The organism is Streptomyces sp. HUAS 31 (genome assembly GCF_028198125.1).
GTDB lineage: Bacteria > Actinomycetota > Actinomycetes > Streptomycetales > Streptomycetaceae > Streptomyces > Streptomyces chartreusis.
Map to the genome: position 1 here is coordinate 8041355 of NZ_CP116353.1, position 115343 is coordinate 8156697.

The following is a 115343-nucleotide window of genomic DNA, read 5'->3' on the forward strand; positions in this document are numbered from 1 at the left end:
CGGCTTCCAGTGGACGATCCTGCCCGCCCTCGCCCTCGGCCTGCCCGCCGGCGCGGTCCTCGGCCGGCTCCTCGACGACCTGCTGCCAGGCGCGTTCGCCGAGCCCTGGGCGCTCGCCGCCACCGCGCGCGGACTGCCCGGCCGCACCGTCGCCCGACAGGCCCTGCGCCGCTGCCTGCCCGGACTGCTGCCCAACACCGGCCTGTTCGTCGTGGGCATCACCGGCGGGGCGGTCACCGTCGAGCAGATCTACGACATCCCCGGCCTCGGCCGCACCACCCTCCAGGCCGCCCTCGCCCAGGACCTGCCCGTCCTCCAGGCCGGCACGCTCGCCCTCGTGCTGCTCGCCGCGGTCGCCGCCGCACTGGCCCACCTCCTCACCCGCCTGCTGATCGGCCCGGCCCTGCGCGACGGCGCGCTGCCGTCCCCGCACCGGCCGGCACCGCCCGCCCGCCGCATCCCGCCCCTCGTCCACGGCGGCCTGCTCCTCGCCGTCATCGCCGTCGGCCTGCCCCGTGACCCGCTGGCCCTCGACACCGCCGAGCGACTCGCGGCGCCCTCGGGCGCGCATCCGTTCGGCACCGACGCCCTCGGCCGGGACGTCCTCGCCCGCGTCGCGCACGGCGCCCTCGACACACTGCTGCTCGCACTCGCGATCACCGCCGTCACCCTGCTCACCGGGCTCGCTCTCGGCCTGCTGCCACGACTGTCCGGGCCCGTCGTCGACACCGTCACCGCGCTGCCGCCGGTCCTCGTCGCCCTGCTCGTCACCGCGATCGTCGGCAGCGGTGGCACCACGCCCGCCCTCGCCGTCGCAGCCGTCGCGTGGACACCGCTCGCCGCACACACCTCCGCGCTCCTGCGGCAGGAACGCGCCGCGCTCCACCTCACCGCCACCCGCGCCCTGGGCGCCGGCCGCTGGTATCTGCTGCGCCACGAACTGCTGCCGGCCGTCGTGCCGCCCGTCACCCGGCACGCCCTGCTCCGGCTGCCCGGCGTCGCCCTCGCGCTCGCCTCGCTCGCCTTCCTCGGCCTGGGCGCCCAGCCGCCCTCCCCGGAGTGGGGCCTGCTCCTCGCCGAGAACCAGCCCTACGCCGAGCGCGCCCCCTGGGCGGTGCTGGCCCCCGCCGCCGTACTCGCCCTGCTGGGCGCGCTGGCGGTGACGGCGGCCGGAGGGGTACGGCGTCGCAAGCGCACGGCCGTACCCGAGGCGACGGACGTGCCCGAGAAGCGGCCGGAACCGAGGGAGTTGGTGACGACCGGATGAGACCGCCGACGCTCGGGTTCCGGAAGGCGGCTCCGGACCGGCTCCGGCTCTCCCCCCTCCTCCGTCTCCTCATCCTCACCCAACTCGCCTTCAACATCGGCTTCTTCGCCGTGCTGCCCTTCCTCGCCGAACACCTGGGGCAGGCCGTCGGGATGGCGGGGTGGCTGGTCGGGTTCGTGCTGGGGCTGCGGACGTTCAGTCAGCAGGGGCTGTTCGTGGTGGGCGGCGCGCTGGCCGACCGGTACGGCATCCGGCCGGTGGTCCTCACGGGGTGTGTGCTGCGGATCGCCGGGTTCGTGTGGCTCGGGTACGCGACAGCGACCGGGGCGGTGATCGGGGCGGTGCTGCTGATCGGGTTCGCCGCCGCCCTGTTCTCACCGGCCGTGGAGTCCGAGGTCGCCCGCCAGGCCGTGCTCTGGGAGGAAGCGGGCGGCGGCTCGCGCACCCGGGTGCTCGCGCTGCTGACGGTCGCCGGTCAGGCGGGCGCGTTCGTCGGACCGCTGCTCGGCGCGCTGCTCCTGGCGGTGGACTTCCGCACGGTCTGCCTCGCAGGCGCCGGAATCTTCGGCCTCGTCCTCGCCGGCCACGCGTGGCTGCTGCCGCAGCGCATACCCGGACGGGGCGGCGTCCGCCTGCGGGGCGGCCTGGGGAAGCTGCTGCGCAACCGCCGCTTCCTCGCCCTGTGCTGCGCGTACGGCGCCTATCTGCTCGCCTACAACCAGCTCTACCTCGCGCTGCCCGACGAAGTGGAGCGCGCCACCGGCTCCCAGGCCGCGCTCGCCTGGCTGTTCGCCCTGTCCTCGCTGCTGGTGGTGATCGCCCAGCTGCCCGTCACCCGCTGGGTGGGGGAGCGGCTCACCCTGCGCCGGTCCATGGTGGCCGGCCTGCTGCTCATCTCGGCGGGCTTCACGGTCGTGGCCGCGGCTCGCCCCGCCCACTGGACGGGTACGGCGGCCCTGTTGCCCGCGGCCGGCTTCGTCGTCCTGCTCACCCTCGGGCAGATGCTCGTCGCACCGGTCGCCCGCGCCTGGATCCCCGACCTCGCCGAGGAGGGCCGACTCGGCCTCTACACCGGCGCGTTGTCCTCGATCTCGGGCGTCATCGTCCTCATCGGGAGCTCGGCGACGGGAACCCTCCTGGACACGGGCCTGCCGGCGGCTGTGCCGTGGCTGGTGCTGGCGGCCGTACCACTGGCGGCCATCGGGTTGCTGCCTCGCCGCTGAGGCCCGGCGGGCGCGGTTCGGCAGCGCCGAAAGGGGCGCGGGACTGTATCGATTTGCGGCTCCGCCGCGTGGGCGCGACCAGCCAGTACGGCGCCGCGGACGACCGGCGGCATTTCGCGGCCCTGCGTTCAGGACGCCACCAGTTCCCGAACCTCCGGCACTGGGACCCGCTCCGTACGCGACGTCCGGTACAGCCACATGATGTCCCGCCCGAACGACCAGACGAGCGCGGCGAGCGCCACCGCGGCCACCGCGAACGTCGCCGCGTACGGGAGATAGCCGGACGCGGCCAGCAGCAGGAACACGCCCTGCATCGCGGCGACCGTCTTGCGGGCCGTGCTCGGCGGGAGCGGCGCGTTCAGCCAGGGCCACACGCGGGCGGCGGCGACGAAGCCGTAGCGCATCGCGCCGATCAGTAGGACCCACGGGCCCAGCGACATCGAGACGTACACGCTCAGTACGAGGATCAGGAACGCGTCGACCTCCATGTCGAAGCGCGCTCCCAGCGCCGTGGACGTGCCCGTGCGGCGGGCCACCTTGCCGTCCACGCCGTCGAGGATCAGCGCGACCGCCGTCAGGCCCACGAAGAGCGTGACCGGCGGCGAGCTCTGGAAGGAGTCCGCCACGAGAGCCGTGACGCCGCCCACCAGCGTCGCGCGGCCGAGGGTGACCCGGTTCGCCGGACCGAAGGAGCGCAGCCCCGACCGGTGCAGGGCCAGCGACAGCAGCGCCCAGGTCGCGATGGCGAAGACGAGGCCGGTCAGCCAGCCCGCCGGCCCCAGGCCGATCGCCGATCCGAGCAGGGCCAGCAACAGGATCTGCACGCCCGCTCCCACAGCGGTCTCCTGCTGGACCAGCCTTGCGTCGTAAGTGTTGTTCAGGGCCACCGCACATTCCTCCGGCCAGATGACAGAGTCGATCAAGGCCGCGTACTGTGCGCGACCTGTGCACACCTCCGTACGTGCACGGCTTCACGATCGTTCAGGAGGATTCCGATGAACCGCGCCGCACGTGCGTTCTGGCTCCGCTCTCCGGGTGAAGGAGAGATCCGGGAGGCCGTCCTTCCGGAGCCGGGCGAGGACGAGGTGCTGGTGCGGTCGCTGTACTCCGGAGTCAGCAGGGGCACGGAGACACTCGTGTTCCGCGGCGGCGTCCCCGAGAACCAGCACGCGGCCATGCGGGCACCGTTCCAGGAGGGCGAGTTCCCCGCCCCCGTGAAGTACGGCTATCTCAGCGTCGGGGTGGTCGAGGCCGGGCCGACGGCACTGGTCGGCCGTACGGTGTTCTGCCTGTACCCGCATCAGACCCGGTACGTCGTCCCCGTGAGCGCCGTGACCGTCGTACCGGACGACGTGCCCGCCGCGCGCGCCGTCCTCGCCGGCACCGTCGAGACCGCGGTGAACGCGCTCTGGGACGCCGCGCCCCTGGTCGGCGACCGGATCGCCGTGGTCGGCGGCGGCATGGTCGGCTGCTCGGTCGCCGCGCTGCTGGCCCGCTTCCCGGGAGTACGGCTTCAACTGGTCGACGCCGATCCCCGCCGGGCCGAGGTCGCCGAGGCCCTCGGCGTCGGATTCGCCTCGCCCGAGGACGCGCTCGGCGAGTGCGACCTGGTCGTCCACGCCAGCGCCACCGAACAGGGCCTGAACAGGTCGCTCGAACTGCTCAGGGCCGAGGGCACGGTCCTCGAACTGAGCTGGTACGGCGACCGGCGCGTCGCCCTCCCGCTCGGGGAGGCCTTCCACTCCCGGCGGCTCGTCATCCGCAGCAGCCAGGTCGGCACCGTCTCCCCGGCCCGCCGTGCCACCCGCAGTTACGCCGACCGGCTCGCCCTCGCCCTCGACCTGCTCGCCGACCCGGCGCTGGACGCCCTCGTCACGGGAGAGAGCGCTTTCGAGGAGCTGCCCGAAGTGATGCCGAAGCTCACCTCGGGGGAGATCCCGGCCCTCTGCCACCGCGTCAGGTACGCGGACACGCCCTGACGGACTCGTTCATTCCCGGACGACAAGAGCGCCTGACCTCAGAAAAGAGTGAGAGTCGGCTGAACACGGGGAAGCGAAGAGCCGTACTACACGACATCCCCGGCAGTGATCAGCGGGGGATGAGGAGCGCACCGCACCTGGAGGGTCGTCCGTTGTTCAGCATCACCGTCCGCGATCACATCATGATCGCCCACAGCTTCCGCGGCGACGTCTTCGGACCCGCGCAGCGCCTGCATGGAGCGACGTTCCTGGTGGACGCAACGTTCCGGCGCGAGCAGCTGGACGACGACAACATCGTCGTCGACATCGGACTCGCCACACGGGAACTGGGTGCCGTCGTCGGTGAACTGAACTACAGAAACCTCGACAACGAACCCGACTTCGCCGGGATCAACACCTCCACCGAGTTCCTCGCCAAGGTCATCGCCGACCGGCTCGCCGAGCGCATCGAGAAGGGCGCGCTGGGCGAGGGCGCCAAGGGCCTCGCCGGTCTCACCGTCACCCTGCACGAGTCGCACGTCGCCTGGGCGAGTTACGAGCGTGCCCTGTGACCGACGTGACGCTGGAGAAGAACGTGGCCCGCGACGGGAACGGCGTCCTCGGCAAGAACGTCACCCTGGACAAGACGGAGCTGGGCTATATGCCCGTGCAGCACTCCGTCCTGAAGAACGCCGAGATCATCCCCATGTCCCTGCGCTCCGTGCACTTCGTCCTGCCGGGCGGCGTCGACGACCTGGCCGCGCCGAGCGGCGGCAACGCCTACGACCGGCGCGTCTGTCTGGACCTGCCCGGCTTCGGCTGGCAGGTGCACAAGCACCCGGTGGACGGCAGCTGGCCCCGCCCCGGCGCCGAGGCCCGCGCCGAACTCGCCCGTACGCTGCGGGATTTCCCGGACGGCACGGTCGTCCTGCTGGACGGGCTGGTCGCGTGCGGCGTGCCCGAGATCATCGTGCCGGAGGCGGAGCGGCTGCGCCTCGCGATCCTCGTCCACCTCCCGCTCGGCGACGAGACGGGCCTGGAGCCCGCCGTCGCCGCGGAGCTGGACGCCCGGGAACGCACAGTGCTGCGGGCGGTCGACGCGGTGATCGCCACCAGCGACTGGGCCGTGCGCCGCCTTGTCTCCCACCACGGGCTCGCCCCCGAGCGCGTCCATGTCGCGGCGCCCGGCGCCGACATCGCGCCGCTCGCCGCCGGCACCGACGGTGTGTCCCGCCTGCTGTGCGTGGCCGCCGTGACACCGCGCAAGGGACAGCACCGGCTGGTGGAGGCGCTGGCCGCGGTGACCGACCTGCCGTGGAGCTGCGTCTGTGTGGGCGGGCTGAACCAGGACCCCGCATACGTGGCCGAACTGCGGGCCCTGATAGCGAGGCACGGCCTCGAGGACCGGCTGATCCTGGCCGGCCCGCAGGCCGGCGCCGAACTCGACGCCAGCTACAACACCGCCGACCTCATGGTGCTCACCTCCTACGCCGAGACGTACGGCATGGCGGTGACCGAGGCGCTGGCCCGCGGGATCCCGGTGCTTGCGACGGACGTCGGCGGGCTCCCCGAGGCGGTCGGCCGGGCCCCCGACGGCGGTGTCCCCGGCATCCTCGTGCCGCCGGAGAACTCGGCCGCGATCGCCGTCGAGCTGCGCGGCTGGTTCGGCGAGGCGGACGTACGACGCCGACTGAAGGCGGCGGCCCGCGGACGGCGTGCCGCCCTGAACGGCTGGGCCGGCACGGCCCGCAGCCTGGCCTCGGTTCTGGGCCGACTGCCGAACGAACCCCGGAGGGCGGCATGAGGAAGACGGCGACGGCACAGAGCGGCGGGACGATACCGACCCAGCCGGGGCCTCTCGATGCGACGGACTCGGCGCAGCGCGGGGCGGACGCCGACGAGCAGAGCGGCCCGCACAGCGAAATCGTCTCGGCGGAGGGTGACATGGGTGGTGCTTCCATACCGTCGGCGTCCGACGCCGATGCCGTGATCCTCGGGGCCGGCCCCACCGTGCAGCCCGGCGAGCGGGCCACCGTACGGCTGCGGGACGCCGGCCCCGACGACCCGCCGCGCTACGCGCCCGAGTGGCTGGAGCTGCGGGAGGGCGCCGATGCCTCGGCGCGGGCGCACGACCTGCTCGACCCGCTGCGGATCCGGCTCGCCAACCTGCCGGCCCGCTCCGGCGGGCTGGTCATCCACGACATCGGCTGCGGCACCGGCTCCATGGGCCGCTGGCTCGCGCCCCATCTGGACGGCCCCCAGCACTGGGTCCTGCACGACCGCGACCCCTACCTCCTGCACTTCGCCGCCGTCGCCTCCCCGCGCTCCTCCGCCGACGGCAGCCGGGTCACGGTCGAGACGCGCCGCGGCGACGTCGGCCGGCTCACCCCGGACGCCCTGCAAGGCGCCTCCCTGGTGACCGCGTCCGCACTCCTCGACGTCCTCACGGTCGAGGAGATCGGCACCCTCGCCGCCGCCTGCGCGGGCGCGGGCTGCCCGGCGCTGCTGACGCTCTCCGTCGCGGGCCGCGTCGAACTCACCCCGTCCGACCCGATGGACGACGAGATCGCCGAGGCGTTCAACGACCACCAGCGGCGCTCGGGAATGCTCGGCCCCGACGCGATCACGGTGGCGGCGGAGGCGTTCTCCGAGCACGGCGCGACCGTGCAGGTCCAGCCGAGCCCGTGGAAGCTCGGCCCCGGCGAGTCGGCGCTCACCGCCCAGTGGCTGCGCGGCTGGGTCGGCGCGGCGGTCGAGCAGCGCCCCGAACTGCGCGAGCGCGCCGACCGCTACCTGACCGAACGCCTCGCCGCCTGCCAGGCCGGCGAACTGCGGGTCGTCGTCCACCACAGCGACCTGCTGGCGCTGTGCCGGCCGACGGGCGGAGCGTCATGACCGTGGAGACGGTGGCCCGGACCCGCCCCGAACGCCGGGTCCCCAAGCCCCGTATCCGCCGGGCGGAACGGCCGGGCGCGCGCGGCGCCCGCGTGCAGGCGGTCCTTCCCGCCGCCCCCGTCATCGGCACCGCCGCCGTCTCCCAGGACCGGATCGGAGTCGTCGTCACCGAGGCGCCGTCGGCAGCGGAGTCCGCCGAGCCGACTCGCAGTCGGCTGCGTGGAGCGCTGTCGCAGCTCAACACCCCAGCCTTCCGCACGCACCTGGGCACGGTCGTCGGCGTCGTGATCCTGGTCGTGCTGTTCTGGCGGCTCGGCACCGGAGTGTTCCTCGACGGGCTGCGGCGGATCGACGGTGCGGCGCTGGCCGGCGGGCTCGTGATCGGGCTGGTCACCACCGTGTTCAGCGCCTGGCGCTGGCAGTTGGTGGCCCGCGGGCTGCGGATCCGGCTGCCGCTGTGGCCCGCCGTCGCCGACTACTACCGGGCCCTGTTCCTCAACGCCGCCCTCCCCGGCGGCGTCCTCGGCGATGTGCACCGGGCCGTACGGCACGGGCAGAGCGCCGGTGACATGGGGCGCGGCGTCCGCGCGGTGGTGCTGGAGCGGACCGCCGGCCAGGTCGTCCTCGCCGCCTTCGGCGCCGTCGTGCTGCTGACCATGCCGTCACCGGTGCTGAACCAGGCCCGCGACATCACCCCGCTCATCCTGTTCGCCGGGGTGGGCGCGCTCGCCGTCGTGGCCGCCGTACGCATGAACCGGGCGCCGTCGCGGCGCGACCGGAGCCGGCCGTCCGCGCTGCGCACCACCCTCGACGAGGCCCGGGAAGCCCTGCTGTCCCGCCGCAACGGCCCCGGCGTCGCCGTCTCCTCGGCCGTCGTGCTGGCCGGACACATCGGGATGTTCGTGCTCGCCGCCCGCGTCGCCGGCTCGGACGCCTCCGTCGCCGCCCTGGTGCCGCTCGCCGTCCTCGCGCTGCTCGCGATGGGACTGCCCCTGAACGTCGGCGGCTGGGGCCCCCGGGAGGGCGTCACCGCCTGGGCGTTCGGCGCCGCGGGACTGGGCGCGACCACCGGGCTCGCGGTCGCCGTCGTGTACGGCGTACTCAGCTTCGTGGCCGCGCTGCCCGGCCTGGTCGTCCTGGTCGCCCGCTGGTACACCGGGCTGCGCGCGGAATCCGGATCCGCCGCGACCATGGCGGACCCGGAACCCAGCGGCTATTTTCAGGCGTCACCCGTGTCCGCTACGGAATCGTCCGCGGAGGTCAGCAGTGACACATACGCGCCGAAGGAATCCGCGAGGCTCGCCAGCAGCCCCTTCCCCTTTTCCGCGGAACCCAGTGAAGGGCGGCCGATGACACCGGAATCGGTATAGGCGGACATACCGAGGGTCAGCAGATGACGGCGATCGTCCGCCACGAAATCGGAAGTCTCATAACCGGGTCGGATCAATTCGGGATGAGCGTGCAGAAGGATGGAGGTCTCGATTTCCCCCGCGTGCATGTCGGTGAGCAGTGAGGTCTCCACCCCCGCCCGCACCCGCGCTGCCTCCCAGTCCTCCGGGGCCGGGAACAGCGCCATTCGCTCACCACGCGCGGAGGACTCCTGAACGACGTTGCCCAGTACGTAGTTTCCGCCGTGTCCGTTGACCAGCACCAGGGCGTCGACGCCCGACCGGCGGAGCGAAGCCGCAATGTCCCGTATCACCGCATGAAGGGTCACGGAGGAGATGCTGACGGTCCCCGGCCAGGCCGCGTGCTCGTGCGAGCAGGAGATGGTCACGGGCGGAAGAAGGTGCACCGGATGTGCTGCGGCGATCTCGCGCGCGATGGCGCAGGCCACCAGCGTGTCGGTCGCCAGCGGAAGGAACCGGCCGTGCTGCTCGAAGCTTCCGACGGGGAGCACCGCCACCTGTCGTGAGACGCCCGCCCCTCGGGTCCGTACGTCTTCGGTGGTGTCCGCCGGCACCAGCGAGTGCGCCGCCGGCCGCATTTGCGAACCACTCATCTTTTCACGGCCTTTCGTCTCTGCTTAGGAACTGAAGAATCATGACAGAAAAAATTGGCGTCCTCGGCAAGAAGTCCACGCAGCGGACGCAGCGTTCCGGCGTGGAACGCGTGGTGAATGCGCCGCTGCCCACCGTGTACGGCGAATTCCGTGCGATCGGCTACCTCGATCACGACCGCGGAGACGAGCAAGTGGCCCTCGTCTACGGCGAGATAGGCACGGACGGGGTGCTGACCCGGCTGCACTCGGAGTGCCTGACGGGTGACGCCTTCGGCTCCCAGCACTGCGAGTGCGGCGACCAACTGGCAGCCGCCCTGCGCGCGGTCGTCGCCGAGGGCAGCGGCATCGTCGTCTATCTGCGGGGCCACGAGGGCCGCGGCATCGGCCTGCTCGCCAAGCTGCGGGCGATGGCCCTCCAGGCGGAGGGCCTGGACACCGTCGAGGCGAACCTCGCGCTCGGCCTGCCGGTCGACGCCCGCGACTACGGCGTCGCCGCCGGGATGCTGCACGACCTGAACGTGCGCAGCGTCCGGCTGATGTCGAACAACCCGCGCAAGCGCGAGGCGCTGGTGCAGCACGGCATCGAGGTCGCCGAGCAGGTCCCGCTGCTCATCCCGCCGTGCGAGAACAACATCACCTACCTGCGCACCAAGCGGGAGCGTCTCGACCACCACCTGCCCCATCTGGACGCGGTCGGGCAGCTGTCCTGATTGCGGCGAGGCACGTCCGGACAGGAAGAGGGAATGACCGACGACGTCCTCTTCCTGACCGGAGACCAGGTCTCGCGCCTGCTCGGCCTCGACGCGGCGATCGCCTCGCAGCGCGCGGCCTTCACGGCGCTCGGCGCCGACGCGGCCGACCTGCCCGGGAAGATCATGCACCCGAGCCGCTTCGACGACAGCGTCGTCTTCGCGTACGTCTCCCGGCTGTCCGCGGACACCGGGGCCGTCGCGAAGATCGGCAGCGTCAACCCGGGCAACGCGGCGTCCGGCCTGCCGACCGTCCACGCGGTCATCACGGTGCTCGACCCGGTGACGGGCCGCCTCGCCGCCGTGATGGACGGCACTGCGATCACCACCCTGCGCACGGCCGCCGCGAGCGCCGTCGCGATCGACGTCCTGTCCGGCCCTGACAGCGCGGACCTCGCGCTCCTGGGCTCCGGCACCCAGGCCCTCGCCCACGCCCGCGCCGTCGCCAGGGTGCGCGAGCTGAAGTCCGTACGGCTGTGGAGCCCGACCGAGCGCAACCGCGTCCGCTCGGCACAGGAGCTCACGGCCGAACTCGGCCTCGCCGTGGAGGCGGTCGGCACCGCCGAGGAGGCAGTGACGGGGGCCTCGCTGGTCGCCGCCTGCACGCTCAGCACGACGCCCGTCGTACAGGGGGAGTGGCTGGCACCCGGGTGCACGGTCGTCAGCGTCGGCTCGTTCGAGCCCGGCCGCCGCGAGGTCGACGACGATGTGCTGCTGCGTGCCGCGAGCGTCGTCGTCGACGACCCGGCGACAGCCGCCGAGCACGCCGGGCCCGTGGTGCACGCCCTGCGTGAAGGGGCGTTGGCCCCCGAGGACCTGGTCGGCCTCGGCGCCGTGGTCACCGGGCAGAGCTTCCCGCGGTCGGGGCCCGGCGACATCGTCTACTACAACAGCGTCGGCCTCGGCATCCAGGACGCGGCCGCCGCCTGGGCCGTCGTCGAGGCGGCCCGGAAGGAGGCCCGCCCGTGAACACCCACGCCAGCGTGGTCGTCATCGGCGGCGGTGTGATGGGCACCAGCATCGCCTATCACCTCGCCCGCGGGGGCGTACGGGACGTCGTCCTCGTCGAGCGGGACGAACTGGCCTCCGGCTCCACCTCGAAGGCGGCCGGCGGAGTGCGCGCGCAGTTCTCCGACGAGCTCAACATCCAGCTCGGGGCGCGCAGCCTCCAGGCGTTCGCCCGGTTCGGGCTGGAGCTGGGGCACGACATCGGGCTGCACCGGGTCGGCTATCTGTTCCTGCTGTCGACGCCCGAGGAGGTCGCAGGCTTCGAGGCGAGCGTCCGGCTCCAGAACTCCCTCGGGGTGCCCAGCCGGATGATCGACCCCGCCGAGGCCCAGCGGCTGTCCCCGCTGATCAGCACCGACGGACTGCTGGCGGCCGCGTTCTCCCCGGACGACGGCCACTGCACCCCCGAATCCGTCGTGCACGGCTACGCCTCCGCGGCCCGCGCGTACGGGGCGCGGATCTTACGCCACAACGACGTCACCGGCATCGAGGTGCACGGCGACCGCATCACCGCCGTGACCACGAGCATCGGCCGGATCACCACCGAGACGGTGATCTGCGCGGCCGGCCCGTGGTCGCGGGCGATCGGGGCGATGGTCGGCGTGGACCTGCCGGTGGTGCCGCTGCGCCGGCAGGTCGCGGTCACCGAACCCGTGGGCGGGCTGCCGCCGGACCTGCCGATGACCATCGACTTCACCACCAGCCTCTACTTCCACTCCGAAGGGCCCGGCCTGCTCCTCAGCATGTCCGACCCCGACGAGCGGCCCGGCTTCGCCACCGACACCCACGACCGCTGGATCCCAAGGCTCGCCGCCGCCATGGAGCGCCGCGCCCCCGCCCTGCTCGACCTGCGCCGCACGGGAGGCTGGGCGGGCCTGTACGAGGTCACCCCGGACCACAACGCGCTCATCGGCGAGGCGACTTCCGTCTCCCGCTTCCTGTACGCGACCGGCTTCTCCGGCCACGGCTTCCTCCAGGGGCCGGCCGTCGGCGAGGTCGTCCGTGACCTGTACCTCGGCCGCGTACCCTTCGTGGACGTCAGCCCGCTCAGCGCCGGCCGGTTCGCGGCCGACGCCCCGCGCCCGGAGGCCAACCGCGTATGACCGAGCTCCATCTGTGGCTGCGCCACGAGGTCCGTTCCACCGAGCGACGCACACCTCTCGTGCCGTCGGACGCCCGGCGGCTCGTCGAGCGCGGGGTGACCCTGACCGTCGAGGAGTCCCCGCAGCGGATCTTCCCCGTCGAGGAGTACGAGGCGGCCGGCTGCCGTATCGCGCCCGCCGGATCCTGGGTGTCGGCACCCGAGCGGGCCGTCGTGCTGGGGCTCAAGGAACTCCCGGACCAGCCGGGCGAGTTGACGCACGACCACATCTTCTTCGGGCACGCCTACAAGCGGCAGCCCGGCGCCGAGGCGCTGCTCGGGCGCTTGGCGGCCGGAGGCGGCACACTGCTCGACCTGGAGTACCTGGTGGACGACGACGGCCGCCGCCTCGCCGCCTTCGGCTTCTGGGCCGGCTATCTCGGCGCCGCCCTCGCCGTCCTCCAGCACCGGGGCCGGCTCGCCGCGCCGCTGACACCCCTGTCCAAGGACGAACTGGACGCACTCCTGCGGCCGGTCGCCGGGGACGAGGAGTTCACCGCACTGGTGATCGGCGCCCTGGGTCGCAGCGGACGCGGCGCCAGGCTCGGGTTCCTGACCGCGGGGATCGAGGCGACGCCCTGGGACCTCGCCGAGACCCGTGCCCTGGACCGCCCGGCGCTGCTGGCGCACGACGTGCTGGTCAACGCCGTCCTCGCCACCACGCCCGTCCCGCCCTTCCTGCGCGAGGAGGACCTCGACGACCCCGGCCGCAGGCTGCGCACCGTCTGCGACGTGACCGTAGACGTCGGCTCGCCGCTGAACGTGCTGCCGGTCTACGACCGCACCACCGAGTGGACCGACCCGGTGCGCCGGCTGCGCAAGGAACCGCCCCTCGACCTCATCGCCATCGACAACCTGCCGTCCCTGCTGCCCCGCGAGTCCAGCGCCGACTTCTCGTCGGCGCTGCTTCCCCAGCTGCTCCAGTTCGAGACGGGCGGGCCGTGGGGGCGCTGCCGTGACCGGTTCCATCAGGCATGCCGTGAACTCGGCATCGTGGAAGGGGAGTTCCGCAATGGCTGACAGATCCGCACGGGTACCCGCGAGCGGCACCGTCCACTGGGTCGGCGCCGGTCTTTCCACCGGCAGCGGGCTGTCCCGGCTGTGCGACACGGCCGACCGCGTACGGCTGTGGCACCGCACCGAGGACCGGGCCGCCGACGCCCTCGCCCGGCTCGGCCTCACCGGGCGCGCCGAACCCCGCGCCTACACCCTGGCCGCGCTCACGGCCGAACTGGCGCCCGGCGACGTCGTCGTGTCGATGCTGCCGGCGCCCGAGCACGCCGGGATCCTGGCGGCCTGCGTGCGCCGGTCGGCCCACTTCGCCTGCTCCAGCTATGTGTCGGACGCGGTCCTCGAACAGGTGCCGGCGGCCGCGGCGGCGGGGCTCGTCGTGCTCACCGAGGCCGGCCTCGACCCGGGCATCGACCACCTCTTCGCCCACTGCCTGATCGGCCGCGCCCGGGAGGCCGTCGGCGACGACGCGGGAGCCTCGTACAGCCTCACCTCCTACTGCGGCGGGGTCCCCGCGGTCCCGAACGACTTCAGGTACCGCTTCAGCTGGGCGCCCGCCGGGGTCCTCAACGCCCTGCGCGCACCGGCCCGATACCTCAAGGACGGTGCCGAGACCGTCGCCGAGCGGCCGTGGGAGGCGACCGGGCCGCACACCGTGGACGGGGAGGTGTTCGAGGTCTACCCCAACCGCGACAGCGTTCCGTTCGTCGAGCAGTACGGGCTGCCGGACGGCTGGAAGCCGCTGACCTTCGTACGCGGCACCCTGCGCCTGGAGGGCTGGCTGCGGGCCTGGGACTCCGTGTTCGAGGAGCTGAAGGCGGGCGACGACGCCAGGATCGCCGCCCTGGCAGGGGAGTTGGCGGCCACCTACCCGACGACGGACGCCGACCGCGACCGGGTCGTCCTCGCCGTGTCGCTGGACGTGCGCGGCGGCTCGGGGCAGTCGTGGTCCGGCAGCTATCTGCTCGACCAGGTCGGGGACGAGGAGGAGAGCGCCATGGCCCGCTGCGTCTCCCGCCCGCTCGCCCTCGGCGTCCGGCACATCCTGGACGGCTCCCTGCCGGCGGGCCTGAGCCGGGCCGCGGAGACGGCGGCCCGCTCGGAGGAGTGGCTGCGTGAACTCGCCCTGGAGGGAGTGGAGTTCGCCCTGCGCGTGGACGAGTGACCGGCGGCGGGGTCAGCCCCGCGTCACGGCCTCGTGCACGAGCCGCTTGAGGTCCTGGAACATCGTGTGCGAGGTCTTGGGCCGCACCTGCGTCATGAACTGCACCGTCAGGTCGTGGCGCGGGTCGACCCAGAACGTGGTCGTCGCCACCCCGCTCCAGCCGTAGGCGCCGAGCACGGTCGGGGCCTTCGTGCGGGACGGGTCGATCACGACGGAGACGCCCAGACCAAAACCCATGCCGTCGTTGCCGGCCTCGTCATGGGCGGGACGGCTGCCGAAGGCGCGCAGGTCGGCGCCGCCCGGGAGTTGGTTGGACGTCATCAGGTCCACCGTCCCGGGCGCCAGCAGCCGGGTGCCGTCGAGTTCGCCGCGACGGCGCAGCAACTCCATGAAGCGATGGACGTCGTGCGCGGAGGCCGCAAGACCGCCGCTGCCGGACAGGAAGCGGGGGCGGCCGCCACGCAGCGGGAGACCAGGGATCGGCTCGATGCCGCCGTCCTCGGTCTCGCCGTACAACTCGGCCAGCCGGACCGCCTGTTCGTCGCTCACACAGAACCCGGCGTCGGTCATCCCGAGCGGGCCGCAGATCCGCTCGGCGAAGAACTCGTCCAGCGGCTGCCCCGACACCACCTCGATGACGCGGCCCAGGACGTTGGTGGCGACCGAGTAGTTCCACTGCGTGCCCGGCTCGAACTGGAGCGGCAGACGCGCGTACACGTCGACCGTGCCCGCCAGGTCGGAGCCCGGCAGCACGGCCGAGTCCAGGTTGGCGTCGCGGTACAGCGCGTCGACGGGGTGCGTGCGATAGAACGCGAAGGTCAGCCCGGCGGTGTGGGTCATCAGATGCCGGACGGTTATCGGCCCGTCGGCGGGGCGCGTCACCATGTCGGCGCCGGATCCGCCGACGTACACCCGGGGCTCGGCGAAGCCCGGCAGATGGCGGGCCACCGGGTCGTCGAGCGACAGCTTGCCCTCCTCCATCAGCAGCAGCGCCGCGACCGAGGTGACCGGCTTGGTCATGGAGTAGATCCGCCACAGCGTGTCGGCCTCGACGGGCAGCCCGGCCGCGAGGTCACGGTGGCCGTGCGTGGTGAGGTGGGCGACGCGTCCACCGCGGGCGACGGCCACCAGATAGCCGGGCAGCCGCCCCTCGTCGACGTAGTGGGCGAAGTACTGGTCGAGGCGGTCCAGCGCCTTCGGGTCCAGCCCGACCTCACCCGGGTCGACCTCTTGTGTCAGCAGTGCCATCGCTCTCCTCCGATACGTACGACGAGGGTGCGCTCCGGCATACCCCGCGGGAACGGCCTCTGACCTCATCGTTGCGCAGGAACACGTGTACGGTCCTTCGAATCGCCATGATCGTTCACGGCCGCCTCCCGCCGCCCCGGCAGCGCACGGCCCAGTGCCGCGCCGGCCAGGGCGAGAGCGGCGAGGACACCCAGCGGCAGCCCCGGGCCGTCGCCGGTGCCCAGGAGTGCGGTCGCGACGGCGACGCCCAGCACCGGTCCGACGTTCATCGCGGTCTGCTGGAGCCCGCCCGCGACCCCGGCCGACTCGACGGGCGCCTCCCGTACGACGACATGCGTGGCCGCCACCATCACCGTGCCGAAACCGGCCCCCACCAGCGCGAACGCCGTGCACAGCAGCGGCATCGCCGGCGTGCGGGACAGGACGAGGATCCCGAGCGCGAGGAGTGTCATCGCCGCCGCGGTCGTACGCCGGGCACCGACCCGGCGCAGCAGCACCGCGCACGTCGGCGCCGCCGCCACCATCAGCGCGGCCAGCGGCAGGCTGACCAGGGCGCTGTGGAACGGGTCCAGACCGAGGGTGTCCTGCAGCAGGAACGTGCCCGCGAACAGCGCGCCGGACAGCGCCGCCGAAGCGGCCACCAGCATGCCCAGCGCCGAGCCGACCGCCGTGGACCCGATCACGCTCGGGGGCAGCAACGGGCTCGCGGTGCGCCGCTCGTGCCGCACGAACGCGGCACCGGTGACGGCGGCCGTCGAGGCGGTCCAGACCCAGCCCGGCATCGCCACGAGGGCGTGCACCAGGCAAGCCAGGGTGAGCGCGAGCAGGAGGGCGCCGGGCACGTCGAGCCGGGCAGGGGAGGCCGTGCGCGGAGGCCGTACGGTGAGGGCGAGCGTGCCGAGGACCAGAGCCGGGACGACGTTCAGCAGGAACACCACCCGCCAGCCGGGACCCGCCACCAGCGCGCCGCCCAGCAGCGGCCCGACGGCGGCCGACACACCGATCGCCGCCGTCCGTACGGCGATCGGCGTCCGCAGCCGGTCGGGCGGGAACGCCGCCCGCAGCATCCCGAGCGTGGCCGGTTGCAGCAGCGCCCCGAACACCCCCTGCACGACCCGCAGTCCGATCACCCATCCGATGCCGGGCGCGAACGCGATGCCCGCCGAGGCCGCTCCGAAGCCGAGCATGCCGATGCCGAAGAGACGGTGGTGGCCATGCCCGTCGCCGAGGCGCCCGGCGAACACCAACAGGCTCGCCACCGCGATCAGATAGCCGGTGCTGGTCCACTGGACCTGGGCGAAGGAGGCGCCCAGGTCGCGCTGGAGGCTGGGCTGGGCCACGGTCAGCACGGTGCCGTCGAACGCGACGATGACCGCTCCGACGACGCTGCTCGCGAGGGTGAGACGCGGGTTCACACGTCCTCCGGACCGAGGTGGGCGTCCAGGACCGCGCTCAGCAGGGGTGCGAAGTCATCGACCCCCGTGGCGAGTTGGAGGCTGCCCCAGCCCCACAGCTGGGCGATGCCGTGCAGCCCCGCCCACACTGTGCCCGCGACGAGACGCGCGTCGGCGTCGGGACGCACTCGGCCGACCAGCTCCACCAGGCGGCCGAAGAGCGGAAGGCTGGTGTCCCGCAGCCCCAAGTGCCCGCTCTCCAGCAGATCGTGACGGAACATCAGTTCGTACATCCCGCGATTGCCGAGCGCGAACTCCAGATACGCCCGCCCCAACTCGGTCAGCTGTGCCCGCGGGGGTGCGCCACCGTCCCCGACCGCAGCCGTCGCCCGCGCCCCCAGCTCGTCGAAGCCGCGGCGTGCGATGGCCGACAGAAGCTCCAGATGGGTGGGGAAATAGCGGCGGGGCGCGCCGTGCGAGACGCCGGCGCGGCGGGCGATCTCCCGCAGCGTGAGCGCCTGGACGCCTTCCTGCGCCACGAGCTCCACGCCTACGTCGACCAGCCGTGCCCGCAGCCCCATGTCCATGTCCGTGCCCGTTGCTCGCGATGGTTCCATAGACACTGTCTACCATGATCTAGTAGACAGTGTCTACGCAGGGCTTCGCGGGAATGAACGGGCCGCCCGCCAGGGTTGATGCAGACATGACTCAGGACGCCACCCACAACGCACTGCTCGCGCTCCTCGCCGAGAGCCACGGCGGGGTGCTGGTCACCCTGAAGCGCGACGGCCGCCCGCAGCTGTCGAACGTGAGCCACGCCTACTACCCCGACGAGCGGATCATCCGCGTCTCGATCACCGACGACCGCGCCAAGACCCGCAATCTGCGCCGCGACCCGAGGGCGTCGTACCACGTCACGACCCCCGACCGATGGGCGTACGCGGTCGCCGAGGGCACCGCCGACCTGGCACCCGTCGCACAGGACCCCTACGACGAGACGGTCGAGGAACTCGTCCGCCTCTACCGGGACGTACAGGGGGAGCACCCCGACTGGGAGGACTTCCGGGCCGCGATGGTCCGGGACCGGCGGCTCGTGCTGCGCCTGCACGTCGAGCGGGCGTACGGCATGCCGAGGAGCGGGGCCTAGGGCGCAGGTCGCAGGGCCGACGACCGATGGTCCCGGCGTGCGCGAGCCGCCTACGCTGCCGGTGGATCAACGCCGCCCAGCTCAGCACACGGAGGGTCACCATGCCGGTCGACGGCCGCAGCCACATCCGGATCGCCCGCCCGTCCCGGGACCTCGCCGCGGCGGAGCGCTTCTGGACCGACGGGCTCGGACTCGGTGTCGTATGGCGGGCGGTCGGCGGCCCGGAACCGGGTGAGCACGACCTGCTGATGCTCGGCTGGCCGGACGCCGACTGGCATCTGGAGCTGGTGCACGAGCCCGCCCGTCCCGTCGAGCCCCGGCCGACGGAGGAGGACCTCCTCGTCGTCTACCTCGACGGCCTGGTGCCGGACGACCTGGTCGCCCGGCTGGAGGAGCACGGCGGCAAGCGGGTCCCGTCGCCCAACCCGTACTGGAACCAGTGGGGCGTCACGATCGAGGACCCCGACGGCTACCGGCTCGTGCTGTGCCGACGGGGTTGGTCCAACGCCTAGGAGTTCAGACCGTCGGGGCCCGGTCTCCGGCGAACGGGACGGCGGGGCCTTCGTCCCCGGCCGCGGACGCCTCCTTCACCCAGGACTCCAGGCACATCACGAACTCGGTTGCCGCGTCGGCCCAGTTGAGGTCGGACCGTGCCGCCTCCCAGCCCCGGGCCGCCGCCCGGCGGCGCATGACCCGGTCGCTGCGCAGATGCCGTACGGCCATGGCGGCCGTGGCCGGATCCTCGTAGGGGACGACGAGGCCGCAGCCGTAGCGCTCGACCAGCTCCGCCGAGAGCGGCGTGGGAGTGGTGACCACGGGGACGCCGTGCGCCATGTACTCCACGGCCTTGGTGGGCCGTGAATGCCGGTAGTTGGGCTGGTCCCGCAGCAGGGAGAGGCCGGCCAGGCTACCCGGGAGCAGGCCGAGGGCACGGTCGTTGGGCAGGTAGCCGTGCCAGCGCAGCACGCCGTCCCGGTCGGCCTCGGTGAGCGCGCCCCGGATGTCGGGGTCGGCCGCGCCGATCACCTCGACCCGGATGTCGGGCGCCAGCAGCCGGGCCGTCTCGATCAGTTCGGGTGCGCCACGCGCCCGCGACAGATGGCCGAGGTAGACGACCCGGTCGTCGCCCGGCGGCTCGGGCGGCTCCGGCGGCACCGTCGCCAGGTTGGCCACGACTGGGTGCGTCCGGCGGAAGCGCCGTTGGTAGGCGTCCTCGGCGAGGAGCAGCCGCAGATGCCGCTCCGCCGTCCGCTCCGCCGCCCGTACGGCCAGCCGCAGCGGCGGTCGCAGCGGCCGGGGCAGCCAGCGTTTCATCACCAGTGCCGCCGCGGTGTCCTCGTGCACGTCCCACACGGTGACCGGGACATGCCCGGCGCGCCGCCAGCGGCGCATCGTGCCGGGCAGGGTGAGCAGGAGCTCCGGGTCGTGCAGCAGGACCACGTCCGCCTGCGGCCCGCGCTCGGCGAGCAGGGTGCGTGCCGCGCGCAGGGCCGCCCGGCGGTCCCGGCCGGCGGCCCGGGGCAGGTCGACGCCCTCGACGTTCGGCCGCGGCGACGTCCGCCGGGCCGCGAAGGGGGCGGCGTACACGATCCGGTGGCCGTGCTCGTGCAGGGCGGCGATCTCCCGGTGCAGGATCCGCGCGTCCTCGGGATGGTGGACGACGGTCACGACGAGTATCCGCATCAGAGCACGCACCTTTCGACTGCCCCGAGAACCACGGACCCGGCAACGACGGATCCGAGAACGACGGACCGGCCGGCGACGGACCCGACCGGGGCCCGCGCCGGCCGGATCGGAGAGTTCAGGCGGTCACAGCACCTCGACCCCGGGCCGGAAGATCCGGCCGCGCGTGTCGAACAGCAGCCGGGCCGCGTCGCCCAGGGCCGGCAGGTCGTAGGCCGAGTGATCCTGGAGCAGGACCGTCAGGTCGTGCTCGCGCGCCGCCGCCATCACGTCGGTGACGCGCGGGACGTTCACCCCGTCCACGGACCACAGCCGCACATGCGGATCGTGGAAGGAGATCTCGGCCTCCCGCTCCCGCAGCAGCCTCGCCACCGGCAGTGCCGGCGACTCCCGCTGGTCCGCCACGTCCGGCTTGTAGGTGACGCCGAGCAGCAGCACCCGCGACCCGTGCAGCGGCCGGCCGGCGTGGTTGAGGAGGTCCTGGGCGCGACGCACCACGTACTCCGGCATCCGCCGGTTGATCTCCTGGGCGAGCTCCACGAACCGGAACTCGTAGCCGAGGGACGAACGCACCTTGTACGACAGGTAGTTGGGGTCGATCGGGATGCAGTGCCCGCCGACGCCAGGGGAGGGCCGGAACGCCTGGAAACCGAACGGCTTGGTGCCGGCGCAGCGGATCGCGTCCCACAGGTCGACGTGCAACTCGTGGCTGATCACGGCCAGTTCGTTGACCAGCGCGATGTTCACATGCCGGTAGGTGTTCTCCAGCAGCTTGGCCATCTCGGCCTCGCGGGTGCCCTTCGCCTGGACGACGGTGTCGACGAGCTTGCCGTAGAAGGCGACCGCGCGGGCCGCGCACGAAGGCGTGCAGCCGCCGACCACCTTGGGCGTGGTGCGCAGGCCGTGGGCGGTGTTGCCGGGGTCGATCCGCTCCGGCGAGAACGCCAGCGCGAAATCCGCTCCGGCCCGCAGCCCCGACTCCTCCAGGAGCGGCCGTACGACCTCCTCGGTGGTCCCGGGATAGGTGGTCGACTCCAGCACCACCAGTTGCCCGGGCCGCAGTCGCCCGGCCACCGTCCTAGTGGCCGCGGTGACCGCGCCGAGGTCGGGTCCGCCGTCCTTGCCGAGCGGTGTCGGCACACAGATGACGATCGCCTGCGCACGGGCCAGACACTTCTCGTCCGTGGATGCGAGGAACCCGGCCGCCAGCATCCGGCGGACGTCCTCGTCGGAGACGTCGTCGACATGGGAGTGCCCGGTGTTGAGCGCCTCCACGACCCTGGGGTCGCGGTCCAGGCCCAGGACCCTCAGGCCGATCGACGCCGCCTCACGCGCGAGCGGCAGTCCGACGTAGCCGAGCCCGATCACCGCGAGGTCCACCTGGTCGGGCGGGTCCGTCTCGCCGAGCGGCGTGCCCTGCGTGAGTGCGCTCCCAGGGAGCGGTTGTCTTTCCCCGGGCGGTTCGCCCGCTTCCCCGAGCGGTCCGGTCTGTTCGGCCTGCATAGGGATCACCCCGCATCAAGGCTGCCAAGGGCGCGGTACGCCTCACGGGTTGTGGCGGCGGCCCGCTTCCAGGTGCGGTCACGCGCGACTCTCGCGCGGGCGGCTGCTCCCCACTCAGCACGCCGATTTCGACTGTAAAGGAGTATTTCAAGCTCATCAGCCCAGGAATGTGTTGATTCAGTCCGGATTAGCCTCCCGTTAACCTCCGGTTCGACCAGTTCTCCGAGCGCGGGGAGATCGCTCGCGAGCACGGGAACACCGCTCGCCATCGCCTCGACCGGCTTCAGCGGGGTCACCAGACGGCAGACGCGCTCGTCGGTCCGCGGCACCGCGAACACATCCAACACGGCGTAGAAATCCCGGACTTGGGTGTGCGGCACCCGGCCAGTGAACAGCACGGTCCCGTCGTCCAGGCCGAGCCGGGCGGCCAGCCGCTCAAGCGCCGGGCGCTGCGGACCGTCCCCGACGATCAGCAGCCGCAGCGGCACGCCGCGCCGGCGCAGCTCTTCACCCGCATGGAGCAATGTGCCGATGCCCTCGTGCGGGGCGAGGGTGCCGACGGTGCCGACGACGAACTCCTCCGGCGCGATGCCGAGCCGGGCCCGCACGGGCGCCCCGTCCGGCGGCGGAGCGAGGAACGCGTCGTCCACGGCGTTGGGCACGATCAGCACCCGTTCCCCGGGTACACCGCGGCCCACGATCTCGGCCTTCATCGCCTCACCCAGCGTCAGCACCAGATCGGCCTCGCGCATGCACCGCGTCTCCAGGGCGCGGCGCGTCCGGTACGTCTCGTCGTCCCTGCTGCGGCCCGGCGCCTGCGTCAGCCACGTCTCCTCCAGGAAGCCCCGCACCTCGTAGACCACCGGGAGCCCGTAGGTCTCCCGCAGGGCGAGCGCCACCCGCCCGTTGCCGTGGTCGCTCGCGGCGTGCAGCACGGCGGGCCGCAGCCGATCCACCAGGCGGGCGGCCAGCTCGGCGTTGAGTGCGAGCGAGGCGGCCTGGCCGTACGGCAGCCATGGCGGCAGCAGCCGGTGCTGCGGCACCCCGCCCACCTGCTGCTTGGGGCGGGCGTCCAGCACCCCGCCCGTCACGGGGAAGCCGATCCGGGTCACCACATGCGGGTCGAGCCCGGCCGCGAGCTGGGCCTCGGCGAGCTTCTGGGTGCGCACGGTGTAGCCGGCGTGCCGGAACGGCAGCCCGTTGGTGACCAGATGGAGCACCCGGCCGGGGACGGGGCGGTACGGCAGGCCGTACGGCGCGGGCACCCGAGCGGCGGAAGGCACCGCGGCCGGCCCCGCGGCGCGGGCGCGCACGGCCAGCCGCCGTTCGAGCGGCCCCAGCCGCCGCCGGACGGGCCCCGGCAACAGGCGTACGCCGAGCAGCACGGCCCGCAGCGGATCCTGACGCAGTTCGCCAACTGCCACCGAGGCCGCCAGACTGAGGGCAAGCAGGACTTTACGGGACATATCGCCAAGATATTCCCCAACGTCGAGCTACGGCCCGCCAACAGCCGCCGTCCCCACGGCACCGGAGGCAACCATGAACGGCTGCGTACTCCATGTGGTCGGCACCCGGCCGAACTTCGTCAAGGCCGCGCCGGTCGTCGCCGCTCTCGGCGCCGCGGGCTGCGAGCAGGTGCTCGTCCACACCGGACAGCACTACGACGAGCGGATGTCGGACATCTTCTTCCGGCAACTCGGCCTGCCCCGTCCCGACACCGACCTCGGTGTCGGCTCCGGCAGCCACGCCCGGCAGACCGCCGACCTCCTTCTCGCCCTGGAGGGCGAACTGACCGCCCGGGCCCCCGCCCTCGTCACCGTCTACGGCGACGTCAACTCGACGCTGGCCGCCGCGCTGGCCGCCGCCAAACTGGGCATCCCCGTGGCCCATGTGGAGGCCGGTCTGCGCAGCTTCGACATGACGATGCCGGAGGAGGTCAACCGGCGCCTGGTCGACCAGCTCGCCCGGCTGCTGTTCGCCACCAGCCCCGAGGCCGTCGGCCACCTCGCCCGCGAGGGCGTCGACACCGACCGTGTGCACCTCGTCGGCAACCCGATGATCGACACCCTGCTCACCCATCTGGAGCAGTTCGACGCCGCGAGCGCCCGCACCGCCCACGCACTGCCCGAGCGCTACGGCGTCGTCACCCTGCACCGGCCCGCCAACGTCGACGACCCGGAGGCCGCCGCGACCGCCGCCCGCGTGCTGACCGAGGCCGCCCGCCACCTCGACCTGGTCGTCCCGCTGCACCCGCGCGGCCGGGCCGCGCTGCGGGCGGCCGGACTCGCCGACGCACCCGGCATCCACCTCCTCGACCCGCTCGGCTACGTCGAGTTCATGAGCCTGGTGCGCGGAGCCGCCGCCGTGATCACCGACTCCGGCGGTGTGCAGGAGGAGACGACCGTCCTGGGCGTCCCGTGCCTGACCCTGCGCACCACCACCGAACGCCCGGTCACCGTCACCCACGGCACCAACCGGCTCGTCACGCACGGGGAACTGGTCCCCGCGCTGCGCAAGCTGCTGGACGGCGGCGGAGCGGTGCCCATCGAGGGACCGCCGCTGTGGGACGGCCGGGCCGGCACCCGGATCGCCGGCGTGATCACCGGGTGGCTGGAGCGCCATGGCTGACGGGACGACGACGCGGGACGGCACACGGACGTACTGGGAGGCCCGCCACGCCGACCACGACGACCTCGCCTCCGGCGGGCACATCGGGCTCGATAGCCCCGGCAACGAACTCTTCTACGCCCAGCGGCTCGGCACGCTCCTCTCCCTCGTCGGCGACCTGTCCAGCCCCGCCGCCCCGCTGTTCGTGCTGGACGCCGGCTGCGGCAAGGGGTACTTCGCCCGCGCCCTGGCCCGTTGCGGCCACCGGGTCGACGCCTTCGACGCCAGCGGGACCGCCGTCGACCACGCCCGCGCCGAGGGCGGCGGCCCGCGCTACGCCGTCGCCGCACTCGACGAGTGGCGGGGTCCCTGGCCGTACGACATCGTCGTCTGCGTGGACGTCCTGTTCCACGTCCTCGACGACGAGGAATGGGCGGCGGGGCTGCGCAACCTCGCCTCCCTCGTCCGCGTCGCCGGCCGGCTGATCGTCACCGACGAGGACACCGGCCGCCGCACGCCCCGCGGTGCGCACATCGTGCACCGCCCGCTCACCGCCTACCGCGCCGAACTCGAGCCGCTCGGCCTGCGGCACACCCTCTCCAGGCCGTACGGCTTCCGGGAGAACCGGGTCGGCTTCCACGTCTTCACGAGGACCCGCTGATGCGCCTGACCGACCTGCTCCATCCGCACCTCGACACCGTCACGACGGTGGTCGACGCGACCGGCGGCGGACTGCGGCTGGAGCCCTACCTGCATCTGCCGCCCGGTGTCGACCTGCGCGACGACGACGAACGCCCCGTCACCGAGGGCGAGTTGGCCCTCCTCTCCTACGGACCCCAAGGCGGGCGGCACGGCGGCGAGGACGCCCTGCGCGCCGTACTGGCCCGGATGCGGCCCGGATCGCGAGGACTGATCGTCTTCGGACACGGCGGATCCGAGCTGCCCTACCACCGGCTCCTGGACGATCTGGTCGGCCACCGCTGCCAGGTCCTGCGCGCCGCACCCCTCGACTACGTCCATCTGCACGCGGGCGCGGTCATCGCCCGCACCGACGAACTCCTGCCACCGCACGACTTCTTCGGCCGGCCCGTCCCCTCCGACGGCTACGCCACCGCGCTGCGGATCGCCGACGAGTACGTCTTCGCCGACCTCGCCTCCCGGTCCCTGCGGGCCCGGGTGATCGACCTCGAAACCGCCGCCGAGGACGCGGAACGCACCCGGCGGGCGGTCGGGCAGGACGCGCTCGCCGACCGGCTCGCCGCCGCCGTACGGGAGAAGGAGCAGCTCGCCGGCGCACTCAGAGCCGCCCGGGACCGGGTCGACGTCCTTCAGGCGCGGGTGGCCATGCTGGAGGGCTCGACCTCGCTGCGGGTCGGCAAGGCACTGGTGAGCGCCGCGCGTTCACCGAAACGGGGCGCGGCAAGACTGCCCGGGGAGCTGTACGGACTGTGGCGCGGGCGCCGGAGCACCGCCGGCCGGGCGGCCGACGGAGCGAAGAAGGCACAGGCCGAGCCGGAGGCACCGCTGGACGACCGGTTCCACCTCGTCCATCGTGCCCTGACAGCGGCGCCCCGCGACCGCCTCGTCGTCGCCGGGGTGCTCACCCCCGAGACCGCCGAGGACTTCGCGGCGGACGTCGTCGTCAACCCGCTGCTGCCGCACGACGGACGACTCCTCGTGCAGCGCACCGACCCCGACGTGCTCGTCGTACAGCTCAGCGCCTGCACCGGCGACGGACCCTGGTGGCTCACCGGCACCGGACTCGCCCCCGACCTGGACCGCACCCTCGCCGAACTGCTCGCCGAACAGCGGGCGCTGGGCCGGAAGTCCGTGCTGTGGCGGGACGGCCCCGCCTCCGCCGCGCCCGGCCTCACCCGGCTCGCCTGGGACGCCGTCCTCGACGCCGACACCGGCGTACGGCTCACCCGGCTCGACCCGGCTGCCGAGGGCAGGGAACGGCTGCGCGAGATCTTCCGAACCGACAGCACCCGGGTACGGCTGTCGCAGCTCGCACGGCTCGCCGGGGCCCCGGACCCGCTGGACGAACGGCGCGTCGCCGTGCTCGCCGCGCCCCGGGGCCGTACCGAAGTCGCCCGGCTCGTCGGCCAGGTGCTCGGCCAGCTGCACCGGCCGGACGAGGTCGTCGTACCCGACACGGAGGGCCTCGACGAACTCACCGCCGCCGGAGTGACGGTACGCCGCGGCCGGCCCCTGGCGCCCTGGGTCGCCGACTGGACGGACCTCACCGAGGACCGGCCCGACACCCTGCTGCTCGACCTGATGTGCGCCCAGGAGTACTCCGGCGCCGACGCGGTGGGCCATACGCCGACCGCCGACGACTACGTCTTCGTACCGTCGCTGCGGCCGCTGCTGGTACGCCGGCCGCTGCACCTGTCCGGCACGGAGCCCGGCAGTTGGGCGGGCCGGGGACACCGACTGTTCGCCGTGCGCGGGAAGGAGCCGTCATGAGCCGTACCCTGCGGGCGCTCGTCTACGGCGACGTCGACCTCAATCTCATCGACGGGTCCGCCGTCTGGGCCCAGTCGACGGTGCAGGCCCTGTCCCGGGCGGGCTGCGACAGCCGGCTCGTCCTCAAGGCCCCGGTCCGTACCGGCCGGTTGACCGATCCGCTGGCCGAGCTGCCCCGGGTCGGCCTGGTTTCACCGCACGAGGAGCGGCTGCTGCCGGGGCTCGCCGACCGGCCGATGTCGCCGGTGCAGGCCTCGCAGGTGCTAGCCCGGCTGGACGAGGACGAGCCCTGCGACCTGCTGGTGCTGCGGGGCCGGCGGCTGGTCACCCGGATCGTCGCCGACGGCCTGTTCGACGGGCGGATCTGGGCCTACCTCACCGACATCCCGCAGTCCGCCGCCGAGATGACCGAGGCGGCACGCTCCGACCTCGTCCGCATCGCCGAGGCCTCGCACCGACTGCTGTGCCAGACCGAGGAGTTGCGCTGCTTTCTGGAGACATGGGTGCCCGAGGCCTGCGGCAAGTGCGTGCTCAGCCCGCCCGCCGTGCCCGAGCCAGGCTTCCCGCTGCCGGACCGGGACGCGCCGCACGATCCCCTGCGGCTCGTCTACACCGGCAAGTTCGCACCCCGCTGGAACACCCTGCCCATGACCCGGCTCCCGCAGCTCCTCGCCGAACGCGGTGTCACCGCCGAACTGCACACCGTCGGCGACAAGATCCACGACGACCCGGGCCACCCCGACTTCCAGGCCGACATGGCACGCGCCCTGTCCGGCACCCCGGGTGTGCGCCACCACGGCGGACAGTCGCGCGAGGAGGCCATGCGCATCGCCGCGGACTGCGACGTCGGCCTCGGCTGGCGCGACCCGGTGCTCGACTCCAGCCTCGAGCTGTCCACCAAGGTCCTGGAGTTCGGCGCCCTCGGCCTGCCGGTGGTCCTCAACCGCACCCCGGCGCACGAGGCGCTGCTCGGCACCGACTATCCGCTGTTCGTGCCGGGACGCGCCGGACTCGACGACGCCGCAGACACGGTGGCCCGGGTCGCCCGCGAGCCGGAGTCACGGCGGCTCGCCGCCGACCGCTGCCGGGCCGCCGCCCGCGAGTACACCCTGGACGGGGCGTCCGCCCGCTGGCGCGCCCACCTCGACCGGGCCTTCCCCGCCGAGCCCGGCGGGGTGAGCGGCCGCCGCCGACCGCTGCGCGTAGGCGTCGCGGGCCACGACCTGAAGTTCCTCACCCGGCTGCTCGACCACTTCCGCTCGACGCCCGGACTGGAGGTACGCGTCGACGCCTGGCCGGCGCTAGCCCGCCACGACCCGGACGCCGGCCGGGAACTCGCCGACTGGGCGGACGTGGTGGTCGTGGAGTGGTGCGGCCCGGCCGCCGTCTGGTACAGCCGCCACAAGCGGCGCGGCAGCCGGCTGATCGTGCGGCTGCACCGCTTCGAACTGGACGCCGGCTGGCCCCGCCAGGTCGACATCGACGCCGTCGACCGAGTGGTGTGCGTCAGCCCGTACTACGCGCGGCGCACCCGCGAGCACACCGGCTGGCCCGCGTCGAAGGTCGTCGTCGTGCCCAACTGGGTCGACACCGACCAGCTCGACCGACCGAAGGCGCCCGGCGCCCACCACCGCCTCGGCATGATCGGCATCGCGCCCAGCCGCAAACGCCTCGATCTCGGCCTCGACGTGCTGGAGGCGCTGCGCGCCCGCGACCGGCGCTGGCATCTGTCGGTCAAGTCCAAGCCGCCGTGGGAGTACTGGTGGATCTGGAACAAGCCCGAGGAGCGTGAACACTACGAGAGCGTGCTGCGCCGGATGCAGACCTCGCCGCTGCTCGAAGGAGCCGTCGTCTTCGACACGTTCGGGCCGGACGTGGCGGGCTGGCTGCGCCGGGTCGGGCATGTGCTGTCCACCAGCGACGACGAGAGCTTCCATCTCGCGCCCGCCGAGGGGATGGCCTCCGGTGCGGTGCCCTCGCTGCTGCCCTGGCCCGGTGCGGACGAGATCTACGACCGGCGGTGGATCCACGACACCCCCGAGGCGATGGCGGAGGCGATCGCCGTGCTGGAGGAGGACGACTGGCAGGCGGCCGGCGAGCTGGCCCGGGTGCAGGTGAGGGAGGGGTTCTCGCTGGACCGGGTGGCCGAGACCTGGACGGAGCTGTTGTGCGCGCCGTGATGTGATCCGCGGGCCGGTGGGGGCCGATCGCGCAGTTCCCCGCGCCCCTGAAGGGCCCGCCACCGCGGCTGATTGTTCAACGGCCGGTCCCCGGAGCCCTCATGGCGTCCGGGGACCGGTGTCGGTCAGGCGGCGACCTTCGCGGGTTGCGCGGATCGGCCGGCCGTCCGCTCACCCAGCTGCTCCGTCGGCACCTTCGCCGTCTCGCGGGCCGACAGCGCGGCCACGACCGGCGGCACGCACAGGGCGGCCGTGAACAGGGCCACCGCCGACCAGTCGTCGCCGTCCGGGCCGGCGATCTGCGCGGCGAAGGTGACCGCGAACCCGGCGACCGCGAAACCGATCTGGGTGCCGATGGCCATGCCGGACAGCCGGACCCGGGTGGAGAACATCTCGCCGTAGAAGGAGGGCCACACGCCGTTCGCGGCGCTGTAGACCACCCCGAAGGCGACGATGCCGAGCAGCAGGGTCAGGGGGTAGGAGCCGGTCGAGATGGCCCACAGGTACAGGAACATCGTCACCGCGCTGCCGGCCGCGCCGGCCAGGAACACCGGGCGGCGGCCGATGCGGTCCGACAGGGTGGCCCACAGCGGGATCGCGCCGAGCGCGACCAGGTTGGCGAGGGCGCCCACCCACAGCATCGAGGACTTGTCCATCCCGACCGAGTCGCTGGTGGCGTACGACAGCGCCCACACCGTGAAGATCGTGCTGACCGAGGCGACCAGCGCACCGCCGATCACCCGCAGCACATCCGCCCAGTGCTCCCGCAGCAGCACCGCCAGCGGCAGTTTGACGACGCCCTCGGTGGCGGCCTGCTGCTCGAAGGCCGGGGTCTCGTCGAGCTTGCGGCGGATGACATAGCCGACGACGGCGACCGCGACGCTCATCCAGAACGGCACCCGCCAGCCCCACGACATGAGCTGCTCCTCGGGCAGCGCGGCGATCGGGATGAAGACCAGCGTGGCCAGCAGCTGCCCGCCCTGTGTACCGCTCAGCGTGAAGCTGGTGAAGAATCCGCGGCGATGCGGTGGCGCGTGTTCGAGGGTCATGGAGTTGGCGCTGGCCTGCTCGCCGGCCGCCGAGATGCCCTGGAGGACACGGCACAGCACCAGCAGGACCGGCGCGAGGGTACCGACCTGGTCCCGGGTGGGCAGACAGCCGATGAGGAACGTCGATATGCCCATAAGGATCAGCGTGAAGACCATGATCTTCTTGCGGCCCACCCGGTCGCCGAAGTGACCGAGGAACAGCGCGCCCACCGGCCGGGCCGCGTACGCCACACCGAACGTGGCCAGCGACAGCAGGGTGGCCGTCGCCGGGTCGGACTCGTCGAAGAACACCTCGGGGAAGATCAGCGCGGCAGCGCTGCCGTAGATGAAGAAGTCGTAGTACTCCAGGGCGCTGCCGATCCAGGCGGCCATGGCCGCCTTCCGCGGCTGGCCGGCGTGCGTGTCGGGGACGGACACAGGGGTGCTCCTTCGAGGGAACTCCACCTTATGGGGAGTGTGTGCAGAGGAGGGGCGAGGCGCCGGATCCCTGGGGTGACGGGTCGGCCGAGCCGGGAGCTACCCGGCTAATTAACCCACTGGATAGTTAGTAGCGGATGGCTAGGGATGTTGCGCCGACGTTTCCCGGGTGTCAAGAGGTCACGCCGAAGGATCTTGTGGTGCGGGGCGCCCGGACCGGGCCCGGTCAGTCCTCTGCGCGCGGTGCCGTCAGATAGGCGATGACCATGTCGCCGAGCATCGTGCGGTAGTACTCGCGCCGGGCCGGATCCACCAGGTCGCGGCCGAACAGAGCGCCGAAGGTGTGCCGGTTGGAGACCCGGAAGAAGCAGTAGGAACTGATCATCGCGTGCAGGTCGACGGCGTCCACGTCGGCCGTGAACAGGCCGGACTCCTGTCCCGACTCCAGGATCCGGCGGATCACGTCAAGGGCCGGCGAACCGATCCGGCCGAGCTTCTCGGAGGCGGCGATGTGCTCGGCCCCGTGGATGTTCTCGATGCTGACCAGACGGATGAAGTCGGGGTGCTGCTCATGGTGGTCGAAGGTCAGCTCGGCCAGCCGGCGGATGGCGGCGACCGGGTCCAGGTGCTCGACGTCGAGCTGCTGCTCGGCCTCCCGGATCACGCCGTACGCCCGCTCCAGCACGGCCGTGAACAGCTGCTCCTTGCCGCCGAAGTAGTAGTAGATCATCCGCTTCGTGGTGCGGGTGCGGGCGGCGATCTCGTCCACGCGGGCCCCGTCGTACCCGGCGCGGGCGAACTCCTGCGTCGCGACGTCGAGGATCTCGGCCTGGGTGCGGGCGGCGTCGCGGATCCGCCCGTTGGTGCGTGCCGGCTCTTCGACGCTGGTCATCGGCTTCCTTCGGCCAGGGGCGGGTGCCGTCCGGTGGCCCACCCGCGTGCCGGTGATTGTAGAAGCCCGCTCGCCCCGCGTGTCGGGACAGGTCTTCACAAGCTCCCTCGCCGCCTGCTATGACTAACTCACCAGTTCGTACATTAGTGAGCCGCTCAGGAGGTCCCACCGGTGGCCAAGGACACCAAGGACTCGTATCTCGTCGGACTGATCGGTTCCGGCATCGGCCCCTCGCTCAGCCCGGCCCTGCACGAGCGCGAGGCCGTCCGCCAGGGCCTGCGCTATCTGTACCGGCTCATCGACATCGACACGCTCGGCGTCCCGCCCGAGGCGGTCGGCGACCTCGTGCGGTCCGCCCGTGACCTGGGCTTCGACGGGCTCAACATCACCCACCCCTGCAAGCAGCTCGTCATCGAGCACCTCGACGAGCTCGCCCCGCAGGCGGAGGCGCTGGGCGCGGTCAACACCGTCGTCTTCGAGGACGGCCGGGCCATCGGCCACAACACGGACGTCACCGGCTTCGCCGCGTCCTTCGCGCGCGGGCTGCCCGACGTACCGCTGGAGCGGGTGGTGCAGCTGGGCGCCGGGGGCGCGGGCGCGGCCGTCGCCCACGCCATGCTGACCCTCGGCGCCGAGCGGGTCACCGTTGTCGACGCGCTGGGCGAGCGGGCCGGGGAACTCGCGGAGGCGCTGAACCGGCACTTCGGCGCGGGGCGCGCTGCCGCGGCGGCACCTGATCGGCTGGCCCGGGTGGTCGGCGCGGCCGACGGCATCGTGCACGCCACGCCCACCGGTATGGCCGCGCATCCAGGGCTTCCCCTTCCCGCGGAACTGCTGCATCCGCGGTTGTGGGTCGCCGAGGTGGTCTACCGGCCGCTGGAGACGGAGCTGCTGCGTACCGCGCGTGCGGTCGGCTGCGCCGCTCTGGACGGGGGCGGGATGGCCGTGTTCCAGGCTGCGGATGCGTTTCGGCTGTTCACCGGGCGTGAGCCGGACGCTGCGCGAATGCTGGCGGACATCGAGGAGTTGGCCGGTGATGTAGAGAGCTCGGTGGGCAAGGCCGTGTGACAGCCGAGGCTCGTCCGTGGTTGTTCGCGCAGTTCCCCGCGCCCCCAAGAGAAGAGGGGCGCTGTAGTGCGGCGTGTTGAAGGAGCAGGTATGCGTACGTCCATCGCGACCGTTTCCCTGAGCGGGTCGCTCACCGAGAAACTCACCGCCGCCTCCCGGGCCGGGTTCGACGGGGTCGAGATCTTCGAGAACGATCTCCTCGCGAGCCCTCTCGGCCCCGAGGAGGTCCGTGCCCGATGTGCCGACCTGGGGCTGAGTATCGATCTCTACCAGCCGCTGCGGGACATCGAGGCTGTTCCCGCCGAGGAGTTCGCGCGCAATCTGCGGCGTGCCCGGCACAAGTTCGAGCTGATGCGCCGACTCGGGGCCGACACGGTCCTCGTCTGCTCCAGCATCCATCCGCTGGCCGTGGACGACGACGCGCTCGCCGCTGATCACCTGCGTCAACTCGCCGACCTGGCTGCGGAGTCCGGCGTCCGGGTGGCGTACGAGGCGCTGGCCTGGGGGCGGCACGTCAACACCTTCGGCCACGCCTGGCGCATCGTCGAGGCCGCCGACCACCCCGCGCTCGGGACCTGCCTGGACAGCTTCCACATCCTCTCCCGCGGCTCCGACCCCAAGGGCATCGCGGACATCCCCGGCGAGAAGATCTTCTTCCTCCAGCTCGCCGACGCCCCGCTGCTCGCGATGGACGTCCTCCAGTGGAGCCGCCACTACCGCTGCTTCCCCGGGCAGGGCGGCTTCGACGTCGCCGGACTCGTCCGCAACGTCCTCGACACCGGATACGACGGCCCGCTCTCCCTGGAGGTCTTCAACGACGTCTTCCGCCAGGCCGAGGCCGGCCCGACCGCCGTGGACGCCCACCGCTCGCTGCTCGTGCTGCAGGAGACGGTCGGCGTCGCGACCCCGCCCGCCCCCGTCGTCCCCACCGGCGTCGCCTTCGCCGAACTCGTCACGCCCGACGCCGAACCGGTCGCCGCCGTGCTCGGTGCCCTCGGCTTCGCCCGCGCTGGCCGCCATCGCACCAAGCCGGTCGACCTCTGGCAGCAGGGCGAGGCCCGCATCCTCGTCAACACCTCGGGCGCCGCCCGCCGTACCGGCACCGGCCTCGCCGCGATCGGCCTCGAATCACCCGACCCGGCCGGCGCCGCCCGCCGCGCCGAGGCCCTGCTGGCCCCCGTACTGCCGCGCCGCCGCGCCGCCGAGGACGCCCCGCTCGAAGCGGTCGCGGCACCCGACGGCACGGAACTCTTCTTCTGCGCCACGGACCGGCCCGAACTGCCCAACTGGCGCGCCGACTTCGAGGACGGGACCGGGGGGCCTCACGGCACCGATGCCATCGGCGGGTCCCACGGCACCGGCGATATCGGGGGGCCTCACCGAACCGGCGACAACGAGGGGTCCCACGGCACCGGCGTGACCGGCGGGCCCCACCGCACCGGCGTCCACCGCATCGACCACCTGGCCCTCACTCAGCCCTGGCACCACTTCGACGAGGCGGCCCTCTTCCACCGCAGCGTCCTCGGCCTGCACGCCCAGGAGAGCGTGGACGTCGCCGACCCGTACGGCCTGATGCGCAGCCGCGCCGTCACCAACGCCGACGGCAGCGTCCGTATCGCCCTGGGCGTCGGCGCGGCGCCCATGGACGACACCGTGCACGCCCAGCACATCGCGCTGGCGACGAGCGACGTCGTCGCCGCGGCCCGCCGCTTCCGGGAGGCGGGCGGGCGGCTCCTGCCGATCCCCGCCAACTACTACGACGACCTGGCGGCTCGTCACGAGTTCGCCGACGGTGAGCTGGAGACGTACCGCGAGCTGGGCATCCTCTACGACCGTGACGCGCACGGCGAGTTCCGGCACTGCTACACCATGACCGTCGGCCGCGTCTTCTTCGAGCTGGTGCAGCGGGACGGCTACCGGGGTTACGGGGCGCAGAACGCGCCCGTGCGGCTGGCCGCGCAGCACACCGCCCGGGCGGTCACTGGCGGCTGACGGTGCGGGTCACACCGGCGATGACCGTGGTGGCCAGGATCCAGCCGAGCAGGACCAGGGCGTACGCCAGGGCCTGTTGCGCGCCCTCCGGGGCGAACGCCGGCTCCTGACCGAAGGAGATCACCGGCAGCAGCAGGTCCAGCGTGTAGAAGACGGGGTTGAAGTGCGGTGCCTCGTCCGCCTTCAGGGCCGGGGGCTGATGCAGCGCGAACGCCACCGAGCCGACCGCGAGCAGGGACAGCAGCCAGCCCAGCGCCCGCATCGGCCGGAAGCCGTAGCCGACGGTGGCGTCCTGGACATGGCCCCACAGCCGGCCGTACCGGGGCAGGGTGCTGCGGTGCCGGCGCTGCTTCGCGAGCTGCACGAGCCGGGCCGCGTGGTCGTCTCCGGTGCGGCGGTAGGCGGCGGTCAACTGCTCGTACCCGTGCGGGTCGAAGGTGTCCTCGTCCCGCTCCAGCATGGGCAGCCGATCCTCGGGCGGCACGTGCGGGGTCAGCGAGGTGTACGTGAGGTCGAGGAGCCGGACCTGGTCCGGGAGCATCTCGGGCGCCAGGTTGAGGTGCTCTATCTGGGAGCGCCGCAGGTTGAGCATGCCCTCCATCCGCGGGCCCCGGCGCAGCCACACCTCGCCGATGACGCAGCTGCTCGCCCGTATCGCGGTGCCGCCGGGGTTGGACAGCCGGCTGTGCAGCAGGTCGAGCCGGCCGGGCACACGGGCGCCGCGCAGGTCGATCCGGCCGTGCGCGCTCAGCCGTCTGCCGAGGACGTTCGCGCCCACCTCCATGGCCTCGGCGCTCAGGACGAACTCGCCGGGATGCCTCAGTTCGGCGCCCTCCAGCCGGAGCGAGCCGCTGACCGTGGCGCCGTTCAGCCGGACCTCGCCGCGCGTGCGCAGCCGTGACGCGCACAGGTCCTCGCCGACGGTCACCTGATGGAGCTGGAGGACCGGGTCCTCGGTCCCCTCGGGCGCGGTGATCTCGGCATCCTCCAGATACAGCGCCCCGGCGATCTGCGCCCCGCCGAGCCGCACCCGCCCACGGAACCGGCACTTCGCCAGCCGCAGCCCGCCGTCGACCCGGATCCGGGCCGCCGCCAGACCGGGCAGGTCGGAGCCGGACAGATTGAGGTACTTCAGCTGCGCGCCGGACAGATCCGGGACGTCGTCGAACCGGCACTGACTCAGGCGCGCGACGCTCTCGACGGTCGCGTACCGCAGATCCAGGGCGCCGGTGATCCGCGCGCCCGCGACCTTGAGCGCGGCCACCTCACCGCCGACGACCGGGCCGTCGAGCAGCAGCGCCCGCAACACCGTGGCGCGCAGGGTCCGTTGCGGCCCCCAGTCGGCGCCCTCGGCCGCGCTCTCGTCCTGCGCCGAGCGGAAGTCGACGGCCTCACCCCTGGGGAAGGCATGCCACACCCGCAGCTCGGCCGGCGTCAGATCGTTGATCTCCATCAGCCGGGACTCTGACGCCGGCCGCCGAACCTGTCAACTCACCGCCCACCGGCTCAGGAAGGCCCGTCGGACGGCCGCACCGCCCGCCACGGCGCGAAGGCGCTCGCCCCGCGCGGCAGCAGCGCCGCCAGCTCCGGGCAGTGCCGCTGGATCACGGAGTTCATGCCGCCCCGCTCCACCCAATCGATACCCAGCGGCGTGTACACCTCGGGCCGGTAGTCGACAGTGAGGAACCGGTCGGACTGCAGGCGCCGGCTCGCCATCAGGATGAAAACCCGGAACGCGGTGTCGCTGAAGCCGAATCCGGTCGGCGGGTTCTCCCCGAACAGCCCCACCACGGTGTCGATCTCGTCGACCGAGCGGTAGACCTCCTTCAGCCGCGCCAGCGTCTCGGCGTTCTCCGTCAGCTCCTCGAAGGAACGCAGACGCGCCTGGTGCAGCCCCGCACGGAAGTCGTTGTAGCGGGGCACGCCACGCCGCCGTGTGCGCACCAGGTCCACCACCGACAGATCGATGATCTCGCCCTCCCGCTCGAACCGCTGGAGCGAGCGCGGGAAGTTGTGCAGGGTGATCGCGCCGGGGTGGGCGATGCCGAACGAGTACAACGTGTTCGCCAGGCCCGTCTTGCGGATCCGCGCCTCGGCCGCGCCGCCCTGGACGTCCAGGAAGCCGACCGTCTCCAGGCGCTGCCCGAAGTGGTGCTCGCGCAGCTCGAAGTCGTCCGGGATCAGCGGGTGCATGCGGTAGACGGTGACGAAGTCCTCGGTGAGGGAGTACGGCGCCGCGTGGTGGTCCGGCAGCGTCTTCGGGATGCCGGTGAGCGAGTGCGCCTCCAACAGCCACAGGCCCAGTCGGTCCAGCCATTTGCGGGGCGGTCCCTGCCAGTTGGTGTGCAGGGCGATGTCGATCGCCTCGGTCGCGAGGATCGCCGGGGTCCACTCCACCGTGTGGATCTTCGCGATCAGCGCGGAGACCACCAGCCGGGCGGTCTGGTAGATCCGCTCCTCGCCCATCGCCGGGTACTCGGCGCGCAGTGCGGCGCACACCGCGTTGTGCTCCCGCGCGAACAACGTGTGCATGGCGCTCAGCCCCATCCACCAGTTGTCGCCGAACCCCGTCAGCGGGATCCCGCCGTTGCCGCCGGCCGGCAGGTGCCCGTCCTCCAGGCGGAGTTCGGCACGCCCGTCGGCCTCGCGCAGGAAACGGGCGGTCCGTTCGTCGCCGCCGTACACCTCCGAGCCGTCCCACCAGTGGGAGGCGGTGTTGCCGAAGAGGAGGGGCGGCCGGCCCGGCACCTCGATGCCCTCGTTCTCCGCGAACCGCATCACGTTCTCGTCCGGCCCGCCCGGTGTGTTGTGCCACGGCCCGCTGCCGGGCGGCAGCGGCACCTCGACGGAGCGCTCACCGGGCTTGTGGCGCCGGTGGTTGACCCAGTCGTGCACCTGGAACTGGATCCAGGCCGCGGCCAGCACGTTCAGCGAGGTCGCGGGCAGGAAGCTCTCGCGGTACAGGAGCCGGCGGCTCACCGTCACCGGGTTCGGGGTGCCGTGGAGGTCGGGGCGGTGGTCGGGCCGGAGGTTGCGGCCGAAGGCCGAGCCGACGGCGCCCATCCGCGGGTCCGACAGATCGTTGTACGTGCCGTCGTAGGACCGTTCGCCGCGCAGCCGCTCCGGGACCGGCTCGGGCACCCGCTGGGCGCGCGGGGGTGCCTCGCGCGGCTCGGTGTCGATCAGGTTCAGCCGGCGCAGCACCCGGCGCAGGAACACGAGGTTCAGCAGACTCAGCTGCACCGGCAGCCGGTGCCAGGGCACATACCGGTTCAGCAGCCCGAACGCCGCCTCGACAGGCCGGCCCAGCACCCTGTTGCGCAACGGCTCCTCGGTGACGAACCGCAGCCCCAGCCGGTGCGCGCTCGACGCCTGGTACGCGGCCTTGCGGGCCCGGTTGATGTTGCCGAGCGGGCGGAACCGCTCGGTCGTGTACCAGGGGTTGAAGGCGAGGTCCTCGATCCGGCGTGCGGCCGTGTGTGCCTCGGCGCTGTCCAGGTCCTGGCAGGGGACGGTCAGGCGGGCGACCGGGAGCGCGGGCGACATGCCGTCCGTCCACTCCACCGAGGCGTCCTCGACCGGAGTGCGCCGCTCGTCCACGAACCGCTGCACGCACAGGTCGTACTCGACGGCGCCGCGCGCCAGCCGGTCGGCGAACTCCCGGTGGAGGAAGTCCGGGTCACCGCGGTCCGGGGTGGGCGCGGGGGCGCTGCCCGGCGCCGGCCGCAGCAGGAACCGCACCGGGCCGGCCTCGCCCCACAGCATGGCGCCCCGGCTCCAGTACGTCTCCGTCGCGAGGGAGTCGACGGTGTGCCGTGTCGCCGCCCGCACATTGCGCCGCATCCGGCCGGCGGTCCGCGGACCGACGGCCAGGGGCAACTTCACCAGCAGCGCGAACGCCTTCCGCAAGGGGCTGCGGGCGCCCGCCATCGCCCTGGCGAAGGCCACGAACTCCCGGGCGTTCGCGGCATGCGAGACCGGATGGCTGGTCGCCAGCAGATCGTGGCTCTCCTCCTCCGTCACCCGCACCCTGACGGCCGCCCCGCGCAGATCGGGCGAGCCGTCGCCCTGCCGGATGCCGCTCGCGTCGGACAGCCGGACGGTCGCCGGATACTCGGCGCCAGGCCGGGCGAACCCCACGCGCAGGGCCGCCGGGAGGTCGTCGTGGAAGCGCAGCCGCGCGTTCTCCACGGCCACCGGCGCCTTCGCGTGGAAGGCCCGGGCGACCGGGCCGCCCCCGGCCCGCCGGTTCTTCACCTGCACGCGCATCAGCTCGCGGGCCAGCCGTTCGAACACCAGCCGTTCCGCCCGCGGACTGCCGCCTTCGTACCGTTCGTAGCGCTGCTCGTGCTGCTGCCCTGACTCGGCCATTGGCGGACTTCCTTCGTACGACTGCGTACGGATGCGTACGTGGCAGGGGCCAGCACGCTACCGACGGGCCCGCGGCGGCCGCAGCGAAGGTTCGCGCCGATGTCCTCCCGGATGTTCCGGATGTGAACAACCCTGCGGAGAGCGGCACTCGGGCACGTCAGGAGGGCGCGCTGAGGCGGGCAGGAACCCGGTGCCGGTCCCGCACACACCTCAGCATCCCAGCAACCCCACCCGGTCGCATCCGCAGTGGCCGAGGGCCGCGCCTCCCGCCGGAACCGGCACCGGGGAGTTCAGGACCTGTTGTTCCATTCCGCGATCACCGGCCGGCCGTGCTCCGTCGACAGCCGGCTCACCGTGCCCGTGGCCAGCTGGAACAGCCGTCCGTCCGCCGGGGCGAGCCCCAGCCGACGGGCCGTCACGACCCGCAGGAAGTGCCCGTGCGCCACGAGGACCACATCGCCGTCCGGCAGCGCCGCCGCGACCCGGGCGAGCACCCGGTCGGCACGCGCTCCCACCTCGGCCGGTGACTCACCCGGGTGGTCGGGCGGGCCGGGTGTCACGCCGTCGGTCCACAGGTACCAGTCGGGACGGGTGCGGTGGATGTCTACGGTGGTGACACCCTCGTAGCCGCCGTAGTCCCACTCGTGGAGATCGGGGTCGGGTACGGCCCCGGTCACGCCCGCCAGTTCGGCGGTGCGGGCCGCGCGGCTCAGCGGGCTGGTGAGCGCCAGGGCGAAGGTCCGGCCGGACAGGAGCGGGGCGAGGGACTTGGCCTGTTCCTCGCCGTCCTGAGTGAGGGGCAGGTCGGTGAAGCTCGTGTGCCGGCCCGACCTGCTCCACTCCGTCTCACCGTGGCGGACCAGAAAGAGATCCCCCACGGTCCGCTACTCCTTCGACTCGACCGCGTGCCCGCCGAACTGGTTGCGCAGCGCCGCGATCATCTTCATCTGCGGGGAGTCGTCCTGCCGCGAGGCGAACCGGGCGAACAGGGACGCCGTGATCGCGGGCAGCGGGACGGCGTGGTCGATGGCCGCCTCGACGGTCCACCGGCCCTCGCCGGAGTCCTGCGCGAAGCCCTTCAGCTTCTTCAGGTGCTCGTCCTCGTCGAGGGCGTTCACCGCGAGGTCCAGCAGCCAGGAGCGGATGACCGTGCCCTGCTGCCACGAGCGGAACACCTCACGGACGTTGTCCACCGAGTTGACCTTCTCCAGCAGCTCCCAGCCCTCGGCGTAGGCCTGCATCATGGCGTACTCGATGCCGTTGTGGACCATCTTCGAGAAGTGCCCGGCACCGACCCGGCCCGCGTGGACATAGCCGTACGGCCCTTCCGGCTTGAGGGCCTCGAAGATGGGCTGGAGCCGCTCCACGTGCTCCTTGTCGCCGCCGACCATCAGCGCATAGCCGTTCTCCAGGCCCCACACACCGCCGGAGACGCCCGCGTCGACGAAGCCGATGCCCTTGATGCCGAGCTCGGCGGCGTGCTTCTCGTCGTCCGTCCAGCGGGAGTTGCCGCCGTCGACCACCGTGTCGCCCGGGGACAGCAGGTCCTTGAGCTCGTCGACGACGCCCTGCGTGGCGGTGCCGGCCGGGACCATCACCCACACCGTGCGCGGCGCGTCGAGCTGCTCGACCAGCTCTTCGAGGCTCTTGACGTCGGAGACCTCGGGGTTGCGGTCGTAGCCGACGACGGTGTGGCCGGCGCGGCGGATCCGCTCGCGCATGTTGCCGCCCATCTTGCCGAGACCGATGAGGCCCAACTGCATGGCTGTCATGTCAGATTCACTTCCTTGAGTTCACGGTAGGCGGCCACGAGGGCGGCGGTGGAGGCGTCGAGACCGGGCACGTCGGCGCCCTCGGTGAGGGCGGGCTCGACCCGCTTGGCGAGGACCTTGCCGAGCTCCACGCCCCACTGGTCGAAGGAGTCGATGTTCCACACCGCGCCCTGCACGAAGACCTTGTGCTCGTAGAGGGCGATCAGCTGGCCGAGGACCGACGGGGTCAGCTCACGGGCGAGGATCGTGGTCGTGGGGTGGTTGCCGAGGAAGGTGCGGTGCGGGACCTGCGCCTCGGGCACGCCCTCCGCGCGGACCTCGTCGGCGGTCTTGCCGAAGGCCAGCGCCTGGCCCTGCGCGAACAGGTTCGCCATCAACAGGTCGTGCTGCGCCGCCAGTTCGTCGCCCAGCTCGGCGACCGGGCGGGCGAAGCCGATCAGGTCGGCCGGGATCAGCCGGGTGCCCTGGTGGATCAACTGGTAGTAGGCGTGCTGCCCGTTGGTGCCTGGCGTGCCCCACACCACCGGACCGGTCTCCCAGCCCACGACGTGCCCGTCCCGGTCCACCGACTTGCCGTTGGACTCCATGTCCAGCTGCTGGAGGTACGCGGTGAACTTCGACAGATAGTGGCTGTACGGCAGCACCGCGTGGGACTCGGCGCCGAAGAGGTTGCCGTACCAGATGCCCAACAGGCCCATGATCAGCGGGGCGTTGCCCTCGGCGGGCGCGCTCCTGAAGTGTTCGTCGACGGTGTGGAAGCCGTCGAGCATCGCCCGGAACTGCGCCGGGCCGATGGCGATCATCAGGGACAGGCCGATCGCCGAGTCGTAGGAGTAGCGGCCGCCGACCCAGTCCCAGAACTCGAACATGTTGTCCGGGTCGATGCCGAACCCGGTGACCTTGCCGGCGTTGGTCGACAGCGCCACGAAGTGCTTCGCGACCGCCTTCTCCTCGCCGCCGAGCCCCTGAAGGAGCCACGAGCGTGCCGAGGTGGCGTTGGTGATCGTCTCGATCGTGGTGAACGTCTTCGACGCCACGATGAACAGCGTCTCGGCCGGGTCCAGGTCCCGCACCGCCTCGTGCAGGTCGGCACCGTCGACGTTGGAGACGAACCGGAACGTCAACTCCCGCGCGCTGAACGGGCGGAGCGCCTCGTACGCCATCGCGGGTCCCAGATCCGAGCCGCCGATGCCGATGTTGACGACGTTCCTGATCCGCTTGCCGGTGTACCCGGTCCAGGCGCCGGAACGGACGCGCTCGGCGAAACCGCTCATCTTGTCGAGCACGGAGTGCACCTTGGGCACGACGTTCTCGCCGTCCACCTCGATCACCGCGTCCCGCGGCGCCCGCAGCGCGGTGTGCAGCACCGCCCGGTCCTCGGTGACGTTGATCTTCTCGCCGCGGAACATTGCGTCGCGCAGCCCCGACACATCGGTGGCGACGGCCAGTTCGTGCAGCAGGGCGAGCGTCTCGTCGGTGACCAGGTGCTTGGAGTAGTCGATGCGCAGATCGCCCACCCGCACGACGTACCGCTCGGCGCGGGACGGGTCGGCGGCGAACAGCTCACGCAACTGCGGGCGCTGCATCGCATCCGCACGGTGGTCCTCCAGGGCCGCCCACTCGGGACGGCGGTTGAGCCTCGGGGAACCGGACAGCGAGTCAGACATGGGTGGAGGTCTCCTTGCCGGCCTCGCCCCGCAGGGCGATGGCGTACATCTCGTCGGCGTCGAGGCGCCTGAGCTCCTCGGCGATGAGTTCGGAGGTGGTGCGGACCTTCAGCGCGAGGGTGCGCGAGGGCTGGTCCGGCAGGGACAGCGTGGCCAGCGGTCCCTCGGGGCGGTCGATGACGATCTCGCCGTTCTCGGTGCCCAGACGCACACCCGTGACGACCGGTCCGGCGGTCACCACCCGCTCGGCGGTGACGTGCAGCCGGGCCTCCAGCCAGCGCGCCAGCAGCTCGGCGGCCGGGTTGTCGGCCTCGGCCTCCACGACCGCCGACACGATCGGCACCCGGGCCTGATCCAGGGCCGCGGCGAGCATGGACCGCCACGGGGTGAGCCTGGTCCAGGCGAGGTCGGTGTCGCCGGGCGCGTAGGAACGGGCGCGGACCTCCAGGTCGGACAGCGGGGTCTCGGTGGTGTACAGGTCGGTGATCCGGCGCTGGGCCAGCGCGCCCAGCGGGTCCTTCGACGGGTTCTCCGGCGCGTCCACCGGCCACCACACCACGACCGGCGCGTCCGGCAGCAGCAGCGGCAGCACCACCGAGTCGGCGTGGTCGGACACCTCGCCGTACATCCGCAGGATCACCGTCTCGCCGGTGCCGGCGTCGGCGCCCACCCGGACCTCGGCGTCGAGGTGGGAGCGGGTGCGGTCGCGCGGGGTGCGGGCGTGCCGCTTGATGACGACCAGGGTGCGCGCCGGGTGTTCGTGCGACGCCTCCTCGGCCGCCTTGATCGAGTCGTAGGCGTTCTCCTCGTCCGTGACGATGACCATCGTCAGGACCATGCCCACGGCCGGCGTGCCGATCGCGCGGCGGCCCTGCACCAACGCCTTGTTGATCTTGCTTGCCGTGGTGTCGCTCAGGTCGATCTTCATGGCCTGCGCCAGCTCCGTCCGTCTCGTGCGAGCATCTCGTCGGCTTCCTCGGGTCCCCAGCTCCCGGACGCGTACCGCGCCGGCCTGCCGTGTGTGTCCCAGTACTCCTCGATCGGGTCGAGGATCTTCCAGGACTCTTCCACTTCCTGGTGACGGGGGAACAAATTCGCGTCCCCGAGGAGGACATCCAGGATGAGCCGCTCGTAGGCCTCCGGGCTCGACTCCGTGAAGGATTCGCCGTACGCGAAGTCCATCGTCACGTCCCGGATCTCCATCGAGGTACCCGGCACCTTGGAGCCGAACCGCACCGTCACGCCCTCGTCCGGCTGGACGCGGATGACGATGGCGTTCTGGCCCAGCTCCTCGGTGGCGGTGGCGTCGAAGGGCGAGTGCGGTGCCCGCTGGAAGACGACCGCGATCTCCGTCACCCGCCGTCCGAGCCGCTTGCCGGTGCGCAGGTAGAACGGCACGCCCGCCCAGCGCCGGTTGTCCACGTTCAGCCTGACGGCCGCGTAGGTGTCGGTCCTGGAGTCCGGGTCGATGCCGTCCTCGTCGAGGTACCCGAGCACCTTCTCGCCGCCCTGCCAGGCCGTCGCGTACTGCCCGCGCACGGTGTGCCGGCCGAGGTCCTCCGGCAGCTTGACGGCCCTGAGCACCTTCAGCTTCTCGGTGAGCAGCGACGCGGCGTCGAACGCGGCCGGCTCCTCCATGGCGGTGAGCGCCATCAGCTGGAGCAGGTGGTTCTGGATGACGTCACGGGCCGATCCGATGCCGTCGTAGTACCCGGCGCGGCCGCCGATGCCGATGTCCTCGGCCATCGTGATCTGCACATGGTCGACGTACGACCGGTTCCAGATCGGCTCGAACATCTGGTTCGCGAACCGCAGCGCCAGGATGTTCTGGACGGTCTCCTTGCCGAGATAGTGGTCGATCCGGAAGACCTGCTCCGGGTCGAACACGTCGTGCACGATCGCGTTCAGCTCCCGGGCGCTGGCGAGATCCCGGCCGAACGGCTTCTCGATGACCGCCCGCCGCCAGGACTCCTCGGGGGCGTCCGCAAGGCCGTGCTTCTTCAGCTGCTGCACGACCTTCGGGAAGAACTTCGGCGGTACGGAGAGGTAGAAGGCGTAGTTGCCGCTGGTGCCGCGTGCCTTGTCCAGCTCCTCCACGGTCTGGCGCAGCCGGTCGAACGCCGTGTCGTCGTCGAAGTCACCGGGGATGAACCGCATGCCCTCCGACAGCTGCTGCCAGACCTCCTCACGGAACTCGGTACGGGCGTGCTCGCGCACCGAGTCGTGCACGATCTGCGCGAAGTCCTCGTCCTCCCAGTCCCGGCGGGCGAACCCGACCAGGGAGAAGCCCGGCGGCAGCATGCCGCGGTTGGCCAGGTCGTACACGGCCGGCATCAGCTTCTTGCGGGACAGGTCACCCGTGACCCCGAAGATCACGAGCCCGGACGGGCCCGCGATCCGGGGGAGACGGCGGTCCCGCGCGTCGCGGAGGGGGTTGTCCCAGTCGGAGGTCATTCTGCGTCAGCTCCCTTGCTGCCGAGCGACTTCTTGACGGCGTCCAACAGGTCCTGCCACGCCACCTCGAACTTGGCGACGGCCTCGTGCTCCAACCGGGTGACGACCTCGTCGTAGGAGATCCCGAGCGCCTCCACGGCGGCCAGGTCGGCGCGGGCCCGCGCATAGCCGCCCGTCACCGTGTCGCCGGTGATCTCACCGTGGTCGGCGGTGGCGTTCAGCGTTGCCTCGGGCATCGTGTTGACGGTGCCGGGCGCGACGAGTTCGTCCACGTACAGGGTGTCCTTGTAGGCGGGGTCCTTCACGCCCGTGGAGGCCCACAGCGGGCGCTGCTTGTTTGCGCCGGCCCCGGTCAGGGCCGTCCAGCGGGCTGTCGACCGTGCCGCGTCGTCGGCAGCGCCGAACACATCCTCGTACGCCTCGTAGGCGAGGCGCGCGTTGGCGAGCGCCGCGCGGCCCTTCAGCGCGAGGGCCTCGCCCGTGCCGATGGCCGTCAGCCGCTTGTCGATGTCGGCGTCGACGCGGGAGACGAAGAAGGACGCCACGGAGTGGATGGCGGACAGGTCCAGGCCGTTCGCCGCGGCCTTCTCCAGACCGGCCAGGTAGGCGTCCATGACCTCGCGGTAGCGCTCCAGCGAGAAGATCAGGGTCACGTTGACGCTGATGCCGAGGCCGATGACCTCGGTGATCGCCGGCAGGCCCGCCCGCGTCGCCGGGATCTTGATCATGACGTTGGGGCGGTCGACGAGCCAGGCGAGCTGCTTGGCCTCGGCGATCGTCGCCGCCGTCTGGTGCGCGAGGCGCGGGTCGACCTCGATGGAGACCCGGCCGTCGCGGCCGTCGGTGGAGTCGTACACGGGCCGCAGGATGTCGGCGGCTGCTCGGACGTCGGCGGTGGTCATCATCCGCACGGCCTCGTCGACCGTGACGCCCCGCACCGCGAGGTCGGCGAGCTGCTCCGCGTATCCCTCGCCGGAACCTATGGCGGCCTGGAAGATGGACGGGTTGGTGGTGACGCCCACGACGTTCTTGTCCGCGACGAGTTCGGCGAGGTTGCCGGACTCGATCCGCTTGCGCGAGAGGTCGTCCAGCCAGATCGAGACGCCCTCGTCGGCCAGGCGCTTCAGCGTGCCCGCGGTCGCGGTCGCTTCGGTGGTCACAGTGATCATCTTCTTTCTGCGTTCAGGTCAACCGCGGGCGGCGGCAAGCCCCGTGGTCGAATTCAATGCAGCCCGGGCGGCGGCGGCCACGTTCTCGGGGGTGAAGCCGTACTCGGCGAACAGCGTCTTGGCGTCGGCCGAGGCGCCGAAGTGCTCCAGGGAGACGATGCGTCCGGCGTCGCCCACGAACCGGTACCAGGTGAGCCCGATGCCGGCCTCGACGGCGACCCGTGCCTTCACGGCGGGCGGCAGGACGCTCTCGCGGTACTCGCGCGGCTGCTGCTCGAACCACTCCACGGACGGCATCGAGACCACCCGGGTCCCGATCCCCTCGGCCTCCAGCGCCTCACGCGCGGCGACGGCGAGCTGAACCTCGGAGCCGGTCGCGATGAGAACGACGTCCGGCGTCCCGGTGGAGGAGTCCCGCAGGACGTAACCACCCTTCACCGCATCGGAGTTGGGGGCGTACGTCGGCACGCCCTGGCGGGTGAGCGCGAGGCCGTGCGGGGCCGGGTCGGTGGAGTGGCGGCGCAGGATCTCGGCCCACACGATCGCGGTCTCGTTGGCGTCCGCGGGGCGCACCACGTTGAGACCGGGGATGGCGCGCAGCGACGCAAGGTGCTCGATCGGCTGGTGAGTGGGGCCGTCCTCACCCAGACCGATGGAGTCGTGCGTCCAGACGTACGTCACCGGCAGCTGCATCAGAGCCGACATGCGGACGGCGTTGCGCATGTAGTCGGAGAACACCAGGAAGGTGCCGCCGTAGACACGGGTGTTGCCGTGCAGGGCGATGCCGTTCATCTCCGCGGCCATCGAGAACTCACGGATGCCGAAGTGGACGGTGCGGCCGTACGGGTCGGCCTCCGGCAGTGGGTTGCCCTTGGGCAGGAACGAACTCGACTTGTCGATGGTGGTGTTGTTGGAGCCGGCCAGGTCGGCCGAGCCGCCCCACAGCTCGGGAAGGACCGGGCCGAGGGCCTGGAGCACCTTGCCGGACGCGGCGCGCGTGGCGACCGACTTGCCCTCCTCGAACACGGGGATCGAGGACTCCCAGCCCTCGGGCAGCTGACCGGCGACGATCCGGTCGAACAGCCGGGCCCGCTCGGGGTCCGCGGCGCGCCACGCGCCGAACCGCTTGTCCCAGGCGGCGTGCGCCTCGGCGCCCCGGTCCAGGGCGCGGCGGGCGTGGGCGAGCACCTCGTCGGCGACCTCGAAGGACTTCTCGGGGTCGAAGCCCAGCAGGCGCTTGGTCGCGGCGATCTCGTCGTCGCCGAGGGCGGAGCCGTGGGAGGCCTCGGTGTTCTGCGCGTTCGGGGCGGGCCAGGCGATGATCGTGCGCATCGCGATGATGGAGGGCCGCTCGGTCTCGGCCTGCGCCGCCCTCAGCGCGGCGTACAGGGCGTGGACGTCGACGTCTCCGCCGAGCTCCGGCTCGATCCGCTGCACGTGCCAGCCGTACGCCTCGTAGCGCTTGAGCACGTCCTCGGAGAACGCGGTCGCGGTGTCGCCCTCGATGGAGATGTGGTTGTCGTCGTAGAGGAAGACCAGGTTGCCGAGCTTCTGGTGGCCGGCGAGCGAGGAGGCCTCGGCGGAGACGCCCTCCTCCAGGTCGCCGTCGGAGACGATCGCCCAGATGGTGTGGTCGAACGGGGACTCGCCCTCGGGCGCCTCCGGGTCGAACAGGCCGCGCTCGTAGCGGGCGGCCATCGCCATGCCGACGGCGTTGGCGACCCCCTGCCCGAGCGGTCCGGTCGTCGTCTCGACCCCGGCCGTGTGGCCGTACTCGGGGTGCCCCGGCGTCTTCGAACCGTGCGTCCGGAACGACTTGAGGTCGTCGAGCTCCAGCTCGTACCCGGCGAGGAAGAGCTGCGTGTACAGGGTCAGCGAGGTGTGGCCGGGGGAGAGGACGAAGCGGTCACGTCCGGTCCACTCGGGGTCGGCGGGGTCGTGCCGCATCACCTTCTGAAAGATCGTGTACGCGGCGGGGGCGAGGCTCATCGCCGTGCCCGGGTGGCCGTTGCCGACCCGCTGCACGGCGTCGGCCGCGAGGAGGCGGGCCGTGTCGACGGCACGCCGGTCGAGTTCGGTCCATTCGAAGCGGTCCGGGGTGTGCGTGCTCATCTTCAAAAAGTCCTCGATCGGAGCGAAGTAGCTGGTCCAACGCGTTCAAAAGTAAAAGTCTGACTTTTGAGAGGGAAGGTCGGCGTGTGTCAGGCTGTGGTGAAAGTGGGACACCGCGAGGCGCGCCGCGCACGGCTGAGCGAGGGGCGCGCACGGGTGAGACGGCACGAGACGGACATGGTGGAAATGGCGGATATCGCGGACGCGAGCGCTCAAGGTGGCGACGCGATACGGACGTTTCCGTTCCCGGCCGACCTGAGCGTCCTCGGCGTCGGCATGCAGGTGGGCCGGATGGGTGCCGGCCGTACCTGGCACGCGACCGACGCACCGCTGGAGCGGGTGCACCGCATCGACTTCCACGTCGTGATGCTGTTCACCGAGGGGCCGGTGCGACACATGATCGACTTCGCCGAGTACGAGGCGAACGCCGGTGACCTGCTGTGGATTCGCCCGGGTCAGGTCCACCGCTTCTCCGGGACCGACGACTACCGCGGCACCGTCCTGACCATGCAGCCAGGCTTCCTGCCCCGCGCCACGGTCGAGGCGACCGGCCTCTACCGCTACGACCTGCCGCCCCTGCTCCACCCCGACCAGGCTCAGCTCCCCGCCCTGCGCTCGGCCCTCGCCCAACTGCAACGCGAGTACGAGGACACCACGACCCTGCCGCTGAGCCTGCACACCGCGGTGCTGCGGCACTCACTGACCGCGTTCCTGCTGCGCCTCGCCCATCTCGCGGCGAGCTCGGCGGAGGCGGCACGCCACCAGGGCGACACGACCTTCACGCTCTTCCGGGACGCGGTGGAGCGGGGCTTCGCCACGAACCACAGCGTCAGCGCGTACGCCGACCAGCTCGGGTACTCGCGCCGGACCCTGGTACGAGCCGTCCGCGCCGCCACCGGCGAGACACCCAAGGGGTTCATCGACAAGCGGGTCATCCTGGAGGCGAAACGGCTGCTGGCCCACACGGACATGCCGATCGGGCGGGTGGGGGCGGCGGTGGGGTTCCCGGACGCCGCGAACTTCTCCAAGTTCTTCCACCAGCACACGGAGGTGACACCGGCGGGGTTCCGTGCGGAGCTTCGTTGATCCCGGCGTACCTTTCGGACCGCCGCCGACATCGAGGACCGCACGGTCGGCCACGTGGCCGGGCGCCACGAGCTCGACGACTCCCGCTCACCGCCGTCGGCCGTCCGGGCGCCCATGGTCAGCCGGCCGCATCGCCGAGCTGCCCGCGCGGGCCGAGGTGGCGCCGTACGTCTCACCGGCGGGATGCTGGAGTGGGGGTCGGCGGAGCTGTCGGTCGAGAGGGCGGCGTGAACCGGCGGGTTCACTTGACACACGGATCCGATATGCCTACGAAACCTCCATGACCGCCCACGAAGAAGACAAAGAAGACCCCCCGTCCGTGCCTCCGCAGGATCTGGACGTCGCAGCGGCCCAAGCCTCCGTCACCCTTCTGGAACGCCTCGCCGAGAAGCTCGGCGGCCGTGCCTCGGTCACCGCCGTCTACGGCGAACCCGTCACCGCCGAAGGCGTCACCGTCGTCCCGGTCGCCAAGGTCGCCTACGGCTTCGGCGGCGGCACGGGACGTACGATCGAGGGCGCCAAGGCCGGGGACGGTGGTGGCGGCGGGGGAGGCGTCGAGGCCAAGCCCATCGGCTACATCGAGATCCGGGACGGCGTCAGCACCTACCGGCCCATCCGGGATCCCTGGCGCGACATCGCGCTCCCGCTGGCCGCACTCGCCCTCGCCCTCACTCTCCCGAAGGCCGTCCGCGCACTGCGACGGCGCAGCTGAGACACACCGGTGCCCCGCGCCCCGATCGGGGCGCGGGGCACCGTGCGGTCGGCCACGACGGACCCTGGACACTGACGCCCCGTCGCGGCTGAAGGCTCGGATGCGCTCAGCGGCCGAAGTTGAACCAGTTCACGTTCACGAAGTCCGCCGGCTGGCCGCTGCTGAAGGTCAGATAGACGTCGTGCGTGCCGGTCACCCCGGTGATGTTCGCCGGGACCGTCCGCCACGACTGCCAGCCGCCCGTGTTGCCGACCGCGAAACTGCCGACGGGCGCGTTGCCGCGGCTGTCCAGACGCACCTCGACCAGCCCGCTGACGCCGCTCGCCGCGCCGCTCGCCACCCGGCCGACGAACTGGTTCGCCGCCGAGGAACCGAAGTTGACACCCCGGTACAGCGCCCAGTCGCCGTTCGCGAGGGAGGCGATGTTCTGCCCGCCGCCCGAGTCGGAGGTGGACTCGGTGCCCACGCCGCCCTGGCTGTCGTAGGACTCGGCCTGGATGGCGCTGTAGGCGTCACGGTTGCCCGTCGGCGGAGGCGTGGTGCCGCTCCCGCTGGACAGCACCTGGACGTAGTCGACGACCATCGAGTGGCCCGGCTGCGTGCCGCTGTCCGGGCCGCCGCCGAAGGCGTCCGGGAAGCCGCCGCCCATGGCCACGTTGAGGATGACGAAGAAGCCGTGGTTCGTCGCGTTCGCCCACGTCGTCGCGTCGACCTGGTTGGCCCGTACGGTGTGGAAGTTGACGCCGTCGAGATAGAAGCGGATCTCCTCGACGCTCGTCGAGCGGTCCCACTCCATCCGGTAGGTGTGGAAGCCGGCCTGGCAGGTCGCGCCGGAGCAGGTGGTGTTGCCGCCGATGCCGCTGGTCTCGTTGCAGGGGCCGCCCGGTGAGGTGCCGCAGTGCATGGTGGCGAACACCGTGTTCATGCCCTGGGTGTTCTCCATGATGTCCAGCTCGCCGACGGCGGGCCAGTTCCAGTAGTTGCCGCGGTAGGGCCCGCCCAGCATCCAGAACGCCGGCCAGTAGCCCTTGGCCGCGGCTCCGGTCACATTCGGCACCTGGATGCGGGACTCCACGCGCAGTTTGCCGCCCGCCGGGGGCTGGAAGTCGGTGCGGTTGGTCTCGATGCGCCCCGAGGTCCAGTTGCCGGACGCGTCCCGGCGGGGCGTGATGCGCAGATTGCCGTTGCCGTCGAGCGCGACGTTGTTCGTGCTGTTCGTCATCGTCTCGATCTCGCCGGTGCCCCAGTTGGCGGGGCCGCCGGGATAGCCCTTGCCGGTGGCGTACTGCCAGTTGGAGGTGTTCACGCCGGAGCCCGCGGCGCCCTCGAAGTCGTCAAGGAACACCTGCGTCCAGCCCGAAGGGGGCGTGGGCGCGGACGCGTTGGCCGACGGTACGGCGACGGTGGCGCCGGCCGCCACCAGGCCGAGCGTGCCGAGTACGGCCAGCAGTGCGCGTCTTGGGGAGCGGGGTCTGCGGTGTGTGCCGGAGGGGTCACTCATGGGGGTGCTGCCTCTCGGGGTACGGAAGTGGGGGAGCGGGATGCCCTTGGGAGCACTCGGAGGGTTTGAGAGCGCTCTCAGAGTGCCGTCAATGTGCTCCCCGGTGCTCCGGTCGTCAAGAGATGAAGCAGATAAATCCCTTGCGCCACAGGGAAGTTCACTCCGTGAAGGCGGTCGGGTCCCGGAGCTAGTGTGAGGTCCATGGAACTTGCCTTCACCGGCTCGGTGATCGAATGGCGCGGACCGGCGCCGTACTACTTCGTCCGGGTCCCCGACGAGGAGTCCGCCGACATCCGTGACGTGGCCGCGATGGCCACCTACGGCTGGGGCGTGATCCCCGTCGAGGCCCGGCTCGGCGAGATCGCTTTCGAGACGTCCCTGTTTCCCAAGGACGGCGGCTACCTGCTGCCGCTGAAGAACGCGGTACGGGGGCCGCAGGGGCTCGGGGCCGGCGACGAGGTCACCGTGAAGATGACCGTGCGCCTGTAGGCACCGGCGCCGGCACCTCCTCGTGCAGCCCGAACCGGTCGTGAGCCCGGCGCAGCGGCTTCGGCGCCCACCAGGCACGCCGGCCGAGCAGCGCCATCGTCGCCGGCACCAGCAGCATCCGTACGACCGTCGCGTCGATCAGCACCGCGAGGGTCAGGCCCAGGCCGATCTGCAGGATGGGTGCGAAGCCGCCGGTCATGAAGGCGCCGAACACCACCGCGAGGAGCAGCGCCGCGCAGGTCACCACGCGGCCGGAGCGGCGCAGACCGGTGACCACGGCCTCCCGGTCGTTGCCTGTGAGCTGCCGTGCCTCGCGCATCCGGGCCAGGATGAACAGTTCGTAGTCCATGGCCAGACCGAACGCGATCGCCACGATCAGCGGCGGCGCGGTCAGGCTCAGCGCGCCCAGACCCTCACTGCCCAGCAGCCCCGCCAGATGCCCGTCCTGGAACACCCACACCACCACGCCGAGCGCGGCGCCCAGGCTGAGCAGGGTGGTCAGGATGGTGCGCAGCGGGATCAGCAGCGAGCCGGTGAAGGCGAAGAGCAGGGCGAAGATACCGGCCAGGACGGTGACCGCGGCCCAGGGCGCCCGGTCCGAGAGCATCTCCCGGAAGTCCACCAGGCGGGCGGCCGGCCCGGTGACCTCGACCGGCTCGCCGCCGCGCACGTCCCGGATCCGCTCGACCAGTGCGGTGGCCTCCGGGCCGTCGACGCTGCCCGGTGGCCGGACGCGCAGGACCGTCGCCCCGCCCGGCAGTTCGTGGGACTCGGTCGCAGGAGACAGCGCCCGGATCCGGTCTGCGGTGGCCGCGTCCGCGCCCGGCTTCAGCACGACCGTGATCGGCGAGACGCCGGTGCCCGGCGGGAAGTGCTCGTCGACGGTGTCGTACAGCTGCCGTGCCTCGGTGCTCGCGGGCAGTTGCTCGGCGTCGCCGAGGTTGATCGTCATGCCGGTGACGGGCAGTGCCAGGACCAGTAGGACCGGTACGACGGTAGCCACCACGGCGACCCGGCGGCGGGCCGAGAAGCGGGCCAGGCGCGCGAACACACGGCCCTCCTCGCCCTCCGGCCGGACCTTCGCCGGGGCGATCCTCCCGCCGAACCTCGCGAGCAGCGCCGGCAGCAGCGTGAGCGCGGCCAGCATGTCGACCACGACCACGGCGGCGACGGCCAGCCCCATGCTGCGCAGGAACACGCTCGGGAACACCAGCAGCCCGGTCAGGCTGACCGCGACCGTGAACCCGGAGAACAGTACGGTCCGGCCGGCCGCCGCGACCGTACGCTCCACCGCCCGGGCCACGTCGTCGGTGTTCCGGCGCTCCTCGCGGAAGCGCACCACCATCAACAGGGCGTAGTCCACGGCGAGTCCGAGCCCCAGCATCGTGGTCACCTGGATCGCGTACACGGAGATGTCGGTGACCTCGCTGAACAGGAACAGTGCGAGGAAGGCGCCCGCGATCCCGCTGACCGCGATCACCAGGGGCAACGCCGCAGCGCGCAGCCCGCCGAACACCACCAGCAGCAGGGCGAGTACGACCGGCAGCGAGATCAACTCCGCGTTCCGTACGTCCTCCTGGGCCCGCTCGCCGATCTGCGTGCCCAGCAACGGGCCGCCGCTGACGTGCACTTCGGGCGCGTCGATCTGCCGGATCCGCTCGGCGGCCGCGTCGACGGCGTCCTCCTCGGCGGTGTCGTCGAGGCCGCCTTCGAGGGTGACGGGGATGATCAGCGCCCGCCCGTCCTCGGCGGTCAGGCCACGGGTGGCGTACGGGTCGGGCACGGCGGCCACCCCGTCGAGGGACCGCACGTCGGCGACGGCCCGCTCGACCTGTTCCCGCAGCGCGGGGTCGGTCACGGCGGTGCCCTCGACGACGCCGGTGATCGACTCCCCGGCGGGGTCGGCGCGGTCGAGGTAGCGCGCGGCGGCCTCGGACTCGGTGCCCGGGATGTCGGCCACGTTGTCGGAGAGGCGGCCGAAGACGCCCGTCCCGAGGCCGAAGCCGAGCAACAGGAAGAGCACCCACAGGGCGATGACGGTGAGCGGGCGGCGGGTCGCCGCCCGGGCGAGCGTGGTGAGCACGGTCCCTCCCGGCAGGACGGTCGGTTGCATCGCCCTCAGACTCACGCCACGGGGGTGGTCACCGGATCGCCGGTGGGAGCGGTTTGCGGGCCTCCGTCGCAGGGGGGAGCAGTGCCCGGAACTCCCTCGCTAGGGGGATCCCGGGGTCACGAGCCCGGTCTCGTAGGCGCAGATCACCGCCTGTACCCGGTCCCTCAGAGCGAGCTTGCCCAGCACGTTGCTGACATGGCTCTTCACCGTGTGCTCGCTGACGAACAGGGTCGTGGCGATCTCGGAGTTGGACAGCCCGCGCGCCAGCAGCCGCAGGGTCTCCACCTCACGCGCCGTCAGGACGTCCAGGCGCTGCGGGGTGGCCTCGGCGGCGGCCTCCTCGCGGCGGCGCCGCACGATGTCGGCGACCAGCCGCCGCGTCACCGTCGGCGCGAGCAGCGAGTCCCCGGCCGCGACGACCCGTACGGCGTGCACGAGGTCGTCGCGCCGCACGTCCTTCAGCAGGAAGCCGCTGGCGCCCGCGCACAGCGCCTCGTAGACGTACTCGTCCAGGTCGAACGTGGTCAGCATGACCACCTTGCAGCTGGACTGCCCGCACACCCGCCGGGCCGCCTCCAGGCCGTCCATGACCGGCATCCGGATGTCGAGGAGCAGCACGTCGGGCGTGTGCCGCTGCACCGCGGCGACCGCGTCGGCGCCGTCGCCGGCCTCCGCGACCACCTCGATGTCGGCCTGCGCCTGGAGGATCATGCTGAACCCGGCCCGCACCAGTTCCTGGTCGTCGGCGACCACCACCCGGATGCTCATCCCAGGGCCGCCTCCCGGTCGACGGCCGCGGGCAGCCGTACGACCACCCGGAAACCGCCCTCCGGTCCGCGCCCGGCCCGTGCGCTGCCCCCGCAGGCGGCGGCCCGCTCCCGGATGCCGATCAGACCGTGGCCGCCGTGGCCGTCGTGGCCGGAGCCCGGTCCCTGTCCGTCGTCGGTCACCGTCAGTGTCAACTCGTCCTCCGTCCAGTCGAGTTCGACGGTAGCGGAGGCGGCCCGCGCGTGCTTCACGGTGTTGGTCAGCGCCTCCTGGACCACGCGGAAGGCGGCGACCTCGGTGTCCGGGGGCAGCGGACGGGGCGTACCGGAGCCGATCAGCTCGACCCGCAGTCCGGTGGACTCGCCGACCCGGCGGACCAGGCCGGGCAGTTCGGCCACGCCCGGCTGCGGCAGCCGCCACGCACCGCCGTCGCCCCGCGGCTCCTTGAGCACGCCGAGGATCCGGCGCAGCTGCGCCATCGCGTCCCGCCCGGCCCCCGCGATCGCGTCGAACGCGGCCTCGGCGCGCACCGGATCGCTGCGCACCACCACCGGTCCTGCCTCGGCCTGAACCACCATCAGGCTCACCGCGTGCGCGAGGACGTCGTGCATGTCGCGGGCGATCCGGGACCGCTCCTGCGCAATGGCCCGCGCGGTGTCGGCGGCCCGCTCCCGCTCCAGTCGCCGGGCCCGGTCCTCCAGTTCGGCGGTGTACGCCCGCTGCACGCGGGCCAGCACACCGAAGCCGTACGCGCACACCACGCCCAGCAGGTGGAAGGCGTACTCGAAAGGCTGGGGCTCCTCCTTGTGCATCATCGTCAGGGAGACGCCGACGAGCCAGCCGACCAGCATCGCGCGCCGTTGCCACGGCCTGCCCAGGGCGGCCATCGTGTAGAGGACGACCATGCCGCCGTACATCACGTCCGGAGGCGGCGCGTGGTAGACGGCCTGTACGGGGGTGGCCACGGACACGGCGCAAGCCGTCACGAACGGCGCGCGGCGCCGCCACACCAGCGGTACCGCGGTCGCGGCGCCGATCAGCCAACCCTGCCAGGTCAGCCGGTCGTCGCCCTCGTCGGGGAAGAGCCACTGCAACGAGACGGCGAACAGTACGAGCGCGGCGAGCGCCGAGTCGACGACGTACGGGTTGGCGGTGCGCAGGCGCTCGGCAGCGGGGGAGAACCAGGAACGAGCGGACACGGGCGGCTCCTCGGGGCAAGGGCACTTTCAGTATCGCGAGGTCACTCGGGGCTCGTCCTCACCGGTGAGAGGGATATCGGCGGGGCGCCCGCCGTGGGGGCGTTGGCGGGTCGTCGGGCGTCTGCGGCGCCGTCGTGGCCGTTCGCGCAGTTCCCCGCGCCCCTTGAGGGCGTTGCCGAACCGTGCCCGAGGGGCGCGGGCCATGTCGATGTGCGGCTCAACCGCGCCGCCAAGGGGCGCGGGGAACTGCGCGACCAGCCACAACGAACCCGCGGACGTCCGACGACCCGGCGTCGGCCTCGGCCCCCTAAGTCCCTTTCTCCGGCCGCCACCCCAACCCCCGCGATATCCCCCGCGCCGCCAGCCGCACCGCCGGTGCCAGGACCGGGACCTGGGCGTCCGCCTGGGGGACCACCACCGACACGGCGGCGACGACCGCACCGCCCGGCCCCCGCACCGGCGCCGCGACGGACAGCGCGTCGTCGGTGACCTGGCGGCTGCTCACCGCCACCCCCGTGCGGCGCACCTCGGCCAGCATGCGGCGCAGCCGGGCCGGATCGGTGACGGTGTACGGCGTGAAGGCGGCGAGCGGACCGCCGCAGTAGCCCTCCTGGAAGTCCGCGTCGCTGTGCGCGAGCAGCGCGAGCCCGACCCCCGTGGCGTGCAGCGGCCAGCGCGCCCCGACGCGGATGTGCACCCCGACCGCCGACCGTCCCGAAAGCCACTCGATGTAGACGACCTCCGGCCCGTCCCGGACCGCCAACTGCACGTTCTCGTGGGTCGCCTCGTACAGGTCCTCCAGATACGGCAGCGCGACCTGCCGCAGCGCCAGTCCGCGCGGCGCGAGTGCCGCGAGCTCCCACAGCCGCAGCCCGACGTGGTAGAGCCCGGCGTCGTCCCGCTCCAGCGCGCCCCACTCGGTGAGCGCGGCCACCAGCCGGTGCGCGGTGCTCAGGCTCAGCCCGGCCCGCCGGCTGATGTCGGTCAGACACAGCGCCGGATGTTCCAGGTCGAAGGCCCCGAGCACCGCCAGCAGCCGGTCGGGCGCGGACCGCGCATGAGCCGGCACGGACGCCACGCCGTCACCCGAGCCCGGACTCGGCGACTCTCTGGAGCAGCGCGTGCAACTGCTCGCGCTCGCCGTCGTCCAGTGGCCCGACCAGCTCGTTGGTGACCCGCTGCCCGGCCTCGTCGGTATCCCGGAGGAACGCCCGGCCGCCCTCGGTCAGCACGATGATCCGGCTGCGCCGGTCGTCGGGGGAGGGGCGCCGCTCGGCGAAGCCCAGCTTCTCCAGGTCGTCGACAAGGCCGACGATCGCGCTCGGGTCGTAGCCGAGCGACGCGCTCAGCTCGCGCTGGAGGGCGCCCGGGGTGGTGGCGAGGAAGCGCAGCACCGCGTAGTGGCGCAGCCGCAGGCCCGACTCCTGGAGGAAGGAGTTGAACAGCTGACCGGAGCGCAGGCCGAGGCGGTAGAGCAGATAGCCCGTGTCCGCGTGGAGTCCGCGCATCCACGGCTCGTCGGCGTCGATCGGTGCGGGGTTCGTGGTCTGCCGGCTGGCGATGGCGGGCTCCCTGGTCGAGGCCCCGGGCGGGGCGTGCGGACGTACGGCACCCAGCATGACGCAAGGACGAGTCCGCAACAACTATTGACGTCAACAACTATTGTTCTTACCTTCGATCTCGCAGCCGCACCTCTCCGCGACTCGCAGCCGCCGCACACTCCTCGAAGGGACCCGCCCGTGCCCAGCATCGATCTCACCGGCAAGGCCGCCGTCGTCACCGGCAGCGGCCGGGGCCTCGGCCTCGCCTACGCCCACGCCCTGGCCGCCCACGGCGCCTCCGTGGTCGTCAACGACGTCGACGAGGCCGTGGCCGAGGCGGCCGTGAAGTCCATCCGCGAGTCCGGCGGCACGGCCGTCGCCGAGGTCGTCCCCGTCGGTACAGCCGAGGCCGCGGACCGCCTGGTCGGCCGCGCGGTCGAGGAGTTCGGGCGGCTGGACGTCCTGGTCACCAACGCCGGCATCCTGCGCGACAAGGTCCTGTGGAAGATGACCGACGACGACTTCGACGCCGTGATCACCACGCATCTCAAGGGCACCTTCACCTGCGCCCGCGCCGCCGCCGTCCGCATGCGCGAGCAGGGCGAGGGCGGCACCCTGATCCTGGTCGGCTCACCGGCCGGCCAGCGCGGCAACTTCGGGCAGACGAACTACGCCGCCGCCAAGGCCGGCATCGCCGCCTTCGCCCGCACCTGGTCGATGGAACTGGGCCGGGCGGACATCACCGTCAACGCGATCGTGCCGGTCGCCGCGACCGCGATGACCGAGACCATCCCCGGCTTCGCCCCGTACGTCGAGGCGATGCGCGGCGGCGCGCCGCTCCCGGACTTCCTGCGCAAGGGCGAGGGCTTCGGCACCCCCGAGGACTGCGCCGCCCTCGTCCCCTTCCTCGCCTCCGAGGCGGCTCGCGGCATCACCGGCCAGGCCATCGGCATCGGCGGGGACAAGGTGGCACTCTGGTCGCATCCGCAGGAGATCGCGGCGGCGTACGCGGACGGCGGCTGGACCCCCGACACCCTCGCCGCCGTATGGCCCACCTCGGTCGGCGCCGAGCTCCAGTCGGTCGGCATTCCGGCCCCCAAGTTCCCGGAGGCGTGATGACCACCTCCGTGCCCCCCTCCATGAACCCCGACGAGCTGGTCGCGATCGACGTCCACACCCACGCGGAGGTCTCCTCCAAGGGCCACTCCTCCCTGGACGACGACCTCCACGACGCCTCCTCCGCCTACTTCAAGGTCGAGGGCAAGCGGAAACCGACCCTCCAGGAGACCGCCGCGTACTACCGCGAGCGGAACATGGCCGCCGTGATCTTCACGGTCGACGCCGAGTCCGCCACGGGCACGCCTCCGGTCCCCAACGAGGAGGTCGCCGAGGCGGCCGCCGCCAACGCCGACGTGCTGATCCCCTTCGCGTCCATCGACCCGTTCCGGGGAAAGGCGGGCGTGAAGCAGGCGCGGCGCCTGGTCGAGGAGTACGGCGTGCGGGGATTCAAGTTCCACCCCAGCATCCAGGGCTTCTTCCCCGACGACCGCTCGGTGGCGTACGACCTCTACGAGGTGATCGAGGAGACGGGCACCATCGCCCTGTTCCACACGGGCCAGACGGGCATCGGCGCCGGAGTTCCGGGCGGAGGCGGGATCAGGTTGAAGTACTCCAACCCGCTGCACGTGGACGACGTGGCCGCCGACTTCCCGCACCTGAAGATCATCCTGGCGCACCCGTCCTTCCCCTGGCAGGACGAGGCCCTCGCGGTGGCCACCCACAAGCCCGGCGTGCACATCGACCTGTCCGGCTGGTCGCCGAAGTACTTCCCGCCCCAACTGGTGCGGTACGCCAACACATTGCTGAAGGACAAGGTCCTCTTCGGCTCCGACTTCCCCGTCCTCACCCCCGACCGCTGGCTCGCCGACTTCGCCAAGCTGTCGATCAAGGACGAGGTCAGGCCGAGGATCCTCAAGGAGAACGCCGCCCGGCTGCTCGGGCTGACGAAACCGTAAGGGGCGTGACATGCGCAACGAGGGACTGGGGTCGTGGCCCGCACGCCGGGCCCGCAAGACACCCCACCGCACCGCCCTGATCCACGGCGGGACATCGACGTCGTACGCCGCCCTGCACGAGCGCACCACCCGGCTGGCCCACGCCCTGCGCGAGCGCGGTGTCCGCCGCGGCGACCGGGTCGCATACCTGGGCCCGAACCACCCGTCCTACCTGGAGACCCTCTTCGCCGCCGGCACGCTCGGCGCGGTCTTCGTCCCCCTCAACACCCGCCTGGCCGGCCCCGAGATCGCCTACCAACTGGCCGACTCCGGAGCCAAGGCCCTGCTCCACGCACCGTCACACGCCGGACTGGTCGCGGGCCTCCCGGGCCACACCGACGTCCGTACCTACCTGGAAACGGGCCCGGACTACGAAGAGATCCTCGCCGCGTCCTCCGACGAACCGATCGACGCCCCCGTCACCCCCGACGACACCTGCATCATCATGTACACCTCGGGGACGACCGGCCGCCCCAAGGGCGCCATGCTCACCCACGGCAACATCATCTGGAACGCCCTCAACGTCCTCGTCGACACCGACCTGGTCGCCGACGAACGCGCCCTGGTCTCGGCCCCGTTGTTCCACACGGCGGGCCTGAACATGCTGACCCTGCCGGTCCTCCTCAAGGGCGGCACCTGCGTCCTCGTCGAGGCATTCGACCCGGCCGCCACCTTCGACCTGATCGCCCGGCACCGCATCACCTTCATGTTCGGGGTCCCGACGATGTTCGACCAGCTGTCCCGCCACTCCCGCTGGCCGGCCGCGGACCTGTCCTCCCTGCGCATCCTGACCTGCGGCGGCTCTCCGGTCCCGACACCGCTCATTGCCGCCTACCAGGAACGCGGCCTCGCCTTCCTCCAGGGCTACGGCATGACGGAGGCAGCACCCGGGACGCTGTTCCTGGACGCCGAACACGCGATCACCAAGGCGGGTTCGGCGGGCGTACCGCACTTCTTCAGCGACGTACGGGTGGTCCGGCCGGACCTGACCCCCGTAGACACCGACGAGCCCGGCGAGATCGTGGTCCGCGGCCCGCACGTCATGCCCGGCTACTGGGGCCTGCCCGAGGAGACCGCCGCGTCCTTCGCCGACGGCTGGTTCCGCAGCGGAGACGCGGCGCGCGTGGACGAGGACGGTTACGTCTTCATCGTCGACCGCATCAAGGACATGATCATCTCGGGCGGCGAGAACATCTACCCCGCCGAGATCGAGGACGTCCTGCTCACCCACCCCGACATCGTGGAGTGCGCGGTCATCGGCGTACCGGACGACAAGTGGGGCGAGGTGCCACGCGCGGTGGTCGTCCCGCGCGAGGGCACTGCCCTGGACCCGGACGAGGTACTCGCCTCGCTGTCCGGCCGCCTGGCGAAGTACAAGATCCCCAAGTCGCTCGTCCTCGCGGACGAACTCCCGCGCACCGCCTCCGGAAAACTCCTCAAGTCCCGAGTCCGTACGCGCTACGGCAACCAGTAAGGAACGCACCCGCATGACCATCACCGTCAACGGCCTCGAAGAACTGAAGAAGCTCTCCGGCACCGACCTCGGCACCAGCGAGTGGATCGAGGTCACCCAGTCCCGCATCAACACGTTCGCCGACGCGACGGACGACCACCAGTGGATCCACGTGGACCCGCAACGCGCCACCGAGGGCCCCTTCGGCACCCCCATCGCCCACGGCTATCTGACCCTGTCGCTCTTCATCCCTCTGTTCACCGAGCTGTTGGACGTCCAGGGGGTTGCGACCAAGGTCAACTACGGCCTGAACAAGGTGCGTTTCCCGTCCCCGGTGAAGGTCGGGTCGCGGATACGGCTGGTCGGTCGACTTGCAGAGGTCGAGGAGGTGCCGGGTGGGGTGCAGGTCGCCGTGGACGGGACGATAGAGATCGAGGGCGTACAGAAGCCGGCGGCTGTCCTGCAAAGTCTGTCGCGGTTCTACGCCTGAACGGTCTGCCGGGCCGTCGGCTGAACCCCGGCATCCCGGCGTCCGCCGGAAACGACCCGCCTTGTTCCGACAATCGTCGCGCAGTGCCGCACGGTGCCTACACTGAGTGTCCACCGCTCGGTTGGGGAACGGGGCGGGGCGGGATCGGGGGATCGCGTGGGGCCGACGGGTTCTTTGAGGGACGCCACTGCCGCTTGAGCGTGCTCCTCGATCCAGAACGCCGCGCAGCGCAGGCCGAGGAAGGAAACCGCGATGAGCAGCCGTGACGAAAAGGACGGCCGAGCAGGCCGCATCATCACGTTCTACTCGTACAAGGGCGGTACTGGCCGCACGATGGCGTTGGCCAACGTCGCCTGGATCCTGGCCGCCAATGGCAAGCGGGTACTGGCGCTTGACTGGGACCTGGAAGCCCCCGGTCTGCACAGGTTCTTTCATCCTTTCCTCGACCCGTCCACCGCTGCCGCCACCACCGGTGTGATCGACATGCTCAATGAATACGCCTGGGCGGTTGTACGTGACGGCGTTGAAGAGCGGCCGTCGGACTGGCACCTGGACTACGCCCGTGTCCAGCGTCACGCGGTTTCCCTGGACTGGTCGTTCCCGGAGCCCGGCACTCTCGATCTCGTGATTGCGGGGCGCCAGGACCGCGCTTACTCGTCGCTCGTGAACACGTTCGACTGGGAAGACTTCTACGATCGGCTGGGCGGTGGAATCTTCCTCGACGCGCTCCGCGAGGACATGCGTCAGAACTACGACTACGTCCTCATCGACAGCCGGACCGGTCTGTCCGACACAGCCGACGTCTGCACCGCCCATCTTCCCGACGTCCTGGTCGACTGCTTCACCCTGAGCGGGCAGAGCATGGACGGCGCCTCGGCCGTCGCCCACGACATCCGTGACCGGTTCCGACGCCGCCGTATCCGCATCCTGCCCGTCCCCATGCGCATCGACGAGGGAGAGAAGGAGAAGGCGGACGCCGGGCGCGCGCTGGCCCGCGCCAAGTTCGACGGGTTCCCCTCAGGTATGAGCGAGGACGAACTCACCGGCTACTGGGGGTCCGTGGAGGTGCCCTACCGGCCGTACTACGCCTACGAGGAGACGCTGGCCACGTTCGGCGACGAGGCCGGCAACGCGACGTCCCTGCTGGCCGCCTTCGAGCGGCTCACCGGTGTGATCAGCGACCAGGCCGTCATCGGCCTGCCCCGCATGCCCGAGGAGATGCGGGAGAGCGTCACGGCGAAGTTCACCCGCCCCCGGCTCGCGCTCCCGGCCGACCTGCACCTCAGCTATGTGTCCGAGGACCGCATGTGGGCCGACTGGATCACCTTCCTGCTCTCCCGGGCCGGGTTCAAGGTGTCGCGCAAGTACGTGGGTTGTGAGGGGGACGGCGCCGAGAAGCCCGCCGACCGGACCGTCTTCGTTCTCTCCCCGGCCTTCCAGCGCTCGGCGCGAGCCCGTCAGGTATGGGACGCGGCCACCGGCGGTGACCTCTCGGGCCGTCGCCAGGTGGTCGCCGTCCGGGTCGGTGACCTGCGCCCGGCGCCCACGTTCGCCGAGCGGCCCTCGGTCGACCTCGTGCGCACCAGCGAGAAGAGCGCCGCCTCCGCCCTGCTGCGGGCCCTCGGCAAGCCGCCGCTGCCCGCCGATCCGACCGACGAGGCGGCGCTCAGGGACGCCCGCTTCCCGGACACGGTGCCCAAGTTCTGGAACGTCCCGCCGCGCAACTCCTCCTTCACCGGCCGCAGCGCGCTGCTGGAGACACTCCGCGACGGACTCAGCGGCAGCAACTCGGGCGGCTCCCCGGCTCCGTGCGCCCTGTACGGGCTGGGCGGCGTCGGCAAGACGCAGATCGCCCTGGAGTACGTGCACCGGTTCGCCGCCGACTACGACCTGGTGTGGTGGATACCCTCCGAGCAGAACGAGCTCGTGGTCTCCGCCCTCACCGACCTCGCACGCAGGCTGGGGCTGCGGGTCGGCGACGACGCCGCCCAGGCCGCGCAGGAGGTCCGCGACCATCTGCGCCAGTCGTCCTCGACGCTGCGCTGGCTGCTGGTGTTCGACAACGCCGACGAACCCGAGGAGGTGAGCAAGCACTTCCCCGGCGGCGCCGGCCATGTGCTGGTCACTTCCCGCAACCAGACCTGGCTGCAGTTCGGCGAGGCCCTGGAGATCGACCCGTTCCTGCGTGAGGAGAGCATCGAGCACCTGCTGCGGCGGGCCGCCGGCCTCACCACGGAGGACGCCGACCGGGTCGCCTCCGCCGTGGGAGACCTGCCCCTCGCCCTCGACCAGGCCGGAGCCTGGCTCGCCGAGACGGGTACGCCCGTCGACACCTACCTCGTCGAGTTGGAGCAGCAGGCCGAGCGGGTCCTGTCGCTCAGCCGGCCCGCGAACTACCCCGAGCCGGTCGGTGCCACCTGGAGTGTCTCCATCGAGCGACTCAAGGAACGCTCACCGGCCGCCGTACGCCTGCTCCAGCTGTGCGCCTTCTTCGCCGCCGAGCCGATCTCGATGAAGTTGCTCTACGGCGACGAGATGACGAGCGTCCTGGCCGAGAAGGACCCTTCGCTCCAGGAGAAGATGGTGCTCGGCCGGGTGATCCGGGAGATCGGCCGGTTCGCGCTCGCCAAGGTGGACCGGGCAACCGAGTCGATCCAGGTGCACCGGCTGGTGCAGGCCGTGATCCGTTCCCAGCTCACGCCCCGGGAGCAGGAGGATGCCCAGCACGTCGTGCACCGCATCCTGGCCGGCGCCCGACCGTCGGGCGAGGAGCCCATCGACGACGTGGAGAACCAGCCCGCCTTCGCCGCGATCTGGCCGCACCCGGAGGCCTCCGAGGCCGGCACCTGCGACGAGCCCAAGACCCGGCAACTGCTCATAGACCGTGTCCGCTACCTGTGGAAGCGCGGCGATCTGAATGGCGCCCTCGCCTTCGCTGCCGGACTGCGCGAGCTTTGGGAGCGCCAGCTGACCGACAGCCAGGCCCGGATCGCCGAACTCGGAAAGCGGGAGCAGGCCGGGGAGGCACCGACGCCCACTCCCACGCCCACCGGCACGGTCGACCCGCGGGCTCCGCGCACGCTCGCCGAGGAGCAGCGGTACGCCACGGAACTCCAGACTCAATTGCTGCACCTGAGCTTCCACATCACCAACGTGCTGCGCTCCCTGGGCAAGTACGTGGAGGCGGAGGAGCTGGGCTTTGCCACCCTCACCCAGCAGCGCGCCCTGCTGACGGCCGGCCATCCGCACATCCTGATGACGGCCAGCGGACTCGCCACCGACCTGGGCAGCATCGGCCGGTTCGAGGAGGCCCTGGAGCTGGCCACCGAGGCGTACAACGGCTTCAAGGAGAACTTCGGCGAGGACCACCCGCGCACCCTCGCCGCCAACAACAACCGCGCCGTGTGCCTCAGACTTCTCGGCCGTTACACCGAGGCCCTGAGCGTCGACCAGGAGATCTACGACCTGCGGCGCAACGACCTCGGCGCCGGGCATCCGCACACCCTGATCAGCATCGTCAACCTGGCCCGCGACCTGCGTGAGATGGGTGAGTTCGAGGCGTCCATCTCACTGTTGAGCAGCGGTTTCGAGTCGTACAAGCAACAGTTCGGCGAGGCGTATCCGGAGACCCTGCGCAGCGCGAAGAGCCTCGCCGTGTCGATGCGCAGGGCGGGCCGGGCCGAGGAGGCGCGGGCACTCACCGAACAGACCCGGGAGCACTACCGGCTGCGCGACACGCCCCCGTCCAGCCCCGACGTCCTGGACTGCACCCTGAACTACGCAACCGACCTCTACTCCACCGGGGCGCGCGAGGAGGCCCTGATGCTGGCTCAGGACATAGTGCGGCAGTACCGCCGCGCACCCGGCGAGCGGCACCCGGCGACGCTCGCCGCCGTCAACAACCTCGGGATTTTCCTGCGCGGTTCCGGGGAGGTGGGCAGGGCGCGGGAAATGCTCCAGAAGAACTTCGACTCAATGCGGGAGGTGCTGGGTGTCCGTCATCCCTACACGCTCGCCGGTACCGTCAACCTCGCCAACGTGCTGGCGGAGCTGAACGAACTGCGCCAGGCGGAGGAGCTGGAGCGGCTGGCCGTCGCCGGCTTCCAGCCGACCCTCGGCCACGAGCACCCGGACACCATCGTCTCGCGCGCCAACCTGGGCGTGACCCTGCGGTCGCTGGGCCGTATCACCGAGGCCGACCAGCTCCAGGAGAGCAGCCACGCCGAGTTCGCCCGGATGCTCGGGGAGAACCATCCGCACACGGTGAGCGTCCGCGAGGGCAAGCGCATCCACCGGGACCTGGAGCCACCGGCCGTGTGACCGGTGTCGGGCGGAGGCGCGGCGGCCACGCATCGCCGCCGCGCCCCTGCCCGTCAGTCCCCGGCCTGCCGGTACGAGTACACAGCCGTACCCACAGCACAGACCCCCGGCGGAATCATCTCCACCCGCAGGGCCCCGCTGTTCTCGTCGTAATCGATGCCCTCCGTCTCGAACGTCCCCTTGCACACGCTCCGTTGCGGCAGGGCGAACAGGGACTTCACCGTGCCCGTGATCGGCCGGCCGTCGACCTTGTGGGGGAGGTCGACCTGGAGGAGGGGGTGGGGTTCGGGGAAGAGGGTGGTGGTGGCGTCGTTCGAGGCGCACAGGAGGCGGGTGTCGGTGACGAAGTCACAGCCCTGGATGTCGCGCACCGGCTTGTCCAGGGTGATCTGCCAGGCCTCCTTCAAGTCGCCGCCCGCCTGGGGAGTGGACGGGTTGAGGAGGGGAGCCGGGAAGACCTGGAGGCGCCGTTGCTCGCCCCACTCGCCCGAGATCAGCCACTGGCCGTCGGGTGAGATCGTGGCGAAGGAGTTGTTGAGCTTCTCGCCCGGGTTGAGCTGATGGACGTACTCGTAGCGCTTCCCGGACGGGGTCGTCACCGCGAACATCTTGGACGTGGCCGTGTCCGGGCCCTGGTAGGCGTCGAAGGTGTGGCCGCGGGCGATGTCGGGGTCGCCGATGTGGTTCCAGCCCTTGATACGCAGGCCCAGCGGGATGTCGGCCAGGCCCCGGTAGAGGAGTGAACCGTCCGCCCGGCTCGCGAGGCCCTGCCCGCCGCCCAGGGTGTCGGTGTACGCCGTACCGGTCTCGGCCCACTGCGGGTCACCGGCCGCGGACGCCGTGCCCGCGCCGAGTGCCAGTGCAACCGATAAGCAAACGGGGGTGACGAGGTGACGTCTCATCAGGCTCCTGCCACGTCGACGAATACGGGGTTCGAATAGAACCACGTATCCGTCCACGGGTCACCGTCCCCGGGCGTGTGCGGGATCGGTCCGTGCGGGTCGACCGAGGCGCCGAGGTAGCCGGCGCCGTGGCGGTTGCCGTCGCTGCCGCGCAGGCGGACGTAGAAGGGCTCGTCGCCGGCGGTGAGGGGGATGCGGAGGGTGTAGGTGCCCTTGCGGCCGGACACGTCCGTCGTGGACACCACCTTCGTGTCGGGGGCCTGCCAGGCGTCGCGGTCCGCCACCGGGCCGCGGACCGACCCGCGGATGACGTCGACGTGCGCCAACTCCGGCACGATTCCCTGCGGGTTGGGGCGGGAGGCCGTCGTCACGGTCACGTTCAGCGTGAGCTTCTCGCCCTTGCGCACGCGCAGTCGGCCGCCCAGGGTGACACCGCGGCCGTGGTCGCAGTCCCGCTTGAGGCGTACGTCGAGGCCGTCCAGCAGGTGCCCGTGGTCCAGCCAGACCCGGCCCGCGCGCAGGCCCGCCATCACCGCGCGGTAGCCGTAGCGGGTCACACCGACGTGGGTGCGGCTGAACTGGCCCGGCCAGAAGTCGCTGCCCGGCTGCGGGGTGGTGGTGTTCACCGGGTCGGGGAGCTTGCCGGTGTTGTCGAAGTTCCGGCCCGCCGGCCAGTCACCGTTCTTCCAGGTGTCGAAGACGATGCGGTGGGCGTCGGAGTTCGTGGTGATCGAGAACAGCCTGCCCTCGGCCAGCATCGAGTCCCACAGGCCGCCGACCGTCGCGGTCGCCCAGTCGAAGCCGCCGTAGGTCAGGTACGCCTCGGCCGGGTAGCCCGGCCAGGACTGCGCCGACGGCTTGTTCTCGTACTCGCCGCGCATCGACGTCGCCCCGCGCCAGCCGGGGATCGCCGCGCCCTGGGCGCCGGGCGCGCCCTCCATGCCGATCATGATCTCGGGGGCCGCGTCCCGCCAGTTGCGCATCTCGTGCGGGGAGTCGATGCCGAGGCGCAGCGGGTGGTTGGCGAGGACGAGGACGTCGTCGACGTAGCCCGTACGGCGCTGCTCGGCCAGCCACTTGACGGCCTTGACGGCGTGGGCCTCGTTGCGGGCCGTGTCCGCCGCACCCGGGGCGCCCTCGGTGTAGCCGAGCAGCTTGCCGTCGTAGGCGCTCTCGAACCGGGTGAGCAGGTCGACCTCGTGGCGGCCGGGTGCCGTGAAGACCGTGCAGTGCTCGGCGGCCGGGATGTACCACTCCAGGCCCTGGAAGATCAGCTGGCGCGGGTTCTCGGCGCGGGCCCGGAGGATCTCCCGGTGCTCCAGCGCGGCGCCGTACCGGGCGTGCCCGAAGTTGGAGTGCTCGGTGAACACCATCCAGTCCAGGCCGTACTCGGCGCCCGCCGCGGCCAGTTGGGAGAACGTGTACTTCGCGTCGTGGCTGTACACGCTGTGGACGTGGTGGTCGCCGACGAGGTAGGCGAGGCGGGGGTCGTCGCCCCCGAGGCGCCGGTTGTCGGCCGCCAGTGCCGGGGCCGCCGTGCCCAGCGCGAAGGCGGCGCCGAAGAGGCCCGCGCCGCGCAGGAGGCCGCGCCGGGACACGCCCTGCGGATCGAGGTCGGCGGGGGAGACGGACGGGTCGGCCCAGGCGGGCAGCTGCTGCTCGGTCATGGTGATCCTCGAAAGGGGCGTCAGTGGGTCATGAAAGAGGTGACGGGCAGCGCCCGTTCGACGATCCGGACGTCGCCGAGGCGGCCGTACAGGATCTGGTCGATGCTGCCGCCGTACTCGTAGCCGCCGAGCAGCCAGGGCAGGCCGACCGAGGTGAGGCCGATCGCGGTGGCGTGCGGGTTGCGGGCCACCGGGGAGCCCTGGACGTACATCGTGGTGTGCCGGCCGTCGTTGACGACGGCGACGTGCCACCACTGCTCCCGCGCGGTCTCGTCGCCCCAGTTGGTGGCGATGCCCTGCTGGTTGAGCGGCCGGACCGCCCACTGCGGGCCGGGCCCGTCGGACAGGGAGAGCGTGGCGAGCGGCTCGTCGGGGTCGCCCTCGGTCTTGCCCGCCGCGCCGCCCGTGCCGGTACGGCTGACGAGGCCGGCCCACGCGTTGTGCGAGGCGTCCCAGTCGGCGGGCACCCGGTAGAAGGCCTCGACGGTGTAGCCGTCGCGGAAGGTGGCCGAGTTGAGCGGGGCGCCGTCGACCGTGCGCAGGTACGCGCCCTTCAGCGGGGACTTGAAGCCGGTGAACTCCAGGCTGCCGTGGCCGGGCTGGTCGGGGTGGTGGTCGGCCGACCAGCCGAGCGTGCCGCCGCCGACGGAGACCACGGTGAGGTCGTTGCCACGGCCGGACAGGTCGCGGACGGTGCCGGAGACGGGGGAGTCGAAGCGCCAGTAGGCGGCCGTGCCCCGGATCAGCATCTTCGACGCGGGGCGCGCCGGGCGGACCGGCACCGGGTCGAAGCCGGAGAAGCGGCCCGCGAAGTCGATGCCGACGGAGAACCGGTCGGCGTCGCCGCTGAGTTCGATCTCCTGCCTCTCCAGCTCGTTCAGGCCCTTCGCGGCGCGGCCCAGGATCCACGGGGAGACAGTCTCGACGTCGATCACGTCGCGGTCCAGGTCGAAGTGGTAGAGGCGGATCATCGCCGCGCCGCCGAAGTAGCGGTTCTGGTAGTTCGTGAGGTGCAGATGGACGTCGTTGCCCGCCGCGTTCCTGCGGACGGCCCGGCCCGCGGGCCAGTAGTGGCCGTTCAGCGTCAGGAAGATCTGGTCGTGGTCCTTGATCAGCTGGTCCCACAGCTGCTGCCCGTAGGACGACAACGCGTCGTCGTCGACGACCAGTTCATGGGTGGTGAGGATGACGGGCGTCTTCGGGTGCCGGGCGAGGACGTCCTTCGCCCAGGCGTATCCCTGTGCCGACAGCCGCCAGTCCAGCGCGAGCACCATCCACTCGCGGCCGGCCGCCTCGAACAGGTGGTAGGTGTTGTAGCCGTCCGCAGAGGCGCCGCCGAACGTCGGCCTGCCCTGGAACCGCCGCGGGCCGAACGTGTCCAGGTACGGCGTCGCACCGCGCTGGTCGTTCGTGGACGACTTCACGTCGTGGTTGCCGGCGAGGACGCTGTAGCCGACACCGCGCCGGTCGAGCAGCTCGAACGCCTTCCCGATCGCCGCGAACTCCTCCTTCGCCCCGTTCTCGGTGAGGTCGCCGAGGTGGGACAGGAAGACGATGTTGTCCTCGCGGCCGTGCTCCAGCAGATACCGCAGCGACGCCTCGATGGGCGCGGGATTGATGCTCGGCCCGTCGAAGAGGTACTGGGTGTCGGGCATCACGGCCAGCGTGAAGCGGCGGCTGTCGGCATCGGGACGCCACCCGGCCGTCGCCGCCGCCGGGGACGCCTCGGCCACGCCCGGCAGGGCGACCCCCGCCGTGGCCGCGGCGCCGAGCAGCGCGGTGGCGCGCAGGAAACCGCGTCTGCCGGCACCGGCCTGAGGGGCCTCGCCCTGTTCCTGGTCATGCGAAGTACACACGTGTGCTCCGTAGGAAGATCCGTGGGAAAAGAAGATCCGTAGAGGAATGACGGTGAAGGGCGTGGGAGGTTCAGAGCGCGCGCAGGGTCCAGCTCCAGCGATGGACGCCCGGGGCGACGAGATAGGAGGGTGAGGTGTCGGGTCCGCAGGACGCGGTGCCCAGGCCGCGGTGCGCGGCGTCGATGTGCACCACGCAGCCGGGCCGCGGGACCAACTCGTCGTGGTGACTCGCCGAGGCGAGGTCCTCCGCGCGGTAGCGGGTCACCGAGATCTGACGGGGTTCGTCCAGGGCGACGGCGAGGCCGGTGGCGTCCGGCGCCGACAGCGTGAACCGCCGTACGCCGTGCCGGCCGCCGCTCTCCTGCGGCCGCAGGTAGGGGGTGAACAACTCCTCGACGGGGACGGAGTGATGGCCGACGGGCGCGCCCGCGCTGCGGTCCGGGTACGACTCCCAGGGTCCCTGCCCGAACCAGTCCAGCAGATCGAGTCCGGCGACCGTCTCGAAGACCGTGCCGACCCGGGCGACGTCGTCGAACGCCTCCGGCAGCTCGGCCTCCTCCTCGACCCGGACGCCGCCCTCGACGGGCGTGAGCACCTGCCGGTGCCGTACGACACCGGTCGTGCCCGCGTACTCGGCCTCCACCGTCACCCGGCCGGAGTCCTCGCTCACCGACACCGCCTTGCGCACCAGCGTGTCGAGTCCCCAGCTCCGCCAGCGCCGTGCCATGCCGCCGAGTTCGTCGTTGTCGGTGGGCGCCCGCCACAGCGACAGGGTGGGCGCGGCCGTCAGCAGGGGGTGGACGAGGAGGCCCTCGCCGTCGACCTCGATCCGGCCCTCCACGGGAGGGACCTCGGCGACGGCCGGGCCGCGCAGCCGCACCTGCGGCACGCACACCACGGTGCCCCGCGGCGCCCACGGCTGGTCCTCGGCCACGGTCACCCGCAGCGTCAGCCAGGCCTCGCCGCCGTCGCGCGGCACCTCGAAGGGCAGCGGTACGGCCGCCGTCTCGCCCGGGCACAGGTTCGGCAGCACGGCCGGCGCGGTCAGCGTCGTGCCGTCGGCGAGGTCGAGGCGCCACTCGCCGGCCAGCCAGTCCAGGCCGCGGAAGTGCTGGTGGTTGCCGAGCACGATGCCCTCGTGCCTGAAGCACTCGATGCGCAGCGGCGCCGAGATCTCCCGGTGCTCGTACATCGCGGGCTTGGGCGTGCGGTCGGGGAACACCACTCCGTCCGCGATGAACGCGCCGTCGTGGATGGACTCGCCGAAGTCACCGCCGTACGCCCAGCGGTGACCGGGCGCGGCGACACCGTTGTCGTAGAGGCCGGCGCCCCCACGCCCTGCCGGTCTTCCGTCGCTCACGCGCTGAAGAATTCCGTGGTCCCAGAACTCCCAGATGAACCCGCCCTGAAGACCCGGGGTGGCCTCGATGGCGGCCCAGTGGTCGGCCAGCGTGCCGTTGCTGTTGCCCATGGCGTGCGAGTACTCGCACTGGATGAGCGGCTTGGTCTGCTGCCCGGAGAGCGCGTGGGCGAGGCAGTCCTCCAGCGAGGCGTACATCGGGCAGGCGATGTCGGAGGCGACGTCCGGGTCCGCCCACCCGAGTTTGGCGGCGCCCTCGTACTGGAGCGGCCGCGTCGGGTCGTGGCGGCGCAGCCAGCCTGCCGCCGCGTCGTGGTTGGCGCCGTAGTCGGACTCGTTGCCCAGCGACCAGACGATGACCGACGGATGGTTCTTGTCGCGCAGCACCATGCGCGAGACACGGTCGACGAAGGCGTTCAGATAGCGCGGGTCGTCGGCGATCTCGTGAGCGTGGTCGTGGGACTCGATGTCCGCCTCGTCGACGACGTAGAGCCCGAGTTCGTCCGCGAGGTCGTACAGGGCCGGGTCGTTCGGGTAGTGGGCGGTGCGCACGGCGTTGAAGCCGAAGCGCTTCAGCAGGACCAGATCGGCGCGCATGTCCTCGTACGACACCGTCCGCCCGGTCAGCGGGTGGAAGTCGTGCCGGTTGACGCCCCGTATGAACACCCGCTCCCCGTTGACGAGCAGGTCCCGGCCGACGACCTCGACGTCCCGGAAGCCGATGCGGTGCCGGGAGGTGTCGGCGACGGTGCCGTCGCGGCGGTGCAGGCGCACGGTCAGGTCGTACAGCTCCGGTGTCTCCGCGTTCCAGGTGCGCACGTCGGCGACGGTGGCCAGCAGCCGGGCCTCGCCGAGGAAGTCGGAGACCCGCTCGTCCTCGGCGTTCGCCCGGTCGAACTCCGCGTCCTGCGCCAGGGGCTGCCCGTCCAGGTCGCCGGTGAGGTACCACCCCTCGGGCAGTGCGCCGCCCGCGTCCCGCACCCGGCAGTCGACCCGCAGGTCACCGTTGTACGCGGCCCGCACGGTGACGTCCGCCAGGTGCAGCCGGTCCGTCGCGTACAGCAGTACCGAGCGGGTGATCCCGCCGTGCCACCACTGGTCCTGGTCCTCAAGGTGCGAGGCGTCGGACCACTTCACCACGGTCAGCCGTACGGTGGCGCGCGCGCCGGGACGCACCAGTGCCGTCAGGTCGAACTCGGCCGCCAGGTGGGAGTCCTTGGAGATGCCGGCGGGCCGCCCGTCCACGTGGACCAGCAGCACGCTCTCGGCGGCCCCGACCTGGAGCACGATCCGGCGTCCGGCCCAGTCCGCGGGGACGTCCACCTCACGCTCGTACACGCCCGTCGGGTTGGCGGCGGGGGAGTGCGGCGGGAACTCGGTGAACGGCATCGCCACGTTGGTGTACTGCGGCAGGTCGGCCGTGCCCTGGAGGGTCCAGGCGCCGGGGACCCGAGCGGTGGACCAGGCACCGCCGACCGGCGCGTCCGGAGCTGACAGCAACTCAAAGCGCCAGTCGCCGTCGAGGGGGAGTACTCCGGAGCGCCGGCCGACGGCGTTCATGGGGAGTCGCCCCCAGGAGGTCACCTCGGGTGCCTCCCAGGGACGCAGGGCGATCAGGGGATCGACGGCCGGGGGGCCGGAGACCGACGGATCGTTCATCCGCGGACGGCCCCCTTCGCGAGGTCGCCGATGATCTGCCGGGCGCCGATCGCGAAGACGATCAGCAGCGGGATGAGGGCGAGGACCGCGCCGGTCATCACCATGCCGTAGTCGGTGGTGCCGTGGGTGCCGTTGAGCTGGGAAAGCGCGACCTGGAGGGTGACGTTGTCCGGGTTGGTCAGGGCGATCAGGGGCCAGGCGTAGTCGTTCCACTGGCCCATGAAGGTGAAGATGCCGAGGAAGGCGAGCCCGGGGCGGACGACCGGGAGCGCGACGTGCCAGTACTGGCGCAGGAAGTTCGCGCCGTCCAGCTTGGAGGCGTCGAGCAGTTCGTCGTGGATGGCGCTCCTCATGTACTGCCGCATCCAGAAGATGCCGAACGCGTTGGCCGCCGCCGGCACGATCAGCGCGGTCATCGAGCCGATCCAGCCGATCTTCGCCATGATCACGAACTGCGGGATCGCCGACATCTGGGCCGGCACCATGAAGATCAGCATCAGCAGCGCGAACAGCACGTTCTTGCCGGGGAAGTCGAACTTGGCGAAGACGAAGGCCGCCAGCGAGTCGAAGAACAGGACCAGGAAGGTCACCACCGTCGCGACCAGCAGCGAGTTCCACATCGACCCGAAGAAGTCGATCGTGTCGAACAGGCTGCGGACGTTCTCCAGGAAGTGCGAGCCCGGCAGCAGCTTCGGCGGGTACGAGAAGATCTCCGACGAGGTGTGCGTCGACATGATGACGGCCCAGTAGAACGGGAACGCCGACAGCAGCACACCGATGATCAGGGACGTGTGCAGCGCGATGCCCCGGCGTCCGGAGCCCTTGATGGATGCCATGTCGCGGCCTTCCTACTGTTCGCCCCGGCGCTGCACCAGGCGCCAGTTGATGATCGAGAAGAGGACGACGACCAGGAAGATGCCCCACGCCACGGCGGCGCCGTACCCGAAGTCGTTGTTGTCGAAGGTCTGCTGGAAGAAGTAGAGGACCATGGTCCGGCCGGCGTGGTCCGGGCCGCCCGAGAACGTCGACTCGTTGGCCGTGGTCTGGAGCAGCACCTGCGGCTCGGAGAAGCTCTGCAGACCGGTGACGGTGGAGACGACGAGCACGAACAGCAGCGTCGGCCGCAGCAGCGGCAGGGTGACCCGGAAGAAGGTCTGCACGGGCCCGGCGCCGTCGATGCGGGCCGCCTCGTACAGATCGCTCGGGATGGTCTGGAGACCGGCGAGGAAGATGATCGCGTTGTAGCCGGTCCACTGCCAGGTCATCAGCGTGGCGATGGCGACCTTGATGCCCCACGGGGTGTTCAGCCAGGCCACCTGGTCTAGGCCCACGGCCTGCAACAGGGCGTTCACCAGGCCGAAGTTGGTGGAGAAGATCGAGCCGAAGACGATCGCGATCGCGACGACGGACGTGACGTTCGGCAGGAAGTACGCGAACCGGTAGGCGTTCTTGAAGCGGACCGCCGAGTTGAGCATCACGGCCGTCACCATCGCCAGGAAGATCATGGGGAAGGTGGCCAGCGCCCAGATGACGATCGTGTTCCCGATCGACTGCCAGAAGTCGCTGTCGCTCAGCAGGTACTGGTACTGCGAGAGCCCCGCCCACTCCATCGAGCCGAGGCCGTCCCAGCGGTGGAAGGAGAGGTACAGCGAGAAGCCGACGGGGATCAGGCCGAAGGCGAGGAAGAGGAGGTAGAACGGGGAGATCGCGGCGTACAGGTGCCAGTGCCCCCGAAGGCCCTTCTTCGGTGCGGCCGTGGAGGGCTGCGGCCGGTTCACCGCGGGCGGGGTCTGCTCGATGACGGCCATCAGATGCTCACCCCCAGGTGCTTGGCGATACGCCGGCACTTGCTCATGGCGTCCTCCCAGGCCTTCTTCGGATCCTTGCCGAGGACTCCGACGTTCTTGATCTCGTCCCTGATCGGCTGCCCGAGGGCGACGTCGTAGGGGCTGTTGAAGGCGACCGGGATCTTCTCCGCGGCCGGTCCGAAGACGTCCATGGTGATCTGGTCGCCGAAGAACGGGTCCGGCTCGCGCAGCTTCTTCATCTCGTACGACGCCGGGGTCGAGGGGAACAGGCCGGCCTCGACGAAGCCCTGTGCCTGGTTGTCCGCGTCGAGCATCCAGGTGATGATCTCGAAGGCCCGCTCGGGCTCCCGGCACGCCTTGGTGATCGCGAGGAAGGAGCCGCCGACGTTCGAGGGTCCGCCGGGACAGCCCGCCACCCGCCAGTTGCCCTTGGTCTTGGGATAGGCGAGCTTGAGGTCGCCGGCCGCCCAGGAGGCGTTGAGCTGGCTCGGCAGCTTCCCCTTCTCGGTCGCCGAGATCGAGTCGGGCGTGCCGGTCACGATGTTCGAGACGATCCCGCGCCGCTTGGCCTCCACGGCCCGCTCCCAGCAGGTGCGGACGTTGGTGCCGTCACCGATGAAGTTGCGGTCCTTGTCGACGAACCGGGTGGTGCTCTGGCCGATCGACATCTCGAAGACGCTGCCGACGTCGGTCAGGATGTACGTCCCCGGTATCCGCTTCTTCAGCTGCTCGCCTGCCGCGAAGAACTTGTCCCAGGTGTCCAGTTCCCGGGACACGTCGTCGGGTTCGTGGGCCAGCCCGGCCTTCTCGAAGACGGCGGGCTGGTAGTAGTGCACGACCGGGCCCACGTCGATCGGGAAGCCGACGAGGCTGCCGTCCGGGGCCACGCCCTGCTGCCACTTCCAGTCCAGGTACCGGCTCTTGAGCTTGTCGGCGCCGAGCGTCCTGAGGTCCACGAACTGGTCGGAGTTCGGCAGGTAGGACGCCATGTCCTCGCCCTTGAGCCCCGCGATGTCGGGGATGTGGGCGTTGCCCGCCATCGTGGTGATCAGCTTCGACCGGTAGTAGCCGCCGATCTGGATGGCGTCGAGGTCCACGGAGCCGCCGTAACGCGCCTTGGCGTTCTTGACGACCGTGTCGCTCAGGCCGCCGCTCCAGTACCACAGGACCATGTTCCGGCCGGACGAGCCGGTCGGAACGGCACAGCCGGACGCCAGGCCGCCGAGCGCCGTGGCGGCCGTACCGGCCAGGCCCGCGCGGAGCAGGCCTCTTCGTGAGAGCCGCACAGCTCCCACCGCCTTTCGGATCTTTTCGGGACTTCGCATGAGGTGCGTGGGGGGAAGTCAGTGCTGCCGTGCGGGCGGGGTGACGGGGGCGTACGCGACGGGCGGCCCCGGATCGTCCGGGAGCCGGTCCGCCAGGAAGCCGTACGTCCGCTTCAGCCCGGGATCGGTCAGGGATCGCCACCAGCGGTCGACGCCGTACCAGCCGGGGGCTGCCAGGGCACCGCTGTGCCGGCCGACCGACAGGCCGGCGGCGAGGACGGCGAACCGCAGCCGTTCCTCCAGCGGCCAGCCGCCCAGCGAGGCCGCGACGAAGCTCGCCCCGAACACGTCCCCGGCGCCGGTGGCGTCGAGGACATCGATGTCCAGAGCGGGCACTTCCGCGTACTCGCCGGTCGTCTGGTCGACGGCGACCGCGCCGTCACCGCCGCGCGTCACCACGGCCACCGGCACCAGCTCGCTGAGCGTGCCGAGCGCCGCGACCGCGCTGTCGGTGCGGGTGTACGCCATGGCCTCGGTCTCGTTGGGGAGGAAGGCATGGCACAGGGAGAGCTGGTCGAGCAGGTCGGTCGACCACTGCTGGGTGGGGTCCCAGCCGACGTCGGCGTAGATGTGGGTGCCGTTCGCGGCGGCCTTGGCGAGCCACTCGCGGGGCTCGGCCTCGATGTGCACGAGGGCCGTGCGCGCATCGGGCGGGTCGCCCATCAGCGCGTCCTGCGAGTACGGGGGCTCCTGGCCGTAGGTGACGAGCGCGCGGTCGTCGCCGTAGGCGAGGGAGACCGTGACGGGGGTGGGCCGGCCGTCCGCGGTGCGCGAGAGGGAGAGGTCGATGCCCTCCTGGTCGCGCAGGACGTCCCGGCAGTACTCGCCGTACAGGTCGTCGCCGAACACCGTGGCCAGCGAGGTCCGCAGACCGAAGCGGGCGGCGGCCACCGCGAGGTTGGCGATGCCACCCGGGCCGCAGCCCATGCCGCCGGTCCAGATCTCCTCGCCCGGTGCCGGCGGCTTCCCGAGCCCCGTGAGAACGAGGTCGTAGAAGAGCAGCCCGGTCAGCACCACATCGGGCCGGTCGTCGTCCACGGGAACGTCCTCTCGTTCGGGCCCCGCACGGAGAGCTCGTCAAAACTCTTCATTTCGGTGACCGGAATCGTGCGCCGCTCCGGGAGATTGGTCAATACCCGAGCAGAAATGAGCATGGCGATGATTGAAGATGACGAGTAGTGTTCACGCCGTGCTGGCAGAACGACGACACCAACTCATCCTGCGGGCCCTGCGCTCAGGCGGCCCCGCGGCCGTGACCGATCTCTCCGATCAGCTGGGTGTGAGCCCCGCCACGATCAGGCGTGACCTGCTCAAACTCGAGGAGGACGGCCTGCTGACACGTGTGCACGGCGGCGCCGTCGTCGAGGAGGGCGACCAGCCCTTCGCCGAGGTCGCCGAGGTGCGCGTGGCCGAGAAGGACGCCATAGCCGCGCACGCGGCCGCCATGGTCGAGGACGGCCAGTCCGTGCTGCTCGACATCGGCACCACCGCGTTCCGGCTGGCCCGCCAGCTGCACGGCCGCCGCCTCACCGTGATCACCAGCAACCTGGTGGTCTACGAGGAGCTCGCCGACGACGAGGGCATCGAGCTGGTGCTGCTCGGCGGCATGCTCCGCCGTGAGTACCGTTCCCTGGTCGGCTTCCTCACCGAGGACAATCTGCGTCAGCTGCATGCCGACTGGCTGTTCCTGGGCACCAGTGGAGTGCGGCCGGGCGGACAGGTGATGGACACGACGGTCGTCGAGGTGCCGGTGAAGCGGGCCATGATCAAGGCCGGCGAAAAGGTCGTCCTGCTCGCCGACGCGGCGAAGTTCCCCGGGCACGGCATGGCGAAGGTGTGCGGTCCCGAGGACCTGGACGTGGTGGTGACGAACGAGCCGGTCGACCCGGTGACGAGGGCCTCCTTGCAGGAGGCGGGCGTCGAGGTCGTCGTGGCGGGAAAGGTGCAGACGTGAAGCTGACGATTCTAGGCGGCGGAGGATTCCGTGTGCCGCTGGTGTACGGCGCGCTCCTGACGGACCGCGCCGAGGGCAGGGTCACCCACGTCGTGCTGCACGACCTGGACGCCGGGCGTCTGAACGCCGTGACGCGGGTGCTCGCCGAACAGGCGGCCGGGGTGCCCGACGCGCCCGAGGTCACCGCCACCACCGACCTGGACGAGGCCCTGCGCGGCGCCGACTTCGTCTTCTCCGCGATCCGCGTCGGCGGCCTCGAAGGCCGGGCCAACGACGAGCGGGTCGCCCTCGCCGAGGGCGTCCTCGGCCAGGAGACGGTCGGCGCGGGCGGCATCGCCTACGGCCTGCGCACGGTCCCGGTCGCCGTCGACATCGCCCGGCGCGTCGCCCGCCTCGCGCCCGACGCCTGGGTCATCAACTTCACCAACCCCGCGGGCCTGGTCACCGAGGCCATGTCCCGCCACCTCGGCGACCGCGTCATCGGCATCTGCGACTCGCCGGTCGGCCTCGGCCGCCGTATCGCCCGGGTGCTCGGCGTGAAGAACCCCGGCGAGGCGTGGATCGACTACGTCGGCCTCAACCACCTCGGCTGGGTGCGCGGCCTGCGTGTCGCCGGCCGCGACGAGCTCCCGCGGCTGCTCGCCGACCCCGATCTGCTCGGCTCCTTCGAGGAGGGCAAGCTCTTCGGCGTCGACTGGCTCCGGTCCCTGGGCGCCATCCCCAACGAATACCTGCACTACTACTACTTCAACCGCGAGGCCGTCCGCGCCTACCAGGAGGCCGACAAGACCCGCGGCGCCTTCCTGCGCGACCAGCAGGCCGGCTTCTACGAGCGGATGCGCGACCCAGGTGCCGCCGCCCTGGAGGTCTGGGACCGCACCCGCGCCGAGCGCGAGGCCACCTACATGTCGGAGAACCGGGAGACGGCCGGCGCCGGCGAGCGCGACGCCGACGACCTCTCCGGCGGCTACGAGAAGGTGGCGCTCGCGCTGATGCGGGCCATCGCCCGGGACGAGCGCACGACCCTGATCCTCAACGTCCGCAACCAGAACACGCTGTCGGTGCTCGACTCCGACGCCGTGATCGAGGTGCCCTGCCTGGTCGACGCCAACGGGGCCCACCCGGTCGCCGTCGCCCCGCTGCCCGACCACGCCACCGGGCTCGTCTGCTCGGTCAAGGCGGTCGAGCGGGAGGTGCTGGCCGCGGCCGAGTCCGGCTCCCGTACGACGGCCGTGAAGGCCTTCGCGCTGCACCCGCTGGTCGACTCGGTCAACGTGGCCCGCAGGCTGGTGGAGGGGTACTCCTCCGTCCACCCGGGACTGGCGTACCTTAAGTAGCGCTCGCCCGCCGAAAGCGCTTTCCCCCGCCTTGCCCGCCCCTCGCCTCCCCTCCGTTCTCTCCCTCCCTGGAGACCCTGATGCACGACGAACGCCGCCGGATCGAGGAACGCGTCGAGCGCGTCCACAACCAGCGCATCAAGCCCGCGATCTACTCGGCCACCGTCCCCTTCGAGGTCGAGGCCTGGCAGGCGCCGGGCGAGCCGGTCCCCTTCGAGGAGGCGGCGGCCGCCCGGTACGAGCCCTTCACGATGGACACCCCCTGGGGCCCGCCCTGGGGCACGACCTGGTTCCGGATGCGCGGCCGGGTGCCCGCCGAGTGGGCCGGACGCCGCGTCGAGGCGGTCATCGACCTCGGCTTCGTGGGGGACTGGCCCGGCAACCAGGCCGAGGCCCTGGTCCACCTCGCCGACGGCCGCCCCCTGAAGGCGGTCAACCCGCTCAACCAGTACGTGCCGATCGGCAACCCGGCCGCGGGCGGCGAGGAGATCGACTACCTGGTCGAGGCCGCCTCCAACCCCGACATCCTGGCCAACGACTTCGCGGCGCCGACCCCGCTCGGCGACGTCCTCACCGCCGGCGACAAGCCCCTCTACACCTTCAGGCGCGCCGACCTCGCCGTCCTCGACGAGGAGGTCTGGCACCTCGACCTGGACCTCCAGGTGCTGCGCGAGCTCATGGTCCACCTCGGCGAGCACGAGCCCCGCCGGCACGAGATCATGCACGCCCTCGACCGGGCCATGGACGTCCTCGACCTGGACGACATCTCCGGCAGCGCGGCGGCCGTACGCGAGGTCCTCGCCCCCGTCCTCGCCAAGCCCGCGCACGCCAGCGCCCACACCGTCTCCGGCGTCGGCCACGCCCACATCGACTCCGCGTGGCTGTGGCCCATCCGCGAGACCAAGCGCAAGACGTCCCGCACCTTCTCCAACGTCACATCGCTGGCCGACGAGTACGACGACTTCATCTTCGCCTGCTCGCAGGCCCAGCAGTACGAGTGGGTGCGCGACAACTACCCGCACGTGTGGGCCCGGATCCAGGAGTCCGTGAAGAAGGGCCAGTGGGCGCCGGTCGGCGGCATGTGGGTGGAGGCCGACGGCAACCTGCCCGGCGGCGAGGCCATCGCCCGCCAGCTCATCCACGGCAAGCGGTTCTTCATCGAGCACTTCGGCGTCGAGACCAAGGGCGTCTGGCTGCCGGACTCCTTCGGCTACACCGCCGCCTACCCGCAGCTCGCCAAGCTCGCCGGCAACGAGTGGTTCCTGACCCAGAAGATCTCCTGGAACCAGACCAACAAGTTCCCCCACCACACCTTCTGGTGGGAGGGCATCGACGGCACCCGCATCTTCACCCACTTCCCGCCCGTCGACACCTACAACGCCCGCTTCAGCGGCGAGGAGATGGACCGCGCGGTCCGCAACTACTCCGAGAAGGGCGGCGGCACGCGCTCGCTGGCCCCCTTCGGCTGGGGCGACGGCGGTGGCGGCCCCACCCGCGAGATCATGGAGCGGGCGCGCAGGCTCGCCGACCTGGAGGGCTCGCCCAAGGTCGTCGTGGAGCACCCCGACGAGTTCTTCGCCAAGGCCCGCGCCGAGTACGAGGACGCCCCCGTCTGGAGCGGCGAGCTCTACCTGGAGCTGCACCGCGCCACCTACACCTCCCAGGCCCGCACCAAGCAGGGCAACCGCCGCAGCGAACACAAGCTCCGCGAGGCCGAGTTGTGGGCGACGACCGCCGCGCTGCACGCGCCGGGCTACGCCTACCCGTACGAGAAGCTCGACCGCCTCTGGAAGACGGTCCTGCTGCACCAGTTCCACGACATCCTGCCGGGCTCCTCGATCGCCTGGGTGCACCGCGAGGCCGAGGCCGAATACGCCCGCGTGGCCGCGGAGCTGGAGGAGCTGACGGCCGAGGCGGTCGCGGCGCTGGGCGGGGGAGAGGCCCGGGTCTTCAACACGAGCCCGTATCCGCGGGCCGAGGTGGTCCGTACGTCCGAGGGCGCACCGGCGTACGTTCAGGTGCCCGCCGGCGGCAGCGCGCCCATCGCCTCCGCGGAGCCCGCACAGCCGGTGTCCGTCACCGGCCGGGTCCTCGACAACGGCCTGGTCCGCGTCGAGGTCGCCGAGGACGGCACCCTGTCCTCCGTGTACGACCTCCGGGCGAACCGCGAAGTCCTCGCCGACCGGGGCAACCTGCTCCGCCTGCACACGGACCTGCCCAACTACTGGGACGCCTGGGACATCGACAAGCATTACCGCAACCGCTACACGGACCTGCTGGAGACGGAGTCGCTGACCGTCGTCGAGGACGATCCGCTCATCGGCGCGATCCGGGTCACCCGCGCCTTCGGCAAGGGCTCGAAGCTCACCCAGACCATCACCCTGCGCGCGGGCAGCCCCCGCATCGACTTCGAGACCGAGATCGACTGGCACGAGGCCGAGAAGATCCTCAAGGCGGGCTTCCCGGTCGACATCCGCGCCCCGCACTCCTCCGCGGAGATCCAGTTCGGCCACATCCAGCGGCCCACCCACACCAACACCAGCTGGGAGGCGGCCCGCTTCGAGGTCTCCGGGCACCGCTGGGTGCACATCGCCGAGCCCGGCTACGGCGTCGCCGTCATCAACGACTCGACGTACGGACACGACGTGACCCGCACGGTCCGCGAGGACGGCGGTACGACGACCCGGGTCAGCCTCAGCCTGGTGCGCGCCCCGCGCGTCCCGGACCCCGAGGCCGACCAGGGCATGCACCGCTTCACCTACTCCTTGCTGCCCGGCGCGGACATCGAGGACGCCGTCGCCGAGGGCTACGCCCTCAACCTCCCGCTGCGCGTGGCGGACGCGGCCGGCGCGCCCGAGCCGGTCGTCTCCGTCGACGGCGACGGTGTGACCGTCGAGGCGGTCAAGCTGGCCGACGACGAGTCCGGCGACGTCGTGGTGCGTCTCTACGAGTCGCGGGGCGGCCGGGCGCAGGGTGTGCTGCGCACCGGGTTCCCGCTGGCCGGCGCCCAGATCACCGACCTCCTGGAGCGCCCCCTGGAGACCGTCGGGATCGACGGTGGGGTGCCCGTGTCGCTGCGTCCCTTCCAGGTGCTGACCCTGCGCCTCCAGCGCGCCGAGGTGGGCTGATGGCGATACAACCCTGGTTCACCGACGCCAAGTTGGGGATCTTCATCCACTGGGGCATCTACGCCGTCGACGGCGTCCAGGAGTCCTGGTCGTTCTACGACGACATCGTGCCGTACGACCGGTACATGTCCCAGTTCGACCGGTTCACCGCCGCCCGCTACGAACCGCGTGACTGGGCGAGGCTCTTCGCGCGGGCCGGCGCCGGGTACGCCGTCCTGACCAGCCGGCATCACGACGGCGTGGCCCTTTGGGACACGGCCCACGGCGATCTGAACGTGGGCCGCGACCTGATCGCGGGTTACGCCGACGCCCTGCGCGAAGAGGGCCTCAAGGTCGGTCTGTACTACTCCCACTCGGACTGGAGCCACCCCGACTACGCCTCCACCCGCAAGCCCGGCCGCCCGCCGGAGCTGGAGGACAACCGGTACTCCGAGGTCGCCGCCGAGTACGAGGACCCGGCCGCCTGGGAACGGTTCCTCGGCTACCGGGACGGCCAGATACGGGAGTTGACCTCCCGCTACAAGCCGGACCTGCTGTGGTTCGACGGCGAGTGGGACCGCAGCGAGGAGCAGTGGCGCATCCCCGAGCTGGCCGCGCTGATCCGCTCCGAGGTGCCGGACGTCGTCTTCAACGCCCGCATGCTCAGCGAGGGCGACTACGCGACGCCCGAGCAGGGCGCCCCGGTCGTCCCGCCCGACGGCCCCTGGGAGCTGTGCCTGACGATCAACGACTCGTGGGGCCATCAGCACCACGACCACAACCACAAGTCGGTCGACCAGCTGATCCGCTACTTCGCCGAGACCATCGGAGGAGGCGGCAACCTGCTGCTGAGCGTGGGCCCGCGTGAGGACGGCACGATCCCGGCCGAACAGGCCGAGCGGCTGGAGGGACTCGGCGACTGGATCGCCAAGCACGCGGAAGCGGTGTACGGCACCGAACGCGGCCTGCCGGCCGGTCATCACTACGGCCCGAGCACCCTCTCCAAGGACCGCCGGACCTTGTACCTGACGCTCTTCGACGCCCCGCGCGCCGAGATCAACGTGCGCGGGCTGCTCGGTGGGGTACACCGGGTCACGGTGCTCGGCAGCGGACGGGAACTGGCCCATCGGATCACCGGCGGTCTGCACGAGACGCCCGGGGTGCTCTGGATCGAACCGCCCACCGGGGCGGACCTCGACCCGCACGCCACGGTGCTCGCGGTCGAGCTGGACGGGGAGCTGGAGCTGTACCGGGGCTCGGGCCGCTTCTGACCCACCACTTCGCGGCTCACTTCGGGCCGGTCGGCCGCCGCCCCCGTCGCAGCGGTCGGCCGGCCCGAATCCCCCGTGCTTCCCCCGTGGTGGTGCTTCCCCCGTTTTTCCTCGGTCCCCCGTTGTTCCCCCGTTGCCTTTCACTCTTATGAGCACGCCGGTGGCGCCCTGATACACCCTCCCGGAAAAAATTCTCCCGGGAGGGTGACAGGGCGTCAGCCGGTGAACCCGGCCGTGATCGAAGTGAACTGCCAGTTGCTCTGGCTGATGCCGGAGCAGTTGCTCGTCACGCCGCCGCCCGGGCACGGCCGGTCACGGTTGACCGACCAGAACGCGAGACGGGCGATGTGATGGGAGTTCGCCCAGTCCCGGATCTGCGTCCAGGTCGCGGTCGAGGTGAGTTCCTGCTGGTCGGACAGCCCGTTCATGCCGGAGATGCCGATGTGGGCGTAGGCCGTCGCGTCGTCCCACCCGAAGGTGGACTTCAGCTTGCTCTTCAGCCCCTCCGTGGCGTTCACGGTGTTGCCGTACATGTCGGCGCCGCCGCCGAAGTCGAACGGCATGATCGTGAAGACGTCGATGTCCGCGTTGAGCGCCTTGGCCTGCTCGATGAGCCGGTTGCCCCAGTACGTCGGCCCGGTCGTGGAGGTGCCGAAGGTGAGGACGGTCCGCAGGCCCGGGTTGTTCGCCTTGACGATCTTCAGGGCGTTCAGGATCCGGTCCTGCACGGTGGCGTTCTCGAACTCGTCGGTGTTCTCGATGTCGACGTCGATCGCCTTCAGCCCGTAGGCGTCGATGACCTTCTGGTACGCCCCCGCCAGTGCCTCGGCGCTGGAGCAGTTCGGCCCGAGCTTGTTGCCGCTCCAGCCGCCGATCGACGGGACGATGTCACCGCCCGCGGACCGGATGGAGTTGATGACGCTCTGGTCGTTGCCGCCGGTCAGCGGCCGTGACCCGTCCCAGGCGGGGTTGCAGCCGCCGGAGGAGAGGATGAACGCCATCGTGTACCACTTGATGCCGGTCGAGCTCATCACCGAGGTCGCGCTCGGCGGATCGCCCCAGCCCAGGTACAGATAGGGCGCGGCCTGTTTGAAGCCGGTACCGCCACCGCCGCCCGCGTCGGTCGTGACGGTGACGGCGTTGGAGGCGGCCGACACGTTCCCGGCCGCGTCCCGAGCCTTCACCGTGAACGTGTAGCCGGTGCTGGGCGACAGCCCGCTGACCGTGGCGCTCGTACCGGCGACGCTGAGCACCTGGGTCGAGCCGCGGAAGACGTCGTACCCGGTCACCCCGACATTGTCCGTCGAGGCGTTCCACGCCAGCGACACGCTGGACGAGGTCTTCCCGGTGGACCTCAGACTGCCCGGCACGCTCGGCGCCTGGCTGTCCGAGCCGCCACCGGGCCCGTCGAGGCTGATGTCGTCGGCGTAGTAGGTGCCCTGGGCGTACCAGCCGTGCACATACACCTGGGCGCTGGTCTGCGAGGCGCCGGTCGTGAACGACAGCGACAGCCGGCTGTACGCCGACGGCGACGACGTCCAGGTGGAGGATCCGCCGTCCACGCCCAGGTACACATAGGACCCGCGCACCCAGCCGCTGAGGCTGTACGTGGTGTTCGGCTGCACCGCGACGGTCTGCCCGCACTTGGCGATGTCGCTCGAACTCACCGCCCCCGCGAGGGCCTTGGACCCACCGTGCACGGGCGAGGAGACGACCGACCCGAGATTGCCGGTGCAGCTCCACGGGGAGAGCCCGCCCGACTCGAAGCCGGCGTTGGACAGGACATTGGCCGCTTGGGCGGTACCGGGAAGAGCGACGGCTCCGGCGATCGCAAGAGCACCGGATCCGACCAGAGCGAGAAGTCGACGTCTCAGACGTCTGAGGGGTTGGTTGCGCACGTGATCTCCCTGGGAAAAGTGGGGTGTTCGGGAGTGCACAGGTGCAGAGATGTGCAGAGGTGCAGAGATGTGCAGAGGTGCGCCAACCAAATTGGTATGAACCAATCCCGGTGTCAAGCTCTGGTACGGGATTGGTCCATACCAAGAATTCTCAGCCGTCCGACGCGGCCGGCCGTGTCGGGTCGACCGTCAGATCACCGTTCACGACGGCGTTCACGGTGCCGTGGCCGTAGGCGCGGTTGTCCTGGCGGATCGCGGCGGCGGAGGCGGGCCGGGGCGGCGGCAACTCGGCGATCGCGGACCGCAGTTCGTCGGCGGCGTCCGGATTCTCCTCCAGCAGGTCCTGGAGGCGCAGCCGCCAGGCGCGGCGGGCCTCGGCCAGTTCACGCTCGTTGCCGGGCTCCCGGACGACGCGACGCAGGTCGTCCAGCCGCCGGGTCGCCGCCTCGGTGCGGTCGGGATCCCCGCGGCCCAGCAGCCGGGCGAACCGCTCGCGAGCGGCCTGCCAGACGTCGGTGGAGGCGGCGTTGACCAGGGCCGCGGAGCCGGCCGCGGCGAGTGTGGTCAGCCATTCGGGTATCAAGGGGGTGCCTTTCCTCGGTCAGGAGTCGGAGCGCCGCGCGGTCCACGGACCGGAGGCGTCGTAGCAGTCGGTCTCGAAGGTGCCGCGCATGGTGTCGCCGTCCACGCTTCCGGTGAACGTGATCTCCTTCTCGCTGTTCACGCTGCCGAAGGTGATGCGGTCGCCGTCGAGCGTGCCGTCGAGGGCCCCGTCCAGGGAGCACGGCACCCCGTCGACCTTCAGGTCTCCGGTGAGTCGGTTCCCGTCCTGCGACAGGGTGGCCGTGAACCCTCCGGTGCCGAACCCCGTGGACCAGTCCCCCGTCCACGCGCCGGTCAGGGTGGCGGTCCCGGACGGCTTCGACCCGTCGCCGGAGGGCGGCGCGGACGGGGTCACGGTCAGTCCGAAGTCCCAGTAGCGGGCGGAGGCGGGCAACCGGTCGCCGGCCGCCCGTGTGGTGAGGCGGACGAGCCGGCCGAGGTCGTCGATGCGTGCCGTGAAGTCGACGGCGGTGGTGTTCGCCCGCGGCGTGGAGGTGGCCGCTGCCCGTGCGACAGGGCCGCTGTCCGGCCTTGCGACGGCCGGTTCGGCGGTTCCGGCGGATTCAGCGGTTCCGGAGGGTCCGGCGTTCTCGTTGGACTCGGCCGCAGGCGCCAGCGTTCCCGTGAAGGTGCACCCCTCGCGCCGCGCCCGGGCCACCGATCGCAGCTCCCGCGCCGGAGCCACGGGGTCGACGGCGTCCATGAAGGCGCCGTCGGCCCGCACCCACCGCGGATCCGCGCCGGACGGCGTGGTCGTGCCGGTGGGCAGCACGACCCTGCCCCGGTCGATCGTGCCGTTCGTGACGGGGCCGCCGGTCAGGCCCTGCCGGAACCAGGCCGTGCGCGCGTGCGGGTCCGCAGCCCCGGCGACATGGTGCCGGCCGCGTGTGACGTCGTAGCGGAAGCTCGTCAGTTCCACGCGCCGGGCTGCCTCCGCCAGGACCGCTGGGGCCGAGCGGCCCTCGGCTGCCTTGTCGCAGGACGCCCCGCCCATGACACGCGGCACGACGACGGTCACCGTGACGGTCACGACCACCACGACCGTGACCACACCCGCCACCACGGGCACGCTGACGCCGGCGGCCCCGGCGCCGGCGAACGTCAGGGCCTTGGTGACGGCCGCCGCGGCCTTGGCGAGGACGGTCGTACCGGCTTTGGCGGCGGCCGTCGAGGCTCCGGCGGCCGACGGGGAACCGGCGGTCTGCGTGGCCGCGGTGGACACCTGGACCGGGTCGGCGAGCGGTGCCCCCGGTGCCGGTCCAGTGCCGGCCGCCTGCACGGCCTCGGTGGCGAGATGGTCGGCGACCATGTGACCGCCGACTGCCGTCACCGTCGCGGCGGAGCCGGTGATGACGGCCGCCTTGCCGAGGCTCGTCCTCCGGGGCGGCCGTGGGGCCAGGCCGAGTACGACCTCGTAGTAGATGTTGCCGTTCTGCACGGCGTTGACGGTGCCGTGCCCGGTCGCCACCGCGATCTGGGGCGCGGTGCCGTCCGGCGAGGGGAGGAGCGATTGAACGGAGTCCGCGAACCGGCGGGCCTCCTCGGCCCGTTCGGGATCATCCGCGACGGCCCTTGCGATCAGCTCCCGCCATTTCGGCAGCGAATCCGTCAGGTACCGGGTCAGCCCCTCGCCCTCGTGACCTGCCGCGACGGCCGCCCAGGCGTCGATGCGCTCGTCCACCCCTGGCTCGTCGTCCGGTAAGAGACAGAGCACCCCATCCCGGGCCTCGGCCCAGGCCTGTGTCCCGATCGCCGCGGCGAGATGCTCGGCCGCGTCCTCGGCCGGATCCGCGGACCTTCCGAATGCCCCGTCGTCCTGCGTGCCCTCGGCCATGAAGCCGCCCCCCCCCGGTTGCCCCACCCTGCGTTGGCGCGAAGCTAGCAGCCACGAAAGAGGGAGAGAGCGGCTTCCAGGGGCACCTGTCAGGCGGCTCGTGGTGAGGGGGCACGCAGGGGGCGCTCCGCTTGGCGACCGCCCCGTCGGGCGACCGGAAGCGCCCCGATCGCGCCGCTCGGGCGCCCGGATCCTCCAGGAGGCCGACCTAGAGCGGCAGCACCTGCGCCGCCCCGCTCTCGATCGTTTCGGCCGGTGCGGGTGCCGGGACCGCCGGCAGCAGGGGCTCTGTCTCCTCGGCCGCGCGCTGCTGGGGGATGGACACCGGTCGCAGCTGTCGCGGGCCCGAGACCACGGTGTAGTCCTGCCCGAGGAACGGGGGCACGACCTCGCCCGGGTCCTCGCCGAGCGCCAGCTGGACGGCCAGCCACGGGACATTGACGCCGCACAACGACAGCTGGTGCAGCCCGCCCGCGGGGCGTGTGTTGACGTCCATCAGGACCGGCGTGTCCCCGAACATCCGGAACTGGATGTTGGACAGGTAGTGCAGGCCGAACCCTTCCGCGATCAACCGCGCTGGCTCCAGCCACTGCTCGTGGAGCGTGAACCCGCGCCGGCGACCGTTCTTCATCCGCCCGATCGCCAGCCGCACCCGGTTGTCCGGCCCGGTCAGGCAGTCCACCGACACCTCCGGCTGCTCCAGCCGGGGCATCACCAGCCAGTCCACCGGCTCGTCGGTCCGCCGCAGGGCGTCCTCCACCAGATCCAGCTGCACATACGGCGTCGGGAACCCGCTGAGGTGCACCAGCGAGAAGGGGGAGCGCGTGATCACACGGAAACCCACCCCGCCCGCACCGGACGCCGGCTTGAAGCAGGCCTTGTGCCCCGCCTCCTCCAACTCCTCGACGGCGGCGACGAGTTCATCGGCGTTGCGCACCCGCCACCACGGCGGCACCGGCACCCCGACGGCCTGCACGGCCTCGTACGCGATCACCTTGTCCTGGAAGACGGCCACGGCCTCCGGCGGCGGCGCCAGCAGCGCCGTACCGACCGCCTCGAACTCAGCGCGGTGCGCCACGATCGCCGACTGGTGCAGCCGGGGCACGAACACGTCGATGCCGCGGCGCCTGCACTGGGCGAGGGCGTACTCCACGTACCCGGCCGGGGACAGGCCCTCCGGCTCCAGCTCGGCGGTGTCGGCGCCGGCGAGCACGGGCGAGTCGGCGTCCCCGTGCGTCGCATGGATCTCCACGGCCCGATCGCTGGGATTTCGTCGCAGCTGATCCATGAAGAACACGTTCTCCGCGTACGTGCGGTTGAGCCAGACGCGTACGCGAGAGACCATGCAGGGCCGTCCTTTCGGGGTCGCGGGCACGGCGAAGCAGGCCCGTGCCCGGGCAGGGAGGTTGGAGGTACACCAAACCGCCCCTTGCGAAGGGACGTTCACGGCGGTGGTGTTGGGGCGATCATACGGGTTTCAAGGGGTGCCGCGTGCAACGTACGTGTTACGGAATTGCGGATGCTTCCTGACCGTCCGGAGCACCCCGCCGACACCTCCCGGAGCATCCCCGCTACTCCCTCCCGGTGACGACGCGATCCGGCCTTGTACGGGCGGGGCACTCTGTGTTCTGGTGGTCCTGTTCGTGTGATCGTTCCGTGTGATCGGAAGGGGCGAAGGGTGACGTCGACGGCCGGCGGTGCCGGACAGCTGCTGGCCATCAGCGACCTGCACATCGGATACGAGGAGAACCGCGCCCTCGTCGAGAAGATGCGCCCCGACTCGGACGACGACTGGCTGCTCGTCGCCGGCGATGTGGCGGAGACCGTCGCCGACATCCGCTGGGCACTCAAGACGCTCGCCGGCCGCTTCGCCAAGGTCGTCTGGGCACCCGGCAACCACGAGCTGTGGACCCACCCGAAGGACTCGGTCACCCTGCGCGGCGTCGAGCGCTACGACCACCTGGTCGAGGTGTGCCGGGAGCTCGGCGTGACGACGCCCGAGGACCCCTACCCCGTCTGGGAGGGCCCCGGCGGCCCGGTCGCGGTGGCGCCGCTGTTCCTGCTGTACGACTACTCCTTCCTGCCCTCCGGCTGCGCCACCAAGGAGGAGGGGCTGAAGTACGCGCACGGCACCGGGATCGTGTGCAACGACGAGTACCTGCTGCACCCCGACCCGTACCCGTCCCGCGAGGCCTGGTGCGAGGCCCGGGTCGCCGAGACCGAGCGCCGGCTCGCCGCACTGCCCGAGGATCTGCCCACGGTCCTCGTCAACCACTACCCGCTGGACCGGCATCCCACGAACGTGCTGTGGTACCCCGAGTTCGCCATGTGGTGCGGCACCCGGCTGACCGCGGACTGGCACCGCAGATTCCGCGCCCGGACCATGGTCTACGGCCACCTCCACATCCCGCGGACCACCTGGCACGAGGGCGTCCGCTTCGAGGAGGTCTCCGTGGGGTACCCCCGCGAGTGGCGCAAACGGCCGGACCCGCCGGGCCGGCTGCGCCGCATTCTGCCGAAGGAGGACGCGGCCCGGTGATCGAGGAGCTGCTGCCGGACCCGGTGGTCACCGTCGAGGCGTACGGCAACGACGAGCACGCGGGCGCCGCCCTGTACCCCGAGGAAGAGGCGGTCATCGCCAAGGCGGTCGACAAGCGCCGCCGGGAGTTCGCCGTCGTACGCTCCTGCGCGCGCCGCGCCATGGAGAAGCTCGGCGTGCCCCCGCAACCCGTCCTGCCCGGTGAACGCGGCGCCCCCGGCTGGCCGGCCGGCCTGGTCGGCAGCATGACCCACTGCGACGGCTACGGCGCCGCGGCCCTGGCCCGCGCCACCGATCTGGCCTCCCTCGGCATCGACGCCGAACCCCACAAGACCCTCCCGGAGGGCGTGCTGCCCGCCGTCGCGCTGCCCGCCGAGGCGGACCGGCTGCGCCGGCTGGCCGGCGACCACCCCGATGTCCACTGGGACCGGCTCCTGTTCAGCGCCAAGGAGTCCGTCTACAAGGCGTGGTTCCCCCTCACCGGCAAGTGGCTGGACTTCACCGAGGCCGACATCGACGTCTTCGCCGACCCCGGTGAGCGGCACAGCGGCGGTCTGCGCGCCCGGCTCCTCGTGCCGGGCCCGCTGGTCGGCGGGCGCCGGATCGACGTCTTCGAGGGCCGGTGGACCGTCCAGCGGGGGCTGGTGGCGACCTCGGTCACCGTGCCGCACACCTGAGCCCCCTTCCGGCGTCGCGAGTCCCCTGCTACGGCTCCGCAGGGCACCAGCCCTTCAGCAGCCGGAAGAACTCCTCCTCGTTGCCCGTCAGACCCGCGGCCGCCAGCGCCTGTTCCGCCTCGGCGAGCACGGCGGGCGGCACCACCGGTGGTCGGCCCTTCCCGGGAGGACCGTCGAACGCGGCTCGTACGGTGTGCAAAAGCCGCAGGTAGGCCTGGACGGCGGTGCGCTCGCGATCGGTCAGTACGGCAGTGGGCATCGGTCGGCTCTCCCCAAGTCGGCGTCGTCGCGTCACGCCCCGCACATGAGGGCGCACCACCAGCTTGCCGTCCACCACTGACAATCGGGTTCGGCCCCACGTCCGTTCGCCCGCTTAGCGGAGGCGAAACCTCCTCGAAATCCCTGGTGGGAAAGGTGTCCCTACGCTTGGGGCAACGGCTTTCGGCCGCACGCCCGCGGCCCTGAGAGCGGCAGGAACGGAGGTGGGCGAGTGGCCGATGCCCAGGGCCGACGCCCGGTGCGCGCCGTACGGCTGCGTCCCGTCGGCGACGGAGAACTCGCGTTGCAGTACCGCGTCGTGCACGGCTACCGACGCGCCTTCCGCATGGCCGGCGAGGGGCCGGTGCTGGTGCTGATCCACGGCATCGGGGACTCCTCCGACACCTGGGCCGAGCTGATCCCCGACCTCGCCCGCACGCACACCGTGATCGCCCCCGACCTGCTCGGCCACGGCGCCTCCGACAAACCGCGCGCCGACTACTCGGTCGCCGCCTACGCCAACGGCGTGCGGGATCTGCTCACCACGCTCGGCATCGAGTCCGCGACGCTGGTCGGGCACTCGCTGGGCGGGGGAGTGGCCATGCAGTTCGCCTACCAGTTCCCCGAGCGCACCGAGCGGTTGATCCTGGTCAGCGCGGGCGGTGTGGGCCGCGAGGTCAATCCGGTGCTGCGGCTGGTCTCGCTGCCGGGCGCCCATCTGATGCTGTCCGCGCTGCGGCTGCCGGGGATGCGGCTGCAAGTGGGGCAGGCGGTACGGCTGATGAGGTTCCTCGACACCGACCTCGGGCAGGACGCGCCGGAACTGCTGACCCTCGTCGACGCCCTGCCCGACGAGACCTCGCGCAACGCCTTCATCCGTACGCTGCGGGCGGTGGTCGACTGGCGCGGGCAGGTGGTCACCATGCTGGACCGCTGCTATCTGACCGAGGGCATGCCGACCATGCTGCTGTGGGGCGACCGGGACAGCGTGGTGCCGGTACGGCACGCCTACGGCGCACACGAGGCGATGCCCGGCAGCCGGCTGGAGATCTTCGAGGGGGCGGGCCACTTCCCGTTCCACACCGACCCGGACCGATTCGTGGCGCTGGTCGAGGAGTTCACCGGCAGTACGACCGCCGCCGACTGGAGCCGCGAGAACTGGCGCGAGATGCTGCGGGCGGGGCGGCCCGGCACGGCGGCGGGTCAGCCGGACACCGCTCGTTCCCGGGCGGTGGAACGCGAGCTGCGGGAGGCGAGCGAGCGCAGCGCGACCTGATCCCCGACGCGGCACCCGACCCCGGTCAGCCCTGCGGCCCCAGATAGCCGAGCGACGCCTCGATACGCCCCGCCAGATGGTCCCGCTGCCCCCGCACCGACGAGTCCGCCAGCCAGGTGCGGCACTTGCTGGCCAGCAGCAGGCCGAAGCTCTCGGCCTCCTGCTCGTCGGCCTCGTCGAAGCGGCTGCGGGCGGCGACCTTCAGCACCGTCGAGCGCAGATCGGCGTCGTCGCTGAGCAGCCGGGCCGCAACGGTCGCGCCCTCGATGCTGTGGGTGCAGTGACCGGCCTTCATGTGCCACAGCTCATGGCCGAGGATCACCAACTGGTGGTCCGGCGCGGTGCGTTCCTCGATCACGACCAGGTCCTGGTCGGCCATGTCGAGCCACAGCCCGCTGGCGGTGCCGACCGGGAAGGCGGCCGTACGGAAGTGGACGGGACGGCCGCGGCGTCTGCTCATCGAGTCGCACAGGGCGCCGTACAGCATGCCGGGCGCCGCGGGAGCGGGGAGCTCCAGCTCCGCGATCAACTCGCCGCACAGGCGGCGCATTTCCCTACCGATGCCCACTGATCTCCCGTTCTCCCCGGATCACGACTCGGGTCGCTTGACGCTCTCCAGGAGCATGTCCAGCCACTCCGCGACCTTGTCGCGGTGCTGGTCGGTGGGCAGCTGGGCGGCACGCCACGCTATGCCGCGCACGCCGTGGTCCTGGAGGAGTCTCTCCAGCGGATCCTCGGCGGCCTGGGCCGCCTCGCGCTCCGCGAGCTTCTGGAGCAGTTCCTGCTCGGTGCGCTGGAGGGAGCCCGCGAGCGCCTCGGGGTCCTCGGCCGTGAGGAATCCGGCGTGCACCCGGAAGAAGCGCTGGATGGCGTCGCAGTGCTCCATGGTGGGACGGCGGTCGCCGTTGATCAGGGCGCCGGCCTGCTGGCGGGACATGCCCGCGCCGTCGGCGATCTCCTGCTGGGTGTACTTGCGGCCGTTCGGCTTGAGCCGGGTGCGGCGCAACAGGTCGAGCCGCTGGAGGAAACGCGCCTGCACATCGGGCTCGCCCGCGGGGCGGCCGCTCAGCAGGGCCTTGACGACCGGCTCCGGGACGCCGGAGGCGACGGACAGCCGCCCGGTGTCGAAGACCTCGGCGTGCGACACGCCGAGCCGGTCGGCGAGCGCGGTGACACGGGCGACGACGGCCGGCAGCGCTACCGTCGGCGTGGCGCCCGAACCCTCGAAGCCATCCGTCACCGGCAGATCTCCTACGTCTCTCACAGGCTCCTCACAAGCCCTTCCCGTGAACTCGACGGAGATTACCGGGTAGTTCGAACTCACATCCAGGTCTCGCCACAACTGTGGCCAATTTCAGCCGTCAACAGGCATGAAATGCCACGATAGTTGACACGGCTCGGGCTCGGGCAGCAGGATCAGGGCGCCGCGTGAAGGCCGCATAGGCAAGAGGGGTGACCTCCCGATGGCATATCAGGCAGGTGGGGAGCGGTCCGTGCCGCGCTCCGTCCTCGAGAGGCCGGAGGCCCAGGCCTATCTGCGGGACTACGCCGCTCTCGTGGAGGCCGTGCCCTTCCCGTCCGTGGTGCTGGACCACCGCTGGGACGTCGTCCTGGCGAACACCGCTTTCGCGTCACTTTTCCGCGGTGTGGGCCCGCATCCGACGGCGATGCCCGACGAGAACTTCCTCAGATTCGTGCTCTTCCACCCGGACGCGAGCACGGTCCTCGGCGAGCACGAGTCCAGCTGGTGCCTGCCGATGCTGGCGCACTTCGCCGCCGCCGTGGAGCGGCACGGCCACGACCACGGGCTGCAGGCCATCCGCCGCGACATCGCCCAGGACCCGATCATGGAGGCCGCCTACCGGCAGGGTCTGCCGCACTGGATCCGCGCGGTGGGCGAGCAGGCCGTCGCCCGGGACGGCGCCGTACGGCCGCTGCTGCACCCCGACCCGCGCTGGGGCGCGACCGAGTGCCGGGTCGTGGACGAGACGCCCCGAACCCTTGAGGAGATGGGCTACACCCGGCTGACGCTGGTGCTGCGCGAGCTGCGCCGCGAGCGGCCCCGGACGCGAGGGGCGCGCCGCGGCGCCGCCCATCTGCGCGTCGTGACCGCCACCGAGGACTGAACGGGGCACCGTCGGCGTTCAGGTCGTCGACGGCGCCCCGTCAGCGCACGGGAAGCCTCTCTGCGGGCGCTCGGAGCCGCCTCCCTTTTTCGCAGGACGACGGGCGTCGCACCATTGCGCCTTTCCATACAGCGACGGGCGTCGCACCATTCCGTCGCAGAGTGGTGTGTGACATAGTACTGACGTGAGCGAGCGACTGACCTGCGACGTCGTGGTCGTCGGAGCCGGCATGGTGGGCGCGGCCTGCGCGCTGTACGCGGCCCGGGCCGGCCTGGACGTGATCCTCGTCGACCGCGGCCCGGTGGCGGGCGGCACCACCGGCGCCGGCGAGGGCAACCTCCTCGTCTCCGACAAGGAACCGGGCCCCGAACTGGACCTCGCGCTGCTGTCCGGCCGGCTGTGGCGAGAACTGGCGGCGGAGTTCGGGTCGGCCGTCGAGTACGAGGCCAAGGGCGGTGTCGTCGTGGCCTCGTCGCCGGACGGGCTCGCGGCGCTGGAGCGGTTCGCCGACGGACAGCGCGCCGCCGGGGTCGTCGCCGAACCGGTCCCGGGCGACGCCCTGTACGCCCTCGAACCCCACCTCGCCCCAGGACTGCCGGGCGGCGTCCACTACCCCCAGGACTGCCAGGTCATGCCCGCCCTGGCCGCCGCCCACCTCGCCCGCGGCTCGGGCGCCCGTCTGTTCACCGGCCGTACGGTGACCGACATACTGCGCACGCCGGCCGGCGCCGTGCGCGGGGTCCGCACGAACTCGGGCGACATCCACGCCCCGGCGGTCGTCAACGCCGCCGGAACCTGGGGCGGTGAGCTCGCCGCGCTCGCGGGCGTCCCGCTCCCCGTCCTCCCGCGCCGCGGCTTCGTCCTGGTCACCGAACCCCTCCCGCGCAAGGTCCGCCACAAGGTCTACGCCGCCGACTACGTGGCCGACGTCGCCAGCGACTCGGCAGCGCTCCAGACGTCCCCGGTCGTCGAGGGCACGGCGGCGGGCCCGATCCTCATCGGCGCGAGCCGGGAACGCGTCGGCTTCGACCGGACCTTCTCGCTGCCGGTCGTAAGGGCGCTCGCGGCGGACGCGACGCGGCTGTTCCCGTTCCTGACGGACGTCCGCGCGATGCGTGCCTACCTGGGCTTCCGCCCGTACATGCCGGACCATCTGCCCGCCGTCGGACCCGACCCCCGCGTGCCGGGGCTGCATCACGCCTGCGGGCACGAGGGCGCCGGCATCGGACTGGCCACCGGCACCGGCCACTTGATCGCGCAGGCCCTGACCGAGAAGACCCCCGACCTGGACCTGACGCCGCTGCGCCCCGACCGCTTCGGCGAGGAGGCCGTATGAGGACACCTCTGGAGCTCGCCGACGCACACCCGGGCCCGGCCTTCACGGTCACCCTCGACGGCCGTGAGATCGAGGCCCTGCCCGGCCAGACGGTCGCCGCCGCGCTGTGGGCGGCCGGGGTCACCTCCTGGCGGACCACCCGGGGCGAGGGACGCGCGCGCGGCGTGTTCTGCGGCATCGGCGTCTGCTTCGACTGCCTGATCACCGTCAACGACCGCCCGAACCAACGGGCCTGTCTGGTGCCATTGCACCCCGGCGATGTGATCCGGACCCAGGAAGGGACGGGGCACGATGACTGACCGCGACCTCGCCGACCATGGAGCCCCGCACCTCGCCGTGATCGGCGCGGGACCCGCCGGGCTCGCCGCGGCCGTCGCCGCCGCGGCCCGAGGCGTCCGGGTCACGCTGATCGACTCGGCCGCGGAGGCGGGCGGCCAGTTCTACCGGCAGCCGGCCCCCGCGCTGGGGGCCCGCAGGCCGCAGGCCCTGCACCATCAGTGGCGGGCGTGGGAGCGGCTGCGGGACGGGCTGGCCGCGCACGTGGAGGCGGGCCGCGTACGGCATCTGACGGAACACCACGTCTGGTTCGTCGAACGCCTGCCCGCCGACGGATTCACCGTGCACGCCCTGCTCGGCCCCGAACAGCGGGACCCGGCCGAGGTGCGGGCCGACGCCGTGCTCCTCGCCACCGGCGGCTACGAGAAGGTGCTGCCCTTCCCCGGCTGGACCCTCCCCGGAGTGGTCACGGCGGGCGGCGCCCAGGCCATGCTCAAGGGCAGCCTCGCGGTGTCCGGGCGCACCGCCGTCGTCGCCGGGACCGGCCCGCTGCTGCTCCCCGTGGCGACCGGGCTCGCCGCGGCCGGCGTCGAGGTCGCAGCGCTCGTCGAGTCCGCCGACCCGAAGGCGTTCCTGCGGCGCACCCGAGCGCTGGTGGCACAGCCCGCAAAGATCGCCGAAGGCGCCCGGTACGCGGCCGAGTTGCTGCGTCACCGGGTGCGGGCGCTCGCCCGGCACACCGTCGTCGAGGCGCACGGCACCGAGCGACTGGAGGCCGTCACCGTCGCCGCGCTCGACGTCGACGGGCGGGTCAGGCCCGGCACGGGACGCCGCATCCGCTGCGACACCCTCGCCGTCGGCCACGGCATGCTTCCGCACACCGATCTCGCCGAGACCCTCGGCTGCGGCCTCGACGGACTCGCCGTACGCGTGGACGACGAGCAGCGCACCGATGTGCCCGGCGTCTGGGCCGCGGGGGAGACGACCGGCATCGGAGGGGCGGCGCTCTCGCTCGCGGAGGGGCACATCGCCGGGCGATCGGCCGCCGCCCGGCTGCGCGGCGCGCGGCCCGACCCGGACGGGTGGTCCGCCGCCGCCAAGGCCCGCAGCCGACTGCGCGCCTTCTTCACCGCGCTCGACTCCGTGTACGCCCCGCCCGCGCGCTGGACCGACCGGATCACCGACGACACCGTCGTCTGCCGCTGCGAGGAGGTCACCGGCGGTGCGATCCGGGCGGCGGTGGTGGAACTGGGCGCCGGGGACGCGAGGACCGTGAAGCTGCTGACCCGGGCCGGGATGGGGTGGTGCCAGGGGCGGGTGTGCGGGCCGGCGGTCGCGGGGCTCGCGGGGTGCGAACTCGCCGTTTCCCGCAGGCCCTTCGCCCGGCCCGTACCGCTCGGCGTGCTCGCGCGGGCGGGGGAGAACGAGGACGGCTGAGCGCCGGCGCCCGGGGGCCCCGGAGCCGGCTGGTGCCGAAGCCGACGGTCGCCGGTCGTCGCCCGCGAGATCAATGCAATGTCGCACTCCACTGAGAGGAAACCCGAGATGACCGTCACCGAACACCGTCCCTGGCGGGGCGTCCTGGTCGCCACCGCCCTGCCGCTAGACGACAACCTCCGTGTGGACCACGGCAAATACGCGGAGCACTGCTCCTGGCTCGTCGAGAACGGCTGCGACGGTGTCGTACCGAACGGCAGCCTCGGCGAGTACCAGGTGCTCACCCCCGAGGAGCGGGCGAAGGTCGTGGAGACCGCCGTCGCCGCGATCGGCGGCACCCGCGTGATGCCCGGGGTGGCCGCCTACGGTTCGGCCGAGTCCCGGCGCTGGGCGGAGCAGGCCCGGGACGCGGGCTGTGCCTCCGTGATGCTGCTGCCGCCGAACGCCTACCGTGCCGACGAGCGCTCCGTCCTCGCCCACTACGAGGAGGTCGCCGGGGCGGGCGTCCCGGTCGTGGCGTACAACAACCCCATCGACACCAAGGTCGACCTCGTCCCCGAACTGCTCGCCAAGCTGCACGGCGAGGGGTACATCCAGGCGGTCAAGGAGTTCTCCGGCGATGTCCGGCGCGCCTACCAGCTCGCCGAACTCGCCCCGGAACTCGACCTGTTGATCGGCGCCGACGACGTCCTGCTGGAGCTCGCGCTCGCCGGCGCCAAGGGCTGGGTGGCCGGCTATCCGAACGCGCTGCCACGGTCCTGCGTGGAGCTGTACCGCGCGGCCGTCGGCGGCGACCTCGGCACCGCGAAGAAGCTGTACGAGCAGCTGCACCCGCTGCTGCGCTGGGACTCCAAGGTCGAGTTCGTGCAGGCGATCAAGCTCTCCATGGACATCGTGGGCCGGCACGGGGGACGCTGCCGTGCACCGCGGGTGCCCCTGCTGCCGGAGCAGGAGGCCGCCATCCGCGCCGCCACCGAGAAGGCCGTAGCCGCCGGGCTCGCGTAATCACAAGGGAGGCTGGACCCATGCGCAGCAGACTCGTCCTGCACGCCGTCGACTCGCACACCGAGGGCATGCCCACCCGCGTGATCACCGGCGGGATCGGGACCGTACCCGGCGCGACGATGAACGAGCGGCGGCTGTACTTCCGCGAGCACCGCGACGACATCAAGCAGCTCCTGATGAACGAGCCGCGCGGCCACTCGGCGATGAGCGGCGCCATCCTCCAGCCGCCCACCCGCCCCGACTGCGACTGGGGCGTGCTCTACATCGAGGTCTCCGGCTATCTCCCGATGTGCGGGCACGGCACGATCGGGGTCGCGACCGTGCTCGTCGAGACCGGCATGGTCGAGGTCGTCGAGCCGGTCACCACCATCCGGCTCGACACCCCGGCGGGTCTCGTGGTCGCCGAGGTGGCCGTTCAGGACGGCGCCGCCAAGGCGGTCACCCTGAGGAACGTGCCGTCCTTCTCCGTCGCCCTCGACCGCAAGATCGCCCTCGCCGACGGGCGCACGGTGACATACGACATGGCGTACGGCGGCAACTTCTACGCCATCCTGCCGCTGGAGCAGTTCGGGCTGCCCTTCGACCGCTCCCGCAAGGACGACATCCTCCGGGCCGGTCTCTCCCTCATGGCGGCGATCAACGCCGAGGAGGAGCCCGTCCACCCGGAGGACCCGTCGATCCGGGGCTGTCATCACGTCCACCTGATCGCCCCCGGCGCCACCGCCCGGCACTCCCGGCACGCGATGGCCATCCACCCCGGCTGGTTCGACCGCTCGCCCTGCGGCACGGGCACGAGCGCCCGCATGGCACAGCTGCACGCGCGGGGTGAACTGCCCCTGCACACCGAGTTCGTGAACGAGTCCTTCATCGGCACCAGCTTCACCGGCCGTCTCCTCGGCACCACCGAGGTGGCCGGCCGCCCGGCCGTCCTGCCCAGCTTCACCGGCCGCGCGTGGATCACCGGCACCGCGCAGTACCTGCTGGATCCCTCGGACCCGTTCCCGGCCGGGTTCGTGCTTTAGGAACAGGCCCGGGGGAGCGCGGACGCCGGGGATAATGGCCGGTACCGCGTGACGGTAGCGCGTGACATTGCACCAGCGCGTCACGATCACGATGCACCAGCGCGTCACGACGCACCAGCGCGTCACATCGCACCAGCTAGGAGACACCGCATGGCCGCCCAGCGCACCGGCGCCCCGTCCGCCGCAGCCGCCCCGGCGCTGCCCAGCCTGGGCGGCAGGAGGAGCAGCTACCGGGAGCGGGTCGCCGACGCGCTGCGGGCCGCGCTGATCGCCGGGGAACTGCTCCCCGGCGAGGTGTACTCGGCGCCCACGCTCGCCGCCCGCTTCGGCGTCTCCGCGACGCCGGTGCGCGAGGCCATGCTGGACCTGGTCAAGGAGGGCCTGGTCGACACGGTTCCCAACAAGGGCTTCCGGGTCACCGCCGTCTCCGAGAAGCAGCTCGACGAGTACACCCACATCCGGGCCCTCATCGAGATCCCGACGGTGGTGGCACTGGCCCGCACCGCCGACAAGGTCTCCCTGGAGGCGCTGCGCCCCGCCGCGCGGGAGATCGTCCAGGCCGCCGTCTCCGGTGACCTCATCGCGTACGTCGAGGCCGACACCCGCTTCCACCTCGGTCTGCTCGCCCTCGCCGGCAACGTCCACCTCGTCGAGGTCGTCGGCGACCTCCGCAAGCGCTCCCGCCTCTACGGCCTCACCGCGCTCGTCGAGGCCGGCCGGCTGCTCGCCTCCGCCGAGGAGCACCTCGAACTCCTCGACGCGCTGCTCGCCCGCGACGAGGACGCCGTGCACGAGGTCATGACCCGCCATCTGGGGCATGTGCGAGGACTCTGGGCCGCGAGGAAGTAGATGCCGCCGTAACGCAAACGGCTTGCGCTTCTTGCGCTATTCTTGCGTCCATGACGCGACGACTTGCTGAAGTGGCGAAGAAGGTCGGGGTCAGCGAGGCCACGGTCAGCCGGGTGCTCAACGACAAGCCCGGTGTCTCCGAGGCCACCCGGCAGGCGGTGCTCTCCGCGCTGGACGTCCTCGGCTACGAGCGGCCCACGCAGCTGCGCGGCGAACGGGCCAGGCTCGTCGGCTTGGTGCTGCCCGAGCTCCAGAACCCGATCTTCCCGGCGTTCGCGGAGGTGATCGGTGGCGCGCTCGCCCAGCTCGGCCTGACCCCGGTGCTGTGCACCCAGACCAAGGGCGGGGTGTCCGAGGCCGACTACGTCACGTTGCTGCTGCAACAGCAGGTCTCCGGGGTGGTGTTCGCCGGCGGGCTCTACGCCCAGGCCGACGCCCCGCACGACCACTACAAGGAGCTCGCCGACCGCAACATCCCGGTCGTGCTGGTCAACGCGGCCATCGAGCACCTCGGCTTCCCTGCGGTGTCCTGCGACGACGCCGTCGCCGTCGAGCAGGCCTGGCGGCACCTGGCCTCGCTCGGGCACGAGCGCATCGGGCTGGTGCTCGGACCGGGCGACCACATGCCGTCGGCGCGCAAGCTGGCCGCCGCGCGCGGCGTCGCCGGGGACCTGCCCGAGGAGCGTGTGGCGCGGGCGATCTTCTCGATCGAGGGCGGTCACGCCGCCGCCACCCGGCTGATCGACCGCGGGGTCACCGGCATCATCTGCGCGAGCGACCCACTGGCGCTCGGCGCGATCAGGGCCGCCCGTCGCAAGGGACTCGACGTGCCGTCGGAGATCTCCGTGGTCGGCTACGACGACTCGGCCTTCATGAACTGCACCGAGCCCCCGCTCACCACCGTCCGTCAGCCCATCGAGGCCATGGGCAGGGCGGCCGTTGAGCTGCTGAACGCGCAGATCGGCGGCACCGCCGTACCCGCGGAGGAGCTGCTCTTCGAACCGGAGTTGGTGGTGCGCGGTTCGACGGCGCAGGCGCCTCGCGCCTGACGCCCGCCCCCAGTCCGCGCCCCGACGTCCCTGAAGCATTCATTCCGCTGTTAAAAAATTTCAAATCTCGCGCGACATCTTGCGTTCAGATGTCGCCGGTGCTTGAGTGTGCGGCGCCCACCGCTCCTGCCCAGAGGGGTCCACCGATGAGAAGCACCGGGTTCCGCCGTACCTTCGCCACGCTGAGCGTCTGCTCCCTCGCCCTGGCCGTGTCCGCCTGCGGGTCGGGCGACGACGACTCGGCGAGCGGAAAGACCCGCATCACGGTCAACTGCATGCCGCCCAAGAGCGCCAAGGTCGACCGCCAGTTCTTCGAGCAGGACATCGCGTCCTTCGAGAAGGCCAACCCGGACATCGACGTCGTCGCTCATGACGCGTTCCCCTGCCAGGATCCGAAGACGTTCGACGCCAAGCTCGCCGGCGGGCAGATGGAGGACGTCTTCTACACGTACTTCACCGACGCCCGGCACGTCGTCGACATCAACCAGGCGGCCGATCTCACGCCGTACGTCAAGGAGTTGAAGAGCTACGGGACCATCCAGCAGCAGCTGCGCGACATCTACACCGTCGACGGCAAGGTCTACGGCATACCGCGCACCGGCTACTCGATGGGCCTGATCTACAACAAGAAGCTCTTCGAGAAGGCCGGCCTCGACCCCGAGAAGCCCCCGGCCACCTGGGACGAACTGCGCGCAGCGGCCAAGAGGATCGCCGGTCTCGGAGGCGGCACCGTCGGCTACGCCGACTACAGCGCCCAGAACCAGGGCGGCTGGCACTTCACCGCCGAGCTGTACTCGCAGGGCGGCGACGTCGTCAGCGCCGACGGCAAGAAGGCCACCGTCGACACACCCGAGGGCCGTGCCGTGCTCCAGAACCTGCACGACATGCGCTGGACCGACAACTCCATGGGCAGCAAGCAGCTCCTGGTCATCAATGACGTCCAGCAGATGATGGGCTCCGGCAAGCTCGGCATGTACCTCTCCGCCCCCGACAACATCCCGATCCTGGTCAAGGAGAAGGGCGGCGACTACAAGGACCTCGCGCTCGCCCCCATGCCCGGCGGCGAGGGCACGCTCATCGGCGGCGACGGCTACATGTTCAACAAGAAGGCGAGCCCCGAGCAGATCCGCGCCGGCCTGAAGTGGCTGGACCACATGTTCCTCACGCCCGGAGAAGGCTTCCTCGGCGACTACGCCCGTGCCAAGAAGAACGACGCCCCCGTCGGACTGCCCGAGCCCCGGCTGTTCACCGGCGCCGCCGACGCCAAGGACCAGCAGGTCAAGGAGGCCAACGCCAACGTCCCGGTGGACAACTACCAGGCCTTCCTCGACGGCAACCAGAGCCTCGACATGAAGATCGAGCCGCCCAGCGCCCAGCAGATCTACTCGGTCCTCGACGGGGTCGTCTCCGCCGTCCTCACCAAGAAGGACGCCGACATCGACCAGCTCCTGAAGGACGCCTCCGGGAAGATCGACAGCATCCTGGCCCGGGGCTGACGGTCCATGACCAAGACGGCTCAGCGACAGACCGTCGCGAAGGTCGCGGTCCACCCGATGCAGGCGCCGCCCCCGGCAGGGGACCGGAGGCGGCGCCGCCTCGCCGACCAGGCCCGCGCCTACGGCTTCCTCCTCGGCGGCCTCGTCTGCTTCGCCCTGTTCTCCTGGTACCCGGCGATCCGCGCCGTCGTGATCGCCTTCCAGAAGTACACGCCCGGCAGCGACCCCGAGTGGGTCGGCACCGCCAACTTCACCCGCGTCTTCGCCGACCCGGAGTTCGCGGCGGCCTGGCGCAACACCCTCACCTTCACGCTGCTCGCCCTGCTGATCGGCTTCGCGATCCCCTTCGTACTCGCCCTGGTCCTCAACGAGTTGCGGCACGCCAAGGCGTTCTTCCGGGTCGTGGTCTATCTGCCGGTGATGATCCCGCCGGTGGTCAGCGCCCTGCTGTGGAAGTGGTTCTACGACCCCGGCGCCGGCCTCGCCAACGAGGCGCTGCGGTTCCTGCACCTGCCCACCTCGAACTGGTCCAACGGCGCCGACACCGCGCTGGTCTCCCTGGTGATCGTGGCGACCTGGGCCAACATGGGCGGCACCGTGCTCATCTACCTCGCGGCGCTCCAGTCCATCCCGGGCGAGCTGTACGAGGCGGCCGAGCTCGACGGCGCGAACCTCCTCCAGCGCATCCGGCACGTCACGATCCCGCAGACCCGCTTCGTGATCCTGATGCTGATGCTCCTTCAGATCATCGCCACGATGCAGGTCTTCACCGAACCGTTCGTGATCACGGGCGGCGGCCCGGAGAACGCCACGGTCACCGTCCTGTACCTGATCTACAAGTACGCCTTCCTCTACAACGACTTCGGCGGCGCCTGCGCCCTCAGCGTCATGCTGCTCGTGCTCCTGGGCGCCTTCTCCGCCGTATACCTGCGTCTGACGCGCGGCGAAGGGGAGGACGCATGAGCACCCGGACGCTTCTCTCCCCGGCGGCCCTCGCCCGCCCGCGCGGCAGAGCCGTCTACTGGTCCGTCTTCACCGGCACCGTCCTGCTGTTCACGATCGCCTTCCTCTTCCCCGTGTACTGGATGGTGACGGGCGCGATGAAGTCGGCGGACGAGGTGGCGCGGACCCCGCCCACGCTCGTGCCGGAGCAGTGGCACCTCAGCGGGTACACCGACGCCTGGGACCTGATGCAGCTGCCCAGCCACCTCTGGAACACGGTCGTCCAGGCCGCCGGCGCCTGGCTGTTCCAGATCGTGTTCTGCACGGCCGCCGCCTACGCGCTGTCCAAGCTGCGGCCCGTGTTCGGCAAGGTGGTCCTCGGCGGCATACTCGCCACCCTCATGGTTCCGGCCCAGGCGCTGGTCGTACCGAAGTACCTGACCGTGGCGGACCTGGGGCTGCTCAACGACCCGCTCGCCATCTGGCTGCCGGCCGTCGCCAACGCCTTCAACCTCTATCTGCTGAAGCGGTTCTTCGACCAGCTCCCGCGCGATGTCCTGGAGGCCGCCGAGATCGACGGCGCCGGGAAACTGCGCACTCTGTGGTCGATCGTGCTGCCCATGTCCCGGCCGGTCCTCGGCGTGGTCTCGATCTTCGCCCTGGTGGCCGTCTGGCAGGACTTCCTCTGGCCGCTGATGGTCTTCTCCGACACCGACAAGCAGCCGATCAGCGTGGCGCTCGTCCAGCTGTCGCAGAACATCCAGCTGACCGTGCTCATCGCCGCGATGGTGATCGCCAGCATCCCCATGGTCGCCATGTTCCTGGTCTTCCAGCGGCACATCATCGCCGGGATCGGCGCGGGCAGCACCAAGGGCTGACGCCCTCCTCCCACCGCCTGCCCTCCTCCTTCCGACAGAAAGGGCCGCACCGTGGCACAGTCCCGTCATGCCGCCGCACAGTGGTGGCGCTCCGCCGTCATCTACCAGGTCTACGTCCGCAGCTTCGCGGACGGCGACGGCGACGGCACCGGCGACCTCGCGGGCGTCCGCGCCCGGCTGCCGTATCTCGCCGAACTCGGCGTGGACGCACTGTGGTTCACGCCCTGGTACGTCTCACCGCTGAAGGACGGCGGCTACGACGTCGCCGACTACCGGGCGATCGACCCGGCGTTCGGCACCCTCGCCGAGGCGGAGAAACTCATCGCCGAGGCGGGCGAGCTGGGCATCCGCACGATCGTCGACATCGTGCCCAACCATGTCTCCGACCGGCATGCGTGGTTCCGGGCCGCGCTCGCCGCCGGACCCGGCAGCCCGGAGCGCGAGCTGTTCCACTTCCGGCCCGGACGCGGCCCGGACGGCGACCTCCCGCCCAACGACTGGCCGTCGCAGTTCGTCGGCTCCACCGAACCCGTGTGGACCCGTCTGCCGGACGGCGAGTGGTACCTCCACCTGTTCACGCCCGAGCAGCCCGACCTCAACTGGGCCCACCCCGTGGTCCGCCAGGAGCACCAGGACATCCTGCGCTTCTGGTTCGAGCGGGGCGTGGCCGGCGTCCGCATCGACTCGGCCGCGCTGCTCGCCAAGGACCCCGCGCTCACCGACCTCGCCGACGACCCCCACCCGCACCCCTTCGTCGACCGCGACGAACTCCACGACATCTACCGCTCCTGGCGGACCGTCGCCGACGACTACGACGGCGTCTTCGTCGGTGAGGTCTGGCTGCCCGACACCGAGCGCTTCGCCCGCTATCTGCGCCCCGACGAGCTGCACACCGCCTTCAACTTCGCGTTCCTGTCCTGCCCCTGGGACGCCGAGCGGCTGCGGTCGTCCATCGACACGACCCTCGCCGAGCACGCGCCCGTCGGCGCCCCCGCCACCTGGGTGCTCTGCAACCACGACGTCACCCGCACGGTCACCCGCTACGGCCGCACCGACACCGGCTTCGACTTCGCGGCGAAGGCCTTCGGCACCCCGACCGACCTGGCCCTCGGCACCCGGCGCGCACGGGCGGCCGCGCTGCTCTCGCTCGCCCTGCCCGGAGCGGTCTACGTCTATCAGGGCGAGGAACTCGGGCTGCCCGAGGCCGACATCCCCCTCGACCGCATCGAGGACCCGATGCACGGCCGCTCCGGCGGCACCGACCCGGGCAGGGACGGCTGCCGGGTGCCGCTGCCCTGGGCGGCCGGAGAAGCGCACGCCGGCTTCGGTTCGCGGGAGGAGCCCTGGCTGCCGCAGCCCGCCGGCTGGGCCGCGTACGCCGCCGACCGGCAGGCCGCCGACCCCGGCTCGATGCTCCGCCTCTACCGCCGGGCGATCGCGCTGCGCCCGGAGTTCGGCGAGGGCCCCCTCACCTGGATGCCGGCGCCCCAGGGTGTGCTCGCCTTCGCCCGCGCGCAGGGCGTGACCTGCGTGGTGAACCTCGCCGACGCGCCCGCCGATCTGCCCGAACACACCGAACTCCTGCTCGCCAGCGGCCCCTTGGACCCCCACGGCCGGCTGCCGAAGGACACCGCGGCCTGGCTGCGCGCCTGACCGCGGACCCGCTGTCCCCGCACCCCCACACGAAGGGATCGGCACATGCAGTACCCGCGCAGAACTGTCAGGCTCATGCCAACGGCGATGACGGTAGCCCTCGCCGCCGGCCTGCTCACCGCGACGGTGCCCACCGCCCGGGCGGCGGCCGGGGCCACCCTGCCGTTCACGTCGGTCGAGGCCGAGTCCGCGACCACCACCGGCACGAAGATCGGCCCGGACCACACGCAGGGCACCCTCGCCTCGGAGGCCTCCGGGCGCCAGGCCGTACGCCTGAACTCCGGCCAGCGCGTCGAGTTCACCGCGCCGCGCGCCGCCAACGCCCTGAACGTCGCCTACAGCGTCCCCGACGGCCAGAGCGGCTCGCTGAACGTGTACGTCAACGGCACCAGGCTCGCGAAGACCATCGCCGTCACCTCCAAGTACTCCTACGTCGACACCGGCTGGATCGCGGGGGCCAGGACCCACCACTTCTACGACAACGCCAGGCTGCTGCTCGGGCAGAACGTGCAGGCCGGCGACAAGGTGGCCCTGGAGGCGACGAACGCCCAGGTCACCGTCGATGTCGCCGACTTCGAGCAGGTCGCCGGGGCGTCGAGCCAGCCCGCCGGGTCGGTGTCGGTGACGTCAAAGGGCGCCGACCCCAGCGGCCAGGGCGACTCCACGCAGGCCTTCCGGGACGCCATCGCCTCGGCGCAGGGCGGTGTCGTGTGGATCCCGCCGGGGGAGTACCGGCTGACGTCCTCCCTCAGCGGGGTACAGAACGTCACCCTCCAGGGCGCGGGCAGCTGGCACTCGATCGTGCGCACCTCGCGCTTCATCGACCAGTCGAGCTCGTCCGGAGGAGTCCGCATCAAGGACTTCGCGGTCATCGGCGAGGTCACCGAGCGGGTGGACTCCAACCCCGACAACTTCGTCAACGGCAGCCTGGGACCGAACAGTTCCGTCTCCGGGATGTGGCTCCAGCACCTCAAGGTCGGTCTCTGGCTGACGGGCAACAACGACAACCTCGTCGTCGAGAACAACCGATTCCTCGACATGACCGCCGACGGGCTCAACCTCAACGGCAACGCGCGCGGCGTGAAGGTCCGGGGCAACTTCCTGCGCAACCAGGGCGACGACGCGCTCGCCATGTGGTCGCTGAACGCGCCGGACATCAGCAGCAGCTTCGAGAACAACACCATCACCCAGCCGAACCTCGCCAACGGCATCGCGATCTACGGCGGGACCGACATCACCGTCAGGAACAACCTGATCTCCGACACCAACGCCCTCGGCAGCGGCATCGCGATCTCCAACCAGAAGTTCCTTGACCCCTTCCACCCGTTGTCCGGCACGATCACGGTCGACGGCAACACGCTCGTCCGCACAGGCGCGATGAACCCCAACTGGAACCACCCCATGGGCGCCCTGCGCGTCGACTCCTACGACAGCGCCATCGAGGCGCAGGTGAAGATCACCAACACGACGATCACCGACAGTCCGTACAGCGCCTTCGAGTTCGTCTCGGGCGGCGGACGGGGCCTCGCGGCAAGGAACGTCACCGTCGACGGCGTCACCGTCCGCAACACCGGCACGGTCGTCGTCCAGGCCGAGACCCAGGGCGCCGCCACCTTCCGCAACGTCACGGCCACCGGCGTCGGCGCCGCGGGCATCTACAACTGCCCCTACCCGGCCAACTCCGGCCCCTTCACCCTCACCGACGGCGGCGGCAACTCCGGCTGGAGCAGCACCTGGTCCGACTGCTCGACCTGGCCGCAGCCGGGGCAGAGCAACCCCGACCCCGACCCGGCGCGCAACCTCGCCAAGGGCCGCCCGGCCACCGCCACCGGCTCCCAGGACGTCTACACGCCGGGCAAGGCGGTAGACGGAGATGCCAACAGCTACTGGGAGTCAAGCAACAACGCCTTCCCGCAGTCGCTGACGGTCGACCTCGGCTCCGCCCAGGCGGTCCGCCGTCTGGTGCTCAAGCTGCCGCCGTCCTCGGCGTGGGGCGCCCGCACCCAGACCGTGACGGTGCTGGGCAGCACCGACGGCTCGAACTTCTCCACGGTCGTCGGCGCCACCGGCTACCGCTTCGACCCGGCCACCGGCAACACGGTCACCGTCGCCCTGCCCGGCGGCACCGGCCTGCGCCATCTGCGGCTGTCGGTGAGCGCCAACACGGGCTGGCCGGCCGCCCAGTTCAGCGAGGTGGAGGCGTATCCGACTTCGTGACCGAGTCCTGCACGACCCCGCGCTTCGCCGCCTGGATCTGCTCGTACACATGGGTCCGCAGCTCGGCGAAGCGCGGGTCAACGCGGGTGTGCAACTGGTCGCGTTCGGCGGGCAGATCGACCTTCAGCTGCTCCCGCACCACGGTGGGGGAGGCGGACAGCACGATCACCCGCTCACCCAGGTACACGGCTTCGTCGATGTCATGGGTGACGAACAGGATCGTGATGCCGCGCTCCCGCCACAGCCCCCGCACCAGGTCCTCCAGATCGGCTCGCGTCTGCGCGTCGACCGCCGCGAACGGCTCGTCCATCAGCAGCACCCGGGGCTCGTACGCCAGCGCGCGGGCGATGGCGACGCGCTGCTGCATGCCGCCCGAGAGCTGCCACGGATACGCCCCCACGGCGTCCGCCAGCCCCACCGACTCCAGCGCGTCACGCACCAGCTCCCGACGCCGGGCCTTGCCCAAGTTCTTCTGTTTCAGGGGAAGTTCGACGTTCTCGCCGACCCGCATCCAGGGGAAGAGGCTGCGCCCGTACTCCTGGAACACGAACGCCATCCCGGGCGGCGGCCCGCTCACCCGGCGCCCCTCCAGGAGCACCTCGCCGCCCGTCGGCGACAGCAGTCCGCCCATGCACTTCAGCAGGGTCGTCTTCCCGCAGCCCGACGGCCCGACGAGACAGACCAGTTCCCCTGCCTCCACGGTGAAGGTGAGGTCGCGCACCGCCTCCACACGCCGCCCGGAACCCTCGTAGACCTTCTTCAGGGCGCGTACGTCGAGCATGACCCTCCCCTTCACGGTGTTCACTCAGGACCGCCGGGTGGTCGCGCGCAGTCCGTGGTACCAGCCGAGCACCCGGCGCTCGACCAGCTGGAACACGACGGAGAGCAGGAAGCCGAGCAGACCGAGGACGAGGATCCCGGTCCACATGTCGGGGATGGCGAAGCTGCGCTGGAACTGGACGACGGTGAAGCCGATGCCGTTGTTCGCGGCGAACATCTCGCTGATGACCATCAGGATGATGCCGATCGACAGCGCCTGGCGCAGCCCGGCGAAGATCTGCGGGCTCGCCGAGGGCAGCACCAGGTGCCGCAGCCGGGCGAGGCCCGAGACGCCGTAGGAACGGGCCGTCTCCAGCATCACCGAGTCGACCGCGCGCACCCCCTCCACGGTGTTGAGCAGGACGGGCCACACGCAGCCGCTCGCGATCACGACGATCTTCATGGTGTCGCCGATACCGGCGAACAGCATGATCACCGGGACCAGCACGGGCGGCGGCACGGCTCGCAGGAACTCCAGAGCCGGCTCGCACACCGCGCGCACCGCCCGGTAGGAGCCGATGACCGTGCCGAGCGCGACGCCGACCAGGGCGGCGAGCGCACAGCCCGCGAGCAACCGCAGCAGGCTCGGTACCACATCGGTGCGCAGCCGGTCGGCCGTCCAGACGTCCGGGAAGGTGTCCACGATCGTCCGCAGCGGCGGCCAGAACGGGTCCGTGCTGCCGGCCGACGCCGCCCACCACACGACGACCAGGACGACGGGCAACGCGATGACGAACAGCGCTCTGAGCAGCAGGCGCGCGATCACACCGCCACCTCCCCGCGCACCGACTGATGCCAGGCGAGCGCCCATCGCTCCACCGTGCGCGCGCCGACGTTGATGATCAGCCCGAGCAGGCCCGCGACCACGATGAGCGCGTACATCTCCGGCACCGCCTGTGAGGTCTGCGCCACCGCGATCTGCTGCCCCAACCCCGGTGCACCGATGACGAGTTCGGCGGTGATGGCCAGGATCAGCGCCACCGCGGCGGCCAGCCGCACACCGGTCATGACGTACGGCAGCGCGGTCGGCCACAGCACATGGCGGACGCGCGCCCAGGTGCCGAGGCCGTACGAGCGCGCCGTCTCCTCGGCGACCGGGTCGACGTCCTGGACGCCGTACAGGGTCTGGATCAGCACCTGCCAGAAGGAGGCGTAGACGACGAGAAGGAGGACCGACCGCAGTTCGGTGCCGTACAGCAGCACCGCGAGCGGGATGAGCGCCACCGACGGGATCGGGCGCAGGAACTCGATCGTGGAGGCCGTCGCCGCGCGCAGATACGGCACCACGGAGACGACGACGCCCGCGGCGACGCCCGCGCAGACCGCGATGGCCAGGCCCAGCGCCCAGCCGGTGAGGGTGTCGCCGAGGGCGTGCCAGAAGGAGTCGTCGGAGAGTTCGTCGCCGAGGGCCGAGGCGATCTTGCTGGTCGGCGGGAAGTACGCCTCCTTGACCAGGCCGAGCCGCGGCACCGCCTCGCCCAGGGCGAGGAAGGCCGCGAGCCCGGCCGCACCGAGTGCGACGTTCCTTCCGGGAGTCACGGCAGGAGCGCGTCCAGGTCGGGCGTCTTCTTGAACAGTCCGTCCTCCTCGCCGAGCTTCATGAGGGCCTCGATGGAGGGACGGTTCGCCTCTGCGGGCCACTTCGGCAGGACGACCTGCTCAAGGACCGACGCCGGGATCTTGGTGTACGTGGTGACGATCTGCCGTGCCTCGTCCGGGTGGGCCTCGGCGTAGGCGAGCGACTCGGCGGTCGCGTCCTGGAACTTCTCGACCACGTCCGGGTGTTGCTGCGCGTACTGAGTCGACGTGAAGTACATCGCGACGGTGAGTTCGGGCGCGACGTCGATCAGCGGCGAGGCGATCTCGCGGCCGCCCTGGCTGCGGATGGTGGCGGTCGCCGGTTCCACCACGCACGCGGCGTCGATCTGGCCCTGGTCGAGGGCGGCCGGCATCTGGTCGAAGGCCATCTCGACCAGTTCCACCTTGTCCGGGTCGCCGCCCGCCTGACGGACCGCCTGGCGTACCGCCGTCTCGTTGATGTTCTTCAGGGTGTTGATGGCGACCTTCTTGCCCTCCAGCTCCTTCGCCGACTTGACGGGGCTGTCCTTCTTGACCATCAGGCCGTTGAAGTCCTTGCCCCGCACGCCGGTCGACGCGATGCCGTTGGCGACGGCCTTCACGGGGACACCATTGGACTGGGCCACCATCAGGGACGTCACATTGCTGAAGCCGAACTGGAACTGACCGCTCGCCACACCCGGAACGATCGCCGCACCGCCCTGAGCGGTCGTGAACTCCAGCTTCAGGCCCTGCTTCTCGAAGAAGCCCTTCTTCTGGCCGAGATACAGCGGCGCGACATCGACGATCGGGATGAGGCCGAGTCTGACGGTGGTGATCCCGCCGGAGGACGCTCCCGCGTCCGGCGAGTCGCCGTCGGACGAGCCACAGGCCGTCCCGACGAGCAGCAGGGCGCCGGCGGCGAGACCGGCGGACAGACGACGCATGGCTCCTCCTGTACAGACAACGTGCAACGGTGTTCCGACAGGTTGTGCGCAAGGCGCACAGTAGTGCGCGGGGTTGCTCAGCGGGAAGGTAGAAGCCTCAAACGCATCCGGTCAATGGGTTCCCCAAGGTTCGCCGACAACATTGTTGACACTGCTGGAGGTTGCGATGTCCGACGAGGCCCGCGCACCGCACTTCGTGAAGTCCTTCGAGCGCGGACTCGCCGTCATCCGCTGCTTCGACGCCGACCATCCCGCGCGCACGCTCAGCGATGTCGCCCACACCTGCGACCTGACCCGCGCCGCCGCCCGCCGCCTGCTGCTGACCCTCGCCGACCTCGGCTACGTCCACCAGGACGGCCGCCTCTTCCGCCTCACGCCTCGTGTGCTGGAACTCGGTTACTCCTACCTCGCCGGCTACACCCTGCCCCAGATCGCCGAGCCGCATCTGGAGCAACTCGTCGCACAGGTACGGGAGTCGTCGTCGCTGTGCGTCCTCGACGGCGACGACATCGTGTACGTCGCCCGGGTCGCGACCCGCCGCATCATGACGGCTTCCATCACGGTGGGGACGCGCTTCCCGGCGTACGTCACGTCGGTGGGCCGGGTGATCCTCGCCCACGGTCCGAAGGAGCGGGTCGAAGTCCTCCTCGGTCGGGCCGAGTTGAAACCCCTGACCGCCCGCACGACCACCTCGCCGGACGCCCTGCGGGCGGAGCTCAGGCGCGTCCGCCGGCAGGGTTACGCCGTCGTCGACCAGGAGCTGGAGGAGGGGCTGATGTCGGTCGCCGCCCCGGTGCGGGACCGGGACGGCGAAGTGGTCGCGGCGGTCAACATCGCCGTGCACGCGGGCCGCAACACCGTGGACTCGGTGCGGCGGGACCTGCTTCCGCCGCTGCGCTCGACGGTCGCCGCGATCGAGGCCGACCTGCGCATCACAAGTCCAGGACCAACCGCTTCCCCCGGCAGCGGGACACACAGATCATCATCGTCTCGCCGCTCTCCTGCTCCTCCCGCGTGAGCACGGAGTCCCGGTGGTCCGGGGTGCCGTCTAGAACGTCGGTCTCGCAGGTCCCGCAGGTGCCCTCGGTGCAGGAGTAGAGCACCTCGACGCCGGCCGCCCGTACGGTGTCCAGCACGGAGACACCCGGCGCGACGGTGAGCGTCCGCCCGCTCTGCGCCAGCTCGACCTCGAACTCCGTGTCTCCACCGCCGAGTTGTTCCTTCGGCTGGAACCGCTCGACATGCAGCACCCCGGCCGGACACAACTCCTCGACGGCGTCGAGCAGCGGACCTGGACCGCAGCAGTAGACGAGGGTGCTGCCGGGGAGATCGCCGAGGGCGGAGGCGAGGTCGAGCAGCCCGGACTCGTCCTGCGGGGTGACGGTGACCCGATCGCCGTACCGCTCCAGTTCCTGGGTGAACGCCATGGAGCGACGGGTCCGGCCGCCGTACAGCAGCGTCCACTCGGCGCCCGCCGCCTCGGCGGCCGCCAGCATCGGCAGGATCGGGGTGATGCCGATGCCGCCGGCGATGAAGCGGTAGCGGGGCGCGGGCTCCAGCCGGAAGTGATTGCGCGGCCCGCGCACCCGGACCTTGTCGCCGCGCCCCAACTGTGCGTGCACATAAGCGGATCCACCGCGCCCGTCCGGCTCACGAAGCACGGCGATCCGCCACGCCGTCCGGTCGACGGGATCACCGCACAGGGAGTACTGCCGTTCCAGCTCCGGCCCGAGCGCGACGTCGATATGGGCGCCGGGCTCCCAGGCGGGGAGCGGTTCGCCGAGCGGGTGGCACAGGGTGAGCACGAGAACCCCATCGGCCGCGAACTCCCTTTGCTCGACGACGAGTTCGGTTTCGTGGACGACGTCACTCATCAACGGTGTTCCCTCGCGGCTCGTGCCCCTGGGGGTGGGCGAGCATCCACTCCCACATCTCCACCGGGTCCTGCGCGGTGTGCTCGCGCCCGCAGTGGCAGGTGCCGTGCAGGAGGTCGGTGCCCGGCAGCCAGTCGATGCGGTAGATCTCGCCGGTCGGACCGGTGCTGCTCACAGGACCTTCTCCACGGGCCTGTCGCCCTCCTCGACCAGCCGGGCGAGGATACGGCGGGCGGCCAGGCCGCCGGTGTCTATGTTGATGCTCAGCTCCTGGTAGCCGTGGCGTTCGGTGCCGAGGGTCCGCTGGAGCAGGTTGAGGGCGTCGACGTCCTGCATGACGACCGTGTGGTTGTTGCCGCGCAGGAACTCGGTGACCTCGTCGTCGTCCGTCGCCCAGTCCCGCGAGACCGCCCAGAAGTCGTAGACCTTGCCGTCGCCGGAGGGCGTGATGGCGTAGGTGACCTCGGTGTGGAAGCCGCCCGGGTCGCTGCCGTCCGGCTCGGGCACCACGCCGACGGGCGCCACGCGGCTGTGCAGCAGATACAGGCAGGGGGCGAAGTACTCGATGTCCTGCCAGCGGGTGATCCGGCCCTCGATGCCGGTCGACCTGGCGTAGAACGGCGGGCACTCGGCGTCGTCCATGTGCCGGCTCACCCGTACGATCCCGGCGCCCTCGTCGACCTCCGTGGTGATCGGCGTCTCGGCGACCTCGGGGGTGCCGATGTAGCCGCCGTGGAGGTAGGTCTCGTGGGAGAGATCGAGGAGGTTGTCGACGAGGAGGCCGTAGTCGCAGTCGATGGGCTCCATGCCGCGCACGGTGACCCAGCCGGGGGAGTCGAGGTGCCTGGCCCGCGGGATGACCTGCGGGTCGGCGAGCGCCGGGTCGCCGACCCACACCCAGATCAGGGAGTCCAGTTCGACGACGGGGTACGAGGCGACACGCGCCGTCCGCGGAACGCGTTTCTGCCCCGGCACGTACACGCACGTGCCCGTCGTGTCGTACGTGAACCCGTGATACCCGCACACGATCCGGTCCCCGTCGAGCCGCGTCGGCGCCTCCGACAGCGGGTAACGCCGATGCACGCACCGGTCGTGCAGCACGACCGGCGCCCCCTCCTCGGTCCGATACAGCACGAGCGTCTCACCGAGGATCATCCGCCCGAGCAACTCCCGCCCGACCTCGTGACTGT

At 71.5% G+C, this 115343-nt stretch carries 96 protein-coding genes and 1 pseudogene (2 of these 97 running past the window's edge); 50 read left to right on the forward strand and 47 right to left on the reverse strand.

Annotation, left to right across the window (positions count from 1 at the left end; translation table 11 throughout):
- Together PGH47_RS35575 and PGH47_RS35580 are read left to right on the forward strand one after the other, a co-directional pair.
- A protein-coding gene (locus PGH47_RS35575) for an ABC transporter permease subunit (RefSeq protein ID WP_271666832.1) crosses the window boundary here: on the forward strand, nt 1–1267 show its 3' portion. The gene continues 524 nt to the left of window position 1, outside the view; only the last 1267 of its 1791 coding nucleotides appear in the window; the start codon falls outside the window, past its left edge; its stop codon occupies nt 1265–1267.
- Nucleotides 1264–2490 (forward strand): MDR family MFS transporter, encoded by a 1227-nt coding sequence (locus tag PGH47_RS35580; protein ID WP_271666833.1) that lies wholly within the window; start codon nt 1264–1266, stop codon nt 2488–2490. The genes PGH47_RS35575 and PGH47_RS35580 overlap by 4 nt, the downstream gene beginning before the upstream one ends.
- Nucleotides 2491–2618: 128 nt before the next feature.
- Here PGH47_RS35580 and PGH47_RS35585 read toward each other — a convergent pair whose 3' ends face one another.
- Nucleotides 2619–3377 (reverse strand): CDP-alcohol phosphatidyltransferase family protein, encoded by a 759-nt coding sequence (locus tag PGH47_RS35585; RefSeq protein WP_271666834.1) that lies wholly within the window; start codon nt 3375–3377, stop codon nt 2619–2621.
- A gap of 108 nt (nt 3378–3485) precedes the next feature.
- Between PGH47_RS35585 and PGH47_RS35590 the strand changes: the two genes are divergently transcribed.
- The 5 genes and pseudogenes from PGH47_RS35590 to PGH47_RS35610 form a co-directional block, all read left to right on the forward strand.
- The gene (locus PGH47_RS35590) at nt 3486–4469 is read left to right on the forward strand and encodes a zinc-dependent alcohol dehydrogenase (RefSeq protein ID WP_271666835.1); all 984 of its coding nucleotides are present in this window, start codon (nt 3486–3488) and stop codon (nt 4467–4469) included.
- A gap of 152 nt (nt 4470–4621) precedes the next feature.
- A complete protein-coding gene (locus PGH47_RS35595; RefSeq protein ID WP_093747920.1) occupies nt 4622–5020 on the forward strand; it encodes a 6-pyruvoyl trahydropterin synthase family protein in 399 nt (132 codons plus the stop codon).
- Nucleotides 5021–5109: 89 nt separating this feature from the next.
- Nucleotides 5110–6252: a glycosyltransferase family 4 protein gene (locus tag PGH47_RS35600; RefSeq protein WP_271668226.1), complete on the forward strand. Its 1143-nt coding sequence runs from the start codon at nt 5110–5112 to the stop codon at nt 6250–6252.
- 140 nt (nt 6253–6392) lie between these two features.
- A complete protein-coding gene (locus PGH47_RS35605; RefSeq protein WP_376051965.1) occupies nt 6393–7343 on the forward strand; it encodes a class I SAM-dependent methyltransferase in 951 nt (316 codons plus the stop codon).
- Nucleotides 7340–8410 (forward strand): annotated as a pseudogene (locus PGH47_RS35610) (lysylphosphatidylglycerol synthase transmembrane domain-containing protein); the annotation flags it as partial. The gene PGH47_RS35605 and the pseudogene PGH47_RS35610, both read left to right, overlap by 4 nt.
- A gap of 152 nt (nt 8411–8562) precedes the next feature.
- On the opposite strand, the gene PGH47_RS35615 reads toward PGH47_RS35610, so the two are convergent.
- Complete coding sequence (locus PGH47_RS35615; RefSeq protein ID WP_333938179.1) at nt 8563–9345, reverse strand: creatininase family protein; 783 nt, start codon at nt 9343–9345, stop codon at nt 8563–8565.
- 41 nt (nt 9346–9386) lie between these two features.
- Here PGH47_RS35615 and ribA point away from each other — a divergent pair, with 41 nt between their 5' ends.
- From ribA to PGH47_RS35640, 5 genes are read left to right on the forward strand one after another with little or no spacing between them, the layout of a single operon-like run.
- The gene (ribA, locus tag PGH47_RS35620; RefSeq protein ID WP_126898647.1) at nt 9387–10055 is read left to right on the forward strand and encodes a GTP cyclohydrolase II; all 669 of its coding nucleotides are present in this window, start codon (nt 9387–9389) and stop codon (nt 10053–10055) included.
- Between the two features lie 33 nt (nt 10056–10088).
- Nucleotides 10089–11063, forward strand: coding sequence for an ornithine cyclodeaminase family protein (locus PGH47_RS35625; RefSeq protein WP_271666838.1), 975 nt, complete (start codon nt 10089–10091; stop codon nt 11061–11063).
- Nucleotides 11060–12205, forward strand: coding sequence for an NAD(P)/FAD-dependent oxidoreductase (locus PGH47_RS35630; protein WP_271666839.1), 1146 nt, complete (start codon nt 11060–11062; stop codon nt 12203–12205). Before PGH47_RS35625 ends, PGH47_RS35630 begins: the two co-directional genes overlap by 4 nt.
- Complete coding sequence (locus PGH47_RS35635; RefSeq protein ID WP_271666840.1) at nt 12202–13263, forward strand: saccharopine dehydrogenase; 1062 nt, start codon at nt 12202–12204, stop codon at nt 13261–13263. Before PGH47_RS35630 ends, PGH47_RS35635 begins: the two co-directional genes overlap by 4 nt.
- Complete coding sequence (locus tag PGH47_RS35640) at nt 13256–14419, forward strand: saccharopine dehydrogenase family protein (protein WP_271666841.1); 1164 nt, start codon at nt 13256–13258, stop codon at nt 14417–14419. Before PGH47_RS35635 ends, PGH47_RS35640 begins: the two co-directional genes overlap by 8 nt.
- Before the next feature lie 12 nt (nt 14420–14431).
- Here PGH47_RS35640 and PGH47_RS35645 read toward each other — a convergent pair whose 3' ends face one another.
- From PGH47_RS35645 to PGH47_RS35655, 3 genes are all read right to left on the reverse strand, one after another.
- Entirely contained in the window at nt 14432–15667 is a 1236-nt protein-coding gene (locus tag PGH47_RS35645; RefSeq protein WP_271666842.1) for a serine hydrolase domain-containing protein, read from the reverse strand.
- Nucleotides 15668–15732: 65 nt separating this feature from the next.
- On the reverse strand, nt 15733–17082 hold the full coding sequence (locus PGH47_RS35650) for an MFS transporter (protein ID WP_271666843.1): 1350 nt from the start codon (nt 17080–17082) through the stop codon (nt 15733–15735).
- Entirely contained in the window at nt 17079–17678 is a 600-nt protein-coding gene (locus tag PGH47_RS35655; protein ID WP_271666844.1) for a TetR/AcrR family transcriptional regulator, read from the reverse strand. The genes PGH47_RS35650 and PGH47_RS35655 overlap by 4 nt, the downstream gene beginning before the upstream one ends.
- Before the next feature lie 86 nt (nt 17679–17764).
- Here PGH47_RS35655 and PGH47_RS35660 point away from each other — a divergent pair, with 86 nt between their 5' ends.
- Together PGH47_RS35660 and PGH47_RS35665 are read left to right on the forward strand one after the other, a co-directional pair.
- Nucleotides 17765–18208, forward strand: a complete 444-nt coding sequence (locus tag PGH47_RS35660) for a PPOX class F420-dependent oxidoreductase (RefSeq protein ID WP_093747928.1) — start codon at nt 17765–17767, stop codon at nt 18206–18208.
- Nucleotides 18209–18309: 101 nt separating this feature from the next.
- Nucleotides 18310–18720 (forward strand): VOC family protein, encoded by a 411-nt coding sequence (locus PGH47_RS35665; protein WP_271666845.1) that lies wholly within the window; start codon nt 18310–18312, stop codon nt 18718–18720.
- Nucleotides 18721–18724: 4 nt separating this feature from the next.
- Here the strand turns inward: PGH47_RS35665 and PGH47_RS35670 are convergent, their stop codons facing one another.
- From PGH47_RS35670 to PGH47_RS35680, 3 genes are all read right to left on the reverse strand, one after another.
- Nucleotides 18725–19891 carry a glycosyltransferase gene (locus PGH47_RS35670; protein ID WP_271666846.1) on the reverse strand — a complete coding sequence of 389 codons (1167 nt, stop codon included), beginning with the start codon at nt 19889–19891 and terminating at the stop codon, nt 18725–18727.
- Between the two features lie 126 nt (nt 19892–20017).
- The gene (locus PGH47_RS35675) at nt 20018–21394 is read right to left on the reverse strand and encodes a nucleotide sugar dehydrogenase (RefSeq protein WP_271666847.1); all 1377 of its coding nucleotides are present in this window, start codon (nt 21392–21394) and stop codon (nt 20018–20020) included.
- Between the two features lie 5 nt (nt 21395–21399).
- Nucleotides 21400–22860, reverse strand: coding sequence for a glycosyltransferase family 4 protein (locus PGH47_RS35680; RefSeq protein WP_271666848.1), 1461 nt, complete (start codon nt 22858–22860; stop codon nt 21400–21402).
- 73 nt (nt 22861–22933) lie between these two features.
- Here PGH47_RS35680 and wecB point away from each other — a divergent pair, with 73 nt between their 5' ends.
- Genes wecB through PGH47_RS35700 form a run of 4 tightly spaced genes read left to right on the forward strand, consistent with a single transcriptional unit; the run spans nt 22934 to nt 28650 of the window.
- Entirely contained in the window at nt 22934–24022 is a 1089-nt protein-coding gene (gene wecB / locus PGH47_RS35685) for a non-hydrolyzing UDP-N-acetylglucosamine 2-epimerase (protein ID WP_271666849.1), read from the forward strand.
- Complete coding sequence (locus PGH47_RS35690) at nt 24015–24662, forward strand: class I SAM-dependent methyltransferase (RefSeq protein ID WP_271666850.1); 648 nt, start codon at nt 24015–24017, stop codon at nt 24660–24662. Before wecB ends, PGH47_RS35690 begins: the two co-directional genes overlap by 8 nt.
- Nucleotides 24662–26470: a hypothetical protein gene (locus tag PGH47_RS35695; RefSeq protein ID WP_271666851.1), complete on the forward strand. Its 1809-nt coding sequence runs from the start codon at nt 24662–24664 to the stop codon at nt 26468–26470. Before PGH47_RS35690 ends, PGH47_RS35695 begins: the two co-directional genes overlap by 1 nt.
- Complete coding sequence (locus PGH47_RS35700; RefSeq protein WP_271666852.1) at nt 26467–28650, forward strand: glycosyltransferase; 2184 nt, start codon at nt 26467–26469, stop codon at nt 28648–28650. Before PGH47_RS35695 ends, PGH47_RS35700 begins: the two co-directional genes overlap by 4 nt.
- A 125-nt stretch (nt 28651–28775) precedes the next feature.
- On the opposite strand, the gene PGH47_RS35705 is transcribed toward PGH47_RS35700, so the two are convergent.
- Both PGH47_RS35705 and PGH47_RS35710 read right to left on the reverse strand, forming a co-directional pair.
- Nucleotides 28776–30116, reverse strand: a complete 1341-nt coding sequence (locus tag PGH47_RS35705; RefSeq protein ID WP_271666853.1) for an MFS transporter — start codon at nt 30114–30116, stop codon at nt 28776–28778.
- 226 nt (nt 30117–30342) lie between these two features.
- Nucleotides 30343–31008: a TetR/AcrR family transcriptional regulator gene (locus tag PGH47_RS35710; RefSeq protein ID WP_030956875.1), complete on the reverse strand. Its 666-nt coding sequence runs from the start codon at nt 31006–31008 to the stop codon at nt 30343–30345.
- Between the two features lie 171 nt (nt 31009–31179).
- On the opposite strand from PGH47_RS35710, the gene PGH47_RS35715 reads away from it, so the two are divergent.
- Nucleotides 31180–32076, forward strand: a complete 897-nt coding sequence (locus tag PGH47_RS35715; RefSeq protein ID WP_271666854.1) for a shikimate dehydrogenase — start codon at nt 31180–31182, stop codon at nt 32074–32076.
- Nucleotides 32077–32166: 90 nt separating this feature from the next.
- On the forward strand, nt 32167–34068 hold the full coding sequence (locus PGH47_RS35720) for a bifunctional sugar phosphate isomerase/epimerase/4-hydroxyphenylpyruvate dioxygenase family protein (protein WP_271666855.1): 1902 nt from the start codon (nt 32167–32169) through the stop codon (nt 34066–34068).
- Here PGH47_RS35720 and PGH47_RS35725 read toward each other — a convergent pair.
- The 9 genes from PGH47_RS35725 to tkt form a co-directional block, all read right to left on the reverse strand.
- Nucleotides 34055–35521 (reverse strand): membrane-associated oxidoreductase, encoded by a 1467-nt coding sequence (locus PGH47_RS35725; RefSeq protein WP_271666856.1) that lies wholly within the window; start codon nt 35519–35521, stop codon nt 34055–34057. The two genes, PGH47_RS35720 and PGH47_RS35725, sit on opposite strands and share 14 nt — an antisense overlap.
- Before the next feature lie 53 nt (nt 35522–35574).
- Nucleotides 35575–38439 carry a peroxidase family protein gene (locus PGH47_RS35730; RefSeq protein ID WP_271666857.1) on the reverse strand — a complete coding sequence of 955 codons (2865 nt, stop codon included), beginning with the start codon at nt 38437–38439 and terminating at the stop codon, nt 35575–35577.
- A gap of 290 nt (nt 38440–38729) precedes the next feature.
- Nucleotides 38730–39317: a histidine phosphatase family protein gene (locus PGH47_RS35735; protein WP_271666858.1), complete on the reverse strand. Its 588-nt coding sequence runs from the start codon at nt 39315–39317 to the stop codon at nt 38730–38732.
- A gap of 6 nt (nt 39318–39323) precedes the next feature.
- Entirely contained in the window at nt 39324–40202 is an 879-nt protein-coding gene (gene gnd, locus PGH47_RS35740; RefSeq protein ID WP_271668227.1) for a phosphogluconate dehydrogenase (NAD(+)-dependent, decarboxylating), read from the reverse strand.
- A 5-nt stretch (nt 40203–40207) separates the two neighbouring features.
- Nucleotides 40208–41878, reverse strand: coding sequence for a glucose-6-phosphate isomerase (gene pgi / locus PGH47_RS35745; RefSeq protein ID WP_443048593.1), 1671 nt, complete (start codon nt 41876–41878; stop codon nt 40208–40210).
- A complete protein-coding gene (opcA, locus tag PGH47_RS35750; RefSeq protein ID WP_271666859.1) occupies nt 41871–42806 on the reverse strand; it encodes a glucose-6-phosphate dehydrogenase assembly protein OpcA in 936 nt (311 codons plus the stop codon). Before opcA ends, pgi begins: the two co-directional genes overlap by 8 nt.
- On the reverse strand, nt 42803–44332 hold the full coding sequence (gene zwf, locus PGH47_RS35755; RefSeq protein ID WP_271666860.1) for a glucose-6-phosphate dehydrogenase: 1530 nt from the start codon (nt 44330–44332) through the stop codon (nt 42803–42805). The genes opcA and zwf overlap by 4 nt, the downstream gene beginning before the upstream one ends.
- Nucleotides 44329–45501, reverse strand: coding sequence for a transaldolase (gene tal, locus PGH47_RS35760; protein ID WP_271666861.1), 1173 nt, complete (start codon nt 45499–45501; stop codon nt 44329–44331). Before tal ends, zwf begins: the two co-directional genes overlap by 4 nt.
- An 18-nt stretch (nt 45502–45519) precedes the next feature.
- Nucleotides 45520–47613 (reverse strand): transketolase, encoded by a 2094-nt coding sequence (tkt, locus tag PGH47_RS35765; protein WP_271666862.1) that lies wholly within the window; start codon nt 47611–47613, stop codon nt 45520–45522.
- A 186-nt stretch (nt 47614–47799) separates the two neighbouring features.
- Here tkt and PGH47_RS35770 point away from each other — a divergent pair, with 186 nt between their 5' ends.
- The 3 genes from PGH47_RS35770 (at nt 47800) to PGH47_RS35780 (ending at nt 49411) form a co-directional block, all read left to right on the forward strand.
- Nucleotides 47800–48699, forward strand: coding sequence for a helix-turn-helix domain-containing protein (locus PGH47_RS35770; protein ID WP_271666863.1), 900 nt, complete (start codon nt 47800–47802; stop codon nt 48697–48699).
- Nucleotides 48700–48753: 54 nt separating this feature from the next.
- The gene (locus PGH47_RS35775) at nt 48754–48930 is read left to right on the forward strand and encodes a hypothetical protein (RefSeq protein ID WP_271666864.1); all 177 of its coding nucleotides are present in this window, start codon (nt 48754–48756) and stop codon (nt 48928–48930) included.
- An 88-nt stretch (nt 48931–49018) separates the two neighbouring features.
- Nucleotides 49019–49411, forward strand: coding sequence for a GerW family sporulation protein (locus PGH47_RS35780; protein ID WP_271666865.1), 393 nt, complete (start codon nt 49019–49021; stop codon nt 49409–49411).
- Between the two features lie 106 nt (nt 49412–49517).
- Here PGH47_RS35780 and PGH47_RS35785 read toward each other — a convergent pair whose 3' ends face one another.
- A complete protein-coding gene (locus PGH47_RS35785) occupies nt 49518–50912 on the reverse strand; it encodes a glycoside hydrolase family 16 protein (protein WP_271666866.1) in 1395 nt (464 codons plus the stop codon).
- A gap of 201 nt (nt 50913–51113) precedes the next feature.
- On the opposite strand from PGH47_RS35785, the gene PGH47_RS35790 reads away from it, so the two are divergent.
- The gene (locus tag PGH47_RS35790; RefSeq protein WP_271666867.1) at nt 51114–51401 is read left to right on the forward strand and encodes a DUF1905 domain-containing protein; all 288 of its coding nucleotides are present in this window, start codon (nt 51114–51116) and stop codon (nt 51399–51401) included.
- Here PGH47_RS35790 and PGH47_RS35795 read toward each other — a convergent pair.
- The 5 genes from PGH47_RS35795 to PGH47_RS35815 all read right to left on the reverse strand — a co-directional run bounded on the left by PGH47_RS35795 (nt 51373) and on the right by PGH47_RS35815 (nt 56989).
- Nucleotides 51373–53484 carry an MMPL family transporter gene (locus PGH47_RS35795; RefSeq protein ID WP_271668229.1) on the reverse strand — a complete coding sequence of 704 codons (2112 nt, stop codon included), beginning with the start codon at nt 53482–53484 and terminating at the stop codon, nt 51373–51375. The genes PGH47_RS35790 and PGH47_RS35795 overlap by 29 nt on opposite strands.
- A 129-nt stretch (nt 53485–53613) precedes the next feature.
- Nucleotides 53614–54282, reverse strand: coding sequence for a response regulator (locus PGH47_RS35800; RefSeq protein WP_271666868.1), 669 nt, complete (start codon nt 54280–54282; stop codon nt 53614–53616).
- Nucleotides 54279–55481, reverse strand: coding sequence for a sensor histidine kinase (locus PGH47_RS35805; protein ID WP_271666869.1), 1203 nt, complete (start codon nt 55479–55481; stop codon nt 54279–54281). The genes PGH47_RS35800 and PGH47_RS35805 overlap by 4 nt, the downstream gene beginning before the upstream one ends.
- A gap of 307 nt (nt 55482–55788) precedes the next feature.
- Nucleotides 55789–56559, reverse strand: a complete 771-nt coding sequence (locus tag PGH47_RS35810; protein WP_271666870.1) for an IclR family transcriptional regulator — start codon at nt 56557–56559, stop codon at nt 55789–55791.
- Between the two features lie 4 nt (nt 56560–56563).
- Nucleotides 56564–56989 carry a MarR family winged helix-turn-helix transcriptional regulator gene (locus PGH47_RS35815; protein ID WP_126903089.1) on the reverse strand — a complete coding sequence of 142 codons (426 nt, stop codon included), beginning with the start codon at nt 56987–56989 and terminating at the stop codon, nt 56564–56566.
- A 231-nt stretch (nt 56990–57220) separates the two neighbouring features.
- On the opposite strand from PGH47_RS35815, the gene PGH47_RS35820 reads away from it, so the two are divergent.
- The 5 genes from PGH47_RS35820 to fxsT all read left to right on the forward strand — a co-directional run bounded on the left by PGH47_RS35820 (nt 57221) and on the right by fxsT (nt 65339).
- Complete coding sequence (locus tag PGH47_RS35820; protein WP_271666872.1) at nt 57221–58138, forward strand: SDR family NAD(P)-dependent oxidoreductase; 918 nt, start codon at nt 57221–57223, stop codon at nt 58136–58138.
- A gap of 23 nt (nt 58139–58161) precedes the next feature.
- Complete coding sequence (locus PGH47_RS35825; protein ID WP_271668230.1) at nt 58162–59037, forward strand: amidohydrolase family protein; 876 nt, start codon at nt 58162–58164, stop codon at nt 59035–59037.
- A 10-nt stretch (nt 59038–59047) separates the two neighbouring features.
- Nucleotides 59048–60550 (forward strand): o-succinylbenzoate--CoA ligase, encoded by a 1503-nt coding sequence (gene menE, locus PGH47_RS35830; RefSeq protein ID WP_271666873.1) that lies wholly within the window; start codon nt 59048–59050, stop codon nt 60548–60550.
- Between the two features lie 13 nt (nt 60551–60563).
- On the forward strand, nt 60564–61019 hold the full coding sequence (locus PGH47_RS35835; RefSeq protein WP_271666874.1) for a MaoC family dehydratase: 456 nt from the start codon (nt 60564–60566) through the stop codon (nt 61017–61019).
- A gap of 252 nt (nt 61020–61271) precedes the next feature.
- Nucleotides 61272–65339, forward strand: coding sequence for an FxSxx-COOH system tetratricopeptide repeat protein (gene fxsT, locus PGH47_RS35840; protein ID WP_271666875.1), 4068 nt, complete (start codon nt 61272–61274; stop codon nt 65337–65339).
- Nucleotides 65340–65392: 53 nt separating this feature from the next.
- On the opposite strand, the gene PGH47_RS35845 is transcribed toward fxsT, so the two are convergent.
- The 8 genes from PGH47_RS35845 to PGH47_RS35880 form a co-directional block, all read right to left on the reverse strand.
- The gene (locus tag PGH47_RS35845) at nt 65393–66241 is read right to left on the reverse strand and encodes a hypothetical protein (protein ID WP_271666876.1); all 849 of its coding nucleotides are present in this window, start codon (nt 66239–66241) and stop codon (nt 65393–65395) included.
- Nucleotides 66241–67908 carry a PHP domain-containing protein gene (locus PGH47_RS35850; protein WP_271666877.1) on the reverse strand — a complete coding sequence of 556 codons (1668 nt, stop codon included), beginning with the start codon at nt 67906–67908 and terminating at the stop codon, nt 66241–66243. The genes PGH47_RS35845 and PGH47_RS35850 overlap by 1 nt, the downstream gene beginning before the upstream one ends.
- Nucleotides 67909–67928: 20 nt before the next feature.
- The gene (locus PGH47_RS35855; RefSeq protein WP_271666878.1) at nt 67929–69764 is read right to left on the reverse strand and encodes a LamG-like jellyroll fold domain-containing protein; all 1836 of its coding nucleotides are present in this window, start codon (nt 69762–69764) and stop codon (nt 67929–67931) included.
- Between the two features lie 70 nt (nt 69765–69834).
- Complete coding sequence (locus PGH47_RS35860) at nt 69835–72783, reverse strand: glycoside hydrolase family 2 TIM barrel-domain containing protein (protein ID WP_271666879.1); 2949 nt, start codon at nt 72781–72783, stop codon at nt 69835–69837.
- Nucleotides 72780–73619, reverse strand: coding sequence for a carbohydrate ABC transporter permease (locus PGH47_RS35865; protein WP_126903592.1), 840 nt, complete (start codon nt 73617–73619; stop codon nt 72780–72782). Before PGH47_RS35865 ends, PGH47_RS35860 begins: the two co-directional genes overlap by 4 nt.
- Nucleotides 73620–73631: 12 nt before the next feature.
- The gene (locus PGH47_RS35870; RefSeq protein WP_150498969.1) at nt 73632–74591 is read right to left on the reverse strand and encodes a carbohydrate ABC transporter permease; all 960 of its coding nucleotides are present in this window, start codon (nt 74589–74591) and stop codon (nt 73632–73634) included.
- Nucleotides 74591–75877 carry an extracellular solute-binding protein gene (locus PGH47_RS35875; RefSeq protein WP_271666880.1) on the reverse strand — a complete coding sequence of 429 codons (1287 nt, stop codon included), beginning with the start codon at nt 75875–75877 and terminating at the stop codon, nt 74591–74593. The genes PGH47_RS35870 and PGH47_RS35875 overlap by 1 nt, the downstream gene beginning before the upstream one ends.
- A gap of 57 nt (nt 75878–75934) precedes the next feature.
- A complete protein-coding gene (locus tag PGH47_RS35880; protein WP_271666881.1) occupies nt 75935–76954 on the reverse strand; it encodes a carbohydrate kinase family protein in 1020 nt (339 codons plus the stop codon).
- Nucleotides 76955–77105: 151 nt separating this feature from the next.
- On the opposite strand from PGH47_RS35880, the gene PGH47_RS35885 reads away from it, so the two are divergent.
- The 4 genes from PGH47_RS35885 to PGH47_RS35900 all read left to right on the forward strand — a co-directional run bounded on the left by PGH47_RS35885 (nt 77106) and on the right by PGH47_RS35900 (nt 83585).
- Nucleotides 77106–77870, forward strand: a complete 765-nt coding sequence (locus tag PGH47_RS35885) for a DeoR/GlpR family DNA-binding transcription regulator (RefSeq protein ID WP_030950312.1) — start codon at nt 77106–77108, stop codon at nt 77868–77870.
- A complete protein-coding gene (locus PGH47_RS35890) occupies nt 77867–79207 on the forward strand; it encodes a 6-phospho-beta-glucosidase (protein WP_271666882.1) in 1341 nt (446 codons plus the stop codon). The genes PGH47_RS35885 and PGH47_RS35890 overlap by 4 nt, the downstream gene beginning before the upstream one ends.
- Before the next feature lie 80 nt (nt 79208–79287).
- The gene (locus tag PGH47_RS35895; RefSeq protein WP_271666883.1) at nt 79288–82335 is read left to right on the forward strand and encodes an alpha-mannosidase; all 3048 of its coding nucleotides are present in this window, start codon (nt 79288–79290) and stop codon (nt 82333–82335) included.
- Nucleotides 82335–83585: an alpha-L-fucosidase gene (locus PGH47_RS35900; protein WP_271666884.1), complete on the forward strand. Its 1251-nt coding sequence runs from the start codon at nt 82335–82337 to the stop codon at nt 83583–83585. Before PGH47_RS35895 ends, PGH47_RS35900 begins: the two co-directional genes overlap by 1 nt.
- A gap of 215 nt (nt 83586–83800) precedes the next feature.
- On the opposite strand, the gene PGH47_RS35905 is transcribed toward PGH47_RS35900, so the two are convergent.
- The 4 genes from PGH47_RS35905 to PGH47_RS35920 all read right to left on the reverse strand — a co-directional run bounded on the left by PGH47_RS35905 (nt 83801) and on the right by PGH47_RS35920 (nt 89265).
- On the reverse strand, nt 83801–85483 hold the full coding sequence (locus PGH47_RS35905; protein ID WP_271666885.1) for a carbohydrate binding domain-containing protein: 1683 nt from the start codon (nt 85481–85483) through the stop codon (nt 83801–83803).
- A 151-nt stretch (nt 85484–85634) separates the two neighbouring features.
- The gene (locus PGH47_RS35910) at nt 85635–86066 is read right to left on the reverse strand and encodes a hypothetical protein (RefSeq protein WP_271666886.1); all 432 of its coding nucleotides are present in this window, start codon (nt 86064–86066) and stop codon (nt 85635–85637) included.
- A gap of 18 nt (nt 86067–86084) precedes the next feature.
- A complete protein-coding gene (locus PGH47_RS35915; RefSeq protein ID WP_271666887.1) occupies nt 86085–87920 on the reverse strand; it encodes a hypothetical protein in 1836 nt (611 codons plus the stop codon).
- A gap of 208 nt (nt 87921–88128) precedes the next feature.
- A complete protein-coding gene (locus tag PGH47_RS35920) occupies nt 88129–89265 on the reverse strand; it encodes an ATP-grasp domain-containing protein (protein WP_271666888.1) in 1137 nt (378 codons plus the stop codon).
- A 333-nt stretch (nt 89266–89598) separates the two neighbouring features.
- Here PGH47_RS35920 and PGH47_RS35925 point away from each other — a divergent pair, with 333 nt between their 5' ends.
- A complete protein-coding gene (locus PGH47_RS35925; protein WP_271666889.1) occupies nt 89599–90459 on the forward strand; it encodes a metallophosphoesterase family protein in 861 nt (286 codons plus the stop codon).
- Nucleotides 90456–91136: a 4'-phosphopantetheinyl transferase family protein gene (locus PGH47_RS35930; protein ID WP_271666890.1), complete on the forward strand. Its 681-nt coding sequence runs from the start codon at nt 90456–90458 to the stop codon at nt 91134–91136. The genes PGH47_RS35925 and PGH47_RS35930 overlap by 4 nt, the downstream gene beginning before the upstream one ends.
- Before the next feature lie 28 nt (nt 91137–91164).
- Here PGH47_RS35930 and PGH47_RS35935 read toward each other — a convergent pair whose 3' ends face one another.
- A complete protein-coding gene (locus PGH47_RS35935; protein ID WP_030954880.1) occupies nt 91165–91395 on the reverse strand; it encodes a hypothetical protein in 231 nt (76 codons plus the stop codon).
- Nucleotides 91396–91626: 231 nt separating this feature from the next.
- Here PGH47_RS35935 and PGH47_RS35940 point away from each other — a divergent pair, with 231 nt between their 5' ends.
- Nucleotides 91627–92670: an alpha/beta fold hydrolase gene (locus tag PGH47_RS35940; RefSeq protein ID WP_271666891.1), complete on the forward strand. Its 1044-nt coding sequence runs from the start codon at nt 91627–91629 to the stop codon at nt 92668–92670.
- A gap of 25 nt (nt 92671–92695) precedes the next feature.
- Here the strand turns inward: PGH47_RS35940 and PGH47_RS35945 are convergent, their stop codons facing one another.
- Both PGH47_RS35945 and PGH47_RS35950 read right to left on the reverse strand, forming a co-directional pair.
- The gene (locus PGH47_RS35945; RefSeq protein ID WP_271668231.1) at nt 92696–93220 is read right to left on the reverse strand and encodes a toxin-antitoxin system, toxin component; all 525 of its coding nucleotides are present in this window, start codon (nt 93218–93220) and stop codon (nt 92696–92698) included.
- A 39-nt stretch (nt 93221–93259) separates the two neighbouring features.
- Nucleotides 93260–93910 (reverse strand): helix-turn-helix domain-containing protein, encoded by a 651-nt coding sequence (locus PGH47_RS35950; protein WP_269639810.1) that lies wholly within the window; start codon nt 93908–93910, stop codon nt 93260–93262.
- A 223-nt stretch (nt 93911–94133) separates the two neighbouring features.
- Here PGH47_RS35950 and PGH47_RS35955 point away from each other — a divergent pair, with 223 nt between their 5' ends.
- The 13 genes from PGH47_RS35955 to PGH47_RS36015 all read left to right on the forward strand — a co-directional run bounded on the left by PGH47_RS35955 (nt 94134) and on the right by PGH47_RS36015 (nt 108956).
- Nucleotides 94134–94796 (forward strand): MmyB family transcriptional regulator, encoded by a 663-nt coding sequence (locus tag PGH47_RS35955; RefSeq protein WP_271666892.1) that lies wholly within the window; start codon nt 94134–94136, stop codon nt 94794–94796.
- 184 nt (nt 94797–94980) lie between these two features.
- Nucleotides 94981–96132, forward strand: a complete 1152-nt coding sequence (locus PGH47_RS35960) for an NAD(P)/FAD-dependent oxidoreductase (protein WP_271666893.1) — start codon at nt 94981–94983, stop codon at nt 96130–96132.
- Nucleotides 96129–96431 carry a (2Fe-2S)-binding protein gene (locus PGH47_RS35965; protein WP_271666894.1) on the forward strand — a complete coding sequence of 101 codons (303 nt, stop codon included), beginning with the start codon at nt 96129–96131 and terminating at the stop codon, nt 96429–96431. The genes PGH47_RS35960 and PGH47_RS35965 overlap by 4 nt, the downstream gene beginning before the upstream one ends.
- Nucleotides 96424–97845 carry an FAD/NAD(P)-dependent oxidoreductase gene (locus PGH47_RS35970; protein WP_271666895.1) on the forward strand — a complete coding sequence of 474 codons (1422 nt, stop codon included), beginning with the start codon at nt 96424–96426 and terminating at the stop codon, nt 97843–97845. Before PGH47_RS35965 ends, PGH47_RS35970 begins: the two co-directional genes overlap by 8 nt.
- Before the next feature lie 108 nt (nt 97846–97953).
- Entirely contained in the window at nt 97954–98850 is an 897-nt protein-coding gene (locus PGH47_RS35975) for a dihydrodipicolinate synthase family protein (RefSeq protein ID WP_271666896.1), read from the forward strand.
- Between the two features lie 20 nt (nt 98851–98870).
- Entirely contained in the window at nt 98871–99872 is a 1002-nt protein-coding gene (locus PGH47_RS35980) for a proline racemase family protein (RefSeq protein WP_271666897.1), read from the forward strand.
- Between the two features lie 150 nt (nt 99873–100022).
- Nucleotides 100023–100721 carry a GntR family transcriptional regulator gene (locus PGH47_RS35985; protein ID WP_271666898.1) on the forward strand — a complete coding sequence of 233 codons (699 nt, stop codon included), beginning with the start codon at nt 100023–100025 and terminating at the stop codon, nt 100719–100721.
- A gap of 50 nt (nt 100722–100771) precedes the next feature.
- Complete coding sequence (locus tag PGH47_RS35990) at nt 100772–101770, forward strand: LacI family DNA-binding transcriptional regulator (RefSeq protein WP_189748483.1); 999 nt, start codon at nt 100772–100774, stop codon at nt 101768–101770.
- A 146-nt stretch (nt 101771–101916) separates the two neighbouring features.
- The gene (locus tag PGH47_RS35995) at nt 101917–103266 is read left to right on the forward strand and encodes an ABC transporter substrate-binding protein (protein ID WP_271666899.1); all 1350 of its coding nucleotides are present in this window, start codon (nt 101917–101919) and stop codon (nt 103264–103266) included.
- 6 nt (nt 103267–103272) lie between these two features.
- Complete coding sequence (locus PGH47_RS36000; RefSeq protein WP_271666900.1) at nt 103273–104229, forward strand: carbohydrate ABC transporter permease; 957 nt, start codon at nt 103273–103275, stop codon at nt 104227–104229.
- A complete protein-coding gene (locus PGH47_RS36005) occupies nt 104226–105086 on the forward strand; it encodes a carbohydrate ABC transporter permease (protein WP_271666901.1) in 861 nt (286 codons plus the stop codon). The genes PGH47_RS36000 and PGH47_RS36005 overlap by 4 nt, the downstream gene beginning before the upstream one ends.
- A 51-nt stretch (nt 105087–105137) precedes the next feature.
- Nucleotides 105138–106739 carry a glycoside hydrolase family 13 protein gene (locus PGH47_RS36010; RefSeq protein ID WP_271666902.1) on the forward strand — a complete coding sequence of 534 codons (1602 nt, stop codon included), beginning with the start codon at nt 105138–105140 and terminating at the stop codon, nt 106737–106739.
- 87 nt (nt 106740–106826) lie between these two features.
- Nucleotides 106827–108956 (forward strand): discoidin domain-containing protein, encoded by a 2130-nt coding sequence (locus PGH47_RS36015; protein WP_271666903.1) that lies wholly within the window; start codon nt 106827–106829, stop codon nt 108954–108956.
- On the opposite strand, the gene PGH47_RS36020 is transcribed toward PGH47_RS36015, so the two are convergent.
- Genes PGH47_RS36020 through PGH47_RS36035 form a run of 4 tightly spaced genes read right to left on the reverse strand, consistent with a single transcriptional unit; the run spans nt 108925 to nt 112279 of the window.
- The gene (locus PGH47_RS36020; RefSeq protein ID WP_271666904.1) at nt 108925–109737 is read right to left on the reverse strand and encodes an ABC transporter ATP-binding protein; all 813 of its coding nucleotides are present in this window, start codon (nt 109735–109737) and stop codon (nt 108925–108927) included. The genes PGH47_RS36015 and PGH47_RS36020 overlap by 32 nt on opposite strands.
- 24 nt (nt 109738–109761) lie before the next feature.
- On the reverse strand, nt 109762–110538 hold the full coding sequence (locus PGH47_RS36025; RefSeq protein WP_271668232.1) for an ABC transporter permease: 777 nt from the start codon (nt 110536–110538) through the stop codon (nt 109762–109764).
- Nucleotides 110538–111314 (reverse strand): ABC transporter permease, encoded by a 777-nt coding sequence (locus PGH47_RS36030; protein ID WP_271666905.1) that lies wholly within the window; start codon nt 111312–111314, stop codon nt 110538–110540. Before PGH47_RS36030 ends, PGH47_RS36025 begins: the two co-directional genes overlap by 1 nt.
- Nucleotides 111311–112279, reverse strand: coding sequence for an ABC transporter substrate-binding protein (locus PGH47_RS36035; protein WP_271666906.1), 969 nt, complete (start codon nt 112277–112279; stop codon nt 111311–111313). Before PGH47_RS36035 ends, PGH47_RS36030 begins: the two co-directional genes overlap by 4 nt.
- Before the next feature lie 166 nt (nt 112280–112445).
- Between PGH47_RS36035 and PGH47_RS36040 the strand changes: the two genes are divergently transcribed.
- Nucleotides 112446–113297 carry an IclR family transcriptional regulator domain-containing protein gene (locus PGH47_RS36040; RefSeq protein ID WP_271666907.1) on the forward strand — a complete coding sequence of 284 codons (852 nt, stop codon included), beginning with the start codon at nt 112446–112448 and terminating at the stop codon, nt 113295–113297.
- Here the strand turns inward: PGH47_RS36040 and PGH47_RS36045 are convergent.
- The 3 genes in view from PGH47_RS36045 to PGH47_RS36055 are tightly spaced (each overlapping or abutting the next) and all read right to left on the reverse strand, a layout consistent with a single transcriptional unit that may run on beyond the window.
- Complete coding sequence (locus PGH47_RS36045; RefSeq protein WP_271666908.1) at nt 113212–114153, reverse strand: PDR/VanB family oxidoreductase; 942 nt, start codon at nt 114151–114153, stop codon at nt 113212–113214. The two genes, PGH47_RS36040 and PGH47_RS36045, sit on opposite strands and share 86 nt — an antisense overlap.
- Nucleotides 114146–114328, reverse strand: a complete 183-nt coding sequence (locus PGH47_RS36050) for a hypothetical protein (protein WP_030946501.1) — start codon at nt 114326–114328, stop codon at nt 114146–114148. The genes PGH47_RS36045 and PGH47_RS36050 overlap by 8 nt, the downstream gene beginning before the upstream one ends.
- Nucleotides 114325–115343: the 3' portion of an aromatic ring-hydroxylating dioxygenase subunit alpha gene (locus PGH47_RS36055; protein WP_271666909.1), read on the reverse strand. The gene runs 49 nt beyond the window's last position; only the last 1019 of its 1068 coding nucleotides appear in the window; its start codon lies beyond the right edge, outside the window — the gene reads right to left on this strand; the stop codon is at nt 114325–114327. Before PGH47_RS36055 ends, PGH47_RS36050 begins: the two co-directional genes overlap by 4 nt.

Excerpts from the sequence above, each read along its gene's own strand:
- PGH47_RS36015 (WP_271666903.1), top strand. The coding sequence starts at position 106,827 with ATGACGGTAGCCCTCGCCGCCGGCCTGCTCACCGCGACGGTGCCCACC.
- tal (WP_271666861.1), bottom strand. The coding sequence starts at position 45,501 with ATGATCACTGTGACCACCGAAGCGACCGCGACCGCGGGCACGCTGAAG.
- tkt (WP_271666862.1), bottom strand. The coding sequence starts at position 47,613 with ATGAGCACGCACACCCCGGACCGCTTCGAATGGACCGAACTCGACCGG.
- PGH47_RS35670 (WP_271666846.1), bottom strand. The coding sequence starts at position 19,891 with ATGCGGATACTCGTCGTGACCGTCGTCCACCATCCCGAGGACGCGCGG.
- PGH47_RS35730 (WP_271666857.1), bottom strand. The coding sequence starts at position 38,439 with ATGGCCGAGTCAGGGCAGCAGCACGAGCAGCGCTACGAACGGTACGAA.
- PGH47_RS35720 (WP_271666855.1), top strand. The coding sequence starts at position 32,167 with ATGCGTACGTCCATCGCGACCGTTTCCCTGAGCGGGTCGCTCACCGAG.
- PGH47_RS35995 (WP_271666899.1), top strand. The coding sequence starts at position 101,917 with ATGAGAAGCACCGGGTTCCGCCGTACCTTCGCCACGCTGAGCGTCTGC.
- PGH47_RS35915 (WP_271666887.1), bottom strand. The coding sequence starts at position 87,920 with ATGGCCGAGGGCACGCAGGACGACGGGGCATTCGGAAGGTCCGCGGAT.
- PGH47_RS35695 (WP_271666851.1), top strand. The coding sequence starts at position 24,662 with ATGCGCCTGACCGACCTGCTCCATCCGCACCTCGACACCGTCACGACG.
- PGH47_RS35665 (WP_271666845.1), top strand. The coding sequence starts at position 18,310 with ATGCCGGTCGACGGCCGCAGCCACATCCGGATCGCCCGCCCGTCCCGG.
- pgi (WP_443048593.1), bottom strand. The coding sequence starts at position 41,878 with ATGTCTGACTCGCTGTCCGGTTCCCCGAGGCTCAACCGCCGTCCCGAG.
- PGH47_RS35920 (WP_271666888.1), bottom strand. The coding sequence starts at position 89,265 with ATGGTCTCTCGCGTACGCGTCTGGCTCAACCGCACGTACGCGGAGAAC.
- PGH47_RS36000 (WP_271666900.1), top strand. The coding sequence starts at position 103,273 with ATGACCAAGACGGCTCAGCGACAGACCGTCGCGAAGGTCGCGGTCCAC.
- PGH47_RS35815 (WP_126903089.1), bottom strand. The coding sequence starts at position 56,989 with ATGCGCGGACTCCACGCGGACACGGGCTATCTGCTCTACCGCCTCGGC.
- PGH47_RS35990 (WP_189748483.1), top strand. The coding sequence starts at position 100,772 with ATGACGCGACGACTTGCTGAAGTGGCGAAGAAGGTCGGGGTCAGCGAG.
- PGH47_RS35770 (WP_271666863.1), top strand. The coding sequence starts at position 47,800 with ATGGCGGATATCGCGGACGCGAGCGCTCAAGGTGGCGACGCGATACGG.
- PGH47_RS35645 (WP_271666842.1), bottom strand. The coding sequence starts at position 15,667 with ATGGCACTGCTGACACAAGAGGTCGACCCGGGTGAGGTCGGGCTGGAC.
- PGH47_RS35935 (WP_030954880.1), bottom strand. The coding sequence starts at position 91,395 with ATGCCCACTGCCGTACTGACCGATCGCGAGCGCACCGCCGTCCAGGCC.
- PGH47_RS35625 (WP_271666838.1), top strand. The coding sequence starts at position 10,089 with ATGACCGACGACGTCCTCTTCCTGACCGGAGACCAGGTCTCGCGCCTG.
- gnd (WP_271668227.1), bottom strand. The coding sequence starts at position 40,202 with ATGCAGTTGGGCCTCATCGGTCTCGGCAAGATGGGCGGCAACATGCGC.
- wecB (WP_271666849.1), top strand. The coding sequence starts at position 22,934 with ATGAACGGCTGCGTACTCCATGTGGTCGGCACCCGGCCGAACTTCGTC.
- PGH47_RS35870 (WP_150498969.1), bottom strand. The coding sequence starts at position 74,591 with ATGGCCGTCATCGAGCAGACCCCGCCCGCGGTGAACCGGCCGCAGCCC.
- PGH47_RS35955 (WP_271666892.1), top strand. The coding sequence starts at position 94,134 with ATGGCATATCAGGCAGGTGGGGAGCGGTCCGTGCCGCGCTCCGTCCTC.
- ribA (WP_126898647.1), top strand. The coding sequence starts at position 9,387 with ATGACAGAAAAAATTGGCGTCCTCGGCAAGAAGTCCACGCAGCGGACG.
- PGH47_RS35725 (WP_271666856.1), bottom strand. The coding sequence starts at position 35,521 with ATGGAGATCAACGATCTGACGCCGGCCGAGCTGCGGGTGTGGCATGCC.
- PGH47_RS35945 (WP_271668231.1), bottom strand. The coding sequence starts at position 93,220 with ATGCGCCGCCTGTGCGGCGAGTTGATCGCGGAGCTGGAGCTCCCCGCT.
- PGH47_RS35850 (WP_271666877.1), bottom strand. The coding sequence starts at position 67,908 with ATGACCGAGCAGCAGCTGCCCGCCTGGGCCGACCCGTCCGTCTCCCCC.
- PGH47_RS35835 (WP_271666874.1), top strand. The coding sequence starts at position 60,564 with ATGACCATCACCGTCAACGGCCTCGAAGAACTGAAGAAGCTCTCCGGC.
- PGH47_RS35860 (WP_271666879.1), bottom strand. The coding sequence starts at position 72,783 with ATGAACGATCCGTCGGTCTCCGGCCCCCCGGCCGTCGATCCCCTGATC.
- PGH47_RS35965 (WP_271666894.1), top strand. The coding sequence starts at position 96,129 with ATGAGGACACCTCTGGAGCTCGCCGACGCACACCCGGGCCCGGCCTTC.
- PGH47_RS35615 (WP_333938179.1), bottom strand. The coding sequence starts at position 9,345 with ATGAGTGGTTCGCAAATGCGGCCGGCGGCGCACTCGCTGGTGCCGGCG.
- PGH47_RS35985 (WP_271666898.1), top strand. The coding sequence starts at position 100,023 with ATGGCCGCCCAGCGCACCGGCGCCCCGTCCGCCGCAGCCGCCCCGGCG.
- PGH47_RS35800 (WP_271666868.1), bottom strand. The coding sequence starts at position 54,282 with ATGAGCATCCGGGTGGTGGTCGCCGACGACCAGGAACTGGTGCGGGCC.
- PGH47_RS35785 (WP_271666866.1), bottom strand. The coding sequence starts at position 50,912 with ATGAGTGACCCCTCCGGCACACACCGCAGACCCCGCTCCCCAAGACGC.
- PGH47_RS35865 (WP_126903592.1), bottom strand. The coding sequence starts at position 73,619 with ATGGCATCCATCAAGGGCTCCGGACGCCGGGGCATCGCGCTGCACACG.
- opcA (WP_271666859.1), bottom strand. The coding sequence starts at position 42,806 with ATGAAGATCGACCTGAGCGACACCACGGCAAGCAAGATCAACAAGGCG.
- PGH47_RS35675 (WP_271666847.1), bottom strand. The coding sequence starts at position 21,394 with ATGCAGGCCGAACAGACCGGACCGCTCGGGGAAGCGGGCGAACCGCCC.
- PGH47_RS35790 (WP_271666867.1), top strand. The coding sequence starts at position 51,114 with ATGGAACTTGCCTTCACCGGCTCGGTGATCGAATGGCGCGGACCGGCG.
- PGH47_RS35635 (WP_271666840.1), top strand. The coding sequence starts at position 12,202 with ATGACCGAGCTCCATCTGTGGCTGCGCCACGAGGTCCGTTCCACCGAG.
- PGH47_RS35975 (WP_271666896.1), top strand. The coding sequence starts at position 97,954 with ATGACCGTCACCGAACACCGTCCCTGGCGGGGCGTCCTGGTCGCCACC.
- PGH47_RS35655 (WP_271666844.1), bottom strand. The coding sequence starts at position 17,678 with ATGGAACCATCGCGAGCAACGGGCACGGACATGGACATGGGGCTGCGG.
- PGH47_RS35660 (WP_093747928.1), top strand. The coding sequence starts at position 17,765 with ATGACTCAGGACGCCACCCACAACGCACTGCTCGCGCTCCTCGCCGAG.
- PGH47_RS35700 (WP_271666852.1), top strand. The coding sequence starts at position 26,467 with ATGAGCCGTACCCTGCGGGCGCTCGTCTACGGCGACGTCGACCTCAAT.
- PGH47_RS35895 (WP_271666883.1), top strand. The coding sequence starts at position 79,288 with ATGCACGACGAACGCCGCCGGATCGAGGAACGCGTCGAGCGCGTCCAC.
- PGH47_RS35680 (WP_271666848.1), bottom strand. The coding sequence starts at position 22,860 with ATGTCCCGTAAAGTCCTGCTTGCCCTCAGTCTGGCGGCCTCGGTGGCA.
- PGH47_RS35845 (WP_271666876.1), bottom strand. The coding sequence starts at position 66,241 with ATGAGACGTCACCTCGTCACCCCCGTTTGCTTATCGGTTGCACTGGCA.
- PGH47_RS35605 (WP_376051965.1), top strand. The coding sequence starts at position 6,393 with ATGGGTGGTGCTTCCATACCGTCGGCGTCCGACGCCGATGCCGTGATC.
- PGH47_RS35580 (WP_271666833.1), top strand. The coding sequence starts at position 1,264 with ATGAGACCGCCGACGCTCGGGTTCCGGAAGGCGGCTCCGGACCGGCTC.
- menE (WP_271666873.1), top strand. The coding sequence starts at position 59,048 with ATGCGCAACGAGGGACTGGGGTCGTGGCCCGCACGCCGGGCCCGCAAG.
- PGH47_RS35980 (WP_271666897.1), top strand. The coding sequence starts at position 98,871 with ATGCGCAGCAGACTCGTCCTGCACGCCGTCGACTCGCACACCGAGGGC.
- PGH47_RS36005 (WP_271666901.1), top strand. The coding sequence starts at position 104,226 with ATGAGCACCCGGACGCTTCTCTCCCCGGCGGCCCTCGCCCGCCCGCGC.
- PGH47_RS35600 (WP_271668226.1), top strand. The coding sequence starts at position 5,110 with ATGCCCGTGCAGCACTCCGTCCTGAAGAACGCCGAGATCATCCCCATG.
- PGH47_RS36040 (WP_271666907.1), top strand. The coding sequence starts at position 112,446 with ATGTCCGACGAGGCCCGCGCACCGCACTTCGTGAAGTCCTTCGAGCGC.
- PGH47_RS35710 (WP_030956875.1), bottom strand. The coding sequence starts at position 31,008 with ATGACCAGCGTCGAAGAGCCGGCACGCACCAACGGGCGGATCCGCGAC.
- PGH47_RS36020 (WP_271666904.1), bottom strand. The coding sequence starts at position 109,737 with ATGCTCGACGTACGCGCCCTGAAGAAGGTCTACGAGGGTTCCGGGCGG.
- PGH47_RS35825 (WP_271668230.1), top strand. The coding sequence starts at position 58,162 with ATGAACCCCGACGAGCTGGTCGCGATCGACGTCCACACCCACGCGGAG.
- PGH47_RS36045 (WP_271666908.1), bottom strand. The coding sequence starts at position 114,153 with ATGAGTGACGTCGTCCACGAAACCGAACTCGTCGTCGAGCAAAGGGAG.
- PGH47_RS35970 (WP_271666895.1), top strand. The coding sequence starts at position 96,424 with ATGACTGACCGCGACCTCGCCGACCATGGAGCCCCGCACCTCGCCGTG.
- fxsT (WP_271666875.1), top strand. The coding sequence starts at position 61,272 with ATGAGCAGCCGTGACGAAAAGGACGGCCGAGCAGGCCGCATCATCACG.
- PGH47_RS35590 (WP_271666835.1), top strand. The coding sequence starts at position 3,486 with ATGAACCGCGCCGCACGTGCGTTCTGGCTCCGCTCTCCGGGTGAAGGA.
- PGH47_RS35900 (WP_271666884.1), top strand. The coding sequence starts at position 82,335 with ATGGCGATACAACCCTGGTTCACCGACGCCAAGTTGGGGATCTTCATC.
- PGH47_RS36035 (WP_271666906.1), bottom strand. The coding sequence starts at position 112,279 with ATGCGTCGTCTGTCCGCCGGTCTCGCCGCCGGCGCCCTGCTGCTCGTC.
- PGH47_RS35640 (WP_271666841.1), top strand. The coding sequence starts at position 13,256 with ATGGCTGACAGATCCGCACGGGTACCCGCGAGCGGCACCGTCCACTGG.
- PGH47_RS35690 (WP_271666850.1), top strand. The coding sequence starts at position 24,015 with ATGGCTGACGGGACGACGACGCGGGACGGCACACGGACGTACTGGGAG.
- zwf (WP_271666860.1), bottom strand. The coding sequence starts at position 44,332 with ATGACCTCCGACTGGGACAACCCCCTCCGCGACGCGCGGGACCGCCGT.